Origin of the sequence: Domibacillus iocasae, from assembly GCF_001750285.1 — a bacterium.
GTDB lineage: Bacteria > Bacillota > Bacilli > Bacillales > Domibacillaceae > Domibacillus > Domibacillus iocasae.
This window is the reverse complement of sequence record NZ_MAMP01000024.1, coordinates 230,687-346,029: the sequence shown is the minus strand read 5'-3', so window position 1 is coordinate 346,029 and position 115,343 is coordinate 230,687. Positions and strand designations below refer to the sequence as shown.

Here is a 115,343-nt window from a genome sequence, read left to right as displayed (position 1 = left end):
GAATTAAGCGACCTTACTAACAGCTATAACAAAATGAGAGAGAACTTACATACAATGATGATTGATGTGCTTGAAACGTCTGGTCAAGTTGCCGCATCTTCCGAACAATTGACGGCAAGTGCCGAGCAAACGAGCCGGGCAACAGAAGAAATCACCATGTCTATTCAGCAAGTAGCAAGTGGAGCGGAAGAAACAACGGTCAGTATGGAAAAAAGCGAAAGATCCCTGCAGACTGTGACAGAAGCAATCAAAAAAATCTCAAAAAGTTCTAATGAAGCAGCAGAAGCAGGCTCTAAAACAGCTGAACAAGCAAAACGCGGCGGCGAATTTGTTGAAAAAACAGCATTGCAAATTCAGGAAATCGACCAATCGGTTTATGAGAGTGGCGAAGTGATTAAGCTGTTAGACAAACGCTCACAAGAAATTGGTGATATTTCAAAAGTGATTACCGCTATCGCCGATCAAACAAATCTATTGGCATTGAACGCCGCTATCGAAGCGGCACGAGCGGGAGAACACGGAAAAGGGTTTGCGGTTGTTGCCAATGAAGTACGCAAACTTGCTGAACAATCGCAGCGATCATCTACGCAAATCTCTGATTTAATTAAAGAAATTCAAACAAACATGGAGCGCTCAAACGAATCATTTGACAAAGTAAAAGCGGAAGTAAAAGAAGGTCTTGGAATCGTCCAGCAAACGGAGAAAAGCTTTGCAGAAATTTTTGCTTCAATGGGGCAAATGGGAGAAAGAATAAGTGAAATTGCGGTAACAGCCAACGCTATCACAGAAAATGCACAAGCTGTTTCTCAAACGGTTAATCAGCATACAGCTATATCGAGAAACGCTTCTATGCATGCTCAAAACGTGGCAGCTGCAACTGAAGAGCAGCTTGCATCAATGGAAGAAATTACGTCTGCTTCGATGATGCTTTCCAATATGGCTATGAATCTGCAGGAGCTGGTCAGCAAATTTAAAATTTAAAAAGAGAGGCCTCAGTGTATTTACACGAGGCCTCTCTTTTATAATTGAGTGTTAAAACTTGATGGAAGATTGAAACTGGTTCATAAGCTGGTCCAATTCCTGGCTGTATTGGATCGTTTCAGTATGGTTTAATCCTTTTGTTGTGCCCGCAGCTATCATTGCATGGCGAACTTTTTTAATTTTTCTTATTAATTCGTCATTATTCCTTAAAGCATTCATTATGAAACCTCCATAATCACTTTCGTTTCTCTTTTTAGAAAGGAACAGCATCTAGTATACGAAAAAAAAGCAGGAATTAAAACGCATTCGACAAAACGTCTAAAAACATTGCAGAAGTGTCGAGATTTAACGAACGAAAATGGTAGGTTTTTGACTAATTATCACGTAAAATCTTTCTTTAATCGAATACCTTTTAAAAGGGGCTGACTATGATTTATATAGGACGAATATTGACGGTGGCGGCCTCCGTTATCTTAACAGCCATTCATCTTTTTATTTTTAATGAACGTATTGAAAAAGAACTGATTGATTTTCTCGTAATAACCAGTCTTGCTTATTTTTTAGGCTGGCAGTATGATCGAGCCAAGCTGGAGGGAAGACGGCGGGAAGAAAATGCGGAAAGCTACCGGCAATTGGTGGAGTTGCTGCCAGAAGCCGTTTTTATTCATGAAAATGAATCAATTTTGTACGTCAACAAAGCAGGAGAAGAATTGTTGGCTGCTTCCGGAAAAACCGAATTAATCGGAAAATCCATTTATACATTTATCAAATCAGATTATCAAAAGCTGTCATTCCAGCATATTAAGCAAGTATGCAGAGAAAAAACACCGGTCATGAATACAGAAAAAGAATTAACATGTTTAGATGGACGCGTTATACCGTGCAGCGTCTCTTCATTATTTATGCCTTTTCAAGGAAAAAAGACTCTTTTATCCATTGTAAAAGATTTAACATCGCATAAAGAACAAACTGCCCAGCTTGTGGAGAAATCAGAAAAGCTGGCGCTGGTAGGCCAGCTGGCGGCAGGCATCGCCCATGAAATTCGAAATCCGCTCACATCAATTAAAGGGTTCCTTCAACTGACACGCATGCAAGGTGAACACCGTGACGATTATTTTGATATTATGATGACCGAGCTGGACCGGATCAACCTTATTGTCAGTGAACTTTTGGGTGTTTCAAAACCGGTGGATGTTGTATTTAAAAAGCAGGCGGTTACACCAATGCTTGAAGATGTGGTTGCTTTAATTCAATCACAGGCATCGATGGACAACGTACAAATCAATTTGGAGATTGAATCAGACTTGCCGCCTCTTTATTGTGAAGAAAACCAGTTAAAGCAGGTTTTTATTAATGTGTTGAAAAATGCGATTGAAGCTATGCCTGACGGTGGGATAATCAGTGTGGAAATGAAGCGGAAAAGTGGATTTATTACGATTCAGGTTATAGACGAAGGAATCGGCATTCCAGCCGAGCATATGCCGAAGATCGGAGAACCTTTTTACACAACGAAAGAAAAGGGAACCGGCTTAGGTCTCATGACGTGTATGAAAATTATCGAAAGCCATGGGGGCGAATTGGGCATTTCAAGTGAAATAGAGGACGGGACAACGGTAGAGATCCGGCTTCCAGTTACATAAAAAAGACCGGCTTTGGACAGCCGGCCGCATCATTATGAACGGAAAAACGCTTTTTCTGTATTGTATTTTGCTTCCAGTGTATTAATGATGTACGTTTCGTAAATATCTCGTTCCATTGGGCTGTCGACAACAAGCACAACAATCTTATGCACATCATCGCGATGGTTTTTAATGTCGGATACATTGTCTTCGAAATGCTTGCGAATCCGCATGCGTAGTTTGCGTGCTTTTCCGACGAACAAAAGGCGGTCCTGTGCATCGTAAAACATAAACACGCCTGCTTTATCTCGTGGTATTTTATGGTAATCGGTAAATCCATATTCCCGGGCAATCGCCGCTTCGCTTGTATCTTCCGGGTTTCGTTTTCTTGTCAAAATGTAGTCAGCCTGGGGCAGCTCAATATTGATCAATGTGAATCACTTCCTATTCTTTTGCATAATGGTACAATGCTATCATAACAGAGAAGAGGGGGTTGTGTATGTCTATTTTCATTTGGACCGTTATTATTTTATTGTTTATTGCAAGCTTCATCGGCTTTGTTTTCCCAATTGTACCGTCTGTGCTTGTTTTATGGGCGGGATTTGGACTTTATTATGCTGGCATTAGCCGCGAAGAATTATCCATTGTTTTTTGGATAGGGATGCTTCTTTTAACCATTCTCATGTTTTTAGCCGATTTCTTTGCCAACAGCTATTTTGTTAAAAAATACGGCGGATCAAAATGGGGCGAGTGGACGGCGGTCATTGCGATTATTGCCGGCTCGTTTATTATTCCGCCGTTCGGCATTATTATTGTTCCATTTATTGCGGTTCTGGTCGTCGAATTGATTATATTGAAAAACATCAAGCAGGCGTTTCTTGTGGCGTATGCGACACTTATTGCATTTTTAAGCGGAACGTTTGCCAAAATCGTCATTCAATTAATCATGATCGGCTGGTTTTTCATTGAAGCGCTCATTTAAAAAGAAAAGCGGATTCCGAGGCGGAATCACGCTTTTTTTTGTTCGGCGTCTGCCGGTTTACGAAACGTATTGTTTTGCAGCGAGTTCGTGTGCCGGGTTCCGTTCTCCATCTCACTTCCGCAAAATGGGCACGACGGTGAATCATCTTCAGAAAAGTTTTTTCTCATCCAGCCTTTGCAGCCATCCGACGTGCATTCCCACGTATCGATATCTACGTTTGGCAATGGCTCCGTACGGTTTTTGCTGTAATAAGACATTACGTCACCCCCGGGGTTATTGGTCAATCTTGTCTATTATCTCACACTTTGGCCTATTCTGATACATTTAACTTGATTATTTTCGTTTAAGTTAGCTGACAGCCCGTTGCAGCTCGTCTGCCAAATGGGCAAGTGAGGCTGAAAGAGGGCGTTTGCCAACAGTCTGAGATCTTTTGTTATACTTATCTAAAAGGAGAGTGTGAACATGAACGATTTTATTTTTCAAATAATTGTATGGGCAATTGTCTTTTTGGCGCTGATCAAACTGTATCCGATTGTGATGAAAATGTGGAAAAAATAAAAAAGGGCTTTCAGAAAGCAGTTGAAATTTTCTGAAAGCCATGTTACTCTTTTTTTAGATCATTTTTGAAACGCTGTTGCGTAATAAGAAACAAAGGGGATGTTTTAATGGGTAATTATGTAAAGGTGGGTTCATTACAAGTGAATTCAACGTTATATGATTTTATGAACAGTCGTGTGCTTTCTGCGGCAGGGGTGGAGCAGGAAGCATTTTGGAAAGGATTTAGCAGCCTTGTATCAGATTTATCACCGAAAAATCGGGCGCTGCTTGAACGGCGGGATGAGCTCCAGTCGAAAATAAATGACTGGCATAAAAGTAATTCATTTGATTTTAACGCATACAAAACATTTTTAGAGGAGATCGGTTATTTAGAACCAGAAGTGGCTGATTTTAAAATTGCGACGGAACATGTCGATGAAGAGATTGCACTGCAGGCAGGGCCTCAGCTCGTTGTTCCGGTCAATAACGCCCGCTATGCGATCAATGCGGCAAATGCAAGGTGGGGAAGCCTGTATGACGCGTTATACGGTACCGATGCCATTTCAGAAGCAGATGGAGCAGAGAAGTCAGCTGGTTATAATCCGGTTCGTGGTGAAAAAGTCATCACTTTTGGGCGCCGTTTCTTAGATCAGGCCGCGCCGCTTTTGGATGGATCGCACCGGGATGCAACAGAATATCATGTGGAAGATGGCCAGCTGCTCGTTTCGATGAAAGACGGACAGACGACACTTAAACATCCGGAGCAGTTAAAAGGAATGGCGGAAACGGGCATTTTGCTTCAAAATAATGGTCTTCATTTTGAAATACAAGTGGATCCGAATCACCCAATTGGTGCGTCTGACCCGGCTGGTGTGAAAGATATTTTGATGGAAGCGGCCGTGACGACCATTATGGACTGTGAAGATTCAGTTACAGCGGTCGATGCAGAGGACAAAGTGCTTGTTTATCAAAATTGGCTCGGTTTGATGCAGGGGAATTTATCCGCAACATTCAAAAAAGGCGGCAAAAGTATGAGTCGGACGCTTAATCCGGACCGTACATATACCGCACCAGATGGCGGAACGTTTACATTGCACGGGCGCTCTATGATGTTTGTCCGTAACGTAGGTCACTTGATGACAAATAATGCGATTTTAGATGAAAATGGCGATGAAATTTTTGAAGGCATTTTAGACGGCGTCATCACCAGTGCAATTGCGAAACAAGCTGCACTTGGCACTCCTGCGTTATCCAACTCAAGAAAAGGGTCGATTTATATCGTAAAGCCGAAGATGCATGGTTCTGAGGAAGTGGCGTATGCTAATGAATTATTTGACCGCATCGAGGATTTGCTCGAAATGCCGCGCTATACGCTGAAAATCGGTGTGATGGATGAAGAGCGCCGTACTTCGCTAAATTTAAAAAACTGCATCGCTGCGGTTAAAAATCGAATTGTTTTCATTAATACAGGTTTCTTAGACCGAACAGGTGATGAAATGCATACTTCAATGGAAGCTGGCCCAATGATGAGAAAAGGTGACATGAAAACATCCGCGTGGCTGACAGCTTATGAAAAATCGAACGTTGCAAACGGTCTTGCCGCAGGATTCCGGCACCGCGCGCAAATCGGAAAAGGAATGTGGGCGATGCCGGATTTGATGGCGGATATGATGGAACAAAAAATTGGCCACTTAAAAGCCGGCGCAAATACAGCATGGGTACCATCGCCGACAGCGGCTGTCTTACATGCACTTCATTATCATGAGATGAATGTGTTTGATGTGCAAAATGAATTAAACCAAAATGCGTCAAGCTTACGCGACGATATTTTACAAATTCCAATCGTCTCAGAGACGAATTGGAGCGCAGATGACATTCAGCAGGAGCTTGATAATAACGCGCAGGGTATTTTAGGATACGTTGTCCGCTGGGTAGAGCAGGGTGTCGGCTGTTCAAAAGTACCGGATATTCATAATATCGGGCTGATGGAAGACCGGGCGACACTTCGTATTTCAAGCCAGCATGTAGCCAATTGGCTGCATCACGGTATTTGTACAGAAGAACAAGTAATGGAAACGATGAAGCGGATGGCGAAAGTAGTTGATAAGCAAAACGCGGGAGACCCCGGCTACCGGGCGATGGCGCCGAACTATGAGGATTCAGTTGCGTTTAGCGCCGCATGTGACCTTGTTTTTAAAGGGTATGAACAGCCAAATGGCTACACAGAGCCTATTTTGCATAAAAAACGGCTGGAAGCAAAAGAAAAATACAGCATCAAATCTTAAGAAAGAGCTGGCTACGGCCGGCTTTTCTTGTTCGAAAGAAGGAGAACCGGTTGGAGAGAGAAAACGTGGTAAAGTCCGTAGCGAGGGCACTCGATATCATTGCGCTTGTCAGTGCTTCCCGAACAGGTCTTGGCGTAACAGAAATTGCGAATCAGATGGATATTAATAAAAGCTCAGTATTTAGAACACTCGCCACACTTGAGCAATATGGTTATATTGAGAAAAAGGAAGAAACCGGCCGCTACCGGATCGGCTATGCATTTTTGGACGTCAGCTCCAAGCTGCTTGACTCACTTGACGTCCGGGCGGAGGCACAAGACGTCCTGCGGCAGCTTGAAACCGAAACAAATGAAGTCGTCCATCTTGTTGTGTATGATAGCGGGGAAGTGGTCTATATTGAGAAGCTTGATGGACATGAGGCGCTTAGAATGCATTCAAAAGTCGGAAAGCGCGCGCCGGTTCATTGCACATCTGTCGGCAAAGCCATTTTGGCTCATCTGCCCGCAGCAGAAGTGGTTGGCATTTTGGACCGAAAAGGGCTGCCGGTTCATACGGAGCATACGATTACAACGAAGGAATCGTTTTTAAAGGAGCTTGCGCATGTGAAGAAAGAGGGTTATGCCCTGGATCTTGAAGAAAACGAGCCGGGCATTCGCTGCATCGCTGCGCCTGTTTTTGATCATAATGGGGCGGTGGCTGCAGCTGTGTCCATTTCCGGACCAACACTGCGCATGACCGATGAGCGTCTCGTTCCACTGCAAAAACGCATGATTCAAGCAGGAAAAGATATCTCAAAACGTCTTGGATGGAAATAATAATATAAATTATTGACTTATGATTGAATAGGTGATATAATTAAAAATTCATTGAGATCGTAACTTGGAACGTTTAAATAAAATTCTGGCATTCTGCTAGTGTTGACTAGACTTATTCACACTGGAGCAGCTTCGGAGCTGCAAGGACTTAAGAGAAGGCAGGGCTTAGGTCGTTTAGGTACATCAAAAACGATAATGTGGAATTAATTATACCGCGGCGGTTTAATGTAAGATGAATTGAGTTTTCATCTGCAAAACGTTGTGAGTTACCCTATAAGTGAACAAAACCGGGCTGATTTAATCAGGCCGGTTTTTCTATGTTTTTTCGCATATGATGCTTTAGGGAGGGGGATGACCATGTATAATCGCGAGGCAGCCGTCCGTTATGCGCACAACTGGTGGAACAGCCATAATCCAGCTTTTCCATCGTTCGCAGTGGACTGCACAAATTTTGTATCACAATGTTTGTTTGCTGGTGGTGCTCCGATGAGAGGCTATCCAGATAGAGAAAAAGGCTGGTGGCTTGGGGACGGCACGTGGAGCTTCAGCTGGAGTGTCGCACATTCACTCAGGTGGTATTTAGAAGGATCAAAAAGTGGATTGAAAGCAACAAGAAAATCGTCACCTGAAACTTTGCTGCCGGGAGATGTCATTATTTATGATTTTGGAGGAGAAGGCCGAATGGATCATGCAGCCATTGTTGTGAGCAATCGTAAAGGTGTCCCGCTCGTCAACGCCCATACATCGAACAGCCGGAATCGCCATTGGAGCTATACAACATCGTCAGCCTACACATCTGGCATTCGTTATTACTTTTTCCATATTAATGAAAATACTTCCCTATGACAGTTATGTTTCTATATTACGCTTTTGTTTCGGTTTAAGAAATAGCACTTTTACTAAAAAACTTGTATGACTTGATATGCCTGGCCTCAAGTGAATGGACAATTGAGGAAACTACCATTATGAAATGAGTCTAGCATTTTCCATCGTAAAATCTATTGCGAATAAGGTTTGTTTCGGGCTATAGTAATCACGCAGCCCGGGCAGATCTTATTAAAACGCAGGAGGTTATTACTTTGAAAATAAATGTACGCATTGCCGCAATGGCCGGCTTGATTTCCGTTGGACTATTCACAGCAGGGCAAGCGGAAGCAGCAGCGCCGACTTGCAACGTCGCAAACACAGTTCAGCATAAAACATATAAATACACGTATCAGGTGAAACAACCAGTTGCTCAGCAGCCGGCAGAAGCACCACAACAGCAGGAAGCTCCTGCACCAGCTAAAGCAGCGCCACAGCAGCAAGAAGCGCCTAAAGCGTCTGCGCCAGCTGAGGCAGCACCGCAACAGGAAAAACCAGCCCAAACAGCAGCTAATGCTGAATCAGTAAATGCTTTTGAACAAGAAGTTGCTAAACTTGTCAATGAAGAACGTGCGAAAGCGGGATTAAAAGCATTGGAATTGGATACAAAGCTTAGTGAAGTGGCCCGCGCGAAATCTCAGGACATGAAAGATAAAGGCTACTTTTCTCACCAATCTCCAACATACGGATCTCCATTTGACATGATGAAGCAATTTGGCATCACGTACAAAGCAGCCGGCGAAAACATTGCTAAAGGCCAGCAGACACCTGAAGAGGTTATGAAAGCATGGATGAACAGCGACGGACACCGGAAAAATATTTTAAGTGCTAACTTTACACACATTGGTGTCGGCTATGTCGATGGCCACTGGACACAAATGTTTATTGGAAAATAATACGACTGCAAGCCGTTATAGGAGCCTGTCTGGATCCTATAACGGCTTTTTGTTGTAGGCCGAATCAGCATGTAAGGTAGAGCAATCTATAAAGAAGAATTCAATGGTGCCGTATAAGAAGCAGTATAAGACGTCACTTTTTCAAAAGAACAATTGAAATCTATCAAAAGCTGAAATAAAGAAGAAAAGTGTAAAAGATTAAATTCCACACAAATTGAAGAAGAAAAAATGAAGTCAATATTTAGGAAATAGGCGGTCGGAAAATTATGTAAAATCATGGAATGAATAACATCGAAAACGGTAAAAAAAGCGGGGGAGACGATATTATCCTCTGCTTTTTTTATGGAAAATAGCTTCTTTTATAAAAGGTGCAGAAAAGTTTTGGAAAACGGTATCCAGATCAAGTTGGAACAATTTTTTTCCAGCGATTGCATTTAAAATCACCTGGTTGCGCCGGACAGAGAGCCCGAGGTTTGTCGCACCAGTCCCAGACGCCATCTCTAAATTGGTCAACGTAAACAAATGATTTGGCCTGCTGTCCTTAAATATAACCCGATATTCATCATCTATCCGAAAAAAGTGTTCATCTTCCCACTCAATATATTCTTTCATTTGGTGGAACCATTCAGGCAGATGAGGCTTATAGCCGGTGGCCAGAACAACACGGTCAGCAGGAAATTCGAATGTAACTGCTTCCTGCCACTGTCGGCAATGCAGCCGGCCGTTTTCGAATCCGTTCACTTCCGTCAAAGGCTGAATCAACACAGCCTCGTCTTTGCCGTATATAGATCTGTGATACATCTCGTCATAAATAGCTTTCAATGTAGCGGCGTCTACACCATTTCTTAAATGTTCGAGCTCATCAAGGGACTGTTTGCGTTTTTCGTATGAAAGGTTTTTAAAGTAATTCACGTAATCCGGCGAAAACACTTCCTGGCCAAGCTTGGCTGATTCCAGCTGTAAGAAGCCTGAAGAGCGGGTCAGCCAGGCCAGTTTATATCCGTGCTTATCTTTTTCAGTCAACAGTTCATAAAAAATTTCTGCCGCACTTTGGCCAGAACCGATTACGGTGATCGCTTTTCCTTTTTGCAGATGAGCTTTGTGCTGCAAAAAGAAGTTAGAATGAATGACATCCTCTGATGGATGAAAGCCAGGCGGCATCATTGGCACCGACCCTGTGCCAAGTACAACGTGGCGGGCATAAATTGTTTCGTTTTCATTCACTGTTATTTCGTACAGGCCGTCGTGGCTTCGAACGTTTGTCACCTCAGCATCGAATCGGCAGGAAGGAAGCTGATCCGCCACCCATTTTGCATACTCATTGTATTCGCGCCGTGGTATATCAAGGCGTTGAAAAAAGAAAAATGAATAGAGCCGATTTTGTTTATGCAAATAATTTAAAAAGGTGTATGGACTGGTCGGATCCGCAAACGTGACAAGATCGGCTAAAAAAGGCACCTGCAGATCAGTGCCGTTAATAAGCATGCCGGGATGCCAGTTAAACGAATCGTTTTTCTCTAAAAAAATCGATGTGAGCCCGGTTCCGTCTGCGAGCGCTGCCATCCCTAAATTAAAGGGCCCGATTCCAACACCGCATAGGTCATAAATTTGCTTTGTCACGGTACATCCATTCCTCTCGTTGTATAATCAATCATTTACAATTTTACATTTTCCCTTTATTTTGTTTTCTTAAAACGTCAGAGTGTTTTCCGTTTATACGGAAATTTCCGAGAAAGAGGAAAAAGACGAATCATATATGATTTTGACCTTGGCACATTCCTGGCGTTATTTTTTGTAATTGCTTACTTAAAGGGTGAAAATAAAGTTCGTTATTATTTTATTGGCGATCGGGCTGCTCGGAATCGACAAAACGAAGCTTTAGGACAAGTGCCGGGGGTATGGTTTGTGATAAGATAAAAACGATTTGAAGTATTAGGAGGAGATTTGGTGGAGTCCATTAAACAATTTATTTTTGCAAGAAACGCTGCGCTTGGTACGTTAGCCAAGGCGCCGGAAGGCAAATGGGATGAGATGCCCGGTTCGTTTTCGAACAACATTCGCTGGAACGCCGGGCATATTTTTGTATCAGCAGAAGGATTATTACATATGGCTGATTCTGCATATAACATGGAAAATTCAGAATGGGCTGTTCTGTTTGCAACGGGAACGCGTCCGTCTGATTGGCCTGGAAATGTACCATCAGCAGAAGAGATTACAAGCGCTCTACAAGAACAAATGGGCCGCATTGAGCGCCATTTTGCAGCAAAACTAGGTGATCATGCAGCTCAATCGATCAAAATTGGCCCGCTTGAAATGACCACAGTTGAAGCTGTTCTTCAGTTTGTCACGTTCCATGAAGGAATGCATACGGGCATCATCAACAGCTTGTCAAAAACAGTATAATGAGAAAAACGCCCTTTGCCAGTGCGGCAAGGGCGTTTTTTCGTGAATAAACTTATCCAGCAGATTGCTGCTGTCTGCCCGCCTGTTCTGACGGCTTCACTCGTTTCATAAAGAATGCGAGAAAAAGTGCAACGATCGCGATGAAAACAGAAACGGTGAATGAAAAATTGATTCCGTTCAGCATCGCTTCGTTCGCAATGTTGGCCATTGCAGCCGGATCACCTGCTGATGATTGGGTGAGCCGTTCTATTTCTGATTCGGTCCGGTTTTGCATAAGCGTGACAAGAAAAGCAGAACCAACTGCTCCAGACACTTGCTGAAGCGTATTATTCATTGCTGTGCCATGCGGATTCATCGTTGGCGGCAGCTGATTCAGCCCATTCGTCATCACTGGCATCATGACCATCGACATACCGAGCATACGTAGTGTGTAAATACCCATAATGTAGCCATATGAAGTATCCATCGTTAAATTACTAAACATAAACGTCGTTAAAATGGTCAGTGATAAGCCGATGACCGCTAAAATACGCGCCCCGAATTTATCAAATAAAATACCCGTTACTGGTGACATAATCCCCATCACAATTGCACCAGGAAGCATTAAAAGCCCGGAATCAAGCGGAGAAATGCCACGGATCGTCTGTACATAGATGGGCATTAACAGCATCGCGGAAAACATCGCCATCGCTAGTACAACAGAAATCGCCGAGGATAGGGCAAACATCGGATATTTGTAAATCCGAAATTGAAGCAGCGGTTCCTCCAATTTCATCTGGCGCAGTACGAATAATACAAGGCTGATGACACCAGCGGCAATCGTTCCATATACATGAGTGGAATCCCAGCCTTTTTCGCCGGCAGAACTGAATCCATATAAAATTCCGCCGAATCCGATACTGGATAAAATAAGCGAAAAAACATCAAGTTTAATATTTCGCTGCGGCGTAATATTTTTTAGTTTAAAGAAAGCAAAAATAAGCGTAATCGTGGCAATTGGAATCACGACATCAAACAATGTACGCCATGAATAATGTTCAATGAGCCAGCCGGAAAGTGTCGGTCCAATCGCGGGTGCTGTAATCATAACAAGCCCGAAAATGCCCATCGCTGCTCCGCGGCGTTCAATTGGAAAACTTGCCAGCATGACGTTCATCAAAAGCGGCATCATAATCGCAGAGCCGGAAGCCTGAATCATTCGTGCTGCCAATAGGACACTGAATGTCGGTGATAGTGTCGCAAGAACAGAGCCTGCAGTAAATAAAATCATCGCGGTAATAAACAAGTTCCGGTTCGTGAATTTTTGAATAAAAAACGCACTGGCTGGAATCAAAATGCCGTTCACGAGCATATAGCCGGTGGATAGCCACTGTACGGCAGATGCCGAGACGTCAAAATCCTTCATAATGGATGGAAGGGCAACATTCAACAATGTTTCATTTAAAAGAGAAACAAATGCGCCGACAAATAGAATGGCGATCATCGCATACGGCGGTTTCTCCATTATTCCTTGCGTATTCAATATAAGTCCTCCTTGAGCATACTTGTTGTATAATTTTTAGACTGTTGTTATAACAGATACTTATAATATACCGGGTGTTCAAAAAAATCAACAAATAAATGAAGGTTTATTTTTATGACTTGAAGTAAAGCGTTTTTTCGGGTAATCTCAAAATAGACTGATAGTTCAAAAAGAGGAAGTGCAATCAATTGAACGAACGAAAAAAGAAAGTAATGACAGCTGCTCACAGGCTTTTTGTCGAAAAAGGCTATGCCGCTACATCTGTTCAGGATATTCTGGATCAAAGTGGTATTTCAAAAGGAACGTTTTATAATTACTTTCCATCTAAAAACGAGCTGTTAATCAGCATTTTTGAAAAAATTAATATTGAAACAGACGAGCGGCGTGCCAGTGTCATTGCCGGGCGTCCGGTTCACGATAAAAGCGTCTTTATTCAGCAAGTAAAAGTGAAGATGGAAGTGAATAAGGAAAATAATTTATTTGCCTTGTTTCAAGGTGTATTTGTTTCGGAAGACGAGGATTTGAAAAAATTTGTCAAGCAGCACCATTTTAATGAATTGGGCTGGATGCAAAGAAGATTTGTGGAAGTTTACGGGGAACGGATCCGCTCTTATTCGGTTGATATTGCTGTAATGATGTTCGGCATTATTCAAAACACGATTCATTTTGTAATGGCTGTGGAAGAAAACGTGAAAGTAGATGACATTATCGCTTATGCGATGCGCAGGATAGATGCGGCTGTTGAAGAAATTGTGAGAACGGGTGACAGTCTGCTTGATGCTCATTTGCTGGAAAAGTGGCAGCCAGAGCAAGCTCTTGTACGCGAGCGAAAAAAAAGCCGGCTGATGCAGACGATCGGTGCCATGCAAAAAAAAGCCGGTGAGCGTGAAGAAGAGCTGCTTGCATTTTTACAAGATGAAGTAAGAGAAAAGGCACCGCGACGGCTCGTCATTGAAACAGTTGCCAAAACCATTCCACATAACGAAGACCTCATGCTGCGTATACACGATTTTTTTAGAGATTAATGACGAGCCCATACAGACCGTCTCAGGCTGTTGACAAAGTCAACAGTCACTTTTTAGTAAAGCATTTATCTCTGGAAAAGTAATAATATTCAAGGTAACTAACCTTGCTCGCTTCTTTCCACTCACTTGTCAAAAACGCATTGGTGGGGGGCGCGGAGTGAAGACTTCCGTGGGATGAGCTCAGCGCCTGCCTCACGAAAAGCGAAGTTCCGCGAACGCCGCCTTTTCGGTCCCATTTTAACAATACGTACACTTTTCTCACGCAAAGAAAGTAATTTGTTTACAGCCTGTGACGATCCATACAGATCGTCTTTTTTTGGACAAAAAGCGGCAGCACAACGATAATAAAAGGAACGAAAGGGGCGATGTCAAAATGGCTGAAGTCAAAAAGTCATGGACGATTCAATTTAATGAAAGAGGGTTTCCGCACGTTCAGCAGGCTTTTGTTCTGCCTCCGGACATGATGAAGGAAGCTGATCCGTTTATTTTACTGGCAGAAGATTGGTTTAAACGGGGCACATTCGGTGATCATCCACATAAAGGTTTTCAAACGATCACATACGTTATTGATGGCCGTCTTGAGCATATTGATAATAAAGGCGGACGGGGTATTCTGGAGGCCGGCGATGTTCAATATATGAATGCCGGTTCGGGCGCGCGCCATGCAGAGGAGCCAGTGGCGGAGGATATTGTTCATTCGCTCCAACTTTGGCTGAATTTGCCGGCATCATTGAAACAGTCTGAACCGTTTTACCAGGATATTTATTCAGAAAACGTACCAGTAAAAAAAATCGGTCCGGCGCAAGTTCGTGTTTTTGCAGGGAATGGAGGACCGATGAAGCCGCTGGTTCCGTTCATGATGAATGAAATCAGTCTGCCGGCCGGTGAACAGTACACACACAAACTCGAACCGGATCATACTGCATTCGTTTATGTACTGGGCGGCCGCTGTGCTTTTGGCGAAAATGAAACAGTGTTGGAAAAAGGACAAGCCGCACTATTAACGAAAGGGCATGACATTCAAATCAAATCAGAAGCACGTTCTAAAGTGCTGATCTATTCCGGTAAGCCGCATGGAGATCCAATCATCACACATGGTCCGTTTGTCATGAATACACAGCAAGAAATCCGGGAAGCGTTTCTTGACTATCAATCCGGCAAATTTGGTCCGGAGGCGAAATAAATGGGCGGACAGCGTATTTTAATTGTAGAGGATGAAGAACGAATTGCCCGCGTCTTAGAACTTGAGCTTGAGCATGAAGGTTATGAGACGAAAAAAGTGCTGGATGGGCTGGATGCGCTTTCCGCATTTCGAGAAGAAACATTTGATCTTGTACTGCTCGATGTCATGCTGCCAGGGCTGGATGGCATGGGGGTGCTGCGGCGAATCCGGCAAGGAAGCAGTGTGCCGGTTATTTTGCTGACGGCAAAAGACGATGTGGCCGATAAAGTGGACGGACTTGATCTTGGCGCCAGTGACTATGTAACAAAACCGTTCGATATGGATGAGCTGTTAGCCAGAATTCGGGCAGCACTCCGTACAACAGTCCAAAGTGCTTCTTTATCAGCAGCGGACTTAGCCGTTAACGAAGAATCGCGGGAAGTAAAGCGTGCCGGCCAACTAATCGATTTGACGCCACGTGAATATGATTTGCTCGTTTATTTACTGAAAAATAAGCGGCATGTCTTATCGAGGGAGCAGCTTTTGGACGGAGTGTGGGGATATGATTACTATGGAGACACAAATGTTGTTGACGTTTACATCCGTTACGTGCGGAACAAAATTGACAAGCCGTTTGATGGACCGCTTATTCATACGGTGCGCGGCGTCGGCTACGTGCTGAAGGAATCATGAAGCTGAAAAATAAAATCCATCTTGGGACGAGCGTCCTGCTCATCGCAATTGTTGTACTGATGAATACAGCCATTTATGCGGCAGCCTCCATTATGCTCAAAGAAGCAGATATCGAGAGGGCAGCGGCGGATGCGGCGCGGATCACCAGTGGCATATCGAACCCGTCCGAATCGATTGAAAGCAGTGATTTGCTCAGGGCATACGCACCGGCAGATGGCATGGTGAGAGTTGTTTTGCCGGACGGCACAGTGGACGGAGTCTCCGTATCGCCAAATGCCGCGGCACTCCGTGAACGGGAAGCCGTTTTTGAAACGTCAGAGCAGCAAACGGTCATTGAAGAACATTCATCACGCTATGCGCATGTTTCGCTCCCCGTCATTTGGCGCGGTGGTGAAGTGGCATCACTTGAACTGATGGAAAATTTGCAGGCGACTGACCGCATTTTAGATATTTTGCAGATTGTTCTCATCGTGGTGTCCTTTTTAGCAGTTATTCCCGCTGCTATCTCTGCACGTATGCTCAGCGCCATTATTTCAAATCCGGTTGAAGATATGACACAAACGATGCGCCGCATTCAAAAAAGCGGCACGTACGAACGGATTGAAACAAATAAAAAACGCCACGATGAACTTCAGGAAATGGCGCGCACGTTTAATGACATGATGGACTTGCTGGGGGAAAATTACCAGAAGCAGGAATCGTTCGTTCAAAACGCCTCTCATGAATTGAAAACACCGCTGACAGTAATCGAATCATACGCGAATTTATTAAGGCGGCGCGGCAAAGAACGGCCGGATTTATTTGATGAATCAGTCGAAGCGATTCATGAAGAAGCCATTCGCATGAAAGAGCTGACACAGCAGTTGCTTACACTCGCCAGACGCGGAGAAACATGGGACATGAACGTGGAAACAGTCGACATTCCTGGATTTGTTGAAGAAGCAGCGGGCTCTTTTGAAAAAGCGTATGGCCGGCACATAGAAATCACCATTATTGATCCATTCAGCATGAAAACGGACAGGGCCAAATTGCGCCAGTTACTATATATTTTTCTCGATAACGCACGTAAATATTCTGAGGACGATATTCACATCGAAGTGAAAAAGATGGAAATTCGTATCATCGATCATGGGATTGGCATTCCTTCCTCTGATCTTGAAAAAGTCTTTGACCGGTTTTACCGGGTCGACAAAGCACGGTCACGCAAAACAGGCGGGTTTGGGCTCGGGCTGTCGTTTGCAAAAGAATTGGCTGCTGTCATTGACGCGGGTATCCGAATTGAAAGTGAGGAAGGAATGGGCACGACTGTGATCCTGACTCTTAGCGAATTCTCATTTTCCTCCCGTACACTAAAAGAAAAACAGGAGGAAAGAAAATGAAGAAAATGTTGATCGTATTGATCCTTGCTGTCGCGGCTGCTGCTGTTTTTTTTCTATATCAGCTATTCCGGCAGCCGGACGTTACAATGGCGGAAGCTGGTGAAAAACTCGCGCAGCAATATAATGGGGCAGTGATCAAATCAACAGAAGAAAAAGGTCAATTTGTTTATATGATTCAAGTCGCAGAAGGTGAATATAAAGTGGCCGTTGACAGCGAAACAGGTGAACTGATTGGAATGACCCGCACGAATCAGGAAGCAGCACCTTCTAAAGAACCGAAGCAAGGATCGGAAAACACAACAAGACAGCTGACACCGGAGGAAGCTGAACAAATCGCTTTAAAGCAAGTACGGGGTGTGATTGATGAGGTGGAGCTGGGGGATGAAGAAGAAGCCGGCTCCTATATTGTTGATATTGACGCGGAAAATGGTGAAGAAGCGACCGTACAGGTCAATGCAGTTTCAGGTGACGTTATATCAATTTCGTGGGACGATTAACATTCTCATGAAACTCTCATTTTCTCCTCCCTTTTTTCTCATTTTGTCTGGCTATTATATAAGCAAGAAAGAAAAATAAGGAGGAAACAATGATGAAAAAAACAACGATTGCAGGCGGATTCTTAACAGCAGGTCTTTTAGGCGGCGGTGTTTTGTGGGGCGTGCAAAACGACAAAATTCAAGCGGAAGTACCCGGTCTTGACGCGAAATTGACGATGGAAGAAGCAAAATCGATCGCTGAAAAAGAAACACAATCAGTTGTTGAAAGCATTGAATTGGAAAAGAATTTGACTGGTCCGGTATATGAAGTGGATACACAGGATTATGATGTGAAAATTGACGGAAATTCTGGTGATATTGTGAAAAAAGAACGTGACGACGATGACGATGTTAATGATCAAAATGAAAATGCCAGTGTAACTGTGACACAGGAAGAGGCGATTGCGGCAGCGCAAAAACAAGTAAAAGGCAAGGTGAAAGATATCGAGCTTGATGATGGTCACTACGAAATTGAAATTCGTGACGGCAATAAAGAAACAGAAGCTTACGTGAATGGTTCGACAGGCGAAGTACATGTTGGAGAGACAGACCTGGACGATTAATCCAGGTCTTTTTTTATTTTTTGCTTGTCAAAAGAAGTCGTTTCCTGCTAAGGTTAATCATAACAAAACTAAATACCGAACATTAAGAGTGCCCGGAGTTTGTACGTCCGGGATAATAGGGAAACCGGTGAAAGTCCGGTGCAGCCCCCGCTACTGTAAGCGTGATGAAATTGTCTGATTACCCACTGGATTTGTCCGGGAAGGGAGACGAAAGTAAAATGACCGCAAGCCAGGAGACCTGCTTTTAATGCCGATACATCATTCTTCGGTGGGAAGAACGGGATGAATGCGCATGGCTTTTTTGACCGGCTCTCTTTTAATGCGATTTTCTGCCCCTGCTTCCACCGTAGAAGCGGGGGCTTTTTGCGTTTCTAAAAAAGGGAGTGGATCAAGATGGCGACATGGAATTTAACCAATATGAATAAACATGTGCTAATTTGCAATGGCTCGACATGTATGCGAAAAGGCGGCGAAGAAGTCACCCAGGTGATTCGTAATGAAATTACAAAGCGTGAGTTAGATGCACAGGTTCATACAACAAGAACAAGATGCAATGGGCGGTGCAAAGATGGCTGTGTCGTTGTCGTGTATCCGGAAGCCGACTGGTACTTTGAAATGGATGAACAGCGCGCCAAACAAATGGTCGTCTCGCATTTGCAAAACGATCAGCCGGTAAAAGAATGGGTGGCATATGAGCGATCAGGAGACAGGATGCAGCTGTTGAATGGACGGTTTAAAGGAACGGAAAAAGGTGAGAAAAAATGACGGGAACATTATACGTTGTTGGCTTCGGCCCCGGCCATGAGGATCATATTACTGATCGGGCAAAGCAGGCGCTGAAGGAAAGTGATTATGTTATTGGCTACAAAACATATATGGAACTTGTCGCTCCACTCATTGACGGAAAAGAAGTCATTTCGACCGGGATGAGCGAGGAGGTGAGCCGGGCGCAAGCGGCTGTCAAACAAGCGGAGCGAGGCAAAACAGTCTCGGTCATTTCAAGTGGGGACGCTGGGGTCTACGGCATGGCAGGGCTCGTTTACGAAGTGCTTGCTGAACAAGGATGGGATCGGAAAAACGGCATTACAGTCGAGATCATTCCAGGCATTTCCGCGATCAATTCATGCGCGTCGCTGCTTGGCGCTCCGATCATGCATGATGCATGCACGATCAGCTTAAGTGATCATTTAACGCCGTGGGAATTGATTGAAAAGCGAATTGATGCTGCCGGAGCCGCTGATTTTGTCATTGCGCTTTATAACCCAAAAAGCGGCCGGCGCACAAAACAGATCGAAGAAGCGCAGCGCATTTTGCTGAAATATCGTAAGCTGGAAACACCTGTCGGCCTTGTGAAAAGCGCCTACCGTGATCGGGAAGAAGTCGTTATGACAACGCTTGGAGAGATGCTTGAGCATGACATCGGCATGCTGACAACCGTCATTATCGGCAACTCGACGACCTTTTTTTACGACGGGCTGATGATCACACCGCGCGGTTATACACGCAAATACACATTGACTGAAGAAAAGCAGCCGCTTCGCCCGCATGAACGGCTCCGTCCAGAAAATGAACCGTGGGCGCTTCACGGTGGAGAAGAAGAAAAAAAGCAGCCTCTGAAAGAGCTTGGCCTTCAGGCGCTCGCAGCGATGCAAAAGCAGAAAAACGCGCCGCCGGAAGTAAAAGCGATTTTTGAAGCGGCTGTCAGCCCGGGGGTAGTCAATAAGCACTTTACACCGCAGCAGCTTATCGCATTGTCAGAAGCAGCCGGTGAAAAGGGGACGATTGAATATACGCCGCATCATTACGTTATGCTAAAAACAGAAACAGCCGACCCGGCGCCGATTATTGAAAAACTGCGTGAAGTTGGTCTTGAACTTGCGCCTGTCGGCGATGTTGTCACAGTGAAGGCGTGTGATTTTTGTAACGGTGACAAAAGCGATGCAATTCCACAAGCCGAAAAGCTGCAAAGAGATCTTGGCGGGCTGAGCGTACCGAAAGAGCTTCGCATTGGCGTGAACGGGTGTGGGATGGCCTGCTATGGTGCGGTTAATGAAGACATTGGAATTGTGTACCGAAAAGGGGCATTTGACTTATTTTTAGGCGCAAAAGTGGTCAGCCGTACAGCGCACCCAGGTGTATATGTGGCAGAAGGCATCCCGCCTGAAAAAATCGTTCCGATGCTTACGCAGATCGTGGAGGAATACCGCGAGTCCGGTCATCCGAACGAGCGGTTCTTCAAATATTTTAAGCGCGTTGGAGAAGTGGAAGGGTTTATACATCGAGATATGCCGGTGCCGGACGTTGAGCCGATGCCGTGCGGCGAATAAGGGGGAGAATAGATGAAAGCAGTACTTTTTGTTGGACATGGCAGTCGTGATCCGGAAGGGAATCAGCAAATTCTTCAATTTGTGGAAGGTTTTTTACCGGACTTGAATCCGCTTGTTTTGTACGAAACATGTTTCTTGGAATTTGCGCGTCCAGATATAGCGGAAGGGATCAAGCAGTGTGTCGCGCGCGGGGCAACTGAGGTAGCGCTTATACCTCTTATGCTGCTGCCGGCGGGACATTCAAAGATTCATATTCCAGCCGCGATTGATGAAGCGAAAAAAGAGTATCCAAATGTGATATTTACATATGGCAAGCCAATTGGTATTCACTACGAAACTTCAGTTATTTTAAAGGAACGCCTGCAGGGTGCAGGTGTAGATCCGGACAGTGCCGGGGAGCGTGACGCTGTTATCTTACTCGGGCGCGGTGGCAGCGATGCTGATGCCAACAGTGACTTATGCAAAATTGCCCGTATTTTATGGGAAAAAACGTCATTTGAAACAGTGGAACCGGCTTTTTATGGTGTAACAAAGCCATCACTTCCTGAAGCGGTCGAAAAAGTGAAAAAGCTTGGGGCACAAAACGTCATCATCTTACCTTACTTTTTATTTACCGGCGTATTAATCAAACGAATTGAAAAAGACTTAGATCTGTTCCGCACACAATTCCCGGAGTTGTCATTTGCACTGGCCGATTATTTTGGTTTTCATCCAAAGCTGAAAACCATTATTGCGGACCGGATCGATGAAGCGCTCGGCGGCAAGCCGTTAATGAACTGTGATACGTGCCAGTACCGCTTTGAAGCGGGCATTCATCACCACCATCACCATGATCACGAGCACGATCATCACCATGATCACGATCATCATCATGACCAAGAAGAGGCGGTTCGATGATTTTCTTTTTAGCTGGTACGAGTGATGCGAGAGAACTCGCTGTGAAGCTTCAAAAAACCGGGCGATTCGTGACGGCGTCGGTCGTGACCGAAAATGCGGCGTCGGAGCTCGAGTCAGCCCGAATTCCTGCACGCATCGGAAGACTGGCTGCGGATGATATGGCTCTCCTGCTACAAACGGGCTATACCACTGTCATTGATGCAAGTCATCCTTTTGCAGAGGACGCATCACGGAATGCCATTCAAGCTGCCCAAAAAGCGGGGCTTCCCTACATCCGCTATGAACGGGCCGGCACACAGATTGAAGAGCATCCACTTGTCACAAGAGTCAATACTTATGAAGAAGCAACTTCAGTGGCTTTGGATAAAGGTGGTGTTGTGCTGTTGACGACCGGCAGTAAAACATTGCAAATATTCACGGAAAAGCTGCTGCCGCGTGAAGATATCCGCTTGATTGCAAGGATGCTTCCGCGAATGGACAACATGGAAAAATGCACTGCACTTGGGCTGCCGCAAAAAAATATTGTCGCCATGCAGGGACCGTTTACGAAAGAATTCGACCTGGCATTGTACCGTCATTATGGCGTAACAACAACGGTCATGAAAGAAAGCGGTGCGATTGGCGCGGTGGCGGAGAAAATAGAAGCGGCAGTATCACTCGGGATTGAAACAATCGTTATTTCCCGTCCGCCGGTCAACTACCCGAACCAATGCGAAACGTTTGATCAAGTGATACACACATTAACTCGTCTGGAGGAATCCAAAAATGGACTTTAAAACAGCTTTTGTACCCGAAACGGTTAAGCCGATGGAAATCGAATCACTCAGCTTTTCAATGATTGAAGAGGAATATGGACCGCATGATTTGACGCCGGAAGAATTTGCGGTCGTTCAGCGTGTTATCCATGCATCTGCCGATTTTGAACTGGGCAAAAGTGTGCTGTTTCATCCGAATGCAATCGAATCGGGCATTCGGGCGATCCAAAACGGCACTCGTGTTATTTGTGATGTGCAAATGATTCAGTCCGGTGTTTCAAAGCCTCGTCTTGAAAAGTTTGGAGGCTCCGTACACGTTTATATTTCTGATGAAGACGTGATGAAAGAAGCAAAAGAACTTGGACTAACACGAGCCATTATCTCAATGCGAAAAGCAGCGGCACTCGGTAACGGCGGTATTTACGCGATCGGTAATGCGCCAACCGCTCTTTTAGAAATTATCCGTCTGGCGAAAGAAGGAATTGCAAAACCTGATTTAATTATCGGAATGCCAGTTGGGTTCGTTTCGGCAGCGGAATCAAAAGAAGAGCTGGCAAAGCTTGATATTCCGTTTATTACAAACATTGGCCGTAAAGGCGGCAGCACGGTTACGGTCGCGGCGCTGAATGCCCTGTCGCTTTTAGCTGTAAAATGAAGCCGGTTCCGGATAAGCCGCTTCGGACAGGGTATACAACCGGATCATGTGCAACAGCGGCAGCAAAACTTGCCCTTCAAACGCTCCTGACCGGCCAGCAGCCTGAATCTGTTTCGATTTATTTGCCGGCAAAACAATGGGCGCACTTTACGCCTGAATTTGTAGAGGTAAGCGCTGCCTCTGTAAAAGCGGGCATAAAAAAAGATGCGGGTGATGATCCGGATATTACGCATGGCGCAGTGATATGCGCGGAAGTAAGCTGGTCGGAAGCGGCGGGTGTTCACCTTGACGGCGGAGAGGGAGTCGGAAGGGCAACCAAACCCGGTCTTGATGTCGCACCGGGTGAAGCCGCCATTAATCCAGTGCCGCGCCGCATGATAACAGAAGCTGTCACCGAATTGCTGGATGAAAGCGGGGCTGGAAAAGGCGTCCGGGTCATTATTTCGATTCCAGGCGGAGAAGAACTGGCAAAGAAAACATTAAACGCAAGGCTTGGCATTTTAGGAGGACTGTCCATTTTGGGCACAAGCGGCATCGTTCGGCCATTTTCCACTTCTGCATACCGGGCAAGCATCGTCAAAGCAATTGAAGTCGCTGTAGCCGCCGGCTGTACACATATTGCCGCAACAACAGGCGGACGGAGTGAAAAGTATGCAATGGCGCAGCTGCCAGATTTGCCGGAAGAAGCATTTATTGAAATGGGTGACTTTGTCGGATTTACATTAAAGCATTGCAAGCGGCTGGGCATTCAAAAAGTGACGCTGGCAGGAATGCCGGGGAAGTTTTCAAAAGTCGCTCAAGGCGTCATGATGGTGCATTCGAAAAGTGCGCCGGTTGATATGAATTTTTTAGCTGGCATGGCAGAAGAAGCCGGGGCTGCACCAGAAAAAATTGAAGAAGTGCGCGGGGCCAATACAGCGACGCATGCAGCGGAATTGATGGCGGACTATCCGGCATTTTTTGCGCTTTTTTGCCGCAGCTGTTCGGTAAACGCCGTACGGGAAGTGCGAGGCGGGATGTATGTTGATACGCTGCTCTTTGCGATGAAAGGACAGCTTTTAGGAAAGGCGGAATATAGTGAATAATATACATATTATCGGCATCGGCGCGGATGGAGCGAACAGTCTTCACCCCCGCCAGCTCGACCGTATAAACCAAAGCAGCTTTTTAGCAGGCGGTGAACGGCAGTTGTCTTATTTTCCGAATTTCAAAGGAGAGACATTTGTTATACGAGGCAACTTGAAAGAGTTGAAAAAACGGCTTCAGGATGAATCGCGTCCGGCGGTCGTGCTTGCATCAGGCGACCCGCTTTTTTATGGCATCGGCGCTTATTTATCGGGAAGTGTTGAGGCAATGATTGACCCGCAGCCGTCCAGTGTGCAGCTGGCTTTTGCGCGCATGAACGAATCATGGCAAAATGCGAAAATCATCAGTGTACACGGGCGTGGTATAACCGGGCTCGCCCAGAAGATCGATGGGGAAGAAAAAGTCGCGCTGTTAACAGATGAAACGAATTCACCAGATGCTATTGCCCGTTATTTACTTTATTTTCACATGATGGAATATAATGCATTTGTTGCGGAAAACATTGGCGCTGCAGATGAACGGTGCCGCCATTTCACTCTTGAACAAATGGCGGCAGCATCGTTTGCGCCGCTAAATGTCGTGATATTAAAGAAAAATCGTGCGGCTAAATCATGGACAACGGGTATTCCAGACGCTGAATTCAGCCAGCGAAAGCCAGACAAAGGACTGATTACAAAACGGGATATCCGCATTCTAACAATTAGCCGGATGAATATTCACCGCAGCAGCATCGTGTGGGACATTGGCACGTGTACCGGTTCGATCGCGATTGAAGCCGCAAAAATCGCTAAAGATGGTGCTGTATTTGCCATTGAGAAAAACGAGCCGGACCTTGCGAATGCCCGGGCCAATTTTCAAAAATTCCGTACGGACGTAACACTTGTGCACGGCAAAGCGCCGGATGGGCTTGAAGCGTTTCCTGATCCCGATTGCGTTTTTATGGGCGGCACGGCCGGAAATATGGACAAGCTGATCGATACATGTGCCAAACGGTTAAACCCAGGCGGTACGATTGTATTGAATGCGGTCACGATTGAAAGCATGTCAAAAGCCTATCAGTTGTTGAAAGAAATCGGCTTTGACGTCGACATGGCGCTTGCGCAAGTATCTTTGTCAAAACCGATTTTAAATATGACGCGTTTTGAAGCGCAAAACCCCGTCTACATTATTTGTGCGACGAGAAAAGAGGAGCAGTCATGACAGGTATTTTATATGGAATTGGCGCAGGGCCGGGCGACCCGGAACTATTGACGGTAAAAGCATTTCGCATTTTATCGGAAAGCAAGGTCATCGCATTTCCGAAAAAACGTTCTGGCGAAAAAAGCTACGCACGCCAAATTATTGACGCTTATATTGATCCAAAGGAGAAAGACATGCTAGGCCTCGTGTTTCCCATGACAAAAGATCCTGTCATTCTTGAACGCGAATGGAACAAAGCAGCTGATGCTGTGGCTGAAAAATTGGAATCAGGCGAAAATGTAGCGTTCGTTACAGAAGGTGACCCGATGCTGTACAGCACATTTATTCATATGAAAAACGTGCTGTTGAAAAAAATGCCCGATGTGAAAACAGAAGTGGTGCCGGGCATTTCATCTGTAAATGGGACAGCTGCCCGCTTAAATATTCCGCTGGCGGACGGGGACGAACACGTGGCGATTATTCCGGCAACGGATGACCGGGATGCGTTAAAACGGGCGATTGAGCATCATGACTGTGTGATCTTTCTAAAGGTGGCAAAAGTGGCTGCGCTTATCTCCAGTGTCATTCGGGAGCTTGGGCTTGAACAATACGCCCATGCCGTCACAAAAGTGACATCTGAAGATGAAGTCATTTGGACACTCGACGAATTTGAGCGGGCGGAACCGAACTATTTAACTTTAATGGTGGTGAAGAAAAAATGAAGCTATATATCGTTGGAGCGGGACCAGGAGCCCCGGATTTAATTACGGTCCGCGGCCTGAAGCTTATGCAGGAGGCGGATGTTATTTTATATGCCGATTCACTCGTCAATGAAGAGTTGATGAATGGCTGCAAGGAAGGAGCGGTGGTCCTCAAAACAGCCGGCATGCATTTGGAAGAAATGGTTGAGACGATGGTGAACCACTTAAAAGAAGGGAAAAAAGTTGTCCGGCTTCATACGGGTGATCCCGCTGTATATGGTGCTATTATCGAGCAGATTGCCTTATTAAAAGAAGCAGGCGTTGAAACAGAAATCGTACCCGGAGTCAGTTCGGTTTTTGCGGCCGCCGCGGCAGCGGGTGCAGAGCTGACGATACCAGACGTAACGCAGACTGTTATTTTAACACGGGCAGAGGGACGGACGCCGGTACCGGAAAAAGAACAGCTAAAAGACTTGGCCAAGCATGAATGCACAATCGCCTTTTTCTTGAGCGCCACGCTGACAAAAAAGGTAACCCGGGAACTTGTCGAAGCGGGCTGGTCGGATGAAACGCCGGCGGTTGTTGTATACCGCGCAACGTGGCCGGATGAAAAAATCGTCCGGACGACCATTGGGAATTTGGATGCGGCTATGCGTGAAAACGGTATTCGCAAACAGGCAATGATTTTAGCGGGAAAAGCGCTGGACCCGGATATTGCAAAGTCCGGTCATCGGTCAAAATTGTATGATAAAACCTTTACACACGGCTTTCGGAAAGGAATCAAGCAATGAAGATTGCCATAGCATCAATTACAAAACATGGCACAGAAACTGCCCGCAAGCTCGCGGAAGACATGCAGGCGGATTTATATTACATGTCGAAATTCCGCCACGGGGATGAAGAAGAAAAAGGCATTACATTATTTGACGGCTCTGTCCGCCTCCAGCTGCCAATGATGTTTGAAAGATATGATGGCATCGTGCTCATTATTTCACTCGGTGCGGTTGTCCGAATGATCGCGCCGATTTTAAAAGACAAAAAAACCGATCCGGCTGTTGTGGTGGTTGATGACCGGGCGGAACATGTGATCAGTGTTCTATCAGGTCATATTGGCGGTGCCAATGAACTAACGCAAAAAGTTGCCCGATTAACAGGTGCACGGCCGGTCATTACAACCGCATCAGATGTGCAAAAAACGATTCCCGTTGACATGTTTGGCCGTGAATTCGGCTGGACGTTTGAATACGATCATTACTTAACACAGGCGGCAGCAGCGGTTGTGAATGAAGAACCGGTGCTTGTTGTTCAGGAGTCAGGAGAAACGAACTGGTGGAAGCACGCCCGGCCAATGCCGCAGCATATTCGAACTGTAACATCTGTGGAAGAAGCGGCTCAAACAGTCCATCATGCCGCTCTTGTTGTGACGCATCGGCTGCTGAGCGAAAAGGACCTTGCTTCTCTCCGTTATCCGGTTGTTTACCGGCCGAAGTCAATTGTAATCGGAATCGGCTGCAACCGCGGCACAGACGAGCAGGAGATTGAAGCGGTGGTTGATGAAACACTTTCTGAGCTTTCGTTTTCCAAAAGGTGCGTAAGAATGGTAGCATCGATTCATTTAAAAAAAGACGAAGAGGGCATTTTATCACTCGTCGAAAAAAATAAGTGGCCATTTATCACGTTCTCACCGGATGAATTAAATAAAGCGCCGATGAGTGAAAAATCAGAAACTGTTTTTAAATTTACCGGTGCATATGGTGTCAGTGAACCGGCTGCTTATCTGGCTTCAGATGGGGGAAACATTGTTCTGCCAAAGAAAAGAAGCGGCAATGTTACGATTTCTGTAGCGGTAATGTAGACGACCTCTTTATCTATTAGTGAATATATATAAAGGAGGAATCAACATGTCACAACGATTGGTCATAGCAGGAACAGGCAGCGGCGCAGGTAAAACGACTGTGACGCTCGCTTTGCTCGGCGCCTTAATCCGGCGCGGTCTTTCCGTTCAGCCGTTTAAATGTGGCCCCGATTATATTGATCCGACGTACCATACAGCTATTTGCAAAAGGCAGTCCCGCAATCTTGACAGCTGGATGGGTGATGAGGAAACGATGAAGAGTATTTTTTTACGTGCATCAAAAGCAGCGGATATTTCCATTATTGAAGGGGTTATGGGCATGTTCGATGGAAAAGATCCGCTTAAAAATGATGGCAGTACCGCACATATTAGCTGTCTTTTGGATGCGCCGGTGCTGCTTGTCATTGATGCATCCGGAACAGCTCGAAGCGCGGCGGCTGTTGTGAAAGGATTTCAGGCAATGGCACCGGGACAAATAGTGGCGGTTATTGCAAATAAAACGGGCAGTGAAGGGCATTTTCAGCTTATTGAACAGGCTGTCATGCAGGAATGCGGCATTCCAGTAGTTGGACATTTATTAAAAATGCCGGGGGTCAATGTGCCAGAGCGGCATCTCGGTCTCGTACCGGCGGTTGAACGCGGCGATTTAAACAGCTTTTTTGACGCATTGGCAGAAGCGGCAGAGAAAACCATCGATTTAGAACAGATTATACAACTGTCTGCAGCACAGAAACTGCCGGCTCCTCAACAGACAATTTTCGATAAAAAAGAAGGAATTTCCGTTACCGTCGCAGTCGCAAAAGATGCGGCTTTTCATTTTTACTATGAGGAAAATCTTGAAATGCTTCAGGCGCAAGGGGCTGATCTTCACTTTTTTTCACCGCTTGCCGGTGATCCGGTACCGAGTGGTGCAGATGCCCTCTATATAGGCGGTGGATTCCCGGAAGAATTCGCTCCGGTTTTAGCGGCACAGTGTGAAACAAGAAAATCAGTTCGAAATGCTATCGAATCTGGCATGCCTACACTTGCAGAATGCGGAGGGTTCATGTATTTAACAAATGAACTTGTGACAGTGGACAGCCATACATATCCAATGTGCGGCGTTGTGGAAGGAAGAACAAAGATGAAATCCACACGGGCAGCGCTCGGCTATCGTGAATTGACATCTACGAAGCATGCATGGCTGCCGGAAGGAACAATGGTAAAAGGGCATGAATTTCACTACTCTGTTTTTGAGCATACGGAAGAAACGCTGACTGCTTTTCAGTCAAAAAGCCGGTTTGGAAACAAGTCGGACGGCTGTACGGTTTTTAACACGATTGCCGGGTATGCGCACTTGTATTTCCCATCAAATCCAGCCGTGCCGGCTGCGCTCGTTAAGGCAGCACGAATTTATCAACAAAAGAAGGTGACAACATGAAAAAGACAGCTGTTGTATTGGCTTTAGCCGCTTTTTTTTGGCTGAACACATATACAGAGCCGGCAGCGATGCATATAATGGAAGGATTTTTGCCGGTTTGGTGGTCTGTTTTTTGGTGGATCGCGGTCATACCGTTTATTATTTGGGGATTAAAAACACTAAAAACGGCGATTGATGAAAACCCGGAAGCAAAATTAATGATCGGGTTTGCAGGCGCCTTTGCTTTTGTACTGTCCGCACTAAAAATCCCATCCGTAACAGGGAGCAGCTCCCATCCAGTCGGAACAGCGCTCGGTACGATGCTATTTGGTCCGGCCGCGATGACAGTGCTTGGAACAGTCGTTTTGTTGTTTCAAGCGCTTCTCTTAGCGCACGGTGGGATCACAACGCTTGGCGCCAATGCATTCTCAATGGCTGTCGCTGGTCCATTTGCGGCGTATGCTGTTTACAAAGGGTTAAAAAAAGCAGGTGTTAAGCCGAGTACAAACGCCTTTTTCACTGCTTTTTCTGCCAATATTGTCACATACACTGTTACATCCTTGCAGCTGGCACTCGCGTTTCCTTCTGAAGCCGGCGGTGTATATGGATCATTTCTTGAATTTGCGGGTATTTTTGCAGTAACTCAAATTTCATTGGCTGTTTGCGAAGGGTTATTAACAGCGGCGGCTGTAAACTGGCTTGAAAAACATCGTACTTCCTTAAAAGGAGTGAATTTTTCATGAAGAATATAGTCTTAATTTTGTTTGCAGCTGCCATCGCCGTGATTCCACTGTTTATGTGGGAAGACAGCGAATTTGGCGGTGCGGATGGATTGGCAGAAGAAAAAATCACAGCAATTCAAGCGGACTACACGCCTTGGGCAAATCCGATCTTTGAACCGCCCGGCGGTGAAACCGAGAGCCTGCTTTTTTCTCTTCAAGCCGCCATCGGAGCAGGGGTTATCGGGTACGTAATGGGAATGATCCGGGCACGTTCAAAGCGGGAAAAGCCATGAATCAGATTGATACTGTATCGCGCCAGACACGGTTTTCACTCGTTCATCCGATGGAAAAAGCAGTGCTGCTTCTTATTTGCTTATTAATCATCGGATGCTGGCGGACACCTATTGCGGGATTATCTGTTGCATGCGCCGCTCTTTTTTATGTGGTTGTGGCCCAAGCGTCCATCGGATTTTATTTGAAATTGCTCGCTGCCCCGCTTCTGTTTATTACGATGGGAATTTTGCCAATTGCTTTTTCATTTGATGGATGGCTGAAGATTGCTTTCAGTGAGAAATCATTAAACGACGCTGTTTTAACCGCTTCCTCCGCTTTCGGCGGCGCTAGTGCGTTGTATGCATTTATTTTAACGACTCCGTTTAGCCAGACTGCCTGGCTGATGAAAAAAATCCGCATTTCCTCATTGTTTATTGACATTGCCGTTCTTGTTTATCGCTTTATTTTTCAGCTGGCAGAGCGAAAAACGGTTATTTGGCAGGCGCAGTTACTCCGTGGGGGACGTCCGGGTATTCAAATGGCGGCGCGGACAGCTGCCCACACATTTACATCAACGATGCTGGAAATGGAAACACGGCAGCAGGCTGCCGAACTGCGCGGCGGACTTGACTACTTTGCAGTGGCAGACTGGCACTCGTTTTGGAGAAATAAAAAATGATCCAGTTTCAAAACGTATCTGCTTCCTACCCGGATGGAACAGTGGCATTAAAAAATATATCTTTTTCCATTAAGCCGGGCGTAAATGTAGCAGTTCTTGGGGAAAGCGGGTCGGGGAAGTCAACGCTTTTTCAGCTTTTAGCCGGATTGATCAAGCCTGTAGAAGGGGTGATATCGCTAAATAATGAAAGGCTGCATTATAAGAAAAAGGATCTCCACTATTGGCGTACACAATTTGGGTTCGTTCTACAGAATCCAGATATGCAGCTATTCGCCCCGTCAGTTGAAGAAGACGTGATGTATGGGCTTTTGCAGCAAGGGCAAACGCCTGAAGAAGCGAGGGTAAAAGCAAGAGAGGCGCTGAATGCGTGCGGTGTTGATCATCTTCGGCATAAGCCGCCTCATACATTAAGTGCGGGGGAAAAGAAAAGAGCAGCGATTGCAGGAGCAGCCGCGATGAATCCGGACATCTTTGTAATGGATGAACCGGAGGCGGGGCTTGATCCGGTTAATACAAGCAGGCTAACTGCTCTTATTCACAACTTCCATCAGCAGAACAAAACGGTGATCTGTGCAACACACAATATAGACTTTGCTTATGAGTGGGCGGATGAATGGCTGATTTTGAATGAGGGTAAGCTTTTAGTTTATGGGAATTCAAAACATTTTTTTGAAAAAGATTCTCTTCGATCAATAATTGAATACCCATGGGCCTATGAAATTGGACGGATGACTAAGACATTTCCGTTGACAAAAAAAGACGCACTTCAACAATTAAGGAAAACTATGACGAAAAAGTAACAAATTTTTCATGAAAGTATTGTATTAGGGTATCTCAGTGTTTACAATAATAAATGGAAGGTAAATCCAAATATTTTGTATGTATAGGGGATACACATGGAAAAGAAAAAGACCATAATTGCCTTGCTGACAAGTGGGTTTTTATTATTCGCCATGGTGGTGGTCAACTTGATTGTAACGGTAACAGATCATAATAAAACGGTATGGGCAACGAATACAACGAAATCGCCCTATGAAAATATAGATATTAAAACAAGACAAGCAAAAGAAAAACAGTATCATCTGGCATTCCAGTACCCTGTTTTTAAAAATGCTTCATTAAATAAGAACTTTGAGCAGTATGTAAAGGGAAAAGAAACTGATTTTTTGAAAGAAATAAAAAAAATAGATGAGAAAAAATTAATGAAAGAGCCCGCTTCTTTATCGCTTACCTTTGAGCTCATTCCAGCCGGCGGAGACGTTTATTCCATTTTAATTAATGAAAAAACGTACGTTACCGCTGAAAAAAGCCGCTCATCTGCTGAAATTTTTGTTATCGACATAGAAGACGGTGCATTCGCTAAACCATCGGCTTTGTTTATTGACCCGGATAAAGCTTCAAGTGCGCTGCACACGCCAGTGGATTTAAAAAGTTCCACTTTATTTATTCAAAAAAATATGGTTGTTTTTTTAAATAAACATGAAAAGCGCGAAGGAAGCCTGCCTATTAAAAAAGTCGCGCCTTTTTTAAAAAAAGAATGGCGGGATCGTTTTTCTTTTGAAGAATCCGAAGAAAAAACAGCCGCTGGTGAAAAAGTGAAAAAAATTGCCCTTACATTTGATGACGGGCCAAACCCGGAAAGCACGGAAGCTATTTTGGCTACATTGAAAAAGCATCAAGCAAAAGCGACCTTTTTTATGCTTGGAAACCGGGTTGAACGTTATCCGGAGCTTGTAGACAAAATCGTACAGGAGGGACATGAGGTCGGCAATCATTCATGGAGCCATAACGATTTCACAAAACTTGAATCTGCTGATGTGAAAAGCGAAATTGACCGGACCGCTGCCGCAGTAGAAGCTGCAGCTGGAGTCTCTCCGCTTGCTGTCCGCCCTCCGTATGGGGCAACTAATGAAAATGTAAATGAAGTTATTGGCGTGAAGCCGGTGCTTTGGACAATCGACACAATGGATTGGAAATCGCATGATCCGAAAGCCATCTGTGCGATTGTAAAAAAAGAAGCAAAAGACGGCTCGATTATTTTAATGCACGATATTCATCAAACGACTGCTGAAGCTCTCGATGAATTGGTGTCATCCCTGCAAAAACAAGGCTATGAATTCGTAACCGTCAGTGACATATAACACAAAATCCGGTTTGGCAAAGGCCAAGCCGGATTTTGTGTTATAGAAAGTGGAACGTGATATGATAAGAAAAATAATTGTGATTTTTGAAAACAGGAGGTGGATGCTCCGAATCGTCGGAGCCTGTCATTGGAGATTGTTAATTTACTCGGCATTGTGCTTTTAATCGCCTTAACCGCTTTTTTCGTAGCGGCGGAATTTGCCATCGTTAAAATGAGATCATCGCGCGTCGACCAGCTTGTGGCGGAAGGGAAACCTGGGGCTTTAGCAGTTGAACGTGTTACAACGCACTTAGATGAATATTTATCTGCCTGCCAGCTTGGTATTACGATTACGGCACTTGGCCTCGGCTGGATCGGGGAGCCTACTGTTGAAAAGCTGCTTCACCCACTTTTTGAGCGGTTTGAGCTCTCGTCATCTGTTGCGTCTATTTTATCATTTGCGATCGCTTTTTCCATCGTGACCTTTCTTCATGTTGTGGTAGGAGAACTGGCACCCAAAACGGTAGCCATTCAAAAAGCAGAGGCCGTAACACTGGCGCTTGCCGTTCCACTCATTTGGTTTTACCGGATTATGTATCCATTTATATGGATATTAAATGGGTCCGCCCGGTTTATTACCGGTCTATTCGGACTGAAGATGGCTTCTGAACACGATTCTGTTCATACGGAAGAAGAGTGGAGGCTGCTGCTCTCAGAAAGCTACAAAAGCGGTGAAATTAATCAAAACGAACTAAAATATGTAAATAACATTTTTGAATTTGATGAGCGGCTGGCCAAAGAAATCATGGTGCCGCGGACAGAAATGGTCGGCTTAGCCATTGACGATACGCTTGAAGCTGTGTTGGCTGTCATTAAAGAAGAAAAGTATACACGCTATCCGGTCATTGACGGCGATAAAGATAACGTCATCGGCATGGTCAACTTTAAGGAAATCCTAAGTGTCGCGGTAAAAGGAAAGCCGCTTCCGCAAACAGAGCCGCTGCGTCAATTTGTGAAGCCGGTCATTCGGGTATTTGAAAACATGCTCATTCATGACTTGCTTGTAAAAATGCAAAAAGAGCGGACACATATGGCCATTTTAATTGATGAATATGGCGGCACATCCGGCCTTGTCACCGTTGAAGACATTTTAGAAGAAATTGTTGGAGAAATCCGGGATGAATATGATGCGGATGAAATTGCAGAAGTCCGGAAAATAAAAGACGGCCATTATATTTTTAGTGCGAAGGTACTGATTGGCGAAGTGAACGTCCTGCTTGGAACTGATCTCAATGATGAAGATGTTGATACGCTTGGCGGATGGTTTTTAACAGAGAAAATTGATACCGCTCTTCATGATGTGCTTGAGACAGAGGAATGGGTGTTTACGATCACTGAAATGGAAGACCATCACATTTTATATATTGAAGCAAAGAAGCGCCCATAGTGGCCGCTTTTTTTGTTCGTTTAATGCGCAATTTGAACCGGATGTATTGCCGGAACGATCAAAAAGGTGTAGGATGAGAGGAATAAAGCATGATGGAAAAGCAAAGGGAGTAAAAACAATGTCACGATACGAAGACGACAGCCTTGCCTTGCATACCGACCTTTACCAGATTAATATGGCCGAAACGTATTGGCATGATGGCATCCATACAAAAAAAGCCGTATTTGAATTATATTTTCGCAAACTTCCATTTGGAAACGGGTACGGTGTTTTCGCCGGACTTGAAAAAATTATCGATTATCTAGAAAATTTTCGTTTCTCGCAAAGCGATATTGATTACTTGCGGGACATTGGCTACGAAGAAGATTTTTTAGCTTACTTAAAAGATATGACATTTACCGGTACATTAAAAAGCATGCAGGAAGGCGAGCTTGTTTTTGCGAATGAGCCGATTTTGCGAATCGAGGCCCCGCTTGCAGAAGCGCAAATTGTAGAAACGGCGCTTCTTAACATTGTAAATTATCAAACATTAATTGCGACAAAAGCGTCACGCATTAAGCAAGTGCTCGGTGATGAAACCGCCATGGAATTCGGCTCACGACGGGCCCACGAAATGGATGCGGCTGTTTGGGGAACACGGGCCGCCTACATCGGCGGATTTGATGCGACGAGCAACGTCCGGGCCGGCAAGCTGTTTGGTATTCCCGTTTCTGGAACGCATGCGCACGCACTTGTACAAACATATAAAGATGAGTATACAGCTTTTCATAAATATGCAGAGCGTCATCGGGACTGTGTTTTTTTAGTAGATACGTATGACACGCTCAAATCCGGCATGCCGGCTGCTATTCAGGTAGCAAAAGAGCTTGGGGAGCAAATTAACTTTATCGGCATCCGGCTCGACAGCGGAGATATGGCGTATTTGTCAAAAGAAGCGCGGAAAATGCTTGATGAAGCGGGCTTTCCAGAGGCACATATTGTTGCTTCTAATGATTTAGATGAATATACAATCATGAACTTAAAAGCACAAAATGCAAAAATTGACGTGTGGGGCATTGGGACGAAAGTCATTACAGCGTATGATCAGGCGGCGCTTGGAGCGGTGTATAAACTTGTGTCGATTGAAGACGGCGATGGTGAAATGACAGACACGATCAAGCTGTCTGCCAATCCGGAAAAAGTGACAACACCGGGGCTTAAGCGTGTTTATCGCATTATCAATAAACTGAATGGCAAAGCAGAGGGAGATTATATTGCGATGGAACATGAGGACCCGCAGCATGCAGAGCGGCTGAAAATGTTTCATCCAGTTCATACGTTTGTCAGCAAATTTGTAACCGATTTTGAAGCGCGTGAGCTGCATGAACTGATTTTCCTTAATGGAGTGCGCGTGTATACATTGCCGGATATTGAATTAATCCGGGAGCGGACAAGCGACAACTTGTCCCTGCTGTGGAATGAATATAAGCGGGCGCTCAATCCAGAAGAGTATCCAGTTGATTTAAGCCAGGCCTGCTGGGACAATAAAATGAAAAATATAGAATCCGCTAAAGTACAGCCGCAAGGGCAGGCATAGCGAAAAAAAAAACGGCACCAAAATTGGTGTCGTTTTTTCGTGTATTCTTTGCCCTGGCGGAAAGCAAAGATTATAATAAAAGAAGTTAAACTAGGAGGTGCGTCTCGTGAAAGAAGAATTGAGTGAATTTTATAATATCTTTACCGGCACGAAAAAAGATATTGAAAGCTTTATGGCCATGCTGGATCCTGTCATCAACAATGCGGAAGATGATCATGAGCGGCTCTATTATCACCATATTTATGAGGAAGAAGAACAGCGGCTGTCCCGGCTTGCGGAATTAATTCCGTTAATCGAAACATTTCAAGCTGGAAAAGGCGGCGATTTTTCGCCATCCAATAATACATTCAACCGCTTGCTGCAGGAGTTGAATTTAGAAAAGTTCGGCTTGCATAATTTTGTAGAACATTTAGACCTTGCGCTGTTTCAATTTAAAGACGCCGAACGTCAGGCGAAATTGTCTGAAATGCGGGGGGCAAATCACACAAGTTATCAGTTTGTAAAAGAAAAGCTCGCCGGGATAAACGAACGGTTTGACACAGGCTATTCAGATCCGCATGTGCATCATGATGAGCATGGTGACCATTTGGATCATCATGTGCACGCAGGGCCAACACAACCGGCAAAGCCGATAAGAGCAAAACGATCATTTACGGTAGGGTCGCTTATTTCAAAATAGGGGGAATAGTTCATGAGCAAAGTACACTTATATCCAGATGCACCGCTGTCGGCGGGTGATTTTGATGAGCTTGATCAAATTATTATTGAAGCAGCAAAAAAACAATTAACCGGACGTAGGTTTATTGAATTGTATGGTCCGCTTGGGCGCGGTGTTCAAAGCATTCACACTGACATTTTTGCTGAAAAAAGCGCTGCCCATATGGATTTGCAAGGGTCATTTGATACGGAAATTGAATCTGCGAAGCGTGTAAATTATACGATTCCAATGCTTTACAAAGATTTTGTTTTGTATTGGCGTGACATTGAGCAGGCGAAAGCCCTTGATATACCGATGGACTTCTCCGCAGCAGCAAATGCAGCGCGCGACGTAGCACTTTTAGAAGATGAAATGATTTTCCATGGTGCCAAGCAGTTTGATATTCCGGGGCTGATGAACGTAAAAGGGCGCCAGACACATTTGATCAGTAATTGGTATGAATCCGGCACGGCGTTTCAGGATGTTGTCGAAGCACGTGGAAAGCTGATGGAAATGAATCATAACGGTCCATATGCACTCGTGCTGTCACCTGAATTATACGCACTGCTGCACCGGGTTCACCGCGATACAAATGTGCTTGAAATTGAACACGTTCGTGAACTCGTAACAGACGGGGTATTCCAGTCACCGGTTTTAAAAGGGAAAACAGGTGTCCTTGTGAATACAGGACGCAACAATCTCGACCTGGTAGTTTCCGAAGATTTTGAAACAGCGTATCTCGGCGAAGAAGGGATGAATCATCCGTTCCGTGTGTTTGAAACGGCTGTACTCCGCATTAAGCGGCCGTCTGCGATCTGCACATTTGCCGATCCTAGAGACGATGAATAAAAATTGGACAGTTGGCTCACTTATTCCGGGCAAAGAGGCACGGTTTATTTCGGAAAAGCCACCGGTCCGTTCAGCGGAAGTCAAACGCCAAAAAACAGAGATGCCACAACAGGCCATCGTTGAACTGAGACAAGGAAACACGTCCTGTTCAGTCCCTGTATCCTCAGGCACCACCTTGCTGGATGCTGCACTTAAACAAGAGTGCGGTATTCAGTACAAATGCCGCAAAGGAACGTGCGGCCAGTGTGCGGTTGAAATCGTTTCAGGCACTTCATATTTATTGGGGAAAAATGAAGCGGAGCAAAAAAAGCTTGGCTCATCAACGCTTCGTTTGGCCTGCCAAAGTGTGATAAACGTGTGAAAAATAAAACAGGAACCCCATAAGCGGAGTTCCTGTTTTTCATGAAAAAAAGCCTTTCAAAAAGGCTCGTATATGCATATTAAGCAAATTTCTTCGTATTCATCGAGACAACATTTGATTCTATCGCGAACGGCAAACCGACGTGCCGTTTTTCAAGTTCATCGATGCTGACGTCGCGTACGAGTTTCAATGCTTCTTTCTTAAATGAGTTTGTAACAAATCCTTCATTTACTTCACATAGCTTCCGTAAGTATCGAAGAGTTTCCTCTGTCATCATTTCCCGGACAGACTCATTGTTCAATTGGCAGATCAATTTATGGCGAAGACCTTTCATTACACCAATTTGATCTACGTGTGCTGTAACGTTTTCACCTTTTTCTGCAACAAAGCTAAATGAAATATATTTTCCCTGTGACAAATCGACATTCGTAAAGACCGGATTCGCATATGTTTCACCGGATGAAAGTGTAATAGACTCGGCTTCCGCAGCACCGCCCAGCTTGCGGCTGTTAGCAATGACCATGTGGATGTCTTTGAGTCCATGAAGCATCCCATTCATGAAGTCTCCCTCTTTCCATCGTCGTTATTGTACTTTCATCTTATAGCGAATGAGAATCATTGTCAACAAAAAAATAATAAAGAAACTGCCTATATTATTATTCGATAGTATCTTTTGAAATGACGAGTGCCCGCTGGACACGGGGAAATCCGTTATACAGAAGACACTGAATAATGCATAACGCGAATTGTTCTTTCGTCAGGCCGGCGTTCAGTTCACGTTTATATGGGTGGCAAGCTGCGTATGTGCTCCTTGGATGACAAGTGATGAAATGACGATCAGCGCCCATTCTTTCCTGTCAAGATGAGAACGTCCGTCTATTCCACCGTATGTTTCAATAATCCAGCGCCTAAAATCTGGTATCACTAAGTCAAGTGGGTCGCTCATCTGGTCATCGACTGGTTTTTTCCATCCTTCATCCATTTATTCCGCAAAACGTTTAGCCCTTTTTCAAATCTATTCATTGTTCAATCCTCCTATGACACACTTATTCAGAATTAATCTGGAAATTCCTTCTTTATGCAAAATGTATTCACTTTAACGTATTATTTAAACAAATAATGGCAATATTAATGAATAATCATGCATAAAAATTAACTTTTTCTTTAAAATGATTGATATTTATGCAGGATCGAGTTATTATTTTACTATACAAAAAAAGATAAGGGGTTTTGACCATGACATATTTATTTAAAAAAGCAGCGGTTGCGATGGCCGCGAGTTGTGCATTGCTTTTAGCTGCATGCGGTGGTGGGCAAGAAGAAAGTGGAGCTGGCTCTGAAGATAAAAAAGTATTAAATGTCGGTACCGAAGCGACATTCGCACCGTTTGAATTTATGGATAAAGGAGAAGTATCCGGATTTGATGTGGATCTGCTCAATGCGGCAGCGGAAGAAGCCGGCTATGAAGTAGATATTCAAAACACAGGATGGGATGCGATGCTTGCGGGCCTTCAAAGCGGCCAGCTTGATATCGGAATGTCCGGTATTACGATCACAGACGAGCGGAAAGAAACATATGATTTCTCTGTTCCATATTTTGAATCGGTCACGATGATTGTCTACAAAGAAGGAACAAACATCGCAGCGGCTGAAGATTTAAAAGGAAAAAAAGTCGGTGTTCAAAATGGGACAACCGGCCAGTTTGCGGCGGAATCGATTATCGGCCAAAACAACAGCTCTATTTCTAAATACGAAACAGCAGCATTAATGTTCCAGGCACTTCAGAGCGGAGATGTGGAGGCGGTTGTAACAGATATTGCTGTGGCGTTAGAATATGAAAAATCCAATCCGGATGCCGGTGTTAAAACCATTACAGATGATCAATTTGCACCGGAATATTACGGCATTGCCTTCCCGAAAGGAAGCGAATATAAACCGGAATTTGACGAAGCATTAAATACGCTTTATGAAAATGGAACGTATGCTGAAATTTACAAAAAATGGTTCGAAGAAGAGCCGGATATGGAAACATTAAAACAAGCAGCACAATAAAGAAAAAATGGCTGTCCACTTTTTACCGGGCAGCCGTTTTTTATGAAAGAAAGGAGAGGGAAAAATGGATTTTCGTTTTGACATTGTAACCGATTATATGCCTTTCTTCCTAAGAGGGATGGGTATTACCATTGGCGTTTCTCTTGCCGGTGTTTTGATTGGTCTTATTCTAGGTCTTATCATAGCTCTTGGCAAAATGTCGTCTAATAAATGGATTCGTCTTCCATTTAACATTTATATTAACATTTTTAGAGGTACGCCTCTGCTCGTGCAATTATTAATTATACACTTTGGGATTGTGCCGATGTTTATGTCCCCGTCAAATCCTCTTGTATCGCTTGTTATTGGCCTTTCATTAAATTCGGCAGCCTATATTGCGGAAATTTTCCGCGCAGGTATTCAGTCGATCGATAAAGGACAAATGGAAGCAGCGAGATCGCTTGGCATGACACGTGTACAGGCAATGAAACTCGTTATTTTGCCGCAGGCGGTTAAACGGGTCATCCCGCCGCTCGGAAATGAATTTATCGTTTTGTTAAAAGAATCGTCGCTCGGTTCGGTGTTAGCCGCGCCGGAGCTTATGTATTGGGGTCGTGCTGCGGCAGGGCAGTATATTCGTGTGTGGGAGCCATACATTACGGTCGCCCTTATTTATTTAGTGCTGACGCTTTCATTAACCTATTTGATGAATTACGTTGAAAGGAGATTGAGTACCGATGATCAACGTTAAAAATTTAAAAAAATCCTTTGGTAATAATGAAGTGCTTAAAGATATTTCAGTCGATGTTGCTCCACAGGAAGTGGTTGTTGTGATCGGTCCGTCTGGGTCGGGAAAATCAACCTTTATCCGCTGTTTAAATATGCTTGAAAACATTAATGGCGGTCATGTTATGATCGACGGTAAAGATTTAACAGACAAAAAAACGAATATTAATGAAGTGCGTACGGATGTCGGCATGGTGTTTCAGCACTTTAATTTATTTCCACATAAAACTATTTTAGAAAATATTACACTTGCACCGATCAATGTACGCGGCATGAAAAAAGCGGAAGCGGAAGAAAAAGCCCGCGTGCTGCTTGCAAAAGTCGGTTTAGCCGAAAAAGCCTCTGCTTATCCGGAGTCATTATCAGGCGGCCAAAAACAGCGTGTCGCCATTGCCCGCGCACTTGCGATGGAGCCAAAAGTCATGTTGTTTGATGAGCCGACATCTGCCTTGGATCCTGAAATGGTCGGCGAAGTGCTTGAGGTGATGAAGCAGCTGGCGAGAGATGGCATGACGATGATTGTCGTTACACATGAGATGGGTTTTGCCCGTGAAGTCGGCGATCGGGTCATTTTTATGGACAACGGCTACATTGTTGAGCAAAATGAACCGAAAGCATTGTTTGATGCACCGCAACATGAACGGACAAAAGCATTTTTAAGCAAAGTACTGTAAGAAAAAGAGAGGTCTCCTTTATAACAGGAGACCTCTCTTTTTAAGTTTGATGAATGAGCGCTTCTACTTCATCACCATCAAGTGTTTCTTTCGTCATTAAATCTTCAACAAGACGGTCAAACGCATCGCGATGTTCTTTTATTAATATTTCTGACCGTTCAAGTGCCACTTCAAACAGTTCATTCATTTTCGTTTCTTTATCCGACTGGCGGAATGTAAGCGAGAAACGGTCCTGAAAAATACCGGTGTCAACCATGCGCTCTAAAATCTGTTTGGCCTGCTGCACGTCACCGCTCACGCCAATAGAATGCTCACCGAGGTAAAGGCGTTCTGCGACACCGCCCGACAAAATCATGGCAACCTGGTCGATCAATTCACTCGCGGTCGATAGGTGAAGCTCTTTTGGGACCGGGGCTACGTAACCAAGTGCCTGCCCACGCGGAATGATTGTCGCTTTACGGACCGAGCCAGGCTTTGTTAAGGCGGATACGAGGGCATGACCGGCTTCATGAATGGCCACACGACGTTTTGTAGCGGGATCTGCCAGCGGTCGTGTTGTCGTTCCAAGAATTGTGCGGTCAAGCGCGTAATCAAAATCTTTTTTCTCAATCGTATCACGGCCGCTTCGAATCGCACTGCGGCTCGCCGTTTCAAATAAGGCGGACAATTCAGCACCGGAAAAACCAACTGTCGATTCAGCTAAGTCAAGAAGCATGGCTGCAGCATTGTCGGTTAAATTTCTGCCTTTCGCATGAATATCGATAATCTCTTTTCGCCCTTTTGCATCGGGCAGCGTGACATGAAACGAGAAATCAATGCGCCCGGGACGAAGAAACGCTTCATCGAGCATATCGCGCCGGTTTGTGGCAGCGATAAACAAAAGACTGTCATTGTCGTGGCCGCCGTCAAGCTGCACAAGCAGCTCGGTCAGCGTTTTTTCTCCTTCTTCGCCGCCTTGTGCTTTTCTGCGTCCAGCCAGGGCATCGACTTCATCAATAAAGATGACGGCAGGCTTTTGTTTGCGTGCTTCTTTAAACAAGCTTCGCACGCGTGAAGCGCCGACGCCGACAAACAGCTCTGTAAAAGCGGAGCCGCTTGACGAAAAGAAGGATGCGCCAATTTCACGAGCAATCGCTTGGGCAAGCAATGTTTTACCTGTCCCCGGCGGACCATATAACAAGATGCCGCGCGGCGGTTCGATACCAAGGCGGGTAGAAAGATCTTTTTCTTTTAAAATCGACAATGTCTGTAAAATGTCTTCTTTCATTTCATCAGACAAGCCTCCGACATCTTCAAGCGTAATATCCGGAAGAGGACGTGCCTGTGAAAGGCTGTTTTTCATTGAATGAGCGACGCCAATGCCGCCTTTTTTTCGATAAAAATAAAAACCCAGCCCGGATGCGAGCAACAGAATTCCGATTAAGATCCAGTTTTCATACACTTCCGCTTTCACATATTCATAGCGGATATTGTATGTTTCATTCAATCGGTCAACCGCATTGCTTCCCGGGGAAATATAAGAAGTAAATTCGCCATTTTGTGTGGAGATATGCAGCGTACCATCAGGATGTTCCTCAAGTCCGACCACCCGGCCGCTTTCTTCTTGAATAATCGATTCTACTGATGAAAACGGAATGACGGTCGTTTTATTGGCGTCCTGTACGTACCAGAAAACGCCAGCTGCCAGCAGCAAAAAGAGAATAGCCGCTTTCCACCACACTCCGGGACGTGTCAACATAAATATCACACTCCCTTTATTAGTCTATCTTTATTATAGGAGAAAACGAGAGCAGATGAAAGCGGAAAACATTTCTACAAGACACTCTGGTTTTAAAATATGGCACTGCATGGTATGATAAAAATGATTAAAATTAAAGGAGCGATTATTTTGGCTAAAAAAGGCTATATTCAACTGAAAGATGGCGCGAAAATTAAATTTGATCTATTCCCGGAAGCAGCACCGGGCACAGTTGAAAACTTTGAAAAACTTGCAAACGAAGGATTTTATAACGGTGTAGTATTCCACCGTGTTATTCCTGGTTTCGTCAGCCAGGGCGGCGACCCGACAGGAACAGGGATGGGCGGACCCGGCTACACAATTAAATGTGAAACAGAAGGAAATCCGCACACCCACCAAGAAGGATCGCTGTCAATGGCGCATGCAGGTAAAGATACGGGCGGCAGCCAATTCTTCATCGTTCATGAGCCACAGCCACACTTAAATGGGGTTCATACCGTTTTCGGACAAGTAACGTCAGGTATTGAAGCTGTAAAAGCAATGCAAAATGGCGCAACAATGGAAAAAGTCGAAGTATTCGACGCGTAATATATGATGGCCGACTTATTGTCGGCCTTTTTTACTGCATGCTGGAGTAAATGATTCTGCTTACATATGGTTGACGAGCTGGATGAGACTGTGCAAAAATAAAACAGACAAATCAATAAAAGCCTACTGGGGGTGCCTTCGGGCTGAGAGAGGATTGTCCTTAACTCCAACGACCTGATCCGGATTATGCCGGCGGAGGGAAGTAGCAATCACTGACGAAAAACCGGATCAGCGTATTGCTGATCCGGTTTTTTTTTGCGCTAAGGGGTGCAATTTATTTGTTTACATCAAAAAAGATGGCGGCTATGAGCCTGATGGCTGCAATTGGGGTGCTGGGTGCGGCGTTTATATGGTTTCCAGCTGGAGCTGCCAGAGCGTTTCCCGTGCAGCATGCTATTAACGTGTTATCGGCCATTCTGCTTGGACCGGGACCTGCAGTTGTTATTGCCTTTTTAATTGCGGCGGTCCGGAATTTACTTGGACTTGGCACGGTATTAGCATTTCCAGGCAGTATTATTGGCGCATTGCTCGCTGGATATGCCTACAAAAAATGGAAGAAGCCGCCGTTTGCTGCGGTGGGAGAAATGATTGGTACGGGTATCATTGCTTCATTTATTTCCGTGCCGATTGCCAATCTATTTCTTGGTATGGAAGCAGCGGCTCTTGCGTTTATGCCGGCATTTCTAGTCAGCAGTGTAACCGGCTCTGTTTTAGGGCCGCTGATTGCGCTCCGCTTGAAAAAAATACGGATGTTTAACAGAAAGGACGGATTTAAATGAATAACGAATATACAGCAAAGCTGCTCGAAAAAGTAAGAAAAGAAAAACCGCTTGTTCATAATTTAACGAATACCGTGGTCACGAACTTTACGGCCAATGGCCTGCTTGCACTCGGAGCATCTCCCGTTATGGCAGATGCGGTCGAAGAAGCCGCGGATATGGCACGGATTGCGCGGGCGGTCGTTTTAAATATTGGAACACTTACTTCAGATAAAGTAGATGCGATGATTTTGGCGGGAAAAGCAGCCAATGAAAAAGGCATTCCTGTTTTGTTTGATCCGGTCGGTGCTGGTGCTACACCATACCGGACAGAAAGCGCACAGCGTATTTTATCTGAAGTAAATGTTGATATTTTACGTGGCAATGCGGGTGAAATTGCGGTGTTATGCGGCCGGACGATTCAGGTGAAAGGTGTCGATGGCGGCGGAAATGAAGATGTTCGGAAACTCGCGAAAGAAGCTGCCGCTATGCTAGGCGTCACATGTGTTATTACCGGCAAAGAGGATGTCGTTTTCGGACAGGAAGCGTACACCGTCCGAAATGGCGATCCGATTTTAACACGCGTAACGGGCACGGGCTGTCTGCTTGGATCCGTTATTGCATCGTTTTGCGCGGTTGAAAGAAACTATTCGAAAGCCGCCGCAGCAGCATTATCCTTTTATGGCGTCGCAGCAGAACGGGCAGCCGCAGTATCCGGTTTAGATCAGCCCGGAACATTTGCTGTTCAATTTTTAAATGAATTAAACCGAACGGGTCAGGAAGAAGTCATCCAAAACGGGAAAATGGAGGTGCTGTAACATGACGATTCGTAAAGCCTTAACGATTGCGGGATCGGACAGTGGCGGCGGTGCCGGCATTCAAGCAGATTTAAAAACATTTCAAGAGCTTGGCGTGTTTGGCACGTCTGCTTTGACGGCTGTAACGGCGCAAAATACGCTCGGTGTCCATGGAGTATATCCACTCACCGCCGAAGCAGTAGAAAAACAAATCGATGCGGTCCTTTCAGATATGGGTGTGGATGCGCTAAAAACAGGCATGCTTTTTTCAGCTGAAATTATCGAAGCGGCTGCTCGAAAACTACATGAGTATGAATGTCAAAATGTTATCGTTGATCCGGTCATGATTGCAAAAGGGGGCGCTTCTCTTTTGCAGGAAGAAGCAACAGAAGCATTGAAAAAAGTCCTGCTGCCACGTGCGCTTGTCGTAACGCCAAATATTCCGGAAGCGGAAGTTATCGCCGGCATGACGATTACGTCAGAAGAAGATAAAAAAGAAGCAGCGAAAATCATTGCATCATTCGGCCCCAAAAATGTTTTAATTAAAGGTGGTCATGACGAAGGAACTAAAACGATCGATTTATTATACGATGGAAAAATCTTTCACACATTTCTTGGTAAACGAATCGACACAAAAGACACGCATGGAACTGGGTGTACTTTTTCGGCAGCGATGACTGCTGCAATCGCCAAAGGCGCTTCCGTCCGTGTGGCAGCCCAAACCGCCAAGCAGTTTATTCAAGCGGCAATTGAAGATGGCCTTTATATCGGTGAAGGTCACGGTCCGACCAATCATTGGGCATATCGCCAGCGGGGTGGTAATTAATGGACAATAAGCAGTTAGCAGTCTACTTTATTGCCGGGACGCCAAATTGTCCCAAATCGATTGAACAAACGCTGGAAGAAGCGATCAAAGGCGGCATTACGATGTTTCAGTTTCGTGAAAAAGGAAAAGGAGCCCTGGTAGGGGAAGCAAAAAAAGAAACGGCTCTTCGGCTTCAATTGATATGCCGGGAAGCTGGTATTCCGTTTATTGTGAATGATGACATTGAGCTTGCGATCGAAATTGGCGCAGACGGTGTTCATATCGGACAGGAAGACAAAGCGGCATCGATCGTACGGGATAAAATAAAAGGCGGCATCGTCGGCGTATCCGTTCATACAATGGAAGAATTTGAAGAAGCGATCAAAGACGGCGCAGATTATGTTGGAACAGGTCCGATTTATGCGACAGTGACGAAAAGTGATACGCGTCCCGTAGCAGGCACATCTTTAATTCGACGCATGAAAGAGCGTTATCCTGAATTTCCGGTCGTCGGGATTGGCGGCATTACATTGGAAACCGCGGGTGCGGTTATGGAAGCAGGAGCAGATGGAGTATCAATCATTACAGCCATCAGCATGGCCGATGATCCCGCTGAAGCCGCCGCATACTTAAAAAAAGAAATGCAGTAAAGGAAAGAGGTCTCCGCAGCGGAGGCTTCTTTTTTTACAAAAGAAAAAGCAACAGGTCTTTTTTCATGATATGATGGAGAAAATCGTATTTTGGATAAGGTCGGGTGAAACGATGTACCTATTTATTGTCAACCCGTCTTCCGGAAACGGACAGGCGGTTTCATTGTGGAAAAAAGTTGAAGTAATATTAGAAAAGAAAAAAGTTCTGTATGATGTACTGATCGGCGGCTCCGAAGTATCAGCTCGTGATTTTATCTGGAACAGGATGAAAGAAGAGAATGTGAAAGCGATTGCGGTCATTGGAGGAGATGGAACGCTCAATGCCGTCCTTCCGGATCTTGTGCATTCCAACACAGCAATCGCACTGCTTCCAGCAGGCTCTGGAAATGATATCGCCCGTATGTTTGGATTGACGAAAAATCCCCGTCTTTTTGTGGAAAAGCTTTTAGCTGAGAAGCCCCAAATGCTAGACGTGCTAAAAGTAAATAATAGCTTCGGCTTAACGGTATCCGGCGTCGGACTCGATGCACAAATCGCGGGGCGGGCCGCCAAATCATTTTATAAAAAACCTTTAAACAAAGTAGGCGCTGGAGGGCTTTCTTACAAGCTTAGCGCACTTGAAACCATCCTCCGCTACAAGCCGTTTAAAAGTACAGTGACGATCGATAACGACAAGTATGTATCTGATCACACATGGATGATTGCATGCGGGAACACATCCCTGTACGGCGGCGGCCTTGTTATCTGTCCTTATGCACATCCGATTGATGGAGTGTTGGATGTAACACTCGTTCATTCCGTCAAACGAAGCCGTCTGCTTTTTCAGTTGTTTCCCCTGCTCATGAAAGGGGAGCCTGTATTGCGGACAGGGGTTACATACAAAAAAGGGAAGAATATCACCATTCAAACGAGCCGTCCCGTTCCGGTGATGATTGATGGTGAATCAATCGGCATGACACCTGCGGCTGTTTCGATTCATGAAAAAGCGATTAACATGATCATCACTACCTAATAAATCATTCATGACTGCATATAAAATTCTTTTTTGGGGTATCAAAAGAAAAGAAGATGGATTCACGGGCTTTTACAAAATCGTCCGTGGAGTGGAGGGGTATGAATGGAAAAAATGAATCGCGGCATTTTAACGGCATTATCAGCAATTGGTATTGCACAAGGGTTGAAAATTATTACTCATAAAAAAGTGAGTGGTGAATGGGACTTGAAGCAGGCTTTCACAACGGGGGGCATGCCAAGCTCCCACTCGGCAGGTGTATCAGCATTAGCTGCTTACGTAGCAGCAAATAAAGGCTGGCGACATACGGAAACGTCACTCGCCACCGTATTCGGTGTCATTGTTATGTATGATGCGCAGGGAATCCGGCGTCACACAGGAGAAATCGCTCAGCTTGTTAATGACCTTGAAGACAACCTTGCTAAATTTTCCGGCGAGTTTCCAAGTTTTGAATACGTACAGCGCGAAAAAGAGCTGAAAGAGCTTCTTGGCCATCAGCCGGTAGAAGTAGGGGCCGGTGCACTGCTCGGCGTTTTGCTGGGGGTTATATCAGCTAAAATCGAAGATGGTGTCCGAAAATCCGAACGACGCCTTATGTTAAGAGAACATTAAGAATAAACAAAAATAAAAAGCACCCGGCGGGGTGCTTTTTATTTTACTAGTTGGAATACGATATGACGGTTCATGACCGGTTTCAGCTTAAAAAGAACGTGGCTCATCACTTCTTTTTTCATAACGGCTGAAACGGCCGGCGAGAGGGTCAAAGATTGGATGAAAAGTGTTGCGCGGCGTTCGATATAGTGGATAATTTGATCTTTATAAAACAAGTCGCGCTTAGCGATTTTCCCCTCAATTTCGTTTGTAAGCTGTACAGCAAATTGCGTGACAGAATACTCGACTCCTCCGTAAAATTCAGCTACTGTCATAGCTCATTCACTCCTTCCCCCGTTCCCTATTTGTCAATACCTACTCTTACATCTTAACATAAAATTTACAAAACTTTAATACTTAGATGATATTTATTTACAATTCCTTTTTATTTATATGCTGTAAACCATTTTTTATGCACAAAAAAACCCTGATATCAGGGTTTTTTGTGTTCAATATATTGTCATAGGTTCCGGGCGTACTTGCAGAGAAGAAAGCTGATACGTTTTATGACGGATTGATTCAATCGATACGTGTTTTCTAGCCACACCTGAATCCATGGCAGCCTGGGCGACAGCAGCAGCTACTTCAGGTGCTACACGCGGGTCAAATGCGGACGGAATGATATATTCTTCGGACCGCTTGTGATCTTCTACAAGAGAAGCGATAGCATAAGCAGCTGCCATTTTCATTTCTTCATTAATATCAGAGGCGTGTGTATCAAGAGCACCTCGGAAAATGCCGGGGAAAGCCAGCACATTGTTCACTTGATTCGGAAAGTCAGAACGGCCCGTACCAATAATACGCACGCCTGCTGCTTTCGCATCTTCCGGCAATATTTCCGGATTTGGATTCGCCATAGCAAATACGATCGCATCGAGGTTCATCGTTTGAATCATCGCTGGTGTCAATGCCCCGGCAACTGAAACGCCAATGAAAACATCACTGTTTTTCACCACTTCTTCAAGTGGTCCGCTGACTTTAGCCGGATTTGTAAACGAAGCGATTTCTTCTTTGACCGGATTCATGCCGGCAGCGCGCCCGTCATAAATAGCCCCTTTGGTGTCGCACATAATGATGTTCTTCACATTAAATTGATGAAGAAGTTTTGCAATGGCGATACCGGCTGAACCTGCACCATTAATAACGATTTTTAATTCGTGAAAAGACTTATTCACGATTTTTAACGCGTTTATTAAACCGGCGACAGTAACGATAGCGGTTCCATGCTGGTCATCGTGAAAAACAGGGATGTCCATTTCCTGCTTTAATCTTTCTTCGATAATAAAGCAATTAGGCGCTTTTATATCTTCTAAATTAATGCCTCCGAAAGAAGAAGCGGTTAATTTCACCGTTTTAATAATGTCTTCAATATCATTTGTATTAATGCAGATTGGAAATGCATCAACTCCGCCGAAGTTTTTAAATAAAATCGCTTTTCCTTCCATAACGGGCAGCGAGGCATCAGCTCCAATATTTCCAAGCCCAAGAACAGCGGACCCGTCAGATACAACCGCAACCGTATTTGCTTTCATCGTATATTCATAAATTTTTTCAGCGCTTTTATGAATATCAAGGCAAGGCTCAGCTACGCCTGGTGAGTAGACTAAGCTGAGATCTTTTAAACTTGTAACCGACATTTTTGCGGTCGTTTCCAGCTTTCCTTGGTAATGGCGGTGAAGGTTAAGTGCATCCTGTCGTAAATTTGTCAATGAATTCCCTCTTCTCTCTGTTATAGTGCAGATTTGATATTTCGATTTATTTTGTAATACAGAATCGACAATATTAAAAAATTTTCTGAAAATTTATTTTTGTATTGTATCGCCTTTTTGAAGAGATGTAAATAGAATCGGGCAAAAAATGTCCCTTAAAATATTACTGACATTTTATCAGAGAAGAAAAATGCGAAGATCATTGTCGAAAGCATGACGTGGCCAAACTCTATAATTGCAGTAAATGGTACCTTGATTGAAAAAAGTACCGGGTTGATTCAATCGATTTTAAGTGCCCATGAAAAAGTCATTGATTTTATTAACAGCAATTTTGAAAGGCAGCCGAACTTCATTGCATTGATTGATAAACAATTCGTTCAATAAAAGGGTTGTCAGACGCCCTGTTTTCCTGTACATTTAAAAAATAAGAACAACTAAACAAACCTTATCAAGAGAAGCGGAGGGACTGGCCCGACGATGCTTCAGCAACCGGCCGAAAACGGCAAAGGTGCTAAATCCAGCGGACCGACACCGTCCGGAAGATGAGAAGAAGTGTAAAAACAAGCCTTCTTCCATGGGGGCTTGTTTTTTTATCGTACATTTACGGGCAGTAAGGCTTCCCTTAAGATTTTGAGTAAAAGAAAGAATACAGGTAAAGAGATCCAACTGCCCGTGAAAGTCCGATTGGTTCAACTAACCATCAGCGGGGTAAACCCCCTGCTGATGAAAGTTTCACTTTATAAAAAGGGGAGATTTTAATGACAAATATTGAAACAAAGCTTGCACAAATTGGAAACCGTACAAATAATCCGACAGGAGCGGTGAATCCGCCTGTTTATTTTTCTACCGCATACCGCCACGAAGGAATTGGCATGTCAACCGGCTACGATTACGTCCGGACTGGGAATCCGACACGCGAAGTCGTCGAAAAAGCAATTGCAGACCTTGAAGGTGCAGACGCCGGTTTTGCGTTTTCCTCCGGCATGGCGGCGATTCATACATTGCTGTCGTTGTTTGAGCCGGGCGACCATTTTTTAGTATCAGCTGACTTGTATGGAGGCACTTATCGCTTATTTGAAAAAGGCTGGAAAAAGTTCGGGCTGGATTTTACATACGAAAGCTTCGAAGATTTAACAGAAACAGAAAATCACATAACGGATCAAACAAAAGCGATTTTTCTGGAAACACCTACAAATCCGCTTATGAAAGAAACAGACATTGCGGCAGTAGCGGCATTTGCCAAGAAACACAACCTTATTTTAATTGTGGATAATACATTTTACACGCCAGTGCTGCAGCGTCCGATTGAACAAGGCGCGGATATCGTCCTCCATAGCGCAACAAAATATCTCGGTGGACACAACGATGTATTGGCGGGCTTAATCGCTGTAAAAGGGGAAGAACTCTCTGCAAAAGTATTTGAATTTCAAAACGCGATTGGTGCCGTTCTGTCACCGTTTGATTCATGGCTGCTCGCCCGCGGTATGAAAACGCTCAGCCTTCGCATGAAACAGCATAGCGAAAATGGTCAAAAAATTGCTGCGTTCCTCGAATCACATGACGACATTTTAGATGTGCTATACCCTGGGCATGGCGGAATGCTCTCGTTTCGTTTAAAGTCGGAAGAATGGGTAAATGGTTTTCTGCAAAATATGCAGCTTGTTTCCTTTGCAGAAAGCCTCGGCGGAGTGGAAAGCTTTATTACATATCCCGCAACACAGACACATATGGACATTCCTGAAGAGATCCGTATCGCAAATGGTGTCTGTAACAGGCTGCTCCGTTTCTCGATTGGCATTGAGCATGCGGACGATTTAATTACAGATCTTGCACAGGCATTTGAAAAAATGAAAGGGTGAATAAATTGAGCGATTATACATTTCAAACCAAATTATTACACAATAATCATAAATTTGATCCGAATACGGGAGCTGTCAGTGTACCGATTCAGCATGCTTCTACGTTTCATCAGTCCGATTTTGATTCATTTGGCCAGTATGATTACAGCCGGTCCGGGAATCCAACACGCGAGACGCTCGAGGCGGCCATTGCAGAATTAGAAGGAGGTGTTCGCGGCTTTGCATTTGCCTCCGGCATGGCGGCCATTTCGACGGCATTCCTTCTTCTCTCAAAAGGAGATCATGTTGTTGTAACAGAAGATGTATATGGCGGGACGTTTAGAATGGTCACGTCGGTATTAACACGCTTTGGCATTGATCATACATTTGTCGATATGACAGATCTTGATGCGGTAGCGAAAGCGATTCAGCCGAATACGAAAGTGATTTATATGGAAACGCCATCGAACCCTTTGCTAAAAGTAACGGACATTGATGGTATTGTAAAATTAGCGAAAGCGAACGGCTGTCTGACGTTTTTAGACAATACGTTTTTAACTCCGTATTTGCAGCGCCCGATTGAGCTTGGCGTGGATCTCATTTTACATAGCGCAACGAAATTTTTATCCGGACATAGTGATGTGCTGGCAGGCCTTGCGGTTGCAAAGGATGAAGAATTGGCATCAAAGTTATATGCTCTGCAAAATTCATTTGGTGCGGTGCTTGGCGTGCAGGACTGCTGGCTCGTGCTTCGAGGCTTAAAAACATTGTCAGTACGAATGGAACAATCGCAAAAGGGCGCGGCGGAAATCGCTCATTATTTGGCTTCTCACCCGAAAGTGAAAAATGTCTATTACCCTGGACTGGTTTCACATCCTGGACATGCTGTTCACTTCCGGCAATCTTCAGGCGGTGGCGCTGTTTTATCTTTTGAGCTCGAAAACGAAGACGCAGTGCGTCAGTTCAGTGCTAAAGTGAAAATCCCGGTATTTGCTGTGAGTCTTGGTGCGGTCGAATCTATTTTGTCCTATCCACCGAAAATGTCGCATGCGGCAATGCCGGACGAAGAGCGGAATAAACGTGGAATTACAGGTGGTTTGCTTCGGCTTTCTGTTGGGCTGGAGTCGCCGGATGACTTGATTCGGGATTTTGAGCAGGCATTTGGAAAATAAAAAAACGTCATCCCGGAAAGGGATGACGTTTTTTTATTGCATATTATGCGTGACGCATTTTTTTAAGAATAAAGCTGACGACCGCCACAAGAATGATGGCACCAATTAACGCGGGGATAATCGCCATACCGGCAATGTCTGGTCCCCAATCGCCGAAGATTGCGCCGCCTAGCCAAGCACCGATAATACCTGCAATGATGTTACCAATAATACCGCCTGGAATATCTTTACCTAGAATAAGTCCTGCCAGCCAGCCGATGATTCCGCCGATAATCAAGAAAATAATAAAGCCCATGATGTGTTTCCTCCTAATTAAATAATTTGTAACGCCTTGATGGTTTATGTATTCCCGATAACCGAAATATAAAACCAAAAAAGTCAATAAAAATTAATTTGAAATATTTAGACAATTTTATTCATGAAAAAAAGAAAGAGCTTAAGCCCTTTCTTTAGTATTTCCGAATTGAAAAATCACATTCACCTTCCAGCGCTTTTATAAGCGGGCACAATCCACTTGCTTCATCAATGACTCGCTGGTCCAGCAATTCATTAAAACGACCGCCATAAAATTTCACATGAAGCAGAATGCTGAGGCGATGACCGCCGCGCTCCGGATCCTTTAAAACATCCACTTGTGCAGCTACATCCGCAAACGTTTCATCGGCATGATCGTCAATGCCTGCTGCCTGCTGCACAGCGTTTTGGTAACAGGCGGCGATTGAAGCTCCAAATAATTCAAGGTAGTTTGTTCGCAGCTGTCCTTTTCCGCCTAAAATTGCCGGTGTGGTCACATCAAGATTCAGCGGTCCTTCCTCTGTATAAACATTTCCTTCTCGGCCGCCTTTTGCGTTAACGGTAACACTGTAGACAGGTTCCATCAGCCTTCGCTCCTTATCAGGTCAAATTTAATCTTTTTTCTTCTTCCCCTGATATGGAATAATCAAACAAATTAAATGAGCATACCTGCAATGGCTGCACTAAGTAATGACGCAAGTGCGCCGGCTAGCACTGCTTTTAAGCCGAGACGGGCAATATCGTTCCGGCGTGTTGGTGCTAAGTTTCCAAGTCCGCCGAGCAAAATGGCTAATGAAGAGATATTTGCAAATCCACATAGCGCAAAGCTTAGGATTGCAACTGTTTTTTCGGATAAATTTCCGATTTCCGGTGCGAAATTTGAATAAGCGACAAATTCATTAATGACCAGCTTTTGACCAATAAAGTTTCCAGCAATGACTGCTTCATTCCAAGGTACGCCAATCGCAAACGCAATTGGTGCAAAAAGGTAGCCGAGAATGAGTTCAAGAGATAACTGTTCAAAACCAACGAACCCGCCAATAAAACCGAGTAAACCGTTGATCATGGCAACAATCGCAATAAAAGCAAGAAGCATTGCCCCGATATTTAGAGCGAGCTGCAGGCCGACACTGGCTCCTTTTGCAGCGGCGTCGATTACGTTGGCCGCATCTTCATCTGATTCCATTTTAAACTCAGCCGGCTCTGGCTCATCTGATGTTTCTGGTACAAATAGTTTGGCCATAACAAGACCGGCTGGTGCGGCCATGAAACTTGCCGCGAGTAAATATTCGAGTGGAACACCAAGCAGCGAATATCCGACAAGGACGGATCCGGCAACAGAAGCGAGCCCTCCAGTCATGACCGCGAATAATTCCGATTCGGACATTTTGCTGATATAAGGTTTAATGACAAGCGGCGCCTCGGTCTGCCCAACAAAAATATTCGCCGCGGCTGACATGGATTCCGCTTTACGAGTACTGAGCAATGACGATAAAACACCGCCAATGATTTTAATGAAAAACTGCATGATTTTTAAATAGTACAATACAGAAATTAAAGCTGAGAAAAAAATAACGACCGGCAAAACATTCAACGCAAAAACATAGGTAATGCCTGATTGCTCAGAATACAACCCGCCGAATAAAAAGTTAATCCCTTCATTTGCATAGCCGATAATCGCATTAACCACTTCCGTCAGCCTAAGCATCATTTTTTGTCCGAAGTCCCATTTTAATACAATAAAAGCAAAAGCCAGCTGAAAAGCAAGCCCGCCAATCACTGTCCGCCAATTAATACGCTTTCTATTCGTTGAAAAAAGAAACCCTATGCCAAGCACGACAGCAATGCCGAAAAGTCCCCATAAAAACGTCATTTTACCTACTCCTTCAATTTTAATTACACATCCACATCTGACTAGTTTATAATTAACACCGTCGGCTCTTCAACTGTTTGAAAAAAGACGTAAAATTAAAATAATACTTACTTATGTATCTTATCTGAATAAACAGAATATAAACGTGTAAGGAAAGAAAGGAAGAACAGCATGACATCATTTAAAGAAGATGTATTATCAAGAAGAACATTTGCGATTATTTCCCACCCGGATGCCGGGAAAACAACCATGACAGAAAAATTGCTTCTATTTGGAGGCGCGATCCGCGACGCCGGGACGGTAAAAGGAAAAAAATCCGGCAAATTTGCCACATCAGACTGGATGGAAATTGAAAAGCAGCGTGGGATCTCTGTTACTTCCTCTGTAATGCAGTTTGCGTATAGCGGCTACAATGTAAACATCCTTGATACACCCGGTCACCAGGACTTCTCGGAAGATACGTACCGAACGCTCATGGCGGTTGACAGCGCGGTAATGATTGTCGACGCCGCAAAAGGAATTGAAGCGCAGACGCTCAAGCTCTTTAAAGTATGCCGGATGCGTGGTATTCCTATTTTTACATTTATAAATAAATTAGACCGTCAAGGAAAAATGCCGCTTGAACTGCTTGAAGAATTAGAAGAAGTGCTTGGCATTCAATCATATCCAATGAACTGGCCGATTGGCATGGGAAAAGAATTTTTTGGTATTTACGACCGGTACAACAAACGTGTAGAACAATTCCGGACGGAAGAAGCGGATCGTTTTTTGCCGCTTGATGAAGAGGGTCATATTGCCGTCGATCATCCGATTAAAGAATCGTCACTTTACACAGAAGCGATGGATGATATTATGCTGCTCGAGGAAGCAGGCAATGACTTCTCGCGTGAAAAAATTAACTCAGGTGAATTGTCACCGGTCTTTTTTGGCAGTGCTTTGACAAACTTCGGTGTACAGACATTTTTGGAAACATATTTGCAGTTCGCGCCCCCGCCGCAGCCGCGTGTTGCTGACGCTGGGGAAATTGACCCGCTGAATGAACAGTTTTCTGGGTTTATTTTTAAAATTCAGGCGAACATGAATCCGGCTCACCGTGACCGCATTGCGTTTTTGCGTATTTGTTCTGGTAAATTCGAGCGGGGCATGGCTGTGACGCTCGCCCGGACTGGAAAATCGACAAAAGTATCGCAGTCAACGCAATTTCTTGCGGACGACAGGAGCACTGTTAATGAAGCCGTCAGTGGGGACATTATTGGCTTGTACGATACGGGGACGTATCAAATTGGCGACACCCTTACAGGCGGCAAGCCGGTCTTTCAATACGAAAAACTGCCGCAGTTTACACCGGAACTTTTCGTGAAAGTAGCGGCGAAAAACGTCATGAAGCAAAAAAGTTTCCATAAAGGAATTGAGCAGCTTGTACAGGAAGGAGCGATCCAGATGTATAAAACGGTCCGTACAGAAGAATACATTCTCGGCGCGGTTGGACAGCTTCAATTTGAAGTGTTTGAGCATCGGATGAGCGGCGAATACAATTCAGAAGTGCGCATGGAGCCGATCGGCCAAAAGATTGCCCGCTGGATTGAAAATGAAGAAGATATTACCGATGCGATGTCTTCTTCGCGAAGCACACTTGTTCGTGACCGCCACGGGAAGCTTGTTTTCTTATTCGAAAATGATTTTGCGCTCCGCTGGTTCCAAGACAAGCATGAAAATATCCGCCTTTATAACTTAATGGGGTAATGTTTTAGGGAGTCTCTTCAGGAGGCTTCTTTTTTTGTGATAAAAAGCGTTCAATTTGGTCAGACAGCTTCTCATTCGGTATAGTAAAAGAATAGATATTTGGGAAAAAGAGGAGGAAATAGATTGAAGTTAAGCAAGTTTTCGATTGACCGGCCTGTATTTACGACGGTCATCATGTTTTTAGTCATAATTCTCGGAATTGTATCGCTTATGCGTATTCCACTAAAATTAATCCCGGATTTGAATCCGCCAATTGCGGTTGTCGTTACAACATATGAAGGTGCAGGGCCGGCGGAAGTGTCGGAAAAAGTGACCAGGCCGCTTGAAACAACCTTGTCGACACTTCCAGGCATTGAAAATATATCTTCGACGTCACAGGAAGGATCCAATTTTATTTTGCTTGAATTTTCCTGGAGCACCAATATTGACGATGTTCAAAACGATGTGCTGCAGCGGATCGGTCAAACGCCGATGCCGGAAGGGGCCGGGGAACCGCAGTTTTTAAAATTTGATCCATCGCAGTTTCCAATCATTCAGCTGTCCCTTCAGTCTGATGAAAGCGCGGATCTGGTAAGTTTAACCGAAACGCTTCAAACGGACTTGTCAGCCGTTGAAGGCGTAGCGAATGTGTCGGTAACCGGAATTACTGCGGACGAAATCGTCGTGGAACTTGATGAAGAAAAACTCGAGCAGTACGGCATTGGCCAGTCTGATGTGGTACAACTCATTCAAGCGAACAATGTTTCACTTCCAGGCAGCACAGTCCAAGCGGATGAAAAAACATTGACAACCCGAGTCATCAGCCAGCTGACGTCCTTGTCAGACATTCAGGAGCTGACCGTATCGGTAAATCCACTAACGGGAGAAAATGTGACGGTCGCTGATGTGGCAACGGTGGAGAAAAAACCGCTGAACGATACCACTATTACACGCGCCAATGAAAAGCCGGCTGTTTTGTTAAACGTTCTTCAGGAATCAAATGCCAACACAGCTGACGTGTCGGAAGGCTTTCAGGAAAAGCTGGATGAACTGATGGCGAGGGACGAGTATAAAGGCATCCAAGCAGACATTTTGTCGGACCAGGGGGACTATATCCAGCTGGCTATCGGCAATATTGCCAATTCCCTTGTGGTTGGCGGTGTGCTTGCCATGGCGGCCTTATTTTTCTTTTTGCGCAATATTCGAAGCCCGCTTATTATTGGAGTGGCCATTCCATATTCGGTTATCGTAACGTTTGTGCTTATGTTTTTGGCTGGTTTTAATTTAAATATTATGACACTTGGTGCTCTGGCTCTCGGCATCGGTATGCTTGTTGATAACGCCATTGTCGTCATTGAAAATATTTACCGTCACTTATCAATGGGAAAAGATCCGAAAACGGCTGCTTATGATGGAACAAAAGAAGTGAGCATCGCCATTACCGCATCCACTTTAACAACCGTTGCCGTTTTTTTGCCGATTATCTTTATATCGGGGATTCTCGGGCAGATTTTAAAAGAATTTGCATGGACCATTTCGTTCAGTTTACTGGCATCGCTTGTTGTGGCAGTGACCGTAATTCCAATGATGGCCAGCCGCTTTTTAACGGCGCTGCCGTCCGATGTGGAATTAAAACGACAGCAGTCACGGCCGCTCGTTTTGCTAGAAAAGGGGGTCAGGTGGTCGCTTACACACCGGGCTGCCGTTTTGGGTATTGCTTTTGTGCTGTTTGCCGGTGGTGTATTCGGGTTGACAAAAGTCGGCACACAATTTTTGCCGCCAACCGATGAGGGCTTCGTAACCGTCAGGGTTGAAACAGAAAATGGCACATCGTTTGAGGAAACCAGCAAAGTGGTTCAGGCGGTTGAAGAAGTCATGGCGGAGAAAGAAGACATTCAAGTGTATGTCAGCTTGATCGGGTCCACACAGGAAAGCTCATTCGGTGGAACAAATACGTCAAACGAGGCGGAAATGTATGTGAAAATGACCGAAGACCGCGACCAATCTATTTTTGAATTTGTTGATGAAGTTAAACCTATGGCAGAAGAAGCCGCGAAACGTGTAAATGAAACAGCGGAAGTAAGATTCAATCTGCAATCGGCATCCGGAACCGCTCCACAGACATTGACCTTTAATGTGCGGGATACGGATCCAAAACGTTTGAATGAAGCCATTGGGCCGATTCAAGCCGAAATTGAAGACATTCAAGGCGTAACAGACGTCCGGACAGACCGTGATGAAACGGTACAGGAAATTCAGATGACGGTCAACCGTGAAAAAGCGCTCGCTGCCGGACTTGCACCGGCACAGGTAGCTCAAATTGTAAACAATGCAACGCGTGGGCTGTTTGCTACGCAAGTAATCGAGGAAGAATCATCCGAAGTAAAAACGGTATATGTGCGGTATGACGAAAAAGTAACCGAAAACCTGGATGCCTTAAAACAAATGCTTGTAAAAACACCGTCGGGGAATTTTGTTTCTCTGCAGACGATTGCAGACATTAATGTGCAGGACGGGCCTGTATCGATCCGCCGTATTAAAAGTCAGGATGCGGTCCAGTTTACCGTCACGTATGCGGCGTCTGAAAATCTGGGCAGTATATCTTCGGCTGTGGATGAAAAAATCGATGGGTTGAACATGTCGGACAGTACGGTTGTTTCTTACAGCGGCGACCAGGAGCTCCTTGATAATTCAAAAGACGATATAGTGATGGCGATGATTTTGGCGATCATTCTCGTTTATATCGTTATGGCTGCGCAGTATGAATCGTTTAAATATCCATTCGTTATTATGTTTACGGTCCCGCTAGCGGTTATTGGTGTGGCTCTGTCGCTCATTTTGACGAATCTGCCGGTCAGTGTGCCAGCGGTTATCGGGATTTTGATTCTGGTCGGCATTGTGGTGACCAATGCGATTTTGCTCGTGGATTACATTTTGCAGAGGAAACAGGAAGGATATTCGGGAACGGAAGCGATTGTTCAGGCCGTCAAGGACCGGGTCCGCCCAATTTTAATGACGGCGCTCACGGCTATTCTTGGCCTGATCCCACTTGCATCCGGCATCGGCGATGGAACGGAAATCAACCAGCCGATGAGTGTAGTCGTCATTGGCGGCCTGATTTCCAGTACATTTTTGACATTGTTCGTCATTCCTGTCGTTTTCAGCTTATTTGACCGGCAGACACGAAGAAAAAAAAGTTTACAGGGCGAAGGTAAACAAGTATAATAAACATTGTAAAACAAACTGAATTTTCTTTTGACGAATAGTCGAAGGGGAGTAGCGTTAGGTGTAAACCTAAAGCAACGTCGTCATTTCGTGGATATTGTATCCATCGGCGTTGTTGGCATGAAGACGAGACATGCTCAGCGAGACCTTTGCCTGAACCATAGGCAAAGGTCTCGCTTTTTTTGTTTCTTTATTATGTCGGTTTGTGGAAAAATAATTAGAAGAAGTGGAAAGGGGAATAACCAATGGATACAGCATTATTACTTGAGTATGCCTGGGTACTCGGCGTTCTCATCATTCTTGAAGGGATTTTAGCGGCAGACAACGCGGTCGTGATGGCGGTTATGGTAAAGCATTTGCCGAAAGAAGAACAGAAAAAAGCGTTGTTTTACGGACTATTAGGGGCGTTTGTTTTCCGGGTCATGGCCTTGTTCTTAATTTCATTCCTCGTGCAGGTTTGGCAGGTGCAGGCAATTGGTGCACTTTACTTGTTCTTTATTTGCTTTAGCCACTTGTATAAAAAGTGGAAAGAACGGGATGCGGATTTGGAGGGGCACGGTGTTGAAAGAGAACTGAAAGGTTCTTCTTTCTGGATGACAGTGCTGAAAGTTGAAATAGCGGACATTGCCTTTGCGATTGACTCGATGCTTGCAGCTGTGGCGCTTGCGGTAACTCTTCCGGAAACGGGCTGGGGACAAATCGGCGGCATTGACTCTGGACAATTCCTTGTGATGTTCCTCGGCGGTTTTACTGGCGTTGTTATTATGCGTTTTGCGGCGACATGGTTTGTCCGTCTGCTTCAAAAATATCCAACGCTTGAAACAGCTGCCTTTTTAATTGTCGGCTGGGTAGGGGTGAAACTCGCTGTCTTTACATTATCCCATCCGTCACTCGCGATTCTTGATCAGCATTTCCCTGAATCAAAACCGTGGAAGCTCACATTCTGGGTTGTCCTTGTTGGCATTGCGGTGGGCGGATATCTTGTCGCCCGGGCAAAAGGTCCAGAGAAAAATATTGAAGAGCCGGGCTTATAACATAAAATTGCTCCGAACGTCACAGTTCGGAGCGGTTTTTTTATGTTTGAAAAAGAAAATTTTGGCGTATAGATAGGTATTAACGAGTGGAAAGAGGAAACTGCCATGGACTTGAAATCAGGAAATTTATACTGGACGAATACGTTTAAAGAAACACCGTCATACCCATTTGTAGAAGAGGATATGGAATGTGATGTTGTAATTATCGGTGCAGGTGTTTCAGGTGCCTGTACCGCATATGAATTAAAAGATTCCGGCCTTGATGTTATCCTTATTGATAAACGAACAGTTGCTGCCGGGAGTTCCAGTGCGAACACAGGATTACTGCAATATTCCAACGATCAGCTTCTGCATGAAGCGATTCAATCGTTCGGCAAAAAAGCGGCTGTTGACCATTATTGGCGCTGCTTTGATGCGATCAGCCGTCTGCGTGATGAAATTGTTCCATCTCTTCCAATAGACCCTGAAATGATCATGCGTGACAGCTTATTTTTTGCCACTGATGAAGACGAAATTGAAACGATTCAAAAAGAATACAGTGCATTAAAAGAAGCCGGGTTTGAGGTAGAATACCTGGAAGAGGATGAAATGAAAAAGTGGTTGCCGTTCAGCCGGGAGGCAGCGATCATCACAAAAGGGGACGCAGAAGTAAACCCGTATAAACTAACACACGGTTTGGTTAAAGCGGCGTCTGATGCAGGTGTCCGTATTTATGAGCAAACGGAAGTGTTTCTGAAAAAAGCAGGCGAGGGTGGCGTGGTCATTCGGGCGGCAGGTGGTCATCTTATCAAAGCGAAGAAAGCTATTTTTGCCCAAGGCTATGAGACACAGGAAACGATCAAAGAGAAAAATGCTGTCATTGAAAGCAGTTATGCAGTCGTAACCAATCCGATTGATGATTTATCTTTTTGGAAAGACAACGTGATGATTTGGGAATCAGCCAGACCGTATTTTTACGCACGGACAACGGCGGATAAGCGCATTGTTATGGGTGGCCTTGATGAGCCCACACCTAACCCGGATATTCGTGATCAAAAGATGATTGCCAAGAGTGATGAATTAATTAAAGAAGTTGAAAACTGGTTCCCACAGTTAAGAGGGACTATTCAGGCGGATTACGGCTGGAGCGGATCATTCGCTCACACCCACGATGGCCAGCCTATTATCGGCCAATATGACCGCGTGCCGAACAGCTATTTTTTACTTGGATATGGCGGCAATGGCATTGTATACAGCTTATTTCTTTCAAAACTGATTGTAAGGCACATTATAGGAGAAAAAGACGCCGCTTTTTCGTTTTATTCGAAAGAACGGATATACGAGCCTGAAGTCATCTAAAAAAAAGCAGTGAATCCAAATTGGGTTCACTGCTTTTTTATTAAACTGTTTCAGTTAAAATGCATGAGAAGAAATATAATGAAGACCCGGTGCCGGCTGGATTAAAATAAGCAAGCAGCCATCCGTCCTCCTGTACCCAGCTGTCATTCTGTTTCCGCATCGTCACTGGTTCTAAAATGGTGTGCTTATGCAGGTCCTTTTCACGAAGATGAAGAGACGCGAACGATTCTCCTGCAATGAGCGGGTGGTCAGCCAGCTGTTTGTACACGACAGTACGTTCGTCCGATCCTTCTGAGCACCACCATGGCTTGCGCGGCTTAAAACGCTGATTTCTCAAATAATCATACTTCATGATGCTTTCAACATGGACGGCCGCATCCGGGTGTGCTGCTTGTAAAAAGGAAGAGAGGCGCTTAAATAAGTCTTCCAGCTGGTGGCCGATGCGTCCCCAGCCGGCCTCTTCCCAAAACGCACCGAAATCCTGGAAAAAGTCAAAAGGCGTCAAAGCGAGATGCCGGGTAATATACTCAATCGTTTCATCGGTCCGGTGATCATTCCAATATTTTTCAAGCACATCTTCCGTCTGTTTAATACGAATAACATCTTCAAACGGAAGCACACGGTTTGAAAGCATCTCATACGGTGCCTGGTCCATATATTCATAGCCGTAATGCGGAGCGCTCAGGCGCAGCCCGGTGCCGCGGAGAAGCTTTAAGAAGCCAAGCTGCAATTCTTCCGGTCGAAGCGCAAACACATCATTAAATGTACGCCGGAATGAGTTGTAATTTTCTTCAGGAAGACCGGCAATTAAATCGAGATGCTGATCAATTTTGCCGCCTTCTTTTACCAGAGTAACCGTGCGAACAAGCTTCTCCCAGTTTTGTTTGCGCTGAACAAGTTCATTGACGTCATCGTTCGTCGACTGTACGCCAATTTCAAAACGAAACAAGCCGGCCGGCGCGTGTTCATTTAAAAACTGAATCACTTCCGGCCGCATGATGTCGCCGGTAATTTCAAATTGAAAAACTGTGCCGGGTACATGTTCGTCTATTAAAAATTGAAACATTTCCATCGCATAGCTGCGGCTTATATTAAATGTGCGATCGACGAATTTAATTGTTTTTGCGCCATTGTTCATTAAAAAGCGGATATCGTCTTTTACTTTTTCACGATCAAAGTAGCGGACACCCGTTTCGATGGATGACAGGCAAAATTGGCAGCGAAACGGGCAACCGCGGCTCGTCTCAATGTAGGTAATCCGCTTTGACAAGGAGTCGCGGTCTTCTTCAAATCGAAATGGAGAAGGCAGCTCCCGCAGATCGATTTTATTCGTTTGCGGGTGAATGTGATGTGTTTCGTCTTGTTTATACGCAATTCCGGGCACATTCGAAAAGTCGCGGCCGCCGGATAATTGATCCAGCAGCATCCGGAATGTTTTTTCCCCTTCACCAATGACAATGAAATCAATATCGTGAAGCCGGTCGAGCCAATATGGAACATCGTATGTCACTTCCGGTCCGCCAAAGACAATCGTACAGTCGGGCAGCACTTTTTTGATCATGCCTGCTACCCGGATCGTTTCTTCAATGTTCCAAATGTAACAGCTGAAGCCAATGACATCTGGTTTCTGGCTGTACAAATCCGATACAATATTCATCGCCGGATCTTTAATCGTATATTCCGCAATGCGGATGTCATAAGCATCTTCACAGTACGATTTTAAATAGCGAATGGCTAAATTAGTATGGATATATTTTGCATTTAGTGTGCAAACAGTAATATTCACGTTTTATTCTCCTTTTTCGTTAAAAAACCCGGCCGTTTTAGTTCAAGGAATGGCCGGAACAAGGCGGCTGTCAATGGTGACGAAAGCAGCAGTGTCAAGCCGGCGGCAGTCGCCAATAAGACAAAGATTGACGGCGGCAATTCGAGATTATCGACACGCCGAGATGACTGGACAAAAAATCCATGCAATAAATAAACATAAAGCGTGTTGCGGCCCCATGACGTGAAGAAAAAATTTTTTCGTGGCACAATAGACAAAATAAATGCGATCATGACGATATTAATCACATACACAAGTGTGCGCCAAAACAACCCTTTTAAAGGTTCTGCTCCAAGCCCTGCATAGGATATAGACCCAAACAGCCATTCAATCTGAATGTAGGTGTTTGCGTAGAAATAGATAAACAGCCCAACGGTGAAACAAAGTAGCAGAATGCGGGTTGAAAACCGAAAAAGAGGCTGAAACCATTCTTTTTTCGCATAGTAGCCTGCTAAGAAGAATGGGAAAAACATAAATGTCCGGCCGATGCTGAGAACCGTTAATGATTCATGCACTAATCCAATTAGCAGTCCGGCTGCAATCGAAACAGCGAGCGCGAGAAGCGGTTTTTTCAGCCATTTGACAACCCCAAAAAGCAGGACGTGCCAAAAAAATAAGCTGAGTAAAAACCAAAGTGACCATTCTGGAATAAGCAGGCTGACAGACAGTGCTTCTTCATGCTCAATCCAAAAGTAAAAAATCGAATAAACGATTTGAAAAGTGACGAGTGGAATAAGCAGTTTTCCCGCAATCTTTTTAAGATAACCCGGCCGCAGAATGCCTTTAGCAAAAAAACCGGATATAAAAATAAACGCGGGCATATGAAATGAATAGATCGTCATATAAAATGCGTAAATGAGCGGGCTGTCATATACATATGGGCGCATCAAATGGCCGAATACGACTAAAAAAATAAGGAAAAATCGTACATTATCAAAATAGTCATCACGTTTTTTCAATGAAATCACCTGTATAATAAGATAAACACATGACGCTATTATACACGACCGGAAAAAGAAATCGACAAAAAACAATACTTAAAAAAATGAAATAGACGGTTTAATACTTTTAATATAAAGCAAAAATGTGTAACGTATAAAAGAACAAGATGAAATAGACAGGCGGGGGAGCAGCCATGAAAGACAGCAAAATGTCATTAAAATTATTTATTGTGTTATCACGCGCATACAAAGTCGTCAATGAACAAGTAAACGGATTTATTCAAACATCCGGGCTGAATCCGACAGAATTTGCGGTACTTGAACTTTTATATCATAAAGGACCGCAGCCGCTTCAGCAGATAGGCGGAAAAATCCTGTTGGCAAGCGGAAGTATTACGTACGTCGTCGATAAATTGGAGAAAAAACAGCTGTTAAAGCGGGTCGCTTGCCCGCAAGATCGCCGGATTACCTATGCAGCGATTACAGAAGACGGAATCGAATTGATTGAACGCATTTTTCCAGAGCATGAGCAAAATATTCACGAGCTGCTCAGCGTTTTGTCAGAGGAAGAAATGGAACAGGCAACGGCCATCTTGAAAAAACTTGGTTTATCAATTAAAAATTTGTCATAACCCTTTTTGATCAACCCGCTTTATTTATGGTAAAATGATTCGGGTTGATGAAAGGAGCTTTACAAAATGGCATTATGGAAAGATTGGCGCTTTATTATCGGGGTTATTGCTGCATATATTCTTTTATATGTAACGTTTTATGACCGGGATATTTTTTGGTATATATATACGGCAGCTGCTTTATTTTTTATTAGTATTTCCATTATAAGCGAGCCAATTGATGACCAGCAAAATACAAACAGGTTTATGCTTTACGGTATTGTCTCTGGTGTTCTTTTATATACATTATTTGCGGCGGGCTATGCTTTATTAAAAATCATGCCTGTATCAGCCGAAGAGCATGCCTCTTCTATATACGCACTGTTTAGTCCTGTGTTTGTTTGGCATTATATTGTTCTTGTGCTTATTATTATCCCTGGGGAGGAGCTCTTTTTTCGAGGGTTTATCCAAAAAAGGCTAAACTATTACATGAATGAATGGGGAGCTATGATTATTGCGGCGCTTTTCTACGCATCTGTTTTTATTTATTCTGGGGAATGGATGTGGGTGCTGGCGGCATTTTGTGCGGGTATCTTTTGGGGCAGCTTGTATATATGGCGGAAAAGCATTCCGCTTCTAATCATTTCTCATTTAATCTTTGATTTGCTTTTTGTCGTCTTTTTACCATTGGCTTGAAGTGTCTTAAAAAGACACTTCTTTTTTTGTGCATTTTCAGGCGTCCTCAAGGTCCACATGATACAGATTACAAAGACCAGCTCAAACTCTTCTAGGGGCAAAAAGCTCCTTCGCTGATGCTCTTCTTATGCTTGTTCTCGCATGAACGTACGCCCTGCATTTTTTTAAGCAAAAAACTTGAAAGTCAAAAAAGGTCAAAGTATACTACATCTATAGTCAAAGATGGTCAAAGTAAAAAAAGGGGATGACGTAGATGAAATGTCAAAAATGTCAGCAGCATGAAGCAAATGTGCAGATGAGTGTCCGTGTCAATGGACAGTCTGCGCAATACTATTTGTGTGATGCTTGTTATCAAAAAGAAAAACAAACAATCGGAGGAATGAAGATGAATTTTCAATCATTCGGTTTTCCATTTGATGAATATATGAAACAAATGCAGCCAGAACAGCTGCAGCAATCAATGAAAGGGCAAACGCCGCCGGCTCAGGCAGGACGAGGAGGAGGCGGAATTCTTGATCAGTTTGGGCGCAATGTGTCTTCTCTTGCAAAAGCAGGATTAATTGACCCTGTCATTGGCCGCGATAAAGAATTGACTCGTGTCATTGAAATATTAAATAGACGAAATAAAAATAATCCTGTGTTAATCGGAGAGCCAGGTGTCGGAAAAACAGCCATTGCAGAAGGTCTTGCCCTTTATATTTCAGAAGGACGGGTACCGGCAAAACTCGCCGATAAGGAAGTCTATGTTCTTGATGTAGCCTCACTCGTTTCAGGCACAGGAGTACGCGGGCAGTTTGAGGAACGAATGAAGCAAGTGATTTCAGAAGTGAAAGAGCGGAAAAATGTTTTGCTCTTTATTGATGAAATTCACCAGTTGGTCGGCGCTGGCTCAGCGGAAGGATCAATGGATGCCGGTAATATTTTAAAACCAGCGCTTGCACGGGGGGAAATGCAGCTTATTGGTGCAACAACTTTAAAAGAATATCGTCAAATTGAAAAAGATGCAGCACTCGAACGTCGTTTTCAGCCGGTGCAGGTAGCAGAGCCTGATGTTGAAGAAACGATTCATATTTTAAAAGGTCTGCAAAAGAATTATGAAGACTTTCATCAGGTGACATATTCAGAAGAGGCGATTCAAGCGTGTGCCTTCTTGTCACATCGTTACATTCAAGATCGTTTTTTACCGGATAAAGCGATCGATTTACTTGATGAAGCCGGTTCAAAATTGAATTTAACGATTAACCAAACGGACACAGCTTCTATTCAAGAGCAGTTGTTGTTGATTGCGAAACGAAAAGAAGCGGCTCTTCAGAAGGAGCAATATGAGGAAGCGGCAAAATTACGTGATGAAGAAGCACTGCTGGAACAAAAGCTCGCTCAAGGAGATCAGTCATTTTCAGCACCGGTTGTCAAAGCGGAAGATATTCAATCGCTAATTGAAAGCAAAACCGGAATCCCAATCGGAAAGCTTCAGCAGGATGAACAGCAAAAAATGAAACATATTGAAGCAAATCTGGCGGGAAAAGTGATCGGACAAGAAGCGGCCGTTAAAAAAGTGGCAAAAGCCATCCGGCGCAGCCGTGCTGGACTGAAAGCAAAAAGCCGACCAATCGGTTCTTTCCTTTTTGTTGGACCTACGGGTGTCGGGAAAACAGAATTAACAAAGACACTGGCGGAAGAGTTATTCGGTTCAAAAGAGGCGCTCATTCGTTTAGATATGAGTGAATTTATGGAAAAACATAGTGTGTCAAAATTAATCGGATCGCCTCCGGGCTATGTCGGATTTGAAGAAGCCGGCCAGCTGACAGAAAAAGTACGGCGCAATCCATACAGCATTATTTTGCTGGATGAAATTGAAAAAGCACACCCGGATGTTCAGCATATGTTCCTGCAAATTATGGAAGATGGGCGCTTAACAGACAGCCAGGGCCGTACAGTAAGCTTTAAGGAGTGCGTGATCATTATGACGAGCAATGCTGGCGCCGGCAAAAAGAACGTAACGGTCGGTTTCGACAAACAAGCGGACCAGTCTGAAATGTCTGTACTTGAATCATTGGCGGATTTCTTCAAGCCAGAGTTTTTAAACCGGTTTGATGCCATTATTGAATTCGCATCGCTCGGTAAAGAAAACTTAGCGGAAATTGTAGAGTTAATGATTGTGGAATTAAATGAAATGCTTGCTGAGCAGCAAATGAAGATCGACGTGGACGAAAAGGTAAAAGAAAAGCTCGCAGAAATGGGCTACAGTCCGCAGTTCGGGGCGCGTCCGCTTCGCCGGGTTATTCAAGAACAACTTGAAGACGGGATTGCCGACTTTGTTTTGGACAATCCAGAAGCAGTGCATTTAAATGCAGTAATAGAAAAAGGAGAAATTAAGATTAAAGCAGTGTAAATAAACAAAAGAGCGGATGATAGAATCCGCTCTTTTTTTCATGCGTGGACGATGATATAATTTTTATGGTTAACGACTGTTTTTTCTTCCAATTCGCGCTCATCGAAATCTTCCATAATAGTTAAATCAACAATAACGGAGTTTTCATTTACTTTTTCGACGATCCCGCGCAGACCGTCTTTAAATTCAATAATGTTGCCGACTTCTGCTTTTGTCATATATTTCGCTCCTTTACGACACTTGACGATACCATTTCCGCTCGTTTTCTTTTATAATAAGAGACGTTAGCGAAAGGTATTAAAGTAAATTTTGCCTTATTTTTTGAAAATAGTAAAGAGTTTTACACTGCGTTTTGTCAATTTTTTGACTATTTTAATAGGGGGTGAATGATTGACGGCAGAAGAGGCAGTTCAATTGATTGAAAACCTTCGCAATGGATCAACAAAGCTCCTGAAAATTCAACAAAAGGATTTTCTGCAGTTTAGACAAGAGCTGATCAATCAGCCGGATTTTAAGCATTTCCGTGGAATTGCTAAACACGGAGGCCACACTGAATATGAATATATGAAAACACCTCGAAGCTAAAGGAGTGGGAATATGTTTAAAGGAAAAACAGTGGTTGTTACTGGTGGAGCAAAGGGGATTGGCAAAGCAACAGCTTTCGCTTTTGCGAACAAAGGAGCATTCACGGCGATTGTAGATGTAAATGAAAAAGAGGGGCAGACAGTCGTCCAAGAATGGAAAAAAGCAGGTATTGACGCTGCATTTTACACTGCGGACGTTGGGAATACAGAAGAAATGGCCAATGTATTTGCCTGCATTGTGGAAAAAAGAGGAACCATCGATATCCTGATTAACAATGCCGGCGTTTCTTCTTTCGGCTCTATCTGGGACATAAATAAAAGTGACTGGGACAAAATAATGACCACCAATGCTGCAAGTGTCCTGTTTAATTCACGTGAAGCGGCTAAGTATATGGAAGAAGGCGGCGCCATTGTGAATATGTGCTCAACAAGGCAAAGCATGTCCGAAGCAAACACAGAATTGTATGCCGCTTCTAAAGGAGCCATTTATTCTTTAACGCATGCCTTGGCTATGACATTTAGCGAAAAAGGAATTCGAGTGAACAGTATAAGCCCAGGATGGATTGAAGTAGGCGATTATAGCCAGCTACGGCCGGAAGATCATGCCCAGCACCCGGCCGGCCGGGTGGGCAAGCCGGAGGATATAGCTAAAGCCTGCTTATATCTTGCCGATCCTGAAAACACATTCATAACAGGTGAAAATATCGTTATTGACGGTGGGATGACGCGCAAAATGATTTATTTGTCCTAACTTTTTTGTTTTTTTAACTGCTCCTTGGTATACACTTTTAACGCAGAAACGATTTGATTTTTTAAAACGTCGCTTCCATCACTTTGAACTCCATATTCAAACGAGTCGCGGGCATGTCGTTTGTAGATTAATTGTCCTGTAAATTGAATTAACGTACCGGACAGCTGAAATGAAAAAATGAGGATAAAATCGCTTTTTAATTCTACATCTGTTTTAGAAACAATTTTCATTCCATTCGGGCTGATATCCAAAATGTAAGCAGTAAATGTTTGAATTTTTACTTTTACACCGTTAGAATACTGATACACTTCACATGCAGTGGGAATGGATTCAGGAAAAACGTAGCGGAAAGCTTCCTTTCTTTTATAATACATGATGAAATCTCCCTTGTTTTGTCTATATTTGTCTATTTTAAAAGATTAGTCCAGGAAGAGCAATATACTAAAGCTCGATCGTTGAGGGAAAATGAATTTAGTGCTATTCTCTATGAAGAAAATGATAAAGGAGAGACAATGTAATGTCGAAAAAAACTTTTACAGTAACAGCAGATACAGGAATTCATGCACGTCCTGCTACACTTCTTGTGCAAACAGCGAGCAAATATTCAAGTGATGTAAATCTTGAATTTAACGGTAAAAAAGTAAACTTAAAATCCATCATGGGCGTTATGTCACTTGGTATTGGGAAGGGTGCTGATATTGCCATTTCAGCAGAGGGCAATGACGAAACAGAGGCGCTTGATGCCATTGAAACATTGTTGAAAAGTGAAGGTCTTGCAAACTGATGGCGGCGATATTAAAAGGCATCGGCGCATCTGACGGCATTGCCTTTGCGAAAGCATACCGCTTAATGGAGCCGGATTTGACGGTTGAAAAACGGGGCGTGACGGATGCAGCAGCTGAAACAGAACGGTTCCGCGCAGCGCTTAAAAAATCCGAATCAGAACTTGAAGTGATTAAAGAAAAAGCGCGTAAAGATTTAGGCGATGACAAAGCCGCTATTTTTGAAGCGCATTTGCTCGTTTTAAATGATCCGGAATTAACAGGTCCAATTGAAGACAAAATTAAGTCGGATGCTGTTAATGCAGAATTTGCTCTTGAAGAAACGGCCAATATGTTTATCGGCATGTTTGAAGCGATGGATAATGAATACATGAAAGAGCGTGCCGCGGATATTAAAGACGTAACGAAACGCGTATTGGCAGCGCTTCTTGGAGTCGACCTTCCGGCACCGGCATTGATTGCAGAAGAAGTAGTTGTTGTTGCAGAAGACTTAACGCCATCTATGACGGCACAGCTGAACCGTGAATTTGTAAAAGGATTTACGACGGATATCGGCGGCCGGACGTCTCACTCCGCTATTATGGCCCGTTCACTTGAAATTCCAGCTGTTGTTGGAACAAAAAATGCGACAGCTGATATTCAAAACGGGGACTTGGTTATTATTGATGGCCTTCAAGGTGAGGTGCACATTAATCCGACAGAAGAGGTAGCGGCTGAATACCAAAAGCGGGCTGAAGCTTTTGCTAAACAAAAAGCAGAGTGGGCGAAGCTTGTAAATGAACAAACCGTTACAGCAGATGGACATCATGTTGAGCTTGCTGCAAACATTGGCACACCGGCGGACCTTGACGGGGTAAAATCAAACGGCGGAGAGGGTGTAGGCTTATACCGGACAGAATTTCTGTACATGGGCCGTGACAATCTGCCGACAGAAGAAGAGCAGTTTGAATCTTACAAAGCGGTATTGGAAGGAATGGAAGGCAAGCCGGTCGTTGTTCGTACATTGGACATCGGAGGGGACAAAGAGCTTCCATACTTGAACCTGCCGCATGAAATGAACCCGTTCCTCGGTTTCCGTGCCATTCGTCTTTGCCTGGAAGAACAGGATATTTTCCGTACACAGCTTCGCGCATTGCTTCGTGCGAGTGTTTACGGAAATTTAAAAGTGATGTTCCCGATGATTGCGACAGTAAATGAATTCCGTCAGGCAAAAGCGGTTCTTTTAGAAGAGCGTGCGAAGCTTGAAGCGGAAGGAATTGAAGTAGCGGGGAAAATCGAACTTGGCATTATGGTTGAAATTCCATCAACGGCTGTTATCGCGGATCTGTTTGCGAAGGAAGTTGATTTCTTCTCGATTGGAACAAATGACTTAATCCAGTATACAATGGCAGCGGATCGGATGAATGAGCGCGTTTCTTATTTGTACCAACCATACAATCCTTCGATTTTACGCCTTGTAAAAATGGTCATTGAAGCAGCACATAAAGAAGGCAAATGGGCAGGGATGTGCGGGGAAATGGCTGGAGACGAAACAGCGATTCCGCTGCTGCTCGGTTTAGGGCTTGATGAGTTCTCAATGAGCGCAACATCTATTTTAAAAGCGCGTGCACAGCTGAAAACTTTGTCAAAAGCAGACATGGAAACATTGGCAGCCAAAGCAGTTGAAATGTCAACCGCTGAAGAAGTTGTCGAATTGGTAAATTCCATCGAAAAAAAATAATAAAAAAGGTGTTAAAAAAAGAAAAAGCGGGAATAATACTAGCGTAACCAGTTTTTCATTCTCCATTTCTCTCACTTTTACCCGGGCAAACGCTGCCCGGGATTTTTTTATGCCTAAAAAGCAGCGGCCGTCCTTATGTTAAAGGAAGCCGCTGCTTGATTGTTTATAATGTTTTTAAAAATTGCTCAATCCGTGATAAACCTTCTGAAATCTCCTGTACACTGCAGGCATAGGACAAACGGAACCAGCCTTCTCCCGTCTGTGAAAACGCACTGCCTGGAACAACCGCCACTTTATATTCTTTCGCAAGTGTCAGGCAAAAGTCAAAGGAAGAACCATGATACGCGTCCGGCACTTTTACAAAAAAGTAAAATGCGCCATCTGGTTTTACCGTTTGCAAACCAAGCTTCTGTAACCTTTCAAGTGCCACATCCCGGCGCTTTTTATATTCATCCCTCATCGGCACTGCGTCGTTTATTCCATCCGTCAGCGCCGCAATCGCTGCTTTTTGCGAAATGGAGGTGGCACATGACACATTGTATTGATGGACTTTGAGCATATGCTGTGCAATCGCCTTGGGCGCAAAAAGAAGGCCGATCCGCCATCCGGTCATTGCATGGGATTTTGATAAGCCGTTTATAACGATCGTTTGCTCTTTTAAAAAAGAAGCGATGGATACGTGGGGCTGTTCATATACAATTTCACTGTAAATTTCGTCGGCTAAAATAAATAATTCCTGCTTTTTCGCCAGTGCCGCAATATCTTTTAGCTCTTGTTCAGTTAAGCTGACACCGGTTGGATTAGACGGATACGGTAAAATAATTACTTTCGTTTTTTTCGATACATGCCGTCCGATCAGATCTGCAGTCATGCGAAAATTATTGCCCGCTGTATCAATCATTACAGGCTTTGCTTCACATAAATGAATGATCGGTTCGTAACCAGGGTAAACAGGACCGGGGAGAATGACTTCATCACCTGGCTGTAATATCGTACGCAGGGCAATATCAATCCCCTGACTGGCTCCGACTGTCACAATTACTTCTGTTTCGTCATCATAAACAACCTGATATTTTTTACTGTAAAACTGTGCAGCTGCTTTTTTTAATTCAGGAAGCCCGGCATTTGGTGTATAAACGGTCTCATTTTGATTAATTGCCTGGATACCTGCTTTTTTTACATGTTCCGGTGTATGAAAATCCGGCTGACCAATCGTTAAAGAAATCATATCTGTTTGTGTGCCAACTAAATTAAAAAATTTACGGATACCGGAGATTTCAATTTCTTTTACACGGTTATTTAATCGATGTTCCATTTGTAAACCACCTTTTTCTAATCTATTGTTATTATAATGTAAATTTTTCAAATGAATATTAAAGAATTCTAAATTTTTGAGGCATCGACAAACTTTTAATTCGTGATATAGTAAAATAAAAAAGTAAGGGGACTAATGGCTTATGACAAATGATTATGGAGTTTTACTTGAATCTGGAACGAACGAACTTGAAGTGGTGGAATTCGAGGTGCACGGCAATCATTATGGCATCAATGTCATGAAAGTGAAAGAAATTATTCAGCCGATGCCGATTACATTCATTCCTCATGCGCACGATCATATTGAAGGTATTATTCAACTGCGTGGTGAAGTATTGCCCGTTATTGACATGGCTAAAGTGCTCGGGATGCCCCCTTCAGAAAAACAGTCCACTGATAAGTATATCGTGACGGAATTCAATCAACAAAAAGTCGTTTTCCATGTAAAAAATGTAACACGTATTCATCGTATCTCCTGGAATGACATTGAAAAACCTTCTGAAATGTATCAGGGTGGCAATAATCAAATAATTGGTGTTATTAAAATTAACGGAACGATGATCTTATTGATCGATTTTGAAAAAATTGTTGTGGACATCAATCCTCATTCAGGTATTCATGTTGATCAAATTAAAAGTTTAGGGGAGCGTGAACGCTCAGAAAAGCAGATTATTGTAGCGGAGGATTCACCATTGCTGCGCAAGCTCATTCACGATACGCTGAAGGAAGCAGGGTATGACCGTGTCGAATTTTTTGAAAATGGCCAGCTGGCATATGAGTTCTTAGAATCAACGCTGGAAAAGAAAAATACATTTGAAGAAGTCCAGCTGCTTGTTACTGATATTGAAATGCCGAAAATGGACGGCCATCATTTAACAAGACGGATTAAAGAGCATCCCGTGCTAAAAGAGCTCCCCGTCATTATTTTTTCATCGTTGATTACCGATGAACTTCGCCATAAAGGAACAGGTGTCGGAGCCGATGCGCAAGTAAGTAAACCTGAAATTGCTCGTCTTGTCCAGCATATTGATGAGCTTGCCCTATAAAAAAGAAAGGACGCTTGCTTGGCGGCTGCGTCCTTTTTCTTGTTAATATGATTGGCCAAGCGGCTTAAAAACAGGCTTTGTGTATTTTTTTTGTCCGGGTGGCTTTTGCTTCGGGCTTTCTTCTTTCATGCCTGTATACGATTCAAGAATGCTTTTGGCTTTTGACAGTCCCATTGAACAGCGGGGATTGCGTATTTGCTCGCTTAATCGGCCGAGATGAGGGAGAGAATCAAAATCTTCTTTGCATGGCGGCATGTGGAAAGTGTAGTCTCCACACGAAACAAGTACATCGGACTGCTGTCGGCTATTTTTGGGGTTTCGAGAAAAGTGAAGACCTTTTTTTTCTGCTTTGCCTTCTTTGATCATTTTTAAGAGGGCGCATTTTTTTAGCGCATACAAATATTTTGGGTTTGTGGCTGTCTTTGCATGACGGTTAACCGTAAAGATCGCTTTGGCGAGGGTATCGTCAGATGAAGGTCCGGTGAAGGGTTCGGATTTTTTGCTCAAGATAGTGGCTCCTTTCGTCCTCATTTTCTCTCATTATATACTGTTTACACCTGATTTGGAAGCATTCATCGTGGTTTGCATGGTATATTAAAAGGGGAAAATGAATAAAAAAAGAAAGCGGGAAAGACTATGGAACAAAGCAAAACAGCCATTATCGATATTGGGTCAAATACAGTCCGTCTTGTTTTATATAAAGAGCTTGGATCGGCAATAGAAGAGTTTCGAAATGTGAAAGCGCCGCTTAGACTGCGCCGCTTTTTAGATGCGGAAAGCAAAATGAGTGAAGAAGGGATTGGGCTGCTGCTGGAAGCATTACATAATTTCAAGGAAGTCCTCGATTATTACGATGTAACTGAAGTGGAATGTACAGCGACTGCAGCAGTCCGGCAGGCAGCAAACCGGGATGCTATTATTGAAAAAGTGAAAAAAGAAACAGGCTTTTATATCCGCTTGTTATCGGGAGAAGAAGAAGCGTCCTATGGATTGACGGCTGTTTTAAAAACGATGCCGGCTGATAATGGATTAACGATTGATATCGGCGGCGGCAGTACGGAAATTACGTTATTTGAAAACAGGAAATTAAAACATTCATTCAGCTTTCCGTTTGGTGTCGTTTCGCTGAAAGAACAATTTATAGCAGAAGATCGAATGAAGCCGAAAGAGCAAAAGAAAATGGCAGAATATATTCAAAGTGAATTAAAAAAGTTTGACTGGCTGGAAAAAGCGCCGGATGGTGTCATTGCAGCAATTGGAGGAAGCGCTCGAAACTTGGCAAATGTGCAGCAGTTAAAAGAAAGCTATCCCCCGCTTGGTGTGCACGGTTATGAACTGACAGTAGAGGCGCTTGATCAGCTGCGCACGGAACTCTCACCACTTTCGTATTCGGAATTTGAAAAAGTGGATGGCCTTTCCAATGAACGCGCGGATTTAATACTGCCCGCCATTGAAGTGTTTTATCAGCTGGCTATACATACGAAAGCAAATGGATTGCTCGTCAGCTCCCGAGGACTTCGTGACGGTATTATGCTGGAGCGGACAAAAGAGGGCGTATATGAAACGGCCGCGGATGTGAAAAGAAATGGTATAAAACGTCTTTTAAAGATTTATGGCCATGATACAAAACATCATTACCAAATGATGAAGCTGACTAAAAATATGCTGAGAGGCTTTGAGCAAGAAGGCATAATTGAAGTGACGGATAAAGAGCGCTTTATCATTGAGCAGGCCGCGGCTTTATTTTATCTCGGTGAATACATTTCCTCCAATTCGAAAAGCCGTCATACATTTTATTTGCTCATTAACTCATTGTTTGACGGCTTTACCCATTGGGAGAAAGCGTATATTTCCTTAACTGCTTCTTTTACAAACAATTCAACGCTAAAACAATATTTGGAAGAATTTAATGGCTGGTTTTCAAAAGAAGAAATACAAAAAATGCGGGAATACGGTGCGCTGTTAAAACTTTGCTTTAGCTTAAACAGCTCCAAGCGAAGCATTGTAAGCGATCTAAATGTAAAGAGGGAGAATAATTATCTTGTTATTACGGTTTATTGCGAAGGCAGTGAATTGGCTGAACGTTATCAAAGCGATAAACAAAAGCGCCATTTGGAAAAAGCTTTGCAAAAAACAATTAAAATGGAATTTAAAAGAATTGAAATAAGTTGAAACGGGGGATTCCGATGAGTGGACAGGCAGCAATTGATTTGGCGAATCCGATGTATTATAACAACCGGGAATTAAGCTGGCTTAACTTTAACAAACGTGTGTTGGAAGAATCATCGGATTTAAATAACCCTTTATTGGAGCGGATGAGATTTTTAGCTATTTTCAGCTCAAACCTGGATGAGTTTTTTATGGTACGGGTAGCCGGACTGAAAGATCAGGTAAAAGCCGGTTTTAACAAGCCTGAAAACAAAGCGGGGCTGACACCGAAGCAGCAGCTGAATCGAATCAGCATTAAAGCACATGAACTAGTGAAAATCCAAAATCGGGTACTGACAGAAGAAGTATGGCCTTCTCTTGAAGAAGAAGGTTTTTATTTGAAGAAGCCGGCGGATTTGATGGAAGAACAGCAGCAGTTCCTCCGTGATTACTTTGACAATGAAGTATTTCCTGTATTAACACCGATGGCGATTGATGCATACCGTCCATTCCCGATGCTTTTGAATAAATCGCTCAATCTAGTTGTCATGCTCGAAAATGATGAGCCGGAAGCAGAAATGGACCGCGTCGCAATCGTGCAAGTCCCTGGAGTGCTCGACCGGGCAATTGAAGTGCCGTCGGAAGAAGGTGGTACGTTTGTTTTATTAGAAGACGTATTGGAATATTTTATTGACCGTATTTTCCAGGGCTACATTGTGAAAAATGTAAATACGTTCCGGATTACACGGAATGCTGATATGGAAATTCACGAAGAAGGTGCACGGGATTTATTGCTTGAAATTGAAAAAGAGTTGAAAAAGCGAAAGTGGGGAGCTGCCGTCCGGCTGGAAATCAAGTCTCAGGATATGGACCAGCACGTGCTTGATTATTTATTGGAAGAGCTTGAAATTCATTATAAAGATGTATATGAAATTGACGGACCAATTGATTTGACCTTTTTATTTCCGTTTACGAAAAAACTAAGCACCCTGCGTGAAGGGCTGACATATGAGACATTTATTCCACAGCTGCCGGAAGATTTATCATCCCGGGAGGATATTTTTGAAAAAACATTGCAGCAGGATGTGCTTTTTTATCATCCGTATGAATCATTTGAACCGGTCGTGGATTTTATCTCGCAGGCAGCAGATGATCCGACCGCTCTGGCAATTAAAATGACCCTTTATCGAGTAAGCGGAGACTCGCCCATTATTGAATCACTAAAGCGTGCGGCTGAAAAAGGAAAGCAAGTAACCGTACTGGTGGAATTAAAAGCCCGATTTGATGAGGAAAATAATGTGCAATGGGCAAAAGAACTGGAAAAAGCGGGTTGCCACGTTATTTATGGCATGCACAATTTAAAAACCCATAGTAAAATTACGCTTGTTGTCCGAAAACGAGCCGGACAGATTGAACGATTTGTCCACCTTGGAACGGGCAACTATAATGATGCAACGGCCAAGCTTTATACAGATCATGGGCTTATCACATCTAAGAAAGAGTTTGGTGTCGATGCGACCAATTTCTTTAATTATTTGAGCGGCTATATGGATAAACCAAAGTATAACCATCTTGTTGTGGCGCCATTTGATATTCAAGATGCGTTCATTAAGCTGATTGACAAAGAAATCGAGATTCACAAAAAGCATGGAAACGGTCGAATTATTGCGAAAATGAATTCTTTAACAGATAAGCGGCTTATTATGAAGTTATATGAAGCTTCCAACGCCGGTGTGCAAATTGACTGCATTATTCGTGGTATTTGCTGTATGCGGCCAGGGATTCCTGGTGTGAGTGAAAATATTCGGGTGACCAGCATTGTTGGCCGGTTTTTAGAACATAGCAGAATTTACTATTTTCATCATAATGGTGAACGAAATATTTATTTGTCATCCGCAGATATGATGACACGCAACATGATTAAACGTGTCGAAATATTATTTCCAATTATAGATGAATCGTTAAAGGACAGGCTTGTTGATTTTCTGCATTTGCAAATGTCCGATAATGCAAAAGCCCGTTATCAAGATAACGAAGGGAACTATCATTATGTTAAACACGGAAAAGATGATGTGTACATTGACTGCCAGCTTGAGTCTTTAAAAGCAGCGTATCGTATACAAGAAGATGAAGAATAAAAAGACGACCCGCAAACTTTTGTTTGCGGGTCGTCTTTTTAATGATACAATACTGAGTGAATAATCATTCATATCATAAGGGGGATGAATATTGTGAAAGGGAAAACAGTCATTATTACAGGTGGATCAAGCGGGATGGGGAAATATATGGCCAAGCGCTTTTTCGATGAGGGAGCGAATGTTGTCATTTGCGGCCGAAGTGAAGAAAAACTGGCCGAAGCAAAAAAAGAGATTGCAGGGGACAGCAGTCGGTTTTTAACGGTTGCCATGGATGTACGAAAGACTGATGAAACGGAGAAACTAGTCAGTAGAGCCGACCAGGCTTTCGGCTCTATTGACGTGCTTATTAATAATGCAGCTGGAAACTTTATTTGCCCGGCAGAAAAGCTAACGCCAAATGGATGGAATTCTGTTATCGATATTGTGTTAAATGGTACCTTTTATTGTTCTCACGCAATCGGGAATTATTGGATTCAGCGCGGAATAAAAGGCTCGATTATTAATATGGTGGCTACATATGCGTGGAATGCAGGAGCAGGCGTTGCGCACTCGGCAGCTGCAAAAGCCGGTGTGCTTTCATTAACCCGTACTCTTGCTGTTGAATGGGGAAACCAATATGGCATTCGTGTTAATGCGATTGCTCCGGGCCCGATTGAACGGACAGGCGGTGCGGATAAACTATGGGAATCGGACGAAGCAGCAAAACGGACCATTAACAGTGTGCCGCTGCATCGACTGGGCACACCGGAGGAAATTGCCGGACTTGCTTATTATTTGTCTTCTGATGAAGCGGGTTATATAAATGGTGAATGTATTACGATGGACGGGGGCCAATGGCTCAACCGGTTTCCTTTTTAAAAACAGCGGTTTCCGCTGTTTTTTTTTTTTTGGTATCGCTTCCTTTTTTATTGACGCCATGTATATACAAGTGATAAAGTGTTAATACTAAGATGTATATACAAGTTTAGGAGGGAAGTTGAAATGGGAGCATACTCAAAACAAGCTGAACAAATTGTTGATGCTGTCGGTGGAAAAGAAAATATTGAAGCAGCGACACATTGTGTCACGCGGCTCCGCTTTGCACTAAAAGATGAAAGCAAAGTAGATGAATCAAAGCTCGAACAAATTGATGTCGTAAAAGGTTCTTTTTCAGCGAATGGGCAGTATCAAGTTGTTATTGGACAAGGAACCGTCAATAAAGTTTATCAAGATCTTGTTAACCAGACTGGTATTGGTGAAGCATCAAAAGAAGATGTGAAGAAAGCATCGGAAGCGAATTTAAGTCCGCTGCAGCGTGCCATTAAAACACTGGCTGATATTTTCATCCCTATTTTGCCAGCCATTGTAACAGCTGGTTTACTGCTTGGACTTAATAATATTTTAACGGGGCAAGGGATCTTTTTCGAAGAATCATTGATCGAGCGGTATCCACAATGGGCGGATATTGCAAGCGTAATCAACTTAATTGCGAATACGGCATTTACATTTTTACCGGCATTGATTGGTTGGTCTGCGGTAAAACGGTTCGGTGGCAGTCCGCTGCTCGGGATCGTACTCGGCCTTATTCTTGTTCACCCAGATTTGTTGAACGCCTGGTCCTACGGGGCGGCAGAAGAAGCAGGAGAAATCCCGACCTGGAATATCCTTGGGCTCACAGTTGAGAAAATTGGCTATCAAGGTCAAGTATTGCCTGTTTTGTTTGCTTCATACTTGCTTGCGAAAATTGAAGTATTTTTAACAAAGCGAGTTCCAGAAGGCATTCAGCTTTTAGTTGTGGCGCCGGTTGCCCTTCTTGTTACGGGGTTTGCTGCGTTTATTTTAATCGGTCCGGTTATGTTTACGGTCGGAAATGTGATTACTGATGCGGTTATTTATATTTTTGATACTGTACCTCTTCTTGGCGGATTGATTTACGGGGGTCTTTACAGCCTGCTCGTTATTACCGGGATGCACCATACATTCCTTGCAGTTGACTTGCAGCTTGTCGGTTCCCAGCTAGGCGGTACGTTTTTATGGCCGATGCTGGCGCTGTCTAACATTGCACAAGGTGCAGCTGCATTGACCATTGGCTTTTTGGCAAAAGAAGAGCGTTTAAAAGGGCTCTCCTACACGTCTGCGCTATCCGCTTTTCTCGGCATTACAGAGCCGGCCATGTTCGGGGTTAACCTACGTTTCCGTTATGCGTTTGTCGCAGCGATGATCAGTTCAGCGATTGCCGGCATGTTTATCTCGGTTAATGGTGTGCTGGCAAGTACAATTGGTGTCGGCGGCATTCCAGGTTTCCTTGTCATTAGCAAAGGCATGACTTCGTTTTTAATTGGTATGGTCATCGTACTCGTCCTGCCAGTCATTTTAACTCTTGCGTTTTCAAAATTTGCAAAACAAAAATAAAGGGCGGACTCTGCCCTTTTTTTCTATTAGGAGGACTTCATAATGAGTGAACAGTGGTGGAAAAAAAGCGTTGTTTATCAAATTTATCCAAAAAGCTTTAATGATACGACCGGAAACGGAATAGGTGACATTCAAGGAATTATCGAAAAGCTCGATTACTTACACGATCTCGGTGTTGATGTCCTTTGGCTGACGCCGATTTATGAATCACCGCAAAAAGACAATGGTTACGATATTAGTGACTATTACCGGGTCAATCCGGATTATGGCACAATGGACGATGTGGAAAATCTGCTGGCAGAAGCGCACAAGCGGAACATAAAGATTGTGATGGATCTTGTCGTCAATCATACTTCTACTGAGCATGACTGGTTCAAGCAGTCAAAAAAACCGGATTCCCCTTATCGAAATTATTACATTTGGAAAGATGGAGTGAACGGTGGCCCGCCAAACAATTGGAAATCAAAATTTGGCGGATCGGCATGGGCTTACGATGAAGAAAGCAGCCAATACTACTTGCACTTATTTGATCGTACGCAAGCAGATTTAAATTGGGAAAATAAACAGCTTCGTCAAGATCTATATAAAATGATGCATTTTTGGCTCCAAAAAGGAATTGACGGCTTTCGGCTCGATGTCATTAATTTAATTTCCAAAAATCAGTCATTCCCAGATGATTTTGAAGGAGACGGGCGGCGGTTTTATACAGACGGTCCCCGTGTTCATGAATTTTTACGTGAAATGAATGATGAAGTTTTTTCTCATTATGAATTGCTGACAGTTGGCGAAATGTCTTCTACTACGATTGAGCATTGCATCCGTTACTCGCATCCAGATTCAAAAGAATTGGCGATGACGTTTAACTTTCATCACTTAAAAGCTGATTACCCAGACGGCGAAAAATGGACAGCGGCCCCGTTTGATTTTTTATGGCTGAAAGACGTCCTGTCTACCTGGCAGGTTGAAATGGACAAAGGAGGCGGCTGGAATGCCCTGTTTTGGTGCAACCATGATCAGCCGCGAATTGTCAGCCGATATGGAAATGATCAGCAGTATCGCGTGAAATCGGCAAAAATGCTGGCGAATGTGATTCATTTGATGAAAGGAACGCCGTACATTTATCAAGGGGAAGAAGTCGGCATGACAAACCCTGATTTTGATCGAATTGAACAATACAGGGATGTTGAATCGTTAAATATGTATAGAGAATTCATTGATCAAGGCATTGCTGAACAAGATGTAATCACGATCTTAAAACAGAAGTCAAGAGACAACAGCCGGACACCTGTTCAATGGAATGATAGTCCGAATGCCGGATTTACTGATGGCACCCCATGGATTGATGTTGCGCCTAATTACCGCAAAATTAATGCGGAAGCCGCACAAAAGGAAGAAGGTTCTATTTTTAAGCATTATAAAAAATTAATTCAACTGCGGAAGCGGGAAGCCGTTTTGCGCGAAGGGTGCTATCGCCTTCTTCTTAAAGAAAATCCTTCTTTATTCGTCTATGTGCGTGAGCTTGAAGATGAAAAATGGCTTGTCGTTAATAACTTTTATGAAGAGTCTGCTCCATTTGCAGTACCGGAAGAGTTTAAAGAAATGAAGTCAGAGCTTATCCTGTCTAATGAACCATCTGCTCAAAAAGTTCTTTCGGATTGGACCTTAACACCGTATGAAAGCACTGTGTACCGCCTGTTTAATTAATCTATTTTATGTTACAGTGGAAAGAATGATATCATGCAGGTGAACAGAAATGAAAAAAAATAAATATAAAAACATTTATGAAGAGCTCGCTGGAAAAATGAAAGATGGCACATTTCAACCGGGCGAACTGATTCCATCAGAGCACGAACTTGCGGCCCGCTATGAAACGTCAAGAGAAACGATTCGTAAAGCGCTCACTCTTCTTTCGCAAAATGGGTATATTCAAAAGCTGCGTGGCAAAGGCTCTGTTGTCCTCGACACAAGCCGTGCGAGTTTCCCCATTTCAGGACTCGTCAGTTTTAAAGAATTGGCGGATCAAATGAATGGCGCCATCCAAACGAGTGTGGAAGAATTCCGCTTGATTCTTCCGGATCCTTATTTGCAGCATCAGCTTCAATGCAGCGTAAAAGAAGAAGTATGGAAAGTCATCCGTGTGCGTACATTTGACGGGGAACGCGTTATTTTGGATAAAGATTTTTTGTTGAAAAAGCATATTCCAGCGCTGACAGAGGACATATGTGGAAAATCAATCTATGCCTATATCGAGCAGGAGCTTGGGCTGACGATCAGTTTTGCGAAAAAAGAAATCACAGTAGAGCCATGTACCAATGAAGACATGGATTTTCTTCATACAAATGGTTTTGCACACGTTGTCGTCGTTCGTAACTACGTGTATTTAGATGACGCAAGCCTTTTTCAATATACGGAATCAAGGCACCGGCCGGATAAATTTCGATTCGTCGATTTTGCTCGTCGCCATATGAAGTAGCCCGGCGCAGTCTTGTGCCGGGTTCTTTCTATATGTTTTTGGCCGCTGCCCAGCTCCAGACATGATCGAGCCCCACACGATGTGGGCCACAAAAGTGTTGCAGCCGGAAGCTGCGTTCTTAGCTTTCGTTCCATCTACCCAACCCAGCCAAGTCCTTCTAGAAACAGAAAGCGCCTCCGTCAGTAATCGTCTTATGATTGTCGCCGATAGACGGCGTCTTGCGCTTTTCTAATTCACAGCATAATTGTTAAAAGTCATGTATAATAATAAACGATTTGACGGAATAGGGGGCTAATTTATGGATGCACTTGAAATTATGAGCAATCTGGATCGTGTCGTGCCGTATTACCAGCCGATTTTCAGCGCCGATGAACATAAAATTATTGGATATGAAGTGTTAGGACGTTACATAGAAAATGAAGCCGCCCAAAGCCTCGGGCATTTTTTTCTTGATGAGGATACACCGGATGACTACCGTCGTGAAGTGGAGGACGTTATTGTCAGAAAAGCGCTTGATGCATTTACGGAAACAGGCAGAACAGAAATGCTGTTCATAAACCGCAAAGCAGCAGGCCTTCTCGAAGATTATGGTGAATCTTTTTTAGCCATTTTAGATGAGTATGCTGAAAAAGGATTAAAGCATGAGCAAATTGTTCTCGAAATATCAGAAGCTGACTATAGCAAGTCTCTTGATAATGTGCTGCGTTACTATAAAACGCTTGGCATCCGGCTTGCGGTTGATCATATCGGAGAAGTAGACGGCGATATTCGCCATTTTGCCGGGTCGTCACCCGATATTTTAAAAATAAGTTTACGTGCATTACGAAAAGACGCCAGTGACCAGTCTTACAAAAACATCGTTTATTCGCTTTCTATGTTTGCACGCAAAATTGGTGCATCTCTTCTTTTTGAAACGGTGGAAGCAGAATATCAGCTGCAGTATGCATGGAAAAACGGCGGACGTTATTATCAAGGTTTTTATTTGGCGGAGCCGTCACCGGACTTTGCGGAACCCGACGGACTGAAAGAGATGCTGCGAGAAAAGTGCAGTCGGTTTATTTCATACGAGAAAAAAGCCCTCGGCAGCGTTTATGCACTCGCTGAACAATTAGAAATTGGTCTTGGTGCAATGATCGCTAAGTCAAAATCGATTCCAAAAGAAAAGCTGCTTGAAGACATTGCACAGGAGTTTAATGAAATGTGCTTTCGGCTTTATATTTGTGATGAAAATGGATTTGAATTAACGCCCAACTATTTTAAAAAAGAAGGGCAGTGGATTTTTCAACCGGAATATTTGGACAAAAACTGGAGCTGGCGACCATATTTTCTCGAAAATATTGTTCGGATGAATAAAAATGGCGGCGGCTTAATTTCCGACTTGTACAATGACATCGAAACGGGTGAAACAATCCGGACATTCTCTTATCCTGTCAATGAACATGAATACTTGTTTTTTGATATTCCATATGAGTATTTGTACGACCAGGATGGATTATTGTATTAACGTATGAAACACGCTGGACCTGGAAACAATGGAAGCATCCTGAAATGTAAAGGGGATGCTTTAACCATGATCTGGATGATTTTATCGGCTGCTGTTCTGATCGGCGGCGGCCTCTGGACAGCGGCCATTATGAAGCGGTCGGGCGCCTTTGGACGAAAGGATACTGACAATCCAGAGCCGGTCCAGCAACATCCTTACGGGCTGAATCCGATCATTTGGCTGTATATAGCGGCATTTGTCGTTTTTTTAGGGATCATCATCATTGTTTGGATGAAAGGACGCTGATTTAAGCGTCTTTTTTATTTTTATTGAATTGAAAAAAGAGGACAAAAATATTGGATTAAACAAGGGATGTATGGTATATTTCTTGTGCTTACTAAATGGATAACGATTATGAAAGGGGTCGACAATATATGTCACAGTTAGTTGGAATCGTACAGCGTTTAAAATCACTGCAGGAGGGAGGCGAGCAGGGAGAAGTCCAGCAGCGCCTATTTGAATTGAACGGCAAAACACTTTGCCAAGTGAAATATTTTCCAAACAAAGACACATTTGAACTTGAAGTATATGATAAAGATGGAAAAGGAAGCAAATATCCTTTTGACGATATTGATATGACAGCGATTGAAATCTTTGAACTTCTTCAAGAAGCTAAACAAGAAGCGCAAGAGTAACAAAACGACTTGCCGGGGCCGGATCTTTTTTTTAAGAACGGCTCGTTTCTCTGGCGCAGACTAAGAACATTTTGCTATAATAGAAGATGAGTAAAGCGCTTACAAAAAGAAAAGGGAGACAAGTAATGATTTCCTTTGAAAACAAAGATGTGCTGCAAACCAATATAATGGATTATATTATTCCGGGAGAAAAAGTCGCTTTTGTTCAGCGTGGAAACAGCTTGGAACATGCGCTGCTAGTCTTAACAAAAAGCGGCTACACGGCGATTCCAGTGCTTGACACGAAATACAGGCTTGAAGGGCTGATCAGCATCCCAATGATCACTGAAGCACTGCTTGGTCTTGAACGTGTGGAATTTGAGCGATTAGAGGAATTAAAAGTGGAACAAGTGATGGCTGTTGATAAACCGAGATTAACCATCCATGATCATTTTCGAAAAGCGCTCGGCCTGCTTATTAATCATCCTTTTTTATGCGTAACGGATGAAGAAGGCCATTTTAAGGGGATTTTAACGAGACGGGTTATTTTAAAACAGCTGAATTATTATGTTGATCAGCTAAATTAATGAAGATCCGCCAAGCGGCGGGTCTTTTTTTTCTTGAATTTGAGGTGGGAAAATGAAACAACAAAAAACAAACCGGCCGCTTGTTCTTGCCGCTGTTATGCTTGCCATGTTTATGGGAGCCATTGAAGCAACGATTGTTGCGACAGCGATGCCGGATATTGTTGCGGATCTCGGCGGTTTTTCGTTATACAGCTGGGTGTTCTCCGCTTACTTGTTAATGAATGCGGCTACCGTTTTAATTTATGGAAAGCTGTCTGATATTTTCGGCCGCCGTCCGGTCCTTTTTACGGGTATCATCATTTTTTTAATCGGTTCTGTTCTGTGCGGGTTGGCTGGTTCAATGGAACAAATGATTATTTTTCGTTTTATACAAGGAATCGGTGCAGGAGCAGTGATGCCCGTTGCAACGACCATTGTAGGTGATATTTACACGAAAGAAGAGCGTGCTAAAGTTCAAGGATATCTCGCAAGTGTATGGGGAATTTCTGCTGTGTCCGGTCCGGCGCTTGGCGGGCTGCTCGTTGAATACGTTTCTTGGCGCTGGGTGTTCTGGATCAACGTGCCGCTCGGGATTATCTCGATTTTTATGCTCTTTTTCTTTTTGCATGAAAAAATTGAAAAGAAAAAACCCGATATCGATTATATTGGTACGTTTCTATTTTTAACAGGTATTTCTTCATTCATGTACCTGTTGGTTGAACAGGGGAAGACAGCGTATGAAGTGCCACTTTTGATTGTCGGTGTTCTATCGATTGTTTTTTTCGCAATTCATGAACGTCGTACCCAGTCTCCAATGGTACCTTTTCATTTATGGAAAGTCCGGCCGATTTTAATTGCGAATCTTGTTTCATTAACAACCGGGATTATGCTGATTGGCGTTTCAACCTTTTTGCCCACATATGTACAAGGGGTTATGGGCGAAAATGCAACAGTCGCTGGGTTTACACTGACTGCTATGTCTATTGGCTGGCCGATTGCGTCTTCATTATCAGGGCGTCTGCTCCATTCAGCCGGGTATCGGACAACGACGCTGATCGGCGGCGGGGCTTTACTGGCGGGCGGTCTGATGTTTATGCTGATGAATCCGGATTTTGGCCCTTGGTGGGCAGCGGCGTCTTCTTTTGTCACAGGGGTTGGCATGGGTCTTACTTCTACGGCATTTATTGTTTCGATTCAAAATTCTGTCGGCTGGCATGAACGAGGTGCTGCTACAGCTTCTAATATGTTTATGCGTAATATCGGCAATACAATTGGCGCAGCACTGTTGGGCGGTGTATTAAACAGCAGGCTGGCTGCTTATTTGGCAGGAAAGGAAGGTGCAGAAGGGCTGACGATCAACTCTGTGAACGAATTGCTTGGTGAACAAACTAATATGAGCGAATCTGCGCGTTTTATTTTGAGCGAGGGTCTGATTTCTTCCTTACAAGCTGTTTACTTGGTTGTCTTTTTATTTGCAGCCGTTTCATTTGCGTTGCTTTTGTTTTTGAAGAAAGGAGAATAATATCGTGTCTTTTTCAGAATTCCGCCTGCTGACAGTTCTTGCGGAAGAAATGAATATGCGAAAAGCAGCCGAAAGGCTTTTCGTATCCCAGCCGGCTCTTTCACAGAGGCTTCAGACGATCGAAAAAGAATGGGCTGTTAAAATTTTCAACCGGTCGACAAAAGGATTATCATTAACGCCATCCGGTGAACTAATCGTCGAATATGCAAAAGAAACACTTGAGAAAAAGGAACAGCTGCTAGAAGAACTGCAATTGCTTGAGCCGCAAGTGCATGGGACGCTGAAGATCGCATGTGCGACAATTGTAGGGCAAAACTGGCTGCCAAAAGTATTGAAGCTGTTTGTTGAGCGGTATCCACATGCGAAAATCCAATTGATCACCGGGTGGAGCAGTGAGATTGTCAAAGCGCTTTATGAAGGAGATGTTCATATCGGTATTATCCGGGGAACACCTGAATGGAAAGGGCGGAAAATTCATTTGTTTGAAGACCCGCTTTATTTAGTGGATAAAGAAATTCAAAATGTGGAAGATGTATTGTCGACTGACAAGCCATTCATTCAATTTAAAAGCGATTCAAATTATGATCAGGAAATACAGGAGTGGTGGCACAACCGCTTTCAGATGGCGCCGAAACGGTCCATTGTTGTGGATCAAATTGAGACGTGCCGTCAAATGGCATTTAATGGGCTTGGATATGCAATATTGCCGGCTATTACGCTTTCTAATCAAGATCGTGACTTATTTAAAATTCCTCTTCTTGACCGTGAAGGGGAGCCGATCCGCCGCGATACATGGCTTCTTGGCTATGACAACGCTTTTGAACTGCGGCAGGTGCAGGCGTTTGTTGAAACGGTTGAGATTTTTATGGCGGAGAAGAAAGAAAATCGCTTGTGAAAACGACAGCGCTTTGATAAAGTAAGAGCAGAAAAAAGAGATTTCTCAGGAGGAATACATAATTATGAAAATGATGGATGCACATGAAATTATTGCTTTTATCGGCAATAGCAAAAAATCGACACCAGTGAAAGTATACGTAAATGGAGATGTGGATGGCATAAACTTTGGCGCTTCCGCAAAAGTATTTGGAGAAGGAAAATCTGTCGTTATATTTGGCGAATGGGCTGAAGTAGCCGAAGCTCTTGAGCAAAACAAAGACAAAATTACTGACTATGTGGTGGAAAATGACCGCCGCAATTCAGCGATCCCGCTTCTTGATTTAAAAAATATTAAAGCGCGTATTGAGCCGGGTGTCGTGATTCGCGACCAGGTTGAGATTGGTGACAATGCCGTTATTATGATGGGTGCTTCCATTAATATCGGTGCGGTGATCGGTGAAGGAACAATGATTGATATGAATGCGGTTCTAGGCGGACGCGCAACGACAGGAAAGAACTGCCACGTTGGTGCAGGAGCTGTGTTAGCAGGCGTTATCGAACCGCCTTCCGCTTCACCGGTTATTTTGGAAGATAATGTTTTAATCGGTGCAAATGCAGTGGTATTAGAAGGCTGCCGGATCGGAGAAGGCTCTGTTGTTGCCGCTGGCGCGATTGTGACAGAAGACATTCCGCCTTACTCTGTAGCGGTTGGCGCACCAGCACGCGTTATTAAGCAGATTGATGATAAGACAAAGTCAAAAACTGAAATCATGCAGGAACTCCGCAAACTGTAATAGCGGTGACCGCAAGGACGCGTGAGCAGCTGCTCGCGCGTCCTTTTTCTAAAGAGGGGGAAGAAATATGAGTCAATTTACAGTAATCCGCCGTGATTTACATCAAATCCCGGAGCTCGGTTTTCAGGAATTTAAAACACAAGCTTATTTATTGGAATATTTGCGGTCGCTTCCGCAAAAGCGAATGGAAATAAAAACATGGCGCACAGGAATTCTCGTAAAAATAAACGGTTTGAATCCTTCAAAAACAATTGGGTGGCGTACAGATATTGATGGTTTGCCGATCATCGAACAAACAGACCTTCCATTTGCGTCCACTCATGAAGGACGGATGCATGCATGTGGCCACGACTTGCATATGAGCATCGCGCTTGGTGTTGTCACCCATTTTGCATCGAATCCGGCAGACGATAATCTCGTATTTATTTTCCAGCCGGCCGAAGAAGGGCCAGGCGGTGCAGAGCCGATGATGGCTTCTGCGGAATTCCGTGAGTGGATGCCGGATGAAATTTATGCACTTCATATTGCGCCGGAGCACCCCGCGGGTACGATCGCGACCAAGCCGGGGCTTCTGTTTGCTAATACGTCCGAACTGTTTATTGATATTCGTGGTAAAGGGGGGCATGCAGCCTATCCGCACGAAACAAAAGATATGGTCGTCGCAGCTTCTTATTTTGTAACACAGCTTCAGTCGATCGTTTCAAGAAATGTGGACCCGCTCGACAGCGCTGTAGTGACCATCGGCAAAATGACCGTCGGGACAGTGCAAAATGTTATCGCAGACCATGCAAGGCTTGAAGGGACGATTCGTACGCTGTCGCCTGAAGCAATGAATAAAGCAAAAGTGCGCGTTCAGTCCCTTTTAAAAGGCATCGAAACCGCTTTTGACTGTGAAACAGATATTGACTGTGGCAGCGGCTATTATCAAGTGTTTAACGATCCGGAAGTAACAGGTCGGTTCGTGCAATTTGCCACCCAACAGCCAGACATTCAATTTGTCAAATCACGGGAAGCGATGACAGGAGAAGATTTTGGTTTTATGTTAAAAGAAATCCCTGGACTTATGTTTTGGCTTGGGGTCGGTTCTGAATACGGTCTTCATCACGCCAAATTAAAACCGGATGAAAAAGCAATTGAAACGGGCATTTCATTTATCATCCGCTATTTTACGCATTTAGGAAGACGTTGATTTCTCAAAGCGTATTATTTTGCTGCAGTGTCGAAACATGGTAAACTGAATTAGAAATTGAATAAGTATTGGTCGTTTTAAACAATTACTTCTTGTTTAAAGTTATTATAATAAGAAGTTGACACGCTGATAAGAAATAATTAGAATGATCATTGTATAAAGAAAGCAGCTGAGAATTTAAAGTAGCTTTCTCAATTGAAAACAAAAATTTGGAGGTTTTTATTCATGGCAGAACGTATGGTAGGCAAACAAGCACCACGCTTTGAAATGGAAGCAGTACTTGCGAACAAAGAATTCGGTAAAGTAAGTCTTGAAGAAAACATGAAAAACGACAAATGGACTGTTCTTTTCTTCTATCCAATGGACTTCACATTCGTATGCCCGACAGAAATTACAGCTCTTTCTGACCGCTATGATGAATTCGAAGATCTTGATGCGGAAGTAATTGGTGTATCTACTGATACAATTCATACTCACCTTGCATGGATTAAAACAGACCGTAAAGATAATGGCCTTGGCGATTTAAAATATCCGATTGCAGCGGATACAAACCATATTGTATCACGTGAATATGGTGTTTTAATCGAAGAAGAAGGTGTTGCACTTCGTGGCTTGTTTATTATCAATCCGGAAGGCGAACTTCAATATCAGGTTGTTAACCATAACAACATTGGCCGTGATGTTGATGAAACACTGCGTGTGCTTCAAGCACTTCAAACAGGCGGACTTTGCCCTGCGAACTGGAAACCAGGACAAACAACTCTTTAATACATGATTTTTTCATTGGGGCCTAACATTGCGTTAGGTCCTGATGCGTCTATATATAGAATAAAGGAGCGAATGGATTCATGAAATTAAGAGACCAAATGCCAGAACTTGATGGCGCAACAGAATGGCTGAACGGAGAACTATCAAAAAGCGATTTAGTTGGCGAAAAGCCGACGTTAATTCATTTTTGGTCTGTGAGCTGCCATCTTTGTAAAGAAGCAATGCCAAGCGTTAATAAATTTCGTGACGACTACAAAGACAAATTAAATGTCGTAGCGGTGCATATGCCTCGTTCAGAAGATGATTTGAATCTTGATCAAATTAAGTCCGTTGCGGCAGAGCATGAAATTACACAGCCGATTTTTGTGGACAGTGAACATAAGTTGACAGAAGCGTTTGAAAATCAATATGTTCCAGCTTACTATGTATTTGATAAAGAAGGACAGCTTCGCCATTTTCAGGCAGGTGGCAGCGGTATGAAAATGCTTGAAAAGCGGGTAAATCGTGTATTGGATGAAACAGCAAAAGCAGAAGAATAAGAAAAGTGTAAGGCGAGCACTGACGGAGGCGGCTTTGCCTCTCAAAGGACTAGCTTTTTTGGAACAAAAGCTAATAATACAGCTTTCAAAAATATATACTTTCTTAGCGTTGTAAAGAAGAGCAGCCGGCATTTGCCGGTTTTTCTTTATATAAGTTTGTGAAATTTGTCACAAAATCTTCATACACCCAATATGGAATTGTTTTTATATAAGGTTTACAATACGGGTAACATAAAAAAAGCTAGAAGAAAAAAGGGAGGTCAACTTAATGGAACTTGATGGTGTCATGCTCAGCAGGATGCTGACGGCAATGACGTTAATGTTTCATATTATTTTCGCCACAATCGGTGTTGGCATGCCGGTGATGATTGCAATTGCGGAATTTATAGGCATTAAACGAAATGATCCTTATTATTTGCTTATGGCTAGACGATGGGCACGCGGATATACCATTACAGTAGCGGTGGGGGTCGTAACCGGTACGATAATTGGGCTTCAACTTTCTTTGCTATGGCCAAGCTTTATGGAAGTAGCCGGTCAAATTATTGCCCTGCCCCTTTTTATGGAGACATTCGCTTTTTTCTTCGAAGCCATTTTCCTTGGTATTTATTTATATACGTGGGATCGCTTTAAAGGGAAATGGACACATTGGCTGCTGACGATTCCGGTTATGATCGGTTCATCCGCGTCAGCTTTGTTTATTACAACGGTCAATGCGTTTATGAACACACCGCAAGGATTTGAGTTAAAAGACGGTGAAATGATTAATATTGATCCAATTGCCGCCATGCTGAACCCGGCAATGCCTTCTAAAGTTCTTCACGTTGTGGCCACATCGTACGTGACATCAGCAGCAATATTAGCAGCAATCGCCGCTTTTGCTATTCTCAAGGGGCGCCGTGGGCAATATGAACAAAAAGCGTTGCGATTGACAGTTGCCTGTACATTTGTTTTCTCACTGTTAATATCAATTACCGGTGATATATCCGCAAAGTTTTTAGCGGATGTGCAGCCTGAAAAACTGGCTGCTGCAGAATGGCATTTTGAAACGGAAAAAGGCGCGGATTTAATTTTCTTCGGTACATTAAATGAAGACGGCGAAATAGAAAACGAAATCCGTATTCCGAAGGTGCTCAGCTTTCTAGCGGGAAATTCTTTTGAGACAGAAGTTATTGGTCTTAATGAAACGCCGGAAGATGAACGGCCGCCGCTTTGGATTCACTATATGTTTGACACAATGGTCAGCATCGGCATGTTTCTCATGGCAACGTCTACGATCTTTGTCTTGATGGATCGGGTAAAAAAGTGGAATGCTCTGAATAAACCGCTTCTTCTAGCAATTTTGGCATCAGGACCCCTGGCGATGGTGGCGATTGAAGCGGGATGGATACTGGCTGAAGTCGGGCGACAGCCGTGGATTATGCGCGGTTATATGAAAGTGGCGGAAGCAGCGACAACAAGTGACAGTGTGGGTTTGACTTTTGTTCTGTTTGCATTGCTTTATCTTGTATTAGGTATAATGGCGGTTGTTGTGTTAATCAAAATGTTTAAAAATTCACCAGCAGAAGTGGAACTCGAAAAAAGGTTTCCAAACCGGGGATAAGGAGGAGAATGAATCATGAACTATGAACTGATTGGTATTACAGTTCTTTGGACGTTTTTATACGGCTATTTAATTGTCGCGTCCATCGATTTCGGCGCTGGATTCTTTGCGTATTATGCAAGAATAAAGAAAAAAGACCACCTTATCAATGATCTCATTTCCCGTTACTTGTCACCGGTATGGGAAGTGACCAATGTCTTTTTTGTTTTTTTCTTTGTCGGAATCGTCGGTTTTTTTCCGGCAACGGCGTATTACTATGGAACGGCGCTTCTCATTCCAGGCAGTGTCGCTCTCATTTTAATTGCGATTCGCGGATCTTTTTACGCATTTAATAATTATGGATCACGTGACAGCACCTTTTACTTGTTTTTGTATGGCGCAACCGGTTTGTTAATTCCCGCTTCTTTGTCAACGGCGTTAACGATTTCGGAAGGCGGCTTTTTGGATGAATCAGACGGAAATGTCGTCTTTCTAGCAAATGAGCTATTTACAAGCCCCTATTCCTGGAGCGTCGTTTTTTTATCGATTGTCTCTGTTTTATTCATAAGTGCCACGTTTTTAACGTATTATGCGGACCGTGCGGATGATCAGCAGGCGCGAAAGACGCTTCGCCAGTTTGCGCTTTTTTGGAGTATGCCGACGATTGTGGCTAGCTTGCTTGTTTTTATGTCATTGCAAATGCATAACCCCGATCATTACGATAAAGCAGTCACCGAATACTGGTGGATGTTTGGGCTGTCGCTCGTTTGTTTCGGTTTGGCTTCTTGGTTTATTTATGTTGAAAGGCATTATGGAACAGCTTTTATTATGGTGATGCTTCAATTTTTCTTTGCTTTTTTCGGTTACGGCGCATCACATTTGCCTTATATTTTGTATCCGTATATTACACTGCATGAGAATGTCACGAATGAAGCGATGGCACTTGCGCTTGTGACCGCATTTATTCTCGGTCTGCTGTTGCTTGTCCCGTCCCTATTCTTATTAATGCGTCTATTCTTGTTTGATGCAGATTACGTAAAAGGGAAAAAGAAATAAAGGCAATTGTGGCATGTTCATGGTAAACTGTCAGAGTGGAACCATTTTAGCGTTGACAGCGGAGGAATGAACATGAAAAAGGAATTTGTCGTCATCGGGCTCGGCCGCTTCGGCAGCAGTATTTGCCGGGAGCTGAGTGAGCAGGGTATGGAAGTAATGGCCATTGATATGGATGAAGACCGTGTTAATGAATTTGCTTCGATCGCTTCACATGCCGTTGTTGCGGATACAACGGACGAATCAGTACTAAAAAGCTTGGGTATCCGAAATTTCGACCATGTTATTGTGGCGATCGGAGATGATATTCAGTCCAGCATTTTAACAACACTTATGTTAAAAGAAGTTGGGGTGAAAAAAGTAACGGCAAAAGCACAAAATGATTATCATGAAAAAGTACTGCTGAAAATTGGGGCGGACCAGGTGGTTCATCCTGAGCGTGATATGGGCCGGCGGATTGCGAATAATATCGTGTCGAATAACGTATTGGATTATCTGGAGCTTTCTGATGAACATTCCATCATGGAAATCATCGCGAATGAAACACTTGCCGAGAATACATTAATCGATCTTGATATTCGTGCGCGTTATGGCATTAATATTGTCGCGATTAAACGCGGCAAAGAAATTATTGTGTCGCCGCAGGCAGATGAACCGATTCATTTAAATGATATTCTTATTATTATTGGTGCGGATAATGACATCGACCGCTTTGAGAAAAAAATGAACGATTAGTAAAATCCCCTGTATTAGTCTGGGGGATTTTTTGGTGATAGAAGGACGAAGCGCAATACACTTGATTGTTCACCATATGACGCGCGGCGGATCTTGCTCCTTCGTCCAGGTGCGCCATTGTCATGGAAAAATAAAAAAATTTGTCCATCTTGTATTTCATAGCCGATTAGCACGACCCAGTGATACTTATATAAGGGCTTTTGAAAAAAATGAAAAGTAAAGTATTTATCGAATTTAGCTGCTACTGGATGATCAAGATCCAATTCATGAATAACCTCATCAATCCGGTTCGATGATTGGACAGTCCATCCATGACCAAGCAGCTTTTTTAATCGTCGGACTATTATATAGCGGAAGGTGCCAATCTTCGTTGCACCCAGCTGCTTATACAGCTGATTTGCTGAAAAAGGTTGATTCCAATAATGTAAAATAACTGAAATGGTCACAGGTCCGCAGGCAGAAGAGCGGTAATCCTTTTCTATTTTTTTCCCATATTGCGATTGTCCTTCTACTTTAATCATCAATAATTGCCTCCACGTAAAGAAGAGCGCTCCTTGTCATCAAGGAACGCTCTTTTATTTTTACACTTCCATAATGATCGGTAAAATCATCGGACGGCGTTTTGTCCGCTCGTAAAGAAATGGAGAAAGCGTATCAGTAATTTCATTTTTTATGTCAGACCATTGAGTGGAATTATTGTTTAAGAGCTGCTTTACATGCCGATTCAGCATGGATTGCGCCTCATAAATCAAATCGCCGGACTCGCGCATATAAACAAATCCGCGTGAAATAATGTCAGGACCGGCTTCGATTTTATTCTTTTCTTTATTAATGCTGACGACCACGATCACCAGGCCTTCTTCTGACAAAATACGACGATCGCGAAGAACAATGTTACCGATGTCACCAATGCCGCTTCCGTCAATATAAACGGAGCCAGATTGAATACGTCCCGCTACATGAGCTTCATCTTTAGACAGGGCCAAAACATCTCCATTGTCCATAATGAAGCAGTTTTCTGCCGGAACTCCACAATCGATAGCGTGTTGGCAATGCGTTTTCTGCATTCGATATTCACCGTGGATCGGCATGAAAAATTTAGGCTTAATAAGGCGCAGCATTAGCTTTTGTTCTTCCTGGCTGCCATGCCCGGATGTGTGGATATCATTTAAAGGACCATGAATGACATCTGCACCAGCACGAGATAAGGAATCAATAATCCGATTCACACTTACTGTGTTGCCGGGAATTGGAGATGATGAGAAAACAACCGTATCGTGCGGCTGAATTTGAATTTGGCGGTGAGATCCATTCGCAATACGTGAAAGTGCGGCCATTGGTTCACCCTGGCTGCCTGTGCATAAAATCGTTACTTTATTAGCAGGGAGCTTGTTTAATTGATGTGTATCCACAAATGTATCTTTTGGACATTGAATGTAACCCAGCTGCTGGCCAATATTAATGGCATTTTCCATGCTTCGGCCAAATACGCCAACTTTGCGTCCATCTTCTACCGCCGCATCTACAACTTGCTGAAGGCGGTGAATATTTGACGCAAACGTTGCAAAAATAATCCGGCCCTTTACTTTCCGAAACACATTATGAATGCTTTCGCCGACTTTGCGTTCAGACATCGTAAAGTTTGGCACTTCACTGTTCGTGCTGTCTGATAAAAGGCAAAGAACGCCTTCCTTGCCGATCTCAGCCATTTTTGTTAAATTTGCCGGTTCACCAACGGGTGTGAAGTCAAATTTAAAATCACCTGTATGAACGATACTGCCTTGAGGCGTTTTGACCACCACTCCGTAAGAATCAGGAATACTGTGTGTTGTCCGGAAAAAAGATACAGATGTTTTCCTGAATTTAATAACATCATCTTCACCAATTTCATGAAGACGCGTGCGGCGAAGCAGGCCATGTTCATCCAATTTGTTGCGCAAGAGACCGAGTGCGAGCTTTCCGCCATATACAGGAACGTTAACAACTCTTAATAAATAAGGAATGCCGCCAATATGGTCTTCATGACCGTGTGTGACAAACAGTCCTTTAATTTTATCGGCATTTTTTTGGAGATAAGAATAATCTGGAATAACATAGTCGATTCCAAGCAGCTCATCTTCTGGGAATTTAATTCCTGCATCAATTAAAATAATTTCGTCCTGAAATTGGACGGCATACGTATTTTTGCCGATTTCACCCAAACCGCCGAGGGCAAAAACTGCTGTTTGATCATTTTTCACAAATTTCATGTGTTACAGCTGCTCCACTTTAAAATCTGGTGACTTTTTCTCATATTCAAGGTGGCTTTCATTTACCTTTTGGACGAACTCGATGTTATATGGGCGGCTTTTTAACGCATGGCGGACTTCTCGTTCTGTTTGCGCTTCAGCGTATAATGATTTTGTTTTTTCACGAACAGGTACTTCAAAACGATCTTCTTGGTAGTACACTTTGTAAATCATAACTTTCTCTCCTTTTTCGGGTTTAATATATACAAACCGCATAAAAGCGATTCTTCTCGATTTTTATCACAAAGGCTCTTGAATACAGCCTGTGGTGTTAGTTTTAATTATATAGAAAGAAAGATGTTTTGACACGAAAGAACACCTTTTTTGTCTCTTGCATAAAGACAGCCCTTCATAATGGAAGGGCTTAACCATTCAAAATTATGCGATTGATTTTCTTCTAAGCAGATCTTTCCACTGTTTAACGAGCTTTTTTTTCAGCTTCTTCAACATTGTGGATCACTCCTTATTGCCATTTTATCATACGGATGCTTGAATGAAAAGGGAATGGGCAATCTATTATGCATAAGCTCCAGGCAGGCTATACAGTTTATCGTTCAATTGACTGAGCGTTTTCCTCAATGTGAAATGGATCTTTTTCGTTAATATAATCATAAAACATAATCCCGTTCAAATGGTCAATTTCATGTTGAATGCAAACAGCGGGCAGCCCTTTTAAACGGATTTTAATTTCTTCTCCTTCTAATGTTGTTGCTTTGACCGTAACTCGTGCATAACGATGAACATAGCCCGGGACGTCACGGTCAACAGATAAGCATCCTTCTCCGCTTGTCAAAAATGTTTTTTCGACAGAATGGCTAATAATCTTCGGATTGAAAAGCGCATAGCTCACCTGGCTGCCTTTTTCATCTTTTAAGTGAATAGCAATCATTCTTTTCGAAATACCGATTTGTGGGGCGGCAAGACCGATGCCAGGGCGCAATCCGTATTTTTCCATTAACTCGGGATCTTGGCTGTTTTGAACGTATTCCATTAATGAAGCAAGCGTTTCTTTATCTTCAATTGAGGCTGGAAGGACAACGTCACTCGCTTTTTTACGAAGAACCGGGTCCCCTTCCCGAACAATATCAGTCATCATAATCATATAAATTCCCTTCCTTTTTTCACGTTTAGTGTATTTATCTTATCAAAAAGTGTGCAAAATGTTAACGGAGCGAATTTTTTGTTTTGCTTTACAAGAAAAGGGAATAGGGGAGACTGAGAGAAGTGTAATGTATAACAGGTAGAAAAAGCGTTTTCTTTTTATAGTACAGATTGATTCTATTCATTGATACAGCATTTATTTTTTAAATCAAAAAGAGTCATTTTTATAAAAATCTTTTTGAATTGACGGATGAACACGGTTATTATACACTATTAACCGTAGCTTTATATTGTATTAGTGATTTTTAGAAAATAACTGGTACAGACATTTATAAACGAAGAAACAGCCGCATGGCCAGACATGACCAATATAGAAAGGAAAGGTGACAACCATGAGTGCAAAGAAAACTCAGTTCGATCCGCAAAAAACGCTTGAGTCAATTGAAACGCAATTTGAAATGGTTCAAGTTTTAAATGAAGAAGGAAAAATTGTAAACGAAAGTGCAGCACCAAAGCTTTCAGATGAAGAGCTTCAAGAATTAATGACACGCATGGTCTATACACGTGTACTTGACCAGCGTTCTATTTCATTAAACCGTCAAGGACGTCTAGGCTTTTATGCGCCAACTGCCGGACAGGAAGCATCACAAATCGCTTCTCATTATGCACTTGAAAAAGCAGACTGGATTTTACCAGGCTACCGCGATGTTCCACAAATCGTTTGGCATGGCCTTCCGTTATGGCAGGCATTTTTATTCTCACGTGGCCATTATGTAGGCAACCAGGCACCTGAAGGCGTCAATGTGTTGTCACCACAAATCATTATTGGAGCACAATATGTACAAAATGCCGGCGTGGCGCTAGGTCTTAAAAAACGCGGCAAAAAAGCGGTAGCTGTTACATATACAGGTGACGGCGGTTCGTCACAAGGGGATTTCTATGAAGGAATCAACTTTGCCGGTGCATTCAACGCGCCAGCTATCTTTATTGTGCAAAACAACCAATTTGCGATTTCAACACCGCGTGAAAAGCAGACAGCTGCAAAAACAATTGCGCAAAAAGGGATCGCTGCAGGTATTCCATCAGTTCTTGTAGATGGTATGGATCCGCTCGCTGTTTATGCAGTAGTAAAAGAAGCGCGTGAACGTGCGATTAATGGTGAAGGTCCGACATTAATCGAAACAATGTGCTATCGTTACGGTCCGCATACAATGGCAGGGGATGACCCAACACGTTACCGTACTTCTGATTTGGATACAGAGTGGGAGAAAAAAGATCCGCTCGTTCGCTTCCGCAAGTACCTTGAAGAAAAAGGACTATGGAACGAAGAAAAAGAAACAGAAGTAATTGAACGCGCGAAAGAAGAAATTAAAGATGCGATCAAAAAAGCGGATGACACACCAAAACAAAAAGTGACCGATTTGATGGCAAACATGTACGAAGAAATGCCAGCAAACTTAAAAGAACAATATGAAATTTACACTGCAAAGGAGTCGAAGTAAGCCATGGCACAAATGACAATGATTCAAGCGATTACGGATGCTTTGCGCGTGGAGCTTAAAAACGACGAAAACGTCCTTGTCTTTGGTGAAGATGTCGGCGTTAACGGCGGGGTGTTCCGTGCGACAGAAGGCCTTCAAAAAGAATTTGGAGAAGAGCGCGTATTTGATACGCCGCTTGCGGAATCTGGCATCGGCGGTCTTGCTGTCGGTCTTGCACTTGAAGGGTTCCGTCCGGTACCGGAAATTCAATTCTTTGGTTTTGTTTTCGAAGTCATGGATTCTATCAGTGGGCAGCTTGCGCGTATGCGTTACCGCTCAGGCGGCGTTTACTCAGCGCCTGTAACAATCCGTTCGCCATTCGGCGGCGGCGTTCACACGCCCGAGCTTCATGCGGACAGCTTAGAAGGCTTAATGGCACAGCAGCCTGGCTTGAAAGTCGTTATTCCTTCCACTCCTTATGAAGCAAAAGGATTATTGATTTCTGCCATTCGCGATAACGATCCGGTTATTTTCCTTGAGCACATGAAATTGTACCGCTCGTTCCGTGAAGAAGTGCCGGAAGAAGAATATACAATCCCACTTGGCAAAGCAGCAGTGAAACGTGAAGGAACAGATCTTTCCATCATTACGTACGGCGCAATGGTTCATGAATCACTAAAAGCGGCGGAAGCTCTTGAAAAAGAAGGACACTCTGTCGAAGTAATTGATCTTCGTACAATCCAGCCGCTTGATATTGAAACAATTATCGCTTCTGTCGAAAAAACAGGACGTGCTATTGTTGTTCAGGAAGCGCAAAAACAAGCCGGAATTGCAGCGAATGTCGTAGCGGAAATTAATGACCGCGCGATCTTGAGCTTAGAAGCCCCAGTACTTCGTGTAGCAGCACCGGATACGGTATTCCCATTCTCACAAGCAGAGGGTGTATGGCTTCCAAACCATAAAGATATCGTGGAAACAGCGAAAAAAGTTCTTGAATTTTAATTGTAAATAATTGTTGAAAAGGAGGCCTGGCCTCCTTTTCAAAATTTAACTATACAGGAGGCTGAATGCATTGGCATTTGAATTTAAATTACCGGATATCGGTGAAGGTATTCATGAAGGTGAAATCGTCAAGTGGTTTGTAAAGCCAGGTGACAAAGTTGGAGAAGATGACGTACTTTGCGAAGTGCAAAATGACAAAGCGGTCGTTGAAATTCCATCGCCAGTTGCAGGTACAGTAGAAGATATCCTTGTTGACGAAGGCGCAACTGCAATCGTAGGAGACACTCTAATCAAATTTGACGCACCAGGCTATGAAGACTTGAAATTTAAAGGCGATCATGGTGACGAAGAAGGCGAAGCGAAAACAGAAGAGCAAGTTCAATCAACCGCTGAAGCAGGACAGGAAATGGACAAAGCACCTGTAAAAGCAACAAAAGAAGATGCTCCGGCAGCTTCGACGGGTGCAGGAAGCCAGCCACAGGCAGATGTAGATCCGAACCGCCGTATTATTGCGATGCCATCTGTGCGTAAATATGCTCGTGAAAAAGATGTAAATATTTCTCTTGTTGCCGGAAGTGGCAAAAACGGTCGTATTGTAAAAGAAGACATTGATTCATTCTTGAGCGGCGGTGCACAATCTGCAGCTCCTGCACAAGAGGTAGAACAAACACAACAAGAAGCACCGGCAGCAAAAGAAGAATCAAAACCAGCAGCGATTCCAGAAGGCGAATTCCCAGAAACTCGTGAAAAAATGAGTGGTATTCGCAAAGCGATTGCGAAAGCAATGGTGAATTCTAAACATACTGCACCGCACGTTACGCTTATGGATGAAGTCGAAGTAACAAAGCTTTGGGCACATCGCAAAAAGTTCAAAGATATTGCAGCGGAAAAAGGCGTCAAGCTAACGTTCCTTCCTTATGTTGTAAAAGCTCTTACAAGTGCGCTTAAAGAATACCCAGCGTTCAACACATCGATTGATGATGCAACGAATGAAATTGTTCACAAACATTACTACAACATTGGAATTGCTGCTGATACAGAAAAAGGCTTGATGGTTCCGGTTGTGAAAAATGCTGATCGCAAATCGATGTTCACGATTTCAAATGAAATTAATGAGCTTGCTGTAAAAGCGCGTGACGGTAAATTGGCTCCGGCTGAAATGAAAGGTGCGTCTTGCACAATTACAAACATCGGTTCCGCTGGTGGCCAGTGGTTTACTCCAGTTATTAACCATCCTGAAGTAGCTATTTTAGGTATCGGACGCATTTCTGAGAAAGCGATTGTAAAAAATGGTGAAATTGTAGCCGCACCTGTGTTAGCATTATCATTGAGCTTTGATCATCGTATGATTGATGGAGCGACAGCACAAAATGCGTTGAATCACATTAAGCGGTTGTTAAACGACCCAGAACTTTTACTAATGGAGGCGTAAGAAATGGTAGTAGGAGATTTCCCGATTGAAACAGACACTATAGTGATTGGTTCAGGCCCTGGGGGTTACGTCGCTGCGATCCGTGCAGCACAGCTTGGACAAAAAGTGACCATCGTTGAAAAAGAAAATCTTGGAGGCGTCTGCTTAAATGTAGGCTGTATCCCTTCGAAATCCCTTTTAACAGCAGGCCACCGTTACGAGCAAGCGAAGCATTCTGATGATATCGGCATTATCGCTGAAAAAGTCTCAGTAAACTTCGAAAAGGTACAAGAGTGGAAAGGCGGCGTCGTGAAAAAATTAACAGGCGGCGTTGAAGGACTGCTTAAAGGAAATAAAGTCGAAATCGTTCGTGGGGAAGCATATTTCAACGATGCAAACACATTGCGTGTAATGGGTGAAGATTCTGCTCAAACATATACATTTAAAAACGCAATTATTGCAACAGGTTCACGCCCAATTGAAATTCCGAATTTCAAATTTTCAACTCGCGTTATTGATTCAACAGGCGCATTAGCTCTAAAAGAAATTCCAAAGAAACTAGTTGTAGTAGGCGGCGGTTATATCGGGTCTGAACTATCTACAGCCTTTGCAAACTTCGGAACAGAAGTAACGATCCTTGAAGGTGCTCCTGAAATTCTTGGCGGTTTTGAAAAACAAATGTCGGCACTTGTAAAACGCGGCATGAAGAAAAAAGGCATTACAATTGTAACAAAAGCAATGGCTAAATCAGCTGAAGAAACAGAAAAAGGTGTAAAAGTAACATACGAAGCTGCTGGAAAAGAAGAAACTGTTGAAGCAGATTACGTACTGGTTACAGTAGGCCGTCGTCCAAACACAGACGAAATGGGCCTTGAAGGTGCCGGTGTAAAAATGTCAGACCGTGGCATTATCGAAATCGATAAGCAATGCCGTACAAGCGTCGAAAACATTTATGCGATTGGCGATATCGTTTCGGGACCGCCATTGGCCCATAAAGCTTCTTATGAAGGCAAAATTGCGGCTGAAGCGATTAGCGGCGAAAAGTCTGAAGTCGATTACATTGCGATTCCAGCAGTTTGCTTTACAGAGCCTGAGCTGGCAACTGTCGGCTATACAGAGTCACAGGCAAAAGAAGAAAAAATCGAAGTCGTATCGGCAAAATTCCCATTTGCAGCAAATGGACGTGCCCTTGCGCTCAATAGCACAGACGGCTTTGTGAAAGTTGTATCTCGTAAAGAAGACGGCCTGATTATCGGCGCGCAAATCGCTGGTTCAGGTGCTTCAGATATGATAGCAGAGCTGGGTCTTGCGATTGAAGCAGGCATGACGCTGGAGGATATTGCGATGACAATTCACGCTCATCCAACGCTTGCTGAAATGACGATGGAAGCTGCGGAAGTTGCTCTGGGCACACCAATTCACATCGTAAAATAAAAGAACTGATTAAACAGAACCCCTGGTTTCCTTATTATAGGAAACCGGGGGTTTTTTGTCCCATTTTTAAATATGTTATACAATTAAGGCTTGCAATTATCAATGTGTTATATTATTATAAGTTTACAGATCATAAATCGCTTTCAAAAAAACAAAACAGGAGGTTATGAAACATGGGAACAATCGTCTGCAAGTCTTGCCAATCAACAATCGAGCACTTTGAAGAAGAAAAGGTGACAGTTTTATACTCTCACTGTGGCTGCGATCACGATATAGAAATTGATGACTAACCTCTATAAAAAAAGGGCTGCTCCGAAAACGGGGCAGCCTTTTTTATTTTTAATAAATTGGTTTGCGCTCTTTAATGACACGCAATGTTTTTAATTCTTCATCTTCCGGTCCTTGAACAGGCAGGCCGGCGGCTACATTTTCTTTTACATAACGCAAATTTTCTTCTGTAATAATTTCCCCTGGGATAAAAATAGGAATCCCTGGCGGATACACCATCATAAATTCCGCCATAATTCTGCCCGCTGATTCATCGATCGGGACCGTTTCTGTCTCAGCATAAAATGCCTCGCGCGGTGACAAAGCAAGCAGCGGAATATCCGGCAGCATAACATGAGCATATTTGGATTGGACAGTGCCATTAAAAGCGGCTGCCATTTCGGCCAATGCCTTCACGAGCAGATCACAATTTTCTTTTGAATCTCCGGGTGTAATGATACAAAGAATGTTATATAAATCGCTAAGTTCAACTTCAATATTATGCTGGTCACGCAGCCATTTTTCCGCATCATGTCCTGTCATGCCAAGGTTTTTAACAGAAATAATCAGTTTGGTCGGATCGTAATCATAAGTAGCTTTTGAACCCAAAATTTCTGAGCCTGCACAATACAGGTGATTGATTTTATTGATTTTGCTGCGGGTTTCTTGCGCAAGCTTAATCGTTTCCTCAATAATTTGATGGCCATTAATCGCAAGGTGCCTGCGGGCTGTATCAAGTGAAGCAAGCAGTATATAAGACGTAGATGTCGTCGTCAGCATACTTAAAATCGATTGTACCCGGTTAACCGATACAAGGCCGTTGCGAACATTTAAAATGGAACTCTGGGTCATAGAACCACCCAATTTGTGCACGCTTGTTGCTGCCATGTCTGCACCAGCCTGCATGGCGGATACCGGCAGGCCATCATGAAAATGAATATGCACACCATGTGCTTCATCAACAAGTACGGGAACGTTAAAAGAGTGGGCTGTATCGACAATCTGCTTCAAGTCGCCAGCAATGCCGAAATAAGTCGGGTTAATAACAAGTACACCTTTTGCATCTGGATGCGCTGTAAGCGCCCGTTTTACAGACTCTGTGGTCATTCCATGCGAGATGCCAAGGTCTTTATCGATTTCAGGATGAATAAAGATCGGAACGGCTCCTGAAAAGACAATCGCTGTCATAATAGATTTATGAACATTTCTCGGTACAATAATTTTTTCACCGGGACCGCATACAGCCATAATCATCGTCATGATCGCGCCACTTGTTCCTTGAACAGAAAAGAATGTATGATCAGCGCCAAATGCTTCGGCAGCCAGCTGCTGGGCTTCTTTTATAATGCCGTGCGGCTGATGCAAATCATCGAGCGGCGCAATGTTAATTAAATCGATGGAGAGTGCATTTTCTCCAATGAATTCTCTGAATACCGGATCCATTCCATTTCCTTTTTTATGGCCGGGAATATGAAACTGGACCGGGTTCTGTTTGGCGTGGCGAAGAAGCCCGTCAAATAATGGAGTTTCGTGTTGTGACAACGCCATTTCCACCTCTTTTCTAATCATTCGCTAAAGCAAAAAAATTATAGCATTTTGCTCCGATATTGCATAGGAATTTTTCTTATTTAACAAGGAGTTGAACAGGGGAGAATAGAATAGGTAAAGTGAGGTGAGAATAATGGAATATTCCTATCCCTTTTCAACAGACTGGTCAACAGAAGAAGTAATTGACGTCGTTGCTTTCTTTGAAGCAATTGAACAGGCGTATGAAAAAGGAATTGTAAAAGAAGTACTAATGGAACGCTATAAGCGCTTCAAACAAATTGTGCCGGGAAAAGCAGATGAAAAGCGCATTTGTGATGAATTTGAAGAAGTAAGCGGCTATTCGTCTTACCGAGCTGTTCAAAAAATGAAACAGGCGCCTGAGCAAACAAAAATACGCATGTGAAAACAGCCCGTTCCCGGAAAAGGGGGACGGGCTGTTTTCATTGATAAGCAAGCTTATAGACAGGGATAAGTGTTTTGAATGTTTCTTTAACGATTGCATAAAAAGCGTCGCCATCCTCTAAAATAGGATCCTCAGAAGAAATGTGAAGGCCGATTAGAAATTCTGCTTTTTTCACATCGCGAAACCGTTGAAGAGACTGTTCAAGGTCTAAGTCTGCCCAAGTTTGTGCATCTTTTTTCAAATGGTCAAGTGATACCACATACTCGGGAGGAACGATTTTTTTAAGTGTTTTTTGATTTTTCAAAAACGTTTCAGCGATTGTTTGTTTACCAGGCAGTTCATAAATAAAAGCCAGCCAAATAAACACATGGTCATCAAATAAGCCAACTTGAAAATGAGGGTGCTGCTTATAACCGCGTTTATTATTTGCGATCGCCAGCCACGTATCATTTGGAGGGTTTACTTTGCGGCGTGCATGGCGTGCAATATGTAAAAACATTTCCTCACCAAGCAGTGCTGATAAATCATCCGTCAATTCGCCGCCCAGTTGTTTGAATTTAGGCTGGATGCGATCTTGAATCGCCGCCATTCGTTCATCCAGTCCAGTTAATTGAAATGTGCTGAAATCTTTTTTCGTAAATCCGGTAAATGTCATTATCTAGTATTCCCTTCCTGCGAATCATTTCTTTTTTATAATTATTATTATAACATATCATAAAGCTTTGGAAAAACTTGATAACCCTTTTTATTTCGTGTAATGTGAAAGAAAATGGACTGGAAGCGGGACGGGGGCTGAAGGATGACGAATTGGACGAAAATAGATGAAACAGTAAAAAAGTGGATTCAGGAAGCTGGGACGAACATACGGGCATCTTTTACGCGTTTGCTCAGTATACAGGCAAAATCAAATCCAAATGATTTAGTCACAAACGTCGATCAGGAAACAGAGCGCTTTTTTATTGAGCAAATCCGTACTGAATTCCCGGGTCATCGTATTTTAGGCGAAGAAGGGCAGGGAGACGATGTGCAGTCTCTTGAGGGCATCATCTGGATTATTGATCCTATTGACGGCACGATGAATTTTGTACATCAACAGCGCAACTTTGCGATCTCTATCGGTATTTATGAAGACGGTGTCGGCCAGCTTGGCTACATATATGATATTGTTCATGATGAACTTTATCATGCGCAAAAAGGGCAGGGTGCCTGGATGAACGATGTGCCGCTTGAAAAGCTGGAAAAAGTTCCAGTAGAAACAGCCATTATTGGCATCAGTTCCACATGGCTTGTGAATAACCGCCATTTTGATCAAACCAAACTCGTTCAGCTGGCAAAAGATGTACGGGGAACCAGGTCATACGGTTCAGCGGCGCTTGAACTCGCGTATGTAGCATCCGGACGGCTCAGTGCCTATATTACAATGAGGAATGCACCTTGGGATTTTGCGGGCGGAAAAATGATTGTCGAGGAAGCAGGAGGCATCGTCAGCACGGTTAGCGGGGAAGGCCTTAACATGCTCTCGGTCAATCCGGTTTTTGCAGCTGCACCGGGTCTTCATGAAGACATCTTAAAAAAATATTTAACATAAAAAAAGAACTGCACCTTCAATTGTTGGACACAACTAACAATTGGAAGTGCAGTTTTTTTATAACTTGCCGGCGCGCCGCATTTTTGCTTTATACGAAAAACCGAATCCCATGACCGCCAGCAGCAAAATGATTGATAAAACAGCGCCCAAAATACTTTGTTCGCCTATGGCAATACCGATGCCAATCATGCATACGGCGGCTAAAACTGCAAACCCTAGAAAAGGCCATTGAATAGCAGGCAAAGTACAGTCCCCCTTTTTTTCTATTGTAGTACAACGTCAGCTTTTATTGCAATGTCCGCTTTTTTCAAATAGGCATCATGCAAAGTGTGTGATATAATAGTTCAGTTAATGGAAACCGCATAAGACGAAGTTTCTAGAAAAGGCAGGAGGAAATAGTTTGAAAATAAGAAATGATTTACGCAACATCGCGATTATCGCCCACGTTGACCATGGGAAAACGACACTCGTCGATCAGCTATTAAAGCAGTCAGGTATTTTTCGTTCAAACGAGCATGTGGAAGAACGCGCGATGGATTCGAACGACCTTGAACGCGAGCGCGGTATTACGATTCTTGCTAAAAATACTGCAATTCAATATAAAGACACAAAAATCAACATTCTAGATACACCAGGACATGCCGATTTCGGCGGTGAAGTAGAACGGATCATGAAAATGGTTGATGGTGTTCTTCTCGTTGTTGACGCTTATGAAGGCTGTATGCCGCAAACACGCTTCGTATTAAAAAAAGCGCTTGAGCAAAACTTGCGCCCAATTGTTGTAGTAAATAAAATTGACCGTGACTTTGCGCGCCCAACTGAAGTGGTAGATGAAGTGCTTGAATTGTTCATCGAGCTTGATGCCAACGATGATCAGCTTGAATTCCCGGTTATTTATGCTTCCGGCATGAATGGAACAGCTAGCACAGATGTGGAAAAACAAGATGACAACATGGAATCTCTTTATGAAGCAATCATTGAGCATATTCCAGCTCCAGTTGATAATAGCGATGAACCGCTTCAGTTCCAAGTAGCACTTCTTGACTACAACGATTATTTGGGACGGATCGGAATCGGACGTATTTTCCGCGGGGAAATGTCAGTTGGTCAATCTGTTGCGCTTATGAAGCTTGACGGCAAAGTAAAACAATTCCGGGTAACAAAAATGTTCGGTTTCCTCGGATTAAAACGAGTTGAAATCGAGACAGCAAAAGCCGGCGATCTTGTAGCCGTTTCCGGAATGGAAGACATTAACGTTGGGGAAACGGTCACGCCGATGGAGCATCAGGAAGCACTTCCTGTTCTTCGTATTGATGAACCGACACTTCAAATGAACTTCTTAGTGAACAACAGCCCGTTTGCAGGACGCGAAGGGAAATTTGTTACGTCAAGAAAGATTGAAGAACGTCTTCATGCGCAATTGGAAACAGACGTCAGCCTTCGCGTTGAAAATACTGCATCTCCGGATGAGTGGATTGTATCAGGACGCGGTGAGCTTCATTTATCTATCTTGATCGAAAATCTTCGCCGTGAAGGATTCGAATTGCAAGTATCGAAGCCGCAAGTTATCGTTCGGGAAATTGACGGTGTGAAATGCGAGCCGGTTGAACGTGTTCAAATTGATGTGCCGGAAGAATATACAGGATCAATTATTGAATCGATGGGCGAACGTAAAGGCGAAATGCTGGACATGGTCAACAATGGAAACGGACAAGTTCGGTTAATTTTCATGGTGCCTGCACGCGGATTAATTGGTTATACAACTGAATTTTTAACAATGACGCGCGGATATGGAATCATTAACCATACATTTGACAGCTACCAGCCTATGCAAAAAGGACGCATCGGCGGCCGCCGCCAAGGTGTTCTCGTTTCTCAGGAAACAGGAAAAGCTTCCACATACGGCATTATGGGTGTAGAAGACCGTGGGATTATTTTTGTTGAAGCAGGAACAGAAATTTACGCTGGAATGATTGTCGGCGAACATACACGTGACAATGACTTGACAGTTAATATTGCGAAAACGAAGCAGGCGACAAACGTTCGTTCCGCAAATAAAGACCAAACAGCAACCATGAAAAAACCGCGTATTATGTCGCTTGAAGAAGCGCTTGAGTACTTGAACGATGATGAATATTGCGAATTAACGCCGGAATCAATCCGTCTTCGCAAAAAAATTCTCGATAAAAATGAGCGCGAACGCGCAGCGAAAAAGAAACAAGTCTAAGTATAGAAAACTGGAGGGATGGATGTGGAAGGACTGGAGCACGTCAGTCCGCTTCTCGGTGCCATCATCGAAGCGTTCGGCGTTAAGGCAGCTGTCTACATTTATTGGGCAATTTTAATTGCCCTTTCCATTCTCGTTTACAATCTCGGGTTTGCGAAAAAGTTGAAAATGTGGCAGAATGTCATTATTTATTTTTCACTTGCGATCGGATCACTGCTTCTTTTAATTTTGTCGTACCAATTGCCGGTTGTGGAAAGCCTGCTTGTAGCGGCACTCGTGCTGGGTACATATAAATTCAGGCTGAAAAAGCACCAAAAAGAAGAAAATATATCTTCATAATTTAAGCGGGAGGCCTAGGCCTCCCGCTTAAATTTTTGTCCGCCTAAACCGAGTATAAGTGCATATAAAATATGTCCTGCTGCCCACCAGCCAAATGCCTGCAGGTCATTTATTTCCGGAACGGGCTTATGAGCAAGCGCAGATAAAGGAAAGTAGAGGAGAACAGCCGGAATGGTCAGTAAAGAAGCAGTTACATAAGGGCGTTTTATTTTCGGCAGTATGTTGAAAAATCCAGCTGCAATGAAAAAGGAGACGATCAAATGGAAAAAGAATTCGATCCATTCCGGCCACCTCACCTGATTGATGACCGGAATAAAATCAACATTCAGCAACAATGTATAAACTCCCTCGCCAGTAAATAACTGGACTCCTTTGAGAAAAAAACCGAGGACGAGTCCGGTTACAGAACCGGTTAGAAAAATAGGTTTTATTAAAGCCATTCTTTTTGTTTTCCGGATCGATAAACGAAAAATTGGCCTGTGTTGACTCGTTTTTCCGTTTTTTCCGTTATGCGCGCTCTACATTCGTCACACATATATGTATGAATGGGCCGGTTCCGCAATTTTTTTGCAGAAGGCAGATGATCCTCGATTGATTCGATTGTATCGCAGATTACGCATTTGACTCTCATGGTGGCACCTCCATTTTTGTATTTAGTATAACACGGCAGATGGGCTGTATATAGAAATGCAAATAAATTATCGGTATAATGAAGTAAAAATAAAAGGGAGCGGTAAAGTTGGCAAATCGAAACGAATCGTATTTAATACCGGATTTATTTGAGGCACTTCAAACAGAACGCCTGTCTTTTTTTTCAACAGTAGATGCAGAGACCGGAGCCCCTTTTATGAATGCAGTATCCTGGGTTTACGCTCCGAATGATCAAACCTTGCGGATTGCGGTGGACAGCCGTTCGAAAATCATTGATAATATTCAAAAAAACGCTCTTGTTTCCTTGGCGGTCTTTGCTTCGGAATCAACATATACGATTAGCGGTAACGCAAAAGTAGTATCTAATCGTTTGGATGATGTGCCATTAAAAGCATCTGTTATAGAAGTTAGCATAACAGAAGTCCGGGATGTTATGTTTTACGGATCGAAAATAGCAGTGGAGCCAGCTTATGAGAAAACATACGATTTGCAGGCAGCGGAGAAATTAGACCGGCAAATTCTGACTGCCCTTAAGCGGGACAAAATTTAATTATGTAATTTTCACCATACAAGGAGTTCGAACATATTGAGATTAGTCGCTGTGTCATCGATTCAAGAAAATGTCTTTCTTGCTGAAAATGTACTAAACAGCAGGGGGCAAGTATTATTGAGGTTCGGAGCCGAACTTACATTGCCTATACTGAAACGGCTGCAGTCGTTCGGTATTACATATGTATACATTGAGGACGCGCGTACGGATGACATTTACATTCGTCCTGTCTTAACAGAAGAAACACGAAGAGAAGCGATTTCTGTTATGTCTGAAGCCTTTAGCCAAGTGACAAATGATTTGTCAGCAGATTCAATGAAATTTGGTTTTTATAAAATGGAAAAGCAATTTACGGCGGTAGTCCGGGACATTGTTAATCAAATTAGAGAGCGGAAAGAAGCAGTTGATTTATTGACGCATCTGTATGCACATGATGATTATATTTTCACACATTCGTTAAACGTGACAATTTATACATTGGCACTTAGTATGAAGCTGAAAAATTTAACGGCAAAACAAACAGAAGAAATTGGTCTGGGCGCCATGCTGCACGATGTTGGCAAAATGCTGATTCCAGCGCCTATTTTGAAAAAACCATGCTGTTACATCTAACCGTATTTACCGCAAAGCGATGCTGCCGCATGAAGGAATAGAAATTTTATATTCGGGATCAGGAACTGACTTTGAAACGGCATATATTGAAATGTTCAGAAAAGCGATCGTCATGTATCCAACCGGCTTAGCAGTATGGCTGAATGATGGACGAAAAGGCGTCGTGTCCGAACAAAATGAGCATGTGAGCGATCGTCCCATTCTTCTCATTTTAGAGGAGGCAGGATACAATTTAGATGTGCCTTATAAAGTAAATATGGCAGCTGAAACAACACTCTTTATTATCGAAACAGACACGACATTATCTGGTACATAAAAAAACCTTCCGCCGCGGCGGAAGGCCTTTATTGAATATGAATGGCTGTTACATGTGTAATAGGGTTTTCGCGATTAGATCCGTCTTTTAATAAAATGTGAACAGGACCATCGTCGCGCAGAGGTTTTCCTTTTAGAGAAAATTGTATAACCAATGATTCAGCTTTTGTGAGTGGAAAGGAAAAAGTCCCGTTTTTCGTTTCAAACAAAATGTCAGAAGCGCTGTCCGCCGGGACGGCATTTTGCAAGAAGGGTAATAGAGGAATGCCGAATGTACTGGTCAGCACTTTCTCTTTTTCATATTTCTTTTCGGATTTAATTGTTGGCGGAAAAATAGCGCCTTCCCGAATTTCTTTTTCCCAGAATTTAGATGTGCTTTTTATGTATTCTGCCTCCTCGTCACGCAATGGCTGATCTGGCAAGGAAAAAAAGTCATCTAAATCTATGCGGCGGTCGTCAAAAATCCACACGCCGGGGTCAAGTGTAACAGGGAATGATACGTTCCCTTTAATTGGAATGATTTGTTCCATGGGTCAAAACTCCTTTGTATAAATGGCTATGTATAAAATAAGTATACCGTGAAAAATTCACATTGTCAGCGCACGTGTTAAAATTCCTTGCAAATTCATTGTATTAACGATAAAATCTTTTAATATACAGTGATTCCATTCTTGGAACAGGGGGAGAAACAATGGCATCTGAAACGAAAATAGATCATCGGGAAAAAGCCTACTCTCTGTTGCAGGCGGATGCGGAAAAAATTTTGCGTCTCATTAAAGTTCAAATGGACAACTTAACGATGCCGCAATGTCCTTTATACGAGGAAGTGCTTGACACGCAAATGTTCGGCTTATCCCGTGAAATAGATTTCGCTATACGTCTCGGACTGGTGGATGAAGCGGATGGCAAACAACTGATTGATTCTCTTGAACAGGAATTATCATCGTTGCATGAAGCATCCATCGACCGGTAAACAGACAGAAAACTCAAACAGCTGTTTGAGTTTTTTTAACTTAAATGAGTACCGCTTATCGGTAAGCGCATGAATGGAAGGTATTTATGTGGAAAAGAAAGTTAAAATCATATGATTATCCACTTGCGGCTGTGTTTTTAATTTTGTGCTTGTTTGGACTTATGATGATTTACAGCGCAAGCTCGGTTGTTGCGGTGCAGCGCTATGAACTTGAAAGCGGATTTTTTTATGATAAGCAGAAACTTCATATGATTGCCGCTTTTTTCGCCTTTGGAATTGTTTCGATATTTCCATATAAACGATATAAAGCGAACCGTTTTTTGTTTGTGATTACAGCAGGCATGTTTTTTACGTTATTCCTGCTTTTTTTATTCGGCAGCGTTTCTAACAATGCGCAAAGCTGGTTTCAAGTTGGTGCACGTTCGATTCAGCCTTCCGAATTTTCAAAGCTTGTCATTATTATTTATATGGCGGCTGTTTTTTCTAAAAAACAAAAAAATATTAATTCATTAAATAACAGTATTGCGCCGCCGGTCATTGTTTTATTTGCGGTTTGTTTTTTAGTCGCGCTCGAACCGGATTTCGGAACAGCATCAATCATTTTCGCGATCGGGTTGACAATCGTCTTATCATCCGGTATAAAAATGAAAAAGCTTGCAAAGTTTGCATTGCTCATTGGTATTTTTACCCTCTTCTTGTCACCTTTATTCATCTGGCAAAAAGATAACATTTTATCGGAAGAGCGAATGAGCCGATTAACGAGTTATTTAGATCCATTCAAGTATGAAGAAGATGAGGGCTATCACCTTGTGAATTCTTACCTCGCCATCGGTTCCGGCGGACTGACCGGTCGGGGGCTTGGCCAAAGTGTTCAGAAGCTAGGCTATTTGCCTGAACCACATACGGATTTTATTATGTCTGTAATCTCAGAGGAGCTTGGCTTATTTGGTGCGGCGCTTGTAATTGGAGGACTGTCATTTATCGTTCTTCATGGGCTCCGTATTGCTATAAGGTGTACCGATT

The 115,343-nt window shown here is 43.6% G+C and carries 121 protein-coding genes, 1 pseudogene and 3 riboswitches (2 of these 125 running past the window's edge); of the genes and pseudogenes, 93 read left to right on the top strand and 29 right to left on the bottom strand.

The genetic code is table 11. From position 1 onward, the window contains the following. A protein-coding gene (locus BA724_RS15730) for a methyl-accepting chemotaxis protein (protein WP_069939617.1) crosses the window boundary here: on the top strand, positions 1-981 show its 3' portion. 711 nt of this gene lie to the left of the window's left edge; only the last 981 of its 1,692 coding nucleotides appear in the window; its start codon lies beyond the left edge, outside the window; the stop codon is at positions 979-981. A gap of 51 nt (positions 982-1,032) precedes the next feature. On the opposite strand, the gene BA724_RS18115 is transcribed toward BA724_RS15730, so the two are convergent. Further along, positions 1,033-1,200: an aspartyl-phosphate phosphatase Spo0E family protein gene (locus BA724_RS18115; RefSeq protein WP_083256261.1), complete on the bottom strand. Its 168-nt coding sequence runs from the start codon at positions 1,198-1,200 to the stop codon at positions 1,033-1,035. 209 nt (positions 1,201-1,409) lie between these two features. Between BA724_RS18115 and BA724_RS15725 the strand changes: the two genes are divergently transcribed. Next, a complete protein-coding gene (locus BA724_RS15725; protein WP_069939616.1) occupies positions 1,410-2,621 on the top strand; it encodes an ATP-binding protein in 1,212 nt (403 codons plus the stop codon). A gap of 32 nt (positions 2,622-2,653) precedes the next feature. Here BA724_RS15725 and BA724_RS15720 read toward each other — a convergent pair whose 3' ends face one another. Beyond that, the gene (locus BA724_RS15720; RefSeq protein ID WP_069939615.1) at positions 2,654-3,031 is read right to left on the bottom strand and encodes a nucleotide excision repair endonuclease; all 378 of its coding nucleotides are present in this window, start codon (positions 3,029-3,031) and stop codon (positions 2,654-2,656) included. 68 nt (positions 3,032-3,099) lie between these two features. Here BA724_RS15720 and BA724_RS15715 point away from each other — a divergent pair, with 68 nt between their 5' ends. Beyond that, a complete protein-coding gene (locus BA724_RS15715) occupies positions 3,100-3,582 on the top strand; it encodes a DUF456 domain-containing protein (RefSeq protein WP_069939614.1) in 483 nt (160 codons plus the stop codon). A gap of 26 nt (positions 3,583-3,608) precedes the next feature. On the opposite strand, the gene BA724_RS15710 is transcribed toward BA724_RS15715, so the two are convergent. Beyond that, the gene (locus tag BA724_RS15710) at positions 3,609-3,839 is read right to left on the bottom strand and encodes a cold-shock protein (protein ID WP_069939613.1); all 231 of its coding nucleotides are present in this window, start codon (positions 3,837-3,839) and stop codon (positions 3,609-3,611) included. Positions 3,840-4,247: 408 nt separating this feature from the next. On the opposite strand from BA724_RS15710, the gene BA724_RS15705 reads away from it, so the two are divergent. The 4 genes and pseudogenes from BA724_RS15705 to BA724_RS15690 all read left to right on the top strand — a co-directional run bounded on the left by BA724_RS15705 (position 4,248) and on the right by BA724_RS15690 (position 8,979). Next, a complete protein-coding gene (locus BA724_RS15705) occupies positions 4,248-6,404 on the top strand; it encodes a malate synthase G (RefSeq protein WP_069939612.1) in 2,157 nt (718 codons plus the stop codon). Positions 6,405-6,454: 50 nt separating this feature from the next. Further along, positions 6,455-7,219: an IclR family transcriptional regulator gene (locus tag BA724_RS15700; RefSeq protein ID WP_069939611.1), complete on the top strand. Its 765-nt coding sequence runs from the start codon at positions 6,455-6,457 to the stop codon at positions 7,217-7,219. Between the two features lie 360 nt (positions 7,220-7,579). Continuing rightward, a pseudogene (locus BA724_RS15695) lies at positions 7,580-8,065 on the top strand (amidase domain-containing protein); the annotation flags it as partial. A 233-nt stretch (positions 8,066-8,298) separates the two neighbouring features. Next, complete coding sequence (locus BA724_RS15690; RefSeq protein ID WP_069939609.1) at positions 8,299-8,979, top strand: CAP domain-containing protein; 681 nt, start codon at positions 8,299-8,301, stop codon at positions 8,977-8,979. A 324-nt stretch (positions 8,980-9,303) separates the two neighbouring features. Here the strand turns inward: BA724_RS15690 and BA724_RS15685 are convergent, their stop codons facing one another. Then, positions 9,304-10,599, bottom strand: coding sequence for a lysine N(6)-hydroxylase/L-ornithine N(5)-oxygenase family protein (locus BA724_RS15685; RefSeq protein WP_069939608.1), 1,296 nt, complete (start codon positions 10,597-10,599; stop codon positions 9,304-9,306). A gap of 327 nt (positions 10,600-10,926) precedes the next feature. Between BA724_RS15685 and BA724_RS15680 the strand changes: the two genes are divergently transcribed. Further along, positions 10,927-11,382 carry a DinB family protein gene (locus BA724_RS15680; protein WP_069939607.1) on the top strand — a complete coding sequence of 152 codons (456 nt, stop codon included), beginning with the start codon at positions 10,927-10,929 and terminating at the stop codon, positions 11,380-11,382. Between the two features lie 52 nt (positions 11,383-11,434). On the opposite strand, the gene BA724_RS15675 is transcribed toward BA724_RS15680, so the two are convergent. After that, positions 11,435-12,886: a DHA2 family efflux MFS transporter permease subunit gene (locus BA724_RS15675; protein ID WP_069939807.1), complete on the bottom strand. Its 1,452-nt coding sequence runs from the start codon at positions 12,884-12,886 to the stop codon at positions 11,435-11,437. Between the two features lie 206 nt (positions 12,887-13,092). Between BA724_RS15675 and BA724_RS15670 the strand changes: the two genes are divergently transcribed. The 27 genes from BA724_RS15670 (at position 13,093) to BA724_RS15540 (ending at position 37,842) form a co-directional block, all read left to right on the top strand. Further along, positions 13,093-13,929 carry a TetR/AcrR family transcriptional regulator gene (locus BA724_RS15670; RefSeq protein ID WP_069939606.1) on the top strand — a complete coding sequence of 279 codons (837 nt, stop codon included), beginning with the start codon at positions 13,093-13,095 and terminating at the stop codon, positions 13,927-13,929. Positions 13,930-14,302: 373 nt separating this feature from the next. After that, positions 14,303-15,112 (top strand): pirin family protein, encoded by an 810-nt coding sequence (locus BA724_RS15665; RefSeq protein WP_069939605.1) that lies wholly within the window; start codon positions 14,303-14,305, stop codon positions 15,110-15,112. Then, the gene (locus tag BA724_RS15660) at positions 15,113-15,784 is read left to right on the top strand and encodes a response regulator transcription factor (protein WP_069939604.1); all 672 of its coding nucleotides are present in this window, start codon (positions 15,113-15,115) and stop codon (positions 15,782-15,784) included. After that, positions 15,781-17,163: a sensor histidine kinase gene (locus tag BA724_RS15655; RefSeq protein ID WP_069939603.1), complete on the top strand. Its 1,383-nt coding sequence runs from the start codon at positions 15,781-15,783 to the stop codon at positions 17,161-17,163. The genes BA724_RS15660 and BA724_RS15655 overlap by 4 nt, the downstream gene beginning before the upstream one ends. After that, complete coding sequence (locus BA724_RS15650) at positions 17,160-17,660, top strand: PepSY domain-containing protein (protein ID WP_069939602.1); 501 nt, start codon at positions 17,160-17,162, stop codon at positions 17,658-17,660. Before BA724_RS15655 ends, BA724_RS15650 begins: the two co-directional genes overlap by 4 nt. An 89-nt stretch (positions 17,661-17,749) precedes the next feature. Beyond that, positions 17,750-18,262, top strand: coding sequence for a PepSY domain-containing protein (locus BA724_RS15645; RefSeq protein WP_083256259.1), 513 nt, complete (start codon positions 17,750-17,752; stop codon positions 18,260-18,262). Positions 18,263-18,331: 69 nt separating this feature from the next. After that, positions 18,332-18,522, top strand: a riboswitch (cobalamin riboswitch). A 133-nt stretch (positions 18,523-18,655) separates the two neighbouring features. Next, positions 18,656-19,027 (top strand): (2Fe-2S) ferredoxin domain-containing protein, encoded by a 372-nt coding sequence (locus tag BA724_RS15640; protein WP_069939600.1) that lies wholly within the window; start codon positions 18,656-18,658, stop codon positions 19,025-19,027. Next, entirely contained in the window at positions 19,024-20,589 is a 1,566-nt protein-coding gene (gene cobJ / locus BA724_RS15635) for a precorrin-3B C(17)-methyltransferase (RefSeq protein WP_069939599.1), read from the top strand. Before BA724_RS15640 ends, cobJ begins: the two co-directional genes overlap by 4 nt. Before the next feature lie 12 nt (positions 20,590-20,601). Then, positions 20,602-21,486, top strand: coding sequence for a sirohydrochlorin chelatase (locus tag BA724_RS15630; protein ID WP_069939598.1), 885 nt, complete (start codon positions 20,602-20,604; stop codon positions 21,484-21,486). Next, positions 21,483-22,262 carry a precorrin-6A reductase gene (gene cobK / locus BA724_RS15625; protein WP_069939597.1) on the top strand — a complete coding sequence of 260 codons (780 nt, stop codon included), beginning with the start codon at positions 21,483-21,485 and terminating at the stop codon, positions 22,260-22,262. Before BA724_RS15630 ends, cobK begins: the two co-directional genes overlap by 4 nt. Then, the gene (locus BA724_RS15620; RefSeq protein WP_069939596.1) at positions 22,252-22,896 is read left to right on the top strand and encodes a precorrin-8X methylmutase; all 645 of its coding nucleotides are present in this window, start codon (positions 22,252-22,254) and stop codon (positions 22,894-22,896) included. The genes cobK and BA724_RS15620 overlap by 11 nt, the downstream gene beginning before the upstream one ends. Beyond that, positions 22,893-23,981: a cobalt-precorrin-5B (C(1))-methyltransferase gene (locus BA724_RS15615; protein ID WP_069939595.1), complete on the top strand. Its 1,089-nt coding sequence runs from the start codon at positions 22,893-22,895 to the stop codon at positions 23,979-23,981. The genes BA724_RS15620 and BA724_RS15615 overlap by 4 nt, the downstream gene beginning before the upstream one ends. Then, positions 23,974-25,182: a bifunctional cobalt-precorrin-7 (C(5))-methyltransferase/cobalt-precorrin-6B (C(15))-methyltransferase gene (locus BA724_RS15610; protein WP_069939594.1), complete on the top strand. Its 1,209-nt coding sequence runs from the start codon at positions 23,974-23,976 to the stop codon at positions 25,180-25,182. Before BA724_RS15615 ends, BA724_RS15610 begins: the two co-directional genes overlap by 8 nt. Beyond that, positions 25,179-25,883 carry a precorrin-2 C(20)-methyltransferase gene (cobI, locus tag BA724_RS15605; protein ID WP_069939593.1) on the top strand — a complete coding sequence of 235 codons (705 nt, stop codon included), beginning with the start codon at positions 25,179-25,181 and terminating at the stop codon, positions 25,881-25,883. Before BA724_RS15610 ends, cobI begins: the two co-directional genes overlap by 4 nt. Beyond that, entirely contained in the window at positions 25,880-26,653 is a 774-nt protein-coding gene (gene cobM, locus BA724_RS15600) for a precorrin-4 C(11)-methyltransferase (RefSeq protein WP_069939592.1), read from the top strand. Before cobI ends, cobM begins: the two co-directional genes overlap by 4 nt. Further along, positions 26,650-27,717, top strand: coding sequence for a cobalt-precorrin 5A hydrolase (locus BA724_RS15595; protein ID WP_069939591.1), 1,068 nt, complete (start codon positions 26,650-26,652; stop codon positions 27,715-27,717). Before cobM ends, BA724_RS15595 begins: the two co-directional genes overlap by 4 nt. 46 nt (positions 27,718-27,763) lie before the next feature. Then, positions 27,764-29,137 (top strand): cobyrinic acid a,c-diamide synthase CobB, encoded by a 1,374-nt coding sequence (locus BA724_RS15590; RefSeq protein WP_069939590.1) that lies wholly within the window; start codon positions 27,764-27,766, stop codon positions 29,135-29,137. Next, complete coding sequence (locus BA724_RS15585) at positions 29,134-29,859, top strand: energy-coupling factor ABC transporter permease (protein WP_069939589.1); 726 nt, start codon at positions 29,134-29,136, stop codon at positions 29,857-29,859. The genes BA724_RS15590 and BA724_RS15585 overlap by 4 nt, the downstream gene beginning before the upstream one ends. Next, positions 29,856-30,131 carry an energy-coupling factor ABC transporter substrate-binding protein gene (locus BA724_RS15580; protein WP_069939588.1) on the top strand — a complete coding sequence of 92 codons (276 nt, stop codon included), beginning with the start codon at positions 29,856-29,858 and terminating at the stop codon, positions 30,129-30,131. Before BA724_RS15585 ends, BA724_RS15580 begins: the two co-directional genes overlap by 4 nt. Next, complete coding sequence (locus BA724_RS15575) at positions 30,128-30,790, top strand: energy-coupling factor transporter transmembrane component T family protein (protein WP_069939587.1); 663 nt, start codon at positions 30,128-30,130, stop codon at positions 30,788-30,790. Before BA724_RS15580 ends, BA724_RS15575 begins: the two co-directional genes overlap by 4 nt. Next, on the top strand, positions 30,787-31,590 hold the full coding sequence (locus BA724_RS15570) for an energy-coupling factor ABC transporter ATP-binding protein (RefSeq protein WP_069939586.1): 804 nt from the start codon (positions 30,787-30,789) through the stop codon (positions 31,588-31,590). The genes BA724_RS15575 and BA724_RS15570 overlap by 4 nt, the downstream gene beginning before the upstream one ends. Positions 31,591-31,686: 96 nt before the next feature. Beyond that, positions 31,687-32,931: a polysaccharide deacetylase family protein gene (locus BA724_RS15565; RefSeq protein WP_069939585.1), complete on the top strand. Its 1,245-nt coding sequence runs from the start codon at positions 31,687-31,689 to the stop codon at positions 32,929-32,931. A gap of 129 nt (positions 32,932-33,060) precedes the next feature. Continuing rightward, entirely contained in the window at positions 33,061-34,359 is a 1,299-nt protein-coding gene (locus tag BA724_RS15560; RefSeq protein ID WP_069939584.1) for a hemolysin family protein, read from the top strand. A gap of 118 nt (positions 34,360-34,477) precedes the next feature. After that, entirely contained in the window at positions 34,478-35,935 is a 1,458-nt protein-coding gene (locus BA724_RS15555; RefSeq protein ID WP_069939806.1) for a nicotinate phosphoribosyltransferase, read from the top strand. 106 nt (positions 35,936-36,041) lie between these two features. Then, positions 36,042-36,614: an IMEF encapsulin system ferritin-like cargo protein gene (locus BA724_RS15550; RefSeq protein WP_069939583.1), complete on the top strand. Its 573-nt coding sequence runs from the start codon at positions 36,042-36,044 to the stop codon at positions 36,612-36,614. Between the two features lie 12 nt (positions 36,615-36,626). Continuing rightward, positions 36,627-37,481, top strand: coding sequence for a family 1 encapsulin nanocompartment shell protein (locus tag BA724_RS15545; protein ID WP_069939582.1), 855 nt, complete (start codon positions 36,627-36,629; stop codon positions 37,479-37,481). Beyond that, positions 37,474-37,842: a 2Fe-2S iron-sulfur cluster-binding protein gene (locus tag BA724_RS15540; protein ID WP_069939581.1), complete on the top strand. Its 369-nt coding sequence runs from the start codon at positions 37,474-37,476 to the stop codon at positions 37,840-37,842. Before BA724_RS15545 ends, BA724_RS15540 begins: the two co-directional genes overlap by 8 nt. A gap of 79 nt (positions 37,843-37,921) precedes the next feature. On the opposite strand, the gene BA724_RS15535 is transcribed toward BA724_RS15540, so the two are convergent. Together BA724_RS15535 and BA724_RS18360 are read right to left on the bottom strand one after the other, a co-directional pair. Beyond that, positions 37,922-38,401, bottom strand: a complete 480-nt coding sequence (locus tag BA724_RS15535; protein ID WP_069939580.1) for a hypothetical protein — start codon at positions 38,399-38,401, stop codon at positions 37,922-37,924. A gap of 210 nt (positions 38,402-38,611) precedes the next feature. Continuing rightward, entirely contained in the window at positions 38,612-38,824 is a 213-nt protein-coding gene (locus BA724_RS18360) for a carboxymuconolactone decarboxylase family protein (protein ID WP_141719959.1), read from the bottom strand. A 254-nt stretch (positions 38,825-39,078) separates the two neighbouring features. On the opposite strand from BA724_RS18360, the gene BA724_RS15530 reads away from it, so the two are divergent. The 3 genes from BA724_RS15530 to BA724_RS15520 all read left to right on the top strand — a co-directional run bounded on the left by BA724_RS15530 (position 39,079) and on the right by BA724_RS15520 (position 41,333). Further along, positions 39,079-39,894 (top strand): basic amino acid ABC transporter substrate-binding protein, encoded by an 816-nt coding sequence (locus BA724_RS15530; RefSeq protein ID WP_069939579.1) that lies wholly within the window; start codon positions 39,079-39,081, stop codon positions 39,892-39,894. A 64-nt stretch (positions 39,895-39,958) separates the two neighbouring features. After that, positions 39,959-40,624 (top strand): amino acid ABC transporter permease, encoded by a 666-nt coding sequence (locus tag BA724_RS15525; protein ID WP_069939578.1) that lies wholly within the window; start codon positions 39,959-39,961, stop codon positions 40,622-40,624. Continuing rightward, complete coding sequence (locus BA724_RS15520) at positions 40,611-41,333, top strand: amino acid ABC transporter ATP-binding protein (protein ID WP_069939577.1); 723 nt, start codon at positions 40,611-40,613, stop codon at positions 41,331-41,333. The genes BA724_RS15525 and BA724_RS15520 overlap by 14 nt, the downstream gene beginning before the upstream one ends. A gap of 40 nt (positions 41,334-41,373) precedes the next feature. Here the strand turns inward: BA724_RS15520 and BA724_RS15515 are convergent, their stop codons facing one another. Continuing rightward, positions 41,374-43,071 (bottom strand): AAA family ATPase, encoded by a 1,698-nt coding sequence (locus tag BA724_RS15515; protein ID WP_069939576.1) that lies wholly within the window; start codon positions 43,069-43,071, stop codon positions 41,374-41,376. A 150-nt stretch (positions 43,072-43,221) separates the two neighbouring features. Here BA724_RS15515 and BA724_RS15510 point away from each other — a divergent pair, with 150 nt between their 5' ends. The 7 genes from BA724_RS15510 (at position 43,222) to BA724_RS15480 (ending at position 48,293) form a co-directional block, all read left to right on the top strand. Beyond that, positions 43,222-43,659, top strand: a complete 438-nt coding sequence (locus BA724_RS15510) for a peptidylprolyl isomerase (protein ID WP_069939805.1) — start codon at positions 43,222-43,224, stop codon at positions 43,657-43,659. Between the two features lie 118 nt (positions 43,660-43,777). Beyond that, a riboswitch (TPP riboswitch) is annotated at positions 43,778-43,877 on the top strand. Between the two features lie 60 nt (positions 43,878-43,937). Further along, positions 43,938-44,438 (top strand): energy coupling factor transporter S component ThiW, encoded by a 501-nt coding sequence (thiW, locus tag BA724_RS15505; protein ID WP_083256258.1) that lies wholly within the window; start codon positions 43,938-43,940, stop codon positions 44,436-44,438. Next, the gene (thiM, locus tag BA724_RS15500; RefSeq protein WP_069939575.1) at positions 44,435-45,235 is read left to right on the top strand and encodes a hydroxyethylthiazole kinase; all 801 of its coding nucleotides are present in this window, start codon (positions 44,435-44,437) and stop codon (positions 45,233-45,235) included. Before thiW ends, thiM begins: the two co-directional genes overlap by 4 nt. Before the next feature lies 1 nt (position 45,236). Beyond that, positions 45,237-46,040, top strand: a complete 804-nt coding sequence (thiD, locus tag BA724_RS15495; RefSeq protein WP_069939574.1) for a bifunctional hydroxymethylpyrimidine kinase/phosphomethylpyrimidine kinase — start codon at positions 45,237-45,239, stop codon at positions 46,038-46,040. Beyond that, the gene (gene thiE / locus BA724_RS15490; RefSeq protein ID WP_069939573.1) at positions 46,040-46,669 is read left to right on the top strand and encodes a thiamine phosphate synthase; all 630 of its coding nucleotides are present in this window, start codon (positions 46,040-46,042) and stop codon (positions 46,667-46,669) included. The genes thiD and thiE overlap by 1 nt, the downstream gene beginning before the upstream one ends. A 112-nt stretch (positions 46,670-46,781) precedes the next feature. Beyond that, complete coding sequence (locus BA724_RS15485; protein ID WP_069939572.1) at positions 46,782-47,681, top strand: diacylglycerol/lipid kinase family protein; 900 nt, start codon at positions 46,782-46,784, stop codon at positions 47,679-47,681. A gap of 105 nt (positions 47,682-47,786) precedes the next feature. Beyond that, complete coding sequence (locus BA724_RS15480; protein ID WP_069939571.1) at positions 47,787-48,293, top strand: divergent PAP2 family protein; 507 nt, start codon at positions 47,787-47,789, stop codon at positions 48,291-48,293. A 38-nt stretch (positions 48,294-48,331) separates the two neighbouring features. On the opposite strand, the gene BA724_RS15475 is transcribed toward BA724_RS15480, so the two are convergent. After that, positions 48,332-48,607: a hypothetical protein gene (locus BA724_RS15475; RefSeq protein ID WP_069939570.1), complete on the bottom strand. Its 276-nt coding sequence runs from the start codon at positions 48,605-48,607 to the stop codon at positions 48,332-48,334. Between the two features lie 174 nt (positions 48,608-48,781). Then, complete coding sequence (locus BA724_RS15470; protein ID WP_069939569.1) at positions 48,782-50,041, bottom strand: NAD(P)-dependent malic enzyme; 1,260 nt, start codon at positions 50,039-50,041, stop codon at positions 48,782-48,784. A gap of 252 nt (positions 50,042-50,293) precedes the next feature. On the opposite strand from BA724_RS15470, the gene BA724_RS19085 reads away from it, so the two are divergent. The 3 genes from BA724_RS19085 to metC all read left to right on the top strand — a co-directional run bounded on the left by BA724_RS19085 (position 50,294) and on the right by metC (position 53,051). Continuing rightward, the gene (locus tag BA724_RS19085) at positions 50,294-50,425 is read left to right on the top strand and encodes a hypothetical protein (protein ID WP_281182022.1); all 132 of its coding nucleotides are present in this window, start codon (positions 50,294-50,296) and stop codon (positions 50,423-50,425) included. Positions 50,426-50,483: 58 nt separating this feature from the next. After that, a riboswitch (SAM riboswitch) is annotated at positions 50,484-50,590 on the top strand. Positions 50,591-50,799: 209 nt separating this feature from the next. Beyond that, complete coding sequence (locus tag BA724_RS15465; protein WP_069939568.1) at positions 50,800-51,900, top strand: methionine biosynthesis PLP-dependent protein; 1,101 nt, start codon at positions 50,800-50,802, stop codon at positions 51,898-51,900. A gap of 5 nt (positions 51,901-51,905) precedes the next feature. After that, positions 51,906-53,051 (top strand): cystathionine beta-lyase, encoded by a 1,146-nt coding sequence (metC, locus tag BA724_RS15460; protein WP_069939567.1) that lies wholly within the window; start codon positions 51,906-51,908, stop codon positions 53,049-53,051. A gap of 43 nt (positions 53,052-53,094) precedes the next feature. On the opposite strand, the gene BA724_RS15455 is transcribed toward metC, so the two are convergent. The 3 genes from BA724_RS15455 to BA724_RS15445 form a co-directional block, all read right to left on the bottom strand. After that, a complete protein-coding gene (locus tag BA724_RS15455) occupies positions 53,095-53,346 on the bottom strand; it encodes a GlsB/YeaQ/YmgE family stress response membrane protein (protein WP_069939566.1) in 252 nt (83 codons plus the stop codon). A 154-nt stretch (positions 53,347-53,500) separates the two neighbouring features. Further along, on the bottom strand, positions 53,501-53,929 hold the full coding sequence (locus BA724_RS15450) for an OsmC family protein (protein WP_083256256.1): 429 nt from the start codon (positions 53,927-53,929) through the stop codon (positions 53,501-53,503). Positions 53,930-54,000: 71 nt separating this feature from the next. Further along, positions 54,001-55,218, bottom strand: a complete 1,218-nt coding sequence (locus BA724_RS15445; RefSeq protein WP_069939564.1) for a NupC/NupG family nucleoside CNT transporter — start codon at positions 55,216-55,218, stop codon at positions 54,001-54,003. Positions 55,219-55,389: 171 nt separating this feature from the next. Between BA724_RS15445 and BA724_RS15440 the strand changes: the two genes are divergently transcribed. The 4 genes from BA724_RS15440 to BA724_RS15425 all read left to right on the top strand — a co-directional run bounded on the left by BA724_RS15440 (position 55,390) and on the right by BA724_RS15425 (position 62,537). Continuing rightward, positions 55,390-56,961, top strand: coding sequence for a peptide chain release factor 3 (locus BA724_RS15440; RefSeq protein WP_069939563.1), 1,572 nt, complete (start codon positions 55,390-55,392; stop codon positions 56,959-56,961). Between the two features lie 123 nt (positions 56,962-57,084). Beyond that, complete coding sequence (locus tag BA724_RS15435) at positions 57,085-60,165, top strand: efflux RND transporter permease subunit (RefSeq protein WP_069939562.1); 3,081 nt, start codon at positions 57,085-57,087, stop codon at positions 60,163-60,165. A gap of 245 nt (positions 60,166-60,410) precedes the next feature. Next, on the top strand, positions 60,411-61,199 hold the full coding sequence (locus BA724_RS15430; RefSeq protein WP_069939561.1) for a TerC family protein: 789 nt from the start codon (positions 60,411-60,413) through the stop codon (positions 61,197-61,199). A 105-nt stretch (positions 61,200-61,304) separates the two neighbouring features. Further along, positions 61,305-62,537: an NAD(P)/FAD-dependent oxidoreductase gene (locus BA724_RS15425; RefSeq protein WP_069939560.1), complete on the top strand. Its 1,233-nt coding sequence runs from the start codon at positions 61,305-61,307 to the stop codon at positions 62,535-62,537. 40 nt (positions 62,538-62,577) lie between these two features. Here BA724_RS15425 and BA724_RS15420 read toward each other — a convergent pair whose 3' ends face one another. Both BA724_RS15420 and BA724_RS15415 read right to left on the bottom strand, forming a co-directional pair. Continuing rightward, positions 62,578-64,323 (bottom strand): B12-binding domain-containing radical SAM protein, encoded by a 1,746-nt coding sequence (locus BA724_RS15420; RefSeq protein ID WP_069939559.1) that lies wholly within the window; start codon positions 64,321-64,323, stop codon positions 62,578-62,580. Further along, positions 64,320-65,321, bottom strand: a complete 1,002-nt coding sequence (locus BA724_RS15415; RefSeq protein ID WP_069939558.1) for an acyltransferase family protein — start codon at positions 65,319-65,321, stop codon at positions 64,320-64,322. Before BA724_RS15415 ends, BA724_RS15420 begins: the two co-directional genes overlap by 4 nt. Positions 65,322-65,497: 176 nt before the next feature. Here BA724_RS15415 and BA724_RS15410 point away from each other — a divergent pair, with 176 nt between their 5' ends. From BA724_RS15410 to BA724_RS15400, 3 genes are all read left to right on the top strand, one after another. Further along, positions 65,498-65,935 (top strand): MarR family winged helix-turn-helix transcriptional regulator, encoded by a 438-nt coding sequence (locus BA724_RS15410; protein WP_069939557.1) that lies wholly within the window; start codon positions 65,498-65,500, stop codon positions 65,933-65,935. Positions 65,936-66,001: 66 nt separating this feature from the next. Further along, a complete protein-coding gene (locus BA724_RS15405; protein WP_069939556.1) occupies positions 66,002-66,610 on the top strand; it encodes a CPBP family intramembrane glutamic endopeptidase in 609 nt (202 codons plus the stop codon). Between the two features lie 253 nt (positions 66,611-66,863). Beyond that, positions 66,864-69,002 (top strand): ATP-dependent Clp protease ATP-binding subunit, encoded by a 2,139-nt coding sequence (locus tag BA724_RS15400; protein ID WP_069939555.1) that lies wholly within the window; start codon positions 66,864-66,866, stop codon positions 69,000-69,002. A 38-nt stretch (positions 69,003-69,040) separates the two neighbouring features. On the opposite strand, the gene BA724_RS15395 is transcribed toward BA724_RS15400, so the two are convergent. Next, positions 69,041-69,220, bottom strand: a complete 180-nt coding sequence (locus BA724_RS15395; RefSeq protein WP_069939554.1) for a YkvS family protein — start codon at positions 69,218-69,220, stop codon at positions 69,041-69,043. Positions 69,221-69,392: 172 nt separating this feature from the next. On the opposite strand from BA724_RS15395, the gene BA724_RS15390 reads away from it, so the two are divergent. Beyond that, positions 69,393-69,587: a hypothetical protein gene (locus tag BA724_RS15390; protein WP_069939553.1), complete on the top strand. Its 195-nt coding sequence runs from the start codon at positions 69,393-69,395 to the stop codon at positions 69,585-69,587. Between the two features lie 12 nt (positions 69,588-69,599). Then, on the top strand, positions 69,600-70,337 hold the full coding sequence (locus BA724_RS15385) for an SDR family oxidoreductase (RefSeq protein WP_069939552.1): 738 nt from the start codon (positions 69,600-69,602) through the stop codon (positions 70,335-70,337). Here the strand turns inward: BA724_RS15385 and BA724_RS15380 are convergent. Beyond that, complete coding sequence (locus tag BA724_RS15380) at positions 70,334-70,711, bottom strand: PilZ domain-containing protein (protein WP_069939551.1); 378 nt, start codon at positions 70,709-70,711, stop codon at positions 70,334-70,336. The genes BA724_RS15385 and BA724_RS15380 overlap by 4 nt on opposite strands. A 143-nt stretch (positions 70,712-70,854) precedes the next feature. On the opposite strand from BA724_RS15380, the gene BA724_RS15375 reads away from it, so the two are divergent. After that, complete coding sequence (locus BA724_RS15375) at positions 70,855-71,121, top strand: phosphocarrier protein HPr (protein WP_069939550.1); 267 nt, start codon at positions 70,855-70,857, stop codon at positions 71,119-71,121. After that, a complete protein-coding gene (gene ptsP, locus BA724_RS15370; protein ID WP_069939549.1) occupies positions 71,121-72,839 on the top strand; it encodes a phosphoenolpyruvate--protein phosphotransferase in 1,719 nt (572 codons plus the stop codon). The genes BA724_RS15375 and ptsP overlap by 1 nt, the downstream gene beginning before the upstream one ends. 163 nt (positions 72,840-73,002) lie before the next feature. Here ptsP and BA724_RS15365 read toward each other — a convergent pair whose 3' ends face one another. Beyond that, the gene (locus tag BA724_RS15365) at positions 73,003-74,154 is read right to left on the bottom strand and encodes an aminotransferase A (RefSeq protein WP_069939548.1); all 1,152 of its coding nucleotides are present in this window, start codon (positions 74,152-74,154) and stop codon (positions 73,003-73,005) included. Positions 74,155-74,296: 142 nt separating this feature from the next. Here BA724_RS15365 and BA724_RS15360 point away from each other — a divergent pair, with 142 nt between their 5' ends. Beyond that, positions 74,297-75,199: a chemotaxis protein gene (locus tag BA724_RS15360; protein ID WP_069939547.1), complete on the top strand. Its 903-nt coding sequence runs from the start codon at positions 74,297-74,299 to the stop codon at positions 75,197-75,199. A 42-nt stretch (positions 75,200-75,241) separates the two neighbouring features. Here the strand turns inward: BA724_RS15360 and BA724_RS15355 are convergent, their stop codons facing one another. Further along, positions 75,242-75,706, bottom strand: a complete 465-nt coding sequence (locus tag BA724_RS15355; protein WP_245676229.1) for a YkyB family protein — start codon at positions 75,704-75,706, stop codon at positions 75,242-75,244. 129 nt (positions 75,707-75,835) lie between these two features. On the opposite strand from BA724_RS15355, the gene BA724_RS15350 reads away from it, so the two are divergent. The 19 genes from BA724_RS15350 (at position 75,836) to BA724_RS15260 (ending at position 96,130) form a co-directional block, all read left to right on the top strand. Then, positions 75,836-77,371: a Ppx/GppA family phosphatase gene (locus BA724_RS15350; RefSeq protein ID WP_069939545.1), complete on the top strand. Its 1,536-nt coding sequence runs from the start codon at positions 75,836-75,838 to the stop codon at positions 77,369-77,371. A gap of 14 nt (positions 77,372-77,385) precedes the next feature. Continuing rightward, on the top strand, positions 77,386-79,485 hold the full coding sequence (locus tag BA724_RS15345) for an RNA degradosome polyphosphate kinase (RefSeq protein WP_069939544.1): 2,100 nt from the start codon (positions 77,386-77,388) through the stop codon (positions 79,483-79,485). An 84-nt stretch (positions 79,486-79,569) separates the two neighbouring features. Continuing rightward, on the top strand, positions 79,570-80,343 hold the full coding sequence (gene fadH, locus BA724_RS15340; RefSeq protein WP_211272239.1) for a 2,4-dienoyl-CoA reductase: 774 nt from the start codon (positions 79,570-79,572) through the stop codon (positions 80,341-80,343). A 123-nt stretch (positions 80,344-80,466) separates the two neighbouring features. Then, a complete protein-coding gene (gene treP / locus BA724_RS15335; RefSeq protein ID WP_069939543.1) occupies positions 80,467-81,876 on the top strand; it encodes a PTS system trehalose-specific EIIBC component in 1,410 nt (469 codons plus the stop codon). 39 nt (positions 81,877-81,915) lie between these two features. Next, the gene (gene treC, locus BA724_RS15330) at positions 81,916-83,580 is read left to right on the top strand and encodes an alpha,alpha-phosphotrehalase (protein ID WP_069939542.1); all 1,665 of its coding nucleotides are present in this window, start codon (positions 81,916-81,918) and stop codon (positions 83,578-83,580) included. A gap of 49 nt (positions 83,581-83,629) precedes the next feature. Next, positions 83,630-84,349, top strand: coding sequence for a trehalose operon repressor (gene treR / locus BA724_RS15325; protein WP_069939541.1), 720 nt, complete (start codon positions 83,630-83,632; stop codon positions 84,347-84,349). 298 nt (positions 84,350-84,647) lie between these two features. After that, on the top strand, positions 84,648-85,853 hold the full coding sequence (locus tag BA724_RS15320; RefSeq protein WP_069939540.1) for an EAL domain-containing protein: 1,206 nt from the start codon (positions 84,648-84,650) through the stop codon (positions 85,851-85,853). A gap of 66 nt (positions 85,854-85,919) precedes the next feature. Then, a complete protein-coding gene (locus BA724_RS15315) occupies positions 85,920-86,138 on the top strand; it encodes a hypothetical protein (protein WP_069939539.1) in 219 nt (72 codons plus the stop codon). A 128-nt stretch (positions 86,139-86,266) separates the two neighbouring features. After that, on the top strand, positions 86,267-86,527 hold the full coding sequence (locus tag BA724_RS15310; RefSeq protein WP_046175194.1) for a YkuJ family protein: 261 nt from the start codon (positions 86,267-86,269) through the stop codon (positions 86,525-86,527). A gap of 125 nt (positions 86,528-86,652) precedes the next feature. Beyond that, positions 86,653-87,093 (top strand): cyclic-di-AMP-binding protein CbpB, encoded by a 441-nt coding sequence (gene cbpB, locus BA724_RS15305; RefSeq protein WP_069939538.1) that lies wholly within the window; start codon positions 86,653-86,655, stop codon positions 87,091-87,093. A 52-nt stretch (positions 87,094-87,145) separates the two neighbouring features. Continuing rightward, positions 87,146-88,594 carry an MDR family MFS transporter gene (locus BA724_RS15300; protein ID WP_069939537.1) on the top strand — a complete coding sequence of 483 codons (1,449 nt, stop codon included), beginning with the start codon at positions 87,146-87,148 and terminating at the stop codon, positions 88,592-88,594. Between the two features lie 4 nt (positions 88,595-88,598). Further along, on the top strand, positions 88,599-89,489 hold the full coding sequence (locus BA724_RS15295) for a transcriptional regulator CcpC (protein ID WP_069939536.1): 891 nt from the start codon (positions 88,599-88,601) through the stop codon (positions 89,487-89,489). 64 nt (positions 89,490-89,553) lie between these two features. Continuing rightward, complete coding sequence (gene dapD / locus BA724_RS15290; RefSeq protein WP_069939535.1) at positions 89,554-90,264, top strand: 2,3,4,5-tetrahydropyridine-2,6-dicarboxylate N-acetyltransferase; 711 nt, start codon at positions 89,554-89,556, stop codon at positions 90,262-90,264. A 67-nt stretch (positions 90,265-90,331) separates the two neighbouring features. Next, entirely contained in the window at positions 90,332-91,453 is a 1,122-nt protein-coding gene (locus BA724_RS15285) for an N-acetyldiaminopimelate deacetylase (RefSeq protein WP_069939534.1), read from the top strand. Between the two features lie 225 nt (positions 91,454-91,678). Then, positions 91,679-92,221: a biofilm-specific peroxidase AhpA gene (ahpA, locus tag BA724_RS15280; RefSeq protein ID WP_069939533.1), complete on the top strand. Its 543-nt coding sequence runs from the start codon at positions 91,679-91,681 to the stop codon at positions 92,219-92,221. An 80-nt stretch (positions 92,222-92,301) separates the two neighbouring features. Beyond that, entirely contained in the window at positions 92,302-92,760 is a 459-nt protein-coding gene (locus BA724_RS15275; RefSeq protein WP_069939532.1) for a TlpA disulfide reductase family protein, read from the top strand. A gap of 268 nt (positions 92,761-93,028) precedes the next feature. Next, complete coding sequence (locus tag BA724_RS15270; protein WP_069939531.1) at positions 93,029-94,363, top strand: cytochrome ubiquinol oxidase subunit I; 1,335 nt, start codon at positions 93,029-93,031, stop codon at positions 94,361-94,363. 15 nt (positions 94,364-94,378) lie between these two features. Further along, complete coding sequence (locus tag BA724_RS15265) at positions 94,379-95,398, top strand: cytochrome d ubiquinol oxidase subunit II (RefSeq protein ID WP_069939530.1); 1,020 nt, start codon at positions 94,379-94,381, stop codon at positions 95,396-95,398. Positions 95,399-95,470: 72 nt separating this feature from the next. Beyond that, positions 95,471-96,130, top strand: a complete 660-nt coding sequence (locus BA724_RS15260) for a potassium channel family protein (RefSeq protein WP_069939529.1) — start codon at positions 95,471-95,473, stop codon at positions 96,128-96,130. Between the two features lie 14 nt (positions 96,131-96,144). Here BA724_RS15260 and BA724_RS15255 read toward each other — a convergent pair whose 3' ends face one another. From BA724_RS15255 to def, 4 genes are all read right to left on the bottom strand, one after another. Beyond that, a complete protein-coding gene (locus tag BA724_RS15255; protein WP_069939528.1) occupies positions 96,145-96,651 on the bottom strand; it encodes a C39 family peptidase in 507 nt (168 codons plus the stop codon). Between the two features lie 60 nt (positions 96,652-96,711). Continuing rightward, positions 96,712-98,379 (bottom strand): ribonuclease J1, encoded by a 1,668-nt coding sequence (gene rnjA / locus BA724_RS15250; protein WP_069939527.1) that lies wholly within the window; start codon positions 98,377-98,379, stop codon positions 96,712-96,714. A 3-nt stretch (positions 98,380-98,382) separates the two neighbouring features. Further along, entirely contained in the window at positions 98,383-98,592 is a 210-nt protein-coding gene (locus BA724_RS15245) for a DNA-dependent RNA polymerase subunit epsilon (protein ID WP_069939802.1), read from the bottom strand. A gap of 373 nt (positions 98,593-98,965) precedes the next feature. Next, positions 98,966-99,520, bottom strand: coding sequence for a peptide deformylase (gene def, locus BA724_RS15240; RefSeq protein WP_069939526.1), 555 nt, complete (start codon positions 99,518-99,520; stop codon positions 98,966-98,968). Between the two features lie 391 nt (positions 99,521-99,911). On the opposite strand from def, the gene pdhA reads away from it, so the two are divergent. The 5 genes from pdhA (at position 99,912) to BA724_RS15215 (ending at position 105,137) form a co-directional block, all read left to right on the top strand. After that, entirely contained in the window at positions 99,912-101,021 is a 1,110-nt protein-coding gene (gene pdhA, locus BA724_RS15235; RefSeq protein ID WP_069939525.1) for a pyruvate dehydrogenase (acetyl-transferring) E1 component subunit alpha, read from the top strand. 3 nt (positions 101,022-101,024) lie between these two features. Further along, entirely contained in the window at positions 101,025-102,002 is a 978-nt protein-coding gene (locus BA724_RS15230; RefSeq protein ID WP_069939524.1) for an alpha-ketoacid dehydrogenase subunit beta, read from the top strand. Positions 102,003-102,072: 70 nt separating this feature from the next. Then, the gene (locus tag BA724_RS15225) at positions 102,073-103,434 is read left to right on the top strand and encodes a dihydrolipoamide acetyltransferase family protein (RefSeq protein ID WP_069939523.1); all 1,362 of its coding nucleotides are present in this window, start codon (positions 102,073-102,075) and stop codon (positions 103,432-103,434) included. Between the two features lie 3 nt (positions 103,435-103,437). After that, positions 103,438-104,847: a dihydrolipoyl dehydrogenase gene (gene lpdA / locus BA724_RS15220; protein WP_069939522.1), complete on the top strand. Its 1,410-nt coding sequence runs from the start codon at positions 103,438-103,440 to the stop codon at positions 104,845-104,847. Between the two features lie 173 nt (positions 104,848-105,020). Further along, the gene (locus BA724_RS15215; RefSeq protein WP_069939521.1) at positions 105,021-105,137 is read left to right on the top strand and encodes a GapA-binding peptide SR1P; all 117 of its coding nucleotides are present in this window, start codon (positions 105,021-105,023) and stop codon (positions 105,135-105,137) included. A gap of 49 nt (positions 105,138-105,186) precedes the next feature. Here the strand turns inward: BA724_RS15215 and BA724_RS15210 are convergent, their stop codons facing one another. Next, positions 105,187-106,656, bottom strand: a complete 1,470-nt coding sequence (locus BA724_RS15210) for an aminotransferase class I/II-fold pyridoxal phosphate-dependent enzyme (protein ID WP_069939801.1) — start codon at positions 106,654-106,656, stop codon at positions 105,187-105,189. 139 nt (positions 106,657-106,795) lie between these two features. Between BA724_RS15210 and BA724_RS15205 the strand changes: the two genes are divergently transcribed. Beyond that, complete coding sequence (locus BA724_RS15205; protein WP_069939520.1) at positions 106,796-107,065, top strand: UPF0223 family protein; 270 nt, start codon at positions 106,796-106,798, stop codon at positions 107,063-107,065. A gap of 37 nt (positions 107,066-107,102) precedes the next feature. Here BA724_RS15205 and BA724_RS15200 read toward each other — a convergent pair whose 3' ends face one another. Then, positions 107,103-107,720 carry a YktB family protein gene (locus tag BA724_RS15200; protein ID WP_069939519.1) on the bottom strand — a complete coding sequence of 206 codons (618 nt, stop codon included), beginning with the start codon at positions 107,718-107,720 and terminating at the stop codon, positions 107,103-107,105. 144 nt (positions 107,721-107,864) lie between these two features. Here BA724_RS15200 and BA724_RS15195 point away from each other — a divergent pair, with 144 nt between their 5' ends. Next, the gene (locus BA724_RS15195; RefSeq protein WP_069939518.1) at positions 107,865-108,653 is read left to right on the top strand and encodes an inositol monophosphatase family protein; all 789 of its coding nucleotides are present in this window, start codon (positions 107,865-107,867) and stop codon (positions 108,651-108,653) included. A gap of 57 nt (positions 108,654-108,710) precedes the next feature. Here the strand turns inward: BA724_RS15195 and BA724_RS15190 are convergent, their stop codons facing one another. Then, positions 108,711-108,896: a YlaF family protein gene (locus BA724_RS15190; RefSeq protein ID WP_069939517.1), complete on the bottom strand. Its 186-nt coding sequence runs from the start codon at positions 108,894-108,896 to the stop codon at positions 108,711-108,713. 157 nt (positions 108,897-109,053) lie between these two features. Between BA724_RS15190 and typA the strand changes: the two genes are divergently transcribed. After that, positions 109,054-110,880 carry a translational GTPase TypA gene (typA, locus tag BA724_RS15185; protein ID WP_069939516.1) on the top strand — a complete coding sequence of 609 codons (1,827 nt, stop codon included), beginning with the start codon at positions 109,054-109,056 and terminating at the stop codon, positions 110,878-110,880. Positions 110,881-110,904: 24 nt separating this feature from the next. Continuing rightward, positions 110,905-111,219: a YlaH-like family protein gene (locus tag BA724_RS15180; RefSeq protein WP_046179686.1), complete on the top strand. Its 315-nt coding sequence runs from the start codon at positions 110,905-110,907 to the stop codon at positions 111,217-111,219. Positions 111,220-111,233: 14 nt separating this feature from the next. Here the strand turns inward: BA724_RS15180 and BA724_RS15175 are convergent, their stop codons facing one another. Beyond that, positions 111,234-111,659: a hypothetical protein gene (locus BA724_RS15175; protein WP_069939515.1), complete on the bottom strand. Its 426-nt coding sequence runs from the start codon at positions 111,657-111,659 to the stop codon at positions 111,234-111,236. Continuing rightward, the gene (locus BA724_RS15170; protein ID WP_069939514.1) at positions 111,650-111,850 is read right to left on the bottom strand and encodes a YlaI family protein; all 201 of its coding nucleotides are present in this window, start codon (positions 111,848-111,850) and stop codon (positions 111,650-111,652) included. The genes BA724_RS15175 and BA724_RS15170 overlap by 10 nt, the downstream gene beginning before the upstream one ends. Before the next feature lie 108 nt (positions 111,851-111,958). Between BA724_RS15170 and BA724_RS15165 the strand changes: the two genes are divergently transcribed. Genes BA724_RS15165 through BA724_RS15155 form a run of 3 tightly spaced genes read left to right on the top strand, consistent with a single transcriptional unit; the run spans position 111,959 to position 113,348 of the window. Beyond that, positions 111,959-112,420: a pyridoxamine 5'-phosphate oxidase family protein gene (locus BA724_RS15165; RefSeq protein WP_069939513.1), complete on the top strand. Its 462-nt coding sequence runs from the start codon at positions 111,959-111,961 to the stop codon at positions 112,418-112,420. 36 nt (positions 112,421-112,456) lie between these two features. Beyond that, on the top strand, positions 112,457-113,032 hold the full coding sequence (locus BA724_RS15160; RefSeq protein ID WP_069939512.1) for an HD-GYP domain-containing protein: 576 nt from the start codon (positions 112,457-112,459) through the stop codon (positions 113,030-113,032). 19 nt (positions 113,033-113,051) lie between these two features. Then, on the top strand, positions 113,052-113,348 hold the full coding sequence (locus BA724_RS15155) for a hypothetical protein (protein WP_069939511.1): 297 nt from the start codon (positions 113,052-113,054) through the stop codon (positions 113,346-113,348). Positions 113,349-113,376: 28 nt separating this feature from the next. Here BA724_RS15155 and BA724_RS15150 read toward each other — a convergent pair whose 3' ends face one another. Further along, complete coding sequence (locus tag BA724_RS15150) at positions 113,377-113,877, bottom strand: hypothetical protein (protein ID WP_069939510.1); 501 nt, start codon at positions 113,875-113,877, stop codon at positions 113,377-113,379. A gap of 161 nt (positions 113,878-114,038) precedes the next feature. Between BA724_RS15150 and BA724_RS15145 the strand changes: the two genes are divergently transcribed. Together BA724_RS15145 and BA724_RS15140 are read left to right on the top strand one after the other, a co-directional pair. After that, entirely contained in the window at positions 114,039-114,320 is a 282-nt protein-coding gene (locus tag BA724_RS15145) for an Fpa/YlaN family protein (protein ID WP_069939509.1), read from the top strand. 86 nt (positions 114,321-114,406) lie between these two features. Beyond that, positions 114,407-115,343 carry the 5' portion of an FtsW/RodA/SpoVE family cell cycle protein gene (locus BA724_RS15140; RefSeq protein ID WP_069939508.1) on the top strand. The gene runs 215 nt beyond the window's last position, so the window shows 937 of its 1,152 coding nt (coding positions 1-937); it begins with the start codon at positions 114,407-114,409; the stop codon falls past the right edge of the window.

Excerpts from the sequence above, each read along its gene's own strand:
- BA724_RS18115 (WP_083256261.1), bottom strand. The coding sequence starts at position 1,200 with ATGAATGCTTTAAGGAATAATGACGAATTAATAAGAAAAATTAAAAAA.
- BA724_RS15725 (WP_069939616.1), top strand. The coding sequence starts at position 1,410 with ATGATTTATATAGGACGAATATTGACGGTGGCGGCCTCCGTTATCTTA.
- BA724_RS15715 (WP_069939614.1), top strand. The coding sequence starts at position 3,100 with ATGTCTATTTTCATTTGGACCGTTATTATTTTATTGTTTATTGCAAGC.
- BA724_RS15710 (WP_069939613.1), bottom strand. The coding sequence starts at position 3,839 with ATGTCTTATTACAGCAAAAACCGTACGGAGCCATTGCCAAACGTAGAT.
- BA724_RS15705 (WP_069939612.1), top strand. The coding sequence starts at position 4,248 with ATGGGTAATTATGTAAAGGTGGGTTCATTACAAGTGAATTCAACGTTA.
- BA724_RS15675 (WP_069939807.1), bottom strand. The coding sequence starts at position 12,886 with ATGGAGAAACCGCCGTATGCGATGATCGCCATTCTATTTGTCGGCGCA.
- BA724_RS15665 (WP_069939605.1), top strand. The coding sequence starts at position 14,303 with ATGGCTGAAGTCAAAAAGTCATGGACGATTCAATTTAATGAAAGAGGG.
- BA724_RS15660 (WP_069939604.1), top strand. The coding sequence starts at position 15,113 with ATGGGCGGACAGCGTATTTTAATTGTAGAGGATGAAGAACGAATTGCC.
- BA724_RS15655 (WP_069939603.1), top strand. The coding sequence starts at position 15,781 with ATGAAGCTGAAAAATAAAATCCATCTTGGGACGAGCGTCCTGCTCATC.
- BA724_RS15650 (WP_069939602.1), top strand. The coding sequence starts at position 17,160 with ATGAAGAAAATGTTGATCGTATTGATCCTTGCTGTCGCGGCTGCTGCT.
- BA724_RS15645 (WP_083256259.1), top strand. The coding sequence starts at position 17,750 with ATGATGAAAAAAACAACGATTGCAGGCGGATTCTTAACAGCAGGTCTT.
- BA724_RS15640 (WP_069939600.1), top strand. The coding sequence starts at position 18,656 with ATGGCGACATGGAATTTAACCAATATGAATAAACATGTGCTAATTTGC.
- cobJ (WP_069939599.1), top strand. The coding sequence starts at position 19,024 with ATGACGGGAACATTATACGTTGTTGGCTTCGGCCCCGGCCATGAGGAT.
- BA724_RS15630 (WP_069939598.1), top strand. The coding sequence starts at position 20,602 with ATGAAAGCAGTACTTTTTGTTGGACATGGCAGTCGTGATCCGGAAGGG.
- cobK (WP_069939597.1), top strand. The coding sequence starts at position 21,483 with ATGATTTTCTTTTTAGCTGGTACGAGTGATGCGAGAGAACTCGCTGTG.
- BA724_RS15620 (WP_069939596.1), top strand. The coding sequence starts at position 22,252 with ATGGACTTTAAAACAGCTTTTGTACCCGAAACGGTTAAGCCGATGGAA.
- BA724_RS15615 (WP_069939595.1), top strand. The coding sequence starts at position 22,893 with ATGAAGCCGGTTCCGGATAAGCCGCTTCGGACAGGGTATACAACCGGA.
- cobI (WP_069939593.1), top strand. The coding sequence starts at position 25,179 with ATGACAGGTATTTTATATGGAATTGGCGCAGGGCCGGGCGACCCGGAA.
- cobM (WP_069939592.1), top strand. The coding sequence starts at position 25,880 with ATGAAGCTATATATCGTTGGAGCGGGACCAGGAGCCCCGGATTTAATT.
- BA724_RS15595 (WP_069939591.1), top strand. The coding sequence starts at position 26,650 with ATGAAGATTGCCATAGCATCAATTACAAAACATGGCACAGAAACTGCC.
- BA724_RS15590 (WP_069939590.1), top strand. The coding sequence starts at position 27,764 with ATGTCACAACGATTGGTCATAGCAGGAACAGGCAGCGGCGCAGGTAAA.
- BA724_RS15585 (WP_069939589.1), top strand. The coding sequence starts at position 29,134 with ATGAAAAAGACAGCTGTTGTATTGGCTTTAGCCGCTTTTTTTTGGCTG.
- BA724_RS15580 (WP_069939588.1), top strand. The coding sequence starts at position 29,856 with ATGAAGAATATAGTCTTAATTTTGTTTGCAGCTGCCATCGCCGTGATT.
- BA724_RS15575 (WP_069939587.1), top strand. The coding sequence starts at position 30,128 with ATGAATCAGATTGATACTGTATCGCGCCAGACACGGTTTTCACTCGTT.
- BA724_RS15570 (WP_069939586.1), top strand. The coding sequence starts at position 30,787 with ATGATCCAGTTTCAAAACGTATCTGCTTCCTACCCGGATGGAACAGTG.
- BA724_RS15565 (WP_069939585.1), top strand. The coding sequence starts at position 31,687 with ATGGAAAAGAAAAAGACCATAATTGCCTTGCTGACAAGTGGGTTTTTA.
- BA724_RS15555 (WP_069939806.1), top strand. The coding sequence starts at position 34,478 with ATGTCACGATACGAAGACGACAGCCTTGCCTTGCATACCGACCTTTAC.
- BA724_RS15545 (WP_069939582.1), top strand. The coding sequence starts at position 36,627 with ATGAGCAAAGTACACTTATATCCAGATGCACCGCTGTCGGCGGGTGAT.
- BA724_RS15540 (WP_069939581.1), top strand. The coding sequence starts at position 37,474 with ATGAATAAAAATTGGACAGTTGGCTCACTTATTCCGGGCAAAGAGGCA.
- BA724_RS15535 (WP_069939580.1), bottom strand. The coding sequence starts at position 38,401 with ATGAATGGGATGCTTCATGGACTCAAAGACATCCACATGGTCATTGCT.
- BA724_RS18360 (WP_141719959.1), bottom strand. The coding sequence starts at position 38,824 with ATGGATGAAGGATGGAAAAAACCAGTCGATGACCAGATGAGCGACCCA.
- BA724_RS15530 (WP_069939579.1), top strand. The coding sequence starts at position 39,079 with ATGACATATTTATTTAAAAAAGCAGCGGTTGCGATGGCCGCGAGTTGT.
- BA724_RS15525 (WP_069939578.1), top strand. The coding sequence starts at position 39,959 with ATGGATTTTCGTTTTGACATTGTAACCGATTATATGCCTTTCTTCCTA.
- BA724_RS15520 (WP_069939577.1), top strand. The coding sequence starts at position 40,611 with ATGATCAACGTTAAAAATTTAAAAAAATCCTTTGGTAATAATGAAGTG.
- BA724_RS15515 (WP_069939576.1), bottom strand. The coding sequence starts at position 43,071 with ATGTTGACACGTCCCGGAGTGTGGTGGAAAGCGGCTATTCTCTTTTTG.
- thiM (WP_069939575.1), top strand. The coding sequence starts at position 44,435 with ATGAATAACGAATATACAGCAAAGCTGCTCGAAAAAGTAAGAAAAGAA.
- thiD (WP_069939574.1), top strand. The coding sequence starts at position 45,237 with ATGACGATTCGTAAAGCCTTAACGATTGCGGGATCGGACAGTGGCGGC.
- thiE (WP_069939573.1), top strand. The coding sequence starts at position 46,040 with ATGGACAATAAGCAGTTAGCAGTCTACTTTATTGCCGGGACGCCAAAT.
- BA724_RS15485 (WP_069939572.1), top strand. The coding sequence starts at position 46,782 with ATGTACCTATTTATTGTCAACCCGTCTTCCGGAAACGGACAGGCGGTT.
- BA724_RS15480 (WP_069939571.1), top strand. The coding sequence starts at position 47,787 with ATGGAAAAAATGAATCGCGGCATTTTAACGGCATTATCAGCAATTGGT.
- BA724_RS15475 (WP_069939570.1), bottom strand. The coding sequence starts at position 48,607 with ATGACAGTAGCTGAATTTTACGGAGGAGTCGAGTATTCTGTCACGCAA.
- BA724_RS15465 (WP_069939568.1), top strand. The coding sequence starts at position 50,800 with ATGACAAATATTGAAACAAAGCTTGCACAAATTGGAAACCGTACAAAT.
- BA724_RS15455 (WP_069939566.1), bottom strand. The coding sequence starts at position 53,346 with ATGGGCTTTATTATTTTCTTGATTATCGGCGGAATCATCGGCTGGCTG.
- BA724_RS15450 (WP_083256256.1), bottom strand. The coding sequence starts at position 53,929 with ATGGAACCTGTCTACAGTGTTACCGTTAACGCAAAAGGCGGCCGAGAA.
- BA724_RS15445 (WP_069939564.1), bottom strand. The coding sequence starts at position 55,218 with ATGACGTTTTTATGGGGACTTTTCGGCATTGCTGTCGTGCTTGGCATA.
- BA724_RS15440 (WP_069939563.1), top strand. The coding sequence starts at position 55,390 with ATGACATCATTTAAAGAAGATGTATTATCAAGAAGAACATTTGCGATT.
- BA724_RS15430 (WP_069939561.1), top strand. The coding sequence starts at position 60,411 with ATGGATACAGCATTATTACTTGAGTATGCCTGGGTACTCGGCGTTCTC.
- BA724_RS15425 (WP_069939560.1), top strand. The coding sequence starts at position 61,305 with ATGGACTTGAAATCAGGAAATTTATACTGGACGAATACGTTTAAAGAA.
- BA724_RS15410 (WP_069939557.1), top strand. The coding sequence starts at position 65,498 with ATGAAAGACAGCAAAATGTCATTAAAATTATTTATTGTGTTATCACGC.
- BA724_RS15405 (WP_069939556.1), top strand. The coding sequence starts at position 66,002 with ATGGCATTATGGAAAGATTGGCGCTTTATTATCGGGGTTATTGCTGCA.
- BA724_RS15400 (WP_069939555.1), top strand. The coding sequence starts at position 66,864 with ATGAAATGTCAAAAATGTCAGCAGCATGAAGCAAATGTGCAGATGAGT.
- BA724_RS15395 (WP_069939554.1), bottom strand. The coding sequence starts at position 69,220 with ATGACAAAAGCAGAAGTCGGCAACATTATTGAATTTAAAGACGGTCTG.
- BA724_RS15385 (WP_069939552.1), top strand. The coding sequence starts at position 69,600 with ATGTTTAAAGGAAAAACAGTGGTTGTTACTGGTGGAGCAAAGGGGATT.
- BA724_RS15380 (WP_069939551.1), bottom strand. The coding sequence starts at position 70,711 with ATGTATTATAAAAGAAAGGAAGCTTTCCGCTACGTTTTTCCTGAATCC.
- BA724_RS15375 (WP_069939550.1), top strand. The coding sequence starts at position 70,855 with ATGTCGAAAAAAACTTTTACAGTAACAGCAGATACAGGAATTCATGCA.
- ptsP (WP_069939549.1), top strand. The coding sequence starts at position 71,121 with ATGGCGGCGATATTAAAAGGCATCGGCGCATCTGACGGCATTGCCTTT.
- BA724_RS15365 (WP_069939548.1), bottom strand. The coding sequence starts at position 74,154 with ATGGAACATCGATTAAATAACCGTGTAAAAGAAATTGAAATCTCCGGT.
- BA724_RS15360 (WP_069939547.1), top strand. The coding sequence starts at position 74,297 with ATGACAAATGATTATGGAGTTTTACTTGAATCTGGAACGAACGAACTT.
- BA724_RS15350 (WP_069939545.1), top strand. The coding sequence starts at position 75,836 with ATGGAACAAAGCAAAACAGCCATTATCGATATTGGGTCAAATACAGTC.
- BA724_RS15345 (WP_069939544.1), top strand. The coding sequence starts at position 77,386 with ATGAGTGGACAGGCAGCAATTGATTTGGCGAATCCGATGTATTATAAC.
- fadH (WP_211272239.1), top strand. The coding sequence starts at position 79,570 with ATGAATATTGTGAAAGGGAAAACAGTCATTATTACAGGTGGATCAAGC.
- treP (WP_069939543.1), top strand. The coding sequence starts at position 80,467 with ATGGGAGCATACTCAAAACAAGCTGAACAAATTGTTGATGCTGTCGGT.
- treR (WP_069939541.1), top strand. The coding sequence starts at position 83,630 with ATGAAAAAAAATAAATATAAAAACATTTATGAAGAGCTCGCTGGAAAA.
- BA724_RS15320 (WP_069939540.1), top strand. The coding sequence starts at position 84,648 with ATGGATGCACTTGAAATTATGAGCAATCTGGATCGTGTCGTGCCGTAT.
- BA724_RS15315 (WP_069939539.1), top strand. The coding sequence starts at position 85,920 with ATGATCTGGATGATTTTATCGGCTGCTGTTCTGATCGGCGGCGGCCTC.
- BA724_RS15310 (WP_046175194.1), top strand. The coding sequence starts at position 86,267 with ATGTCACAGTTAGTTGGAATCGTACAGCGTTTAAAATCACTGCAGGAG.
- cbpB (WP_069939538.1), top strand. The coding sequence starts at position 86,653 with ATGATTTCCTTTGAAAACAAAGATGTGCTGCAAACCAATATAATGGAT.
- BA724_RS15300 (WP_069939537.1), top strand. The coding sequence starts at position 87,146 with ATGAAACAACAAAAAACAAACCGGCCGCTTGTTCTTGCCGCTGTTATG.
- dapD (WP_069939535.1), top strand. The coding sequence starts at position 89,554 with ATGAAAATGATGGATGCACATGAAATTATTGCTTTTATCGGCAATAGC.
- BA724_RS15285 (WP_069939534.1), top strand. The coding sequence starts at position 90,332 with ATGAGTCAATTTACAGTAATCCGCCGTGATTTACATCAAATCCCGGAG.
- ahpA (WP_069939533.1), top strand. The coding sequence starts at position 91,679 with ATGGCAGAACGTATGGTAGGCAAACAAGCACCACGCTTTGAAATGGAA.
- BA724_RS15275 (WP_069939532.1), top strand. The coding sequence starts at position 92,302 with ATGAAATTAAGAGACCAAATGCCAGAACTTGATGGCGCAACAGAATGG.
- BA724_RS15270 (WP_069939531.1), top strand. The coding sequence starts at position 93,029 with ATGGAACTTGATGGTGTCATGCTCAGCAGGATGCTGACGGCAATGACG.
- BA724_RS15265 (WP_069939530.1), top strand. The coding sequence starts at position 94,379 with ATGAACTATGAACTGATTGGTATTACAGTTCTTTGGACGTTTTTATAC.
- BA724_RS15260 (WP_069939529.1), top strand. The coding sequence starts at position 95,471 with ATGAAAAAGGAATTTGTCGTCATCGGGCTCGGCCGCTTCGGCAGCAGT.
- BA724_RS15255 (WP_069939528.1), bottom strand. The coding sequence starts at position 96,651 with ATGATTAAAGTAGAAGGACAATCGCAATATGGGAAAAAAATAGAAAAG.
- rnjA (WP_069939527.1), bottom strand. The coding sequence starts at position 98,379 with ATGAAATTTGTGAAAAATGATCAAACAGCAGTTTTTGCCCTCGGCGGT.
- BA724_RS15245 (WP_069939802.1), bottom strand. The coding sequence starts at position 98,592 with ATGATTTACAAAGTGTACTACCAAGAAGATCGTTTTGAAGTACCTGTT.
- def (WP_069939526.1), bottom strand. The coding sequence starts at position 99,520 with ATGATTATGATGACTGATATTGTTCGGGAAGGGGACCCGGTTCTTCGT.
- pdhA (WP_069939525.1), top strand. The coding sequence starts at position 99,912 with ATGAGTGCAAAGAAAACTCAGTTCGATCCGCAAAAAACGCTTGAGTCA.
- BA724_RS15230 (WP_069939524.1), top strand. The coding sequence starts at position 101,025 with ATGGCACAAATGACAATGATTCAAGCGATTACGGATGCTTTGCGCGTG.
- lpdA (WP_069939522.1), top strand. The coding sequence starts at position 103,438 with ATGGTAGTAGGAGATTTCCCGATTGAAACAGACACTATAGTGATTGGT.
- BA724_RS15215 (WP_069939521.1), top strand. The coding sequence starts at position 105,021 with ATGGGAACAATCGTCTGCAAGTCTTGCCAATCAACAATCGAGCACTTT.
- BA724_RS15205 (WP_069939520.1), top strand. The coding sequence starts at position 106,796 with ATGGAATATTCCTATCCCTTTTCAACAGACTGGTCAACAGAAGAAGTA.
- BA724_RS15200 (WP_069939519.1), bottom strand. The coding sequence starts at position 107,720 with ATGACATTTACCGGATTTACGAAAAAAGATTTCAGCACATTTCAATTA.
- BA724_RS15195 (WP_069939518.1), top strand. The coding sequence starts at position 107,865 with ATGACGAATTGGACGAAAATAGATGAAACAGTAAAAAAGTGGATTCAG.
- BA724_RS15175 (WP_069939515.1), bottom strand. The coding sequence starts at position 111,659 with ATGGCTTTAATAAAACCTATTTTTCTAACCGGTTCTGTAACCGGACTC.
- BA724_RS15170 (WP_069939514.1), bottom strand. The coding sequence starts at position 111,850 with ATGAGAGTCAAATGCGTAATCTGCGATACAATCGAATCAATCGAGGAT.
- BA724_RS15155 (WP_069939511.1), top strand. The coding sequence starts at position 113,052 with ATGCTGCCGCATGAAGGAATAGAAATTTTATATTCGGGATCAGGAACT.
- BA724_RS15150 (WP_069939510.1), bottom strand. The coding sequence starts at position 113,877 with ATGGAACAAATCATTCCAATTAAAGGGAACGTATCATTCCCTGTTACA.
- BA724_RS15145 (WP_069939509.1), top strand. The coding sequence starts at position 114,039 with ATGGCATCTGAAACGAAAATAGATCATCGGGAAAAAGCCTACTCTCTG.